Below are 115343 nucleotides of genomic sequence, written 5' to 3'. Positions count from 1 at the left end.
AGCGTTTCCGCGACTGCGCCCCGCCTGTCTCTTCCCCAATCGAGGGCGTGTTTCGAGCCAGCCTCGTGGGCTGCCTGCGCGATTCCGTCTAAAACTGCGTCATGCAGTTGGGTCTCTTGCGGCCCCAACCGCCAAGGGCTTTGTGCGGAAGCAACAGTGTAGCCCACTATTTCGCTCAATTCCGCAAACCGTGACCCGGATAACGGCCCCAGCGCTGGTCCCAAACCTTTGTCGTTCGTCTGGTGCCGGTTGAACGCAAGAGTGACGACACAGTCACGTTCGTCGTTGGGCGTCCAGCTCATTTGGCCATCGTAGTTCAGGGCCGTGTAGATTGGTATGCCCGCATCGGCTGCACGGAGGATCAGAGCATTGATCCAGCTTTCGGGCATAAGATCGAACAAGGCCGAAGCCGTGATCAGGCCGACGTCCCCGAGCGGCAGATTTTTTACGTCACCGAGATTGCCGACGACGCATTCGGCTTCGGGATGGCGGTCATTTGCAATACGCAACAGGGTCGCGTCGTTGTCGAAAAAGCGCCAACGCATCTTGGCGAACCCTGCTTGAACAAATGCCCGGGCAGTTGATCCGGTGCCACTGCCCAGATCCAGTACAACGGACCCATCCTGAACGCTGCCTGCGGCTCTAGCGAGCAGTTTTAGATCGCGGGCCCGGTGATCGGCTGGTTCCCGAAGATTCAGCCAATCCGGTTCAAAGCTGGTTTCAGATGTCTGCTTCATACCACCCACGCGCCACATGGCTTTCGTGCAGCTGCACCCGAATGCGTTTGACGCGGCCATTGTCGCCCAATCCGCTGGTTTTTGCGACCGTCTTGAGTTGATCCCAAATGTGACAGCAAAGAAACTCTGTCGTTGTGATCTTGCCCTTGAACGCTGGGACTTCGTCCAGATTGGCGTAGCGCAGCGGGGCAAGCGTGTTGGCCAGAGCCTCGGTGGCCAAGCCGATATCAACGACCAGACCGTTTTCATCCAGATCTTCGGTGTAAAACGCCGCATCCACCACGAAGGTCGCGCCGTGCATCCCTTGCGCGGGGCCAAAAACAGGAGAGGGTAGGGAATGTGCGATCATTACATGGTCGCGGACTTCAACAGCAAACATAGGCGGTCCAGTTCATTTCGTGGGTCCAGAGGGGAAAGGCGGCACAAATGACTCGGCCACCCGTTTGATGACATCGGCGAAATGCCGGGTTGTGTCGTGCCAGCTCGGCAACCCTGCCGACTGTTCCAGTGAAGCCTGCGCAGCTTTCACCAACTGATCCGGGTCTTCCAGCAGGGTGCGCAATTCGGCTGCAAAGGCGTCGGGTTGATCGGCGGGCACAAGACGCCCGGCATGGCCAACCGTTTCGGGGACCGCACCGACTGCGCAGGAAACAACCGGCAGACCGTGCAGCATCGCCTCGCTCAGGACCATGCCGTAGCCTTCGTATCGTGTGGCCAGAGCGAACATACTTGCGCGTCGGTATGCATCCTCGATGGCGGCACCATCGACCTCGCCCCTTAGTTGGATACGATTAGCTAACCCTGCATTCGAGATCAGTGATTGCAATTCTGCGGTATAGTTTGGGTCTTGCGGGCGGCCGATAATTTCCGCTTGCCAAGGCAGGTCGGCAATTTGCGCCAAAGCAGAGATCAGAACGTCGTGGCCCTTGCGCGATGACAATAATCCAACACTCAGGATCAGCGGTGGTGAAACAGGTGCTGAACCAGTCATGGGGCGCAGGAAGCCGGGGCTTGCCACAGTGATCCGATCAGGGGACACACCGAAATCGGCCCAAAGCGTCTCCCCGATATGGGTGCTGGTCACGATGACATGGGCGACATGTTCCAGCACTGCGGCCTCGTTGCGGATCAAATCCTGTGCGCGGGCGGGATCTGTTCCGGTTTCCAGCCCAAGCGGATGGTGGACAAGCGCGATCACAGGTGCGGCAATACTGGCGACACCTTCGGGTGGCATGGCGCCCAGAGCCAAACCGTCCACGATAACCGGGGTAGAGGCAGGAACGGCCCGCAGAGCATTCAGCGCAGTTTCCATGTCATGCGCAGGTGCATTCGGAAAACTGCCGGGCAGTTCCAGATGCGCGGTTGGGCAGCCGATTTGGTTCAACAAATCCAATACGGTCGCATCATAGATATAACCGCCGGTGCGCTGGTCTTTGTCTCCGGGTATCGCAAAAACGGCGCTCATGATGCGTTTTCCAAGGGATTTGTGTTCAACTCAGCTTCGGAGGGCATAAAAACAAAAGCAACCGCAGGAAGGGCGGCCAACAGCATCACAGCACCATAACAGATACCCATCGCGATCCCAGCTTCGGGCGATGCCCCCAGTATGGGAAAAAGCGCGGCGGCGGCGCCTTCTCTCCATCCCCAACCGGCGATCGACAACGGAACCAGCATGGCGCACAAGACCAAGGGCAGAACTGTCACGCTTGCCTCAATCGATAGTTCTGTTCCAGTAGCACGGGCGCATGCATAGAGGCCGAATATCAACAGAGCAGCGGCCGTCATGGCATGAGCCGAAATCTCTGGACGGACCATCAGCACAAGGCAGAACTTCGTAAAACGGGCTGTCTTTTGAGCCGACGCCAGCCAGATCAACACACCGAAAGTCAGGGCAATGCCAGCTCCCAGCATCCATCCTGTCCCGCTGGGCCATTCGATTCCACCCGGCCACAACAAACTAACGGACAGACCGGCAAAAAGGACCGCAAACAGAGCCACCTGGCCCATAAGCCGCTCGGCCACGACGGATTGCGCTGCGCGTTTCAGGTCGCCATACTGGCGTGTTCGGATTGCACGGCTGACATCGCCAACGACACCACCGGGTAACAGCGAATTGGCGAGAAGAGCTAGATAATATTCCTTTAGCGCTGCGCGGAAAGTCATCTTCAGCTCCAACGCCCGCGCGGTTAGCTGCCATCGCCGTGCCATTGATAGGGTGCTGCAATTCAAGGCAAGGATTGCTATCACAATCCAGAACGGCTGAGCTTCGCGCAGTCTTTCCCATACCTCTCCGGCCGCGCTCCACCACAACACGACGCCCAACAGCGCAAGTGATCCGAACAGGCGAAACAGGCGGCCACTCATCTCGGTTCCCCCGCTAATTGCCCCGAAGAAGTGAAGGCTAACAGGAAATCATCGCGAAACGTATCCATCCGACGCACGGGGCCATCCGCGGCGGGCGCTAGACCGTCAGCCCAGCCCCAGTGGTTAATCAAAGACAGAACATCTGTGGGGCCGATAACATGGATCGGGACATCGCGATTGTCACTGCCAGCCACAAAACCTGCGGCTTGATGATCTCCTGCGACAATAACCAGTGGTGCTTGCTTACCCAGTTTTGCCACATGCGAAAACACTGCTTGCAAACTGTAGTCGACCGCGCGGCGATAGGCGTCCCGCACGTCATCGTGATCCTTCCATAACTCCCGCGCGGGGGGGCCTTGCTCGGCCATCGGTGTGAAAACGGTTCCATCGCCCAGGTCCTGATCCCTGATCATCTGCGGGATCGGCGTCCATGGTGCGTGAGACGAGATCAGCGCAACTTGAATGAAATCAGGCCGTGGGTCGGGCGGTAGCAAATCCTGATAGGTCGCCAGAGTGAACTGATCAGGCATAGTCACCCAGCCAAAACGTTTTCCGCGATAAGGAATGTCCGCGGCTGCAAATATGTGATCCAACCCCATCACGGCGCTTTCGGGCCAGGCCAGCGTAATCGCAGGCATGATCGCCGCCGTGCGATAGCCAGCATCCCGCGCATAGTGGAACAACCACTTTCGATTGCTGACCAGCATTGCGTTGTAGCGTCCGTTATCCGACGTCCAAAGTCCGGTCGACAAGGCGCCATGTGCCAGCCAGCTTTCGCCACCTGCCGTGGGTGAGGTCAGCCAGCCGCTTTTGACGGACAATCCCGCTTGCGTAAGGGCCGTCTCGGCGCTTTGCAGCGTCGGCAGGTGGGTGTCGGAATACAGTGGATTATCAAAGCTCGCGCGGCCATAGCTTTCAATCCAGATCAGTAGAACATCGCGGCCCGAAAGCCTATCCAGCAAACCTTGCGCTTGGCGCATCGGATCTGCCCGCGCCTCGCGACGGAACACAGACAGATCGTCAACGGTTGCCTGCATCTCGGTCCCACGCTTGAACACCAGCCGGGATGTCCACGCCGTGCCCGGAGGGCTTTGATCAAAACGCCAGTATTTAAGGTGATGCCCGGCGTCCGCCACGGCCCAGGATCCTGTGATCATTATGCCAAGCACCGCAGCCGTCTTCGCCCAAACGGGGGGTGACAGAGCCCCCCAGGCTTTCAACCCAAATCGCAGCAATACGAAATAGATGGCCACCAGCGCGCCGCCTGTCACAGCCATCGCTATGGCCAAGGGCCTGCCAACACTGTCTTGCAACAAGCCAAAACCTGCCTCGATCAAAAATGTATCGACGATTGGATTGAAGGTGCGGTTATACGCGGTGAACGTGGCGTAGTCAGCGAGTTTCATCAGGCTGGCTGCGATCAAAAGGGCCGCCAGAATTGACGCCACCCCAGGAATCCTTCCGAATGCGATCATGAACAAAAGGATCACGGGTAATTCCAGCGGCCAGCGATTCACCGCAGACCAATTCATTGTGCCGGGATGGTTCGGCAGGACCAAAGCGCAAGAGACCAAAAGAGCGCCGAGGACAAGTGCGAAAGATAACCTCATGAGTTGCGGCTCAGCAGCCAACGGATATCCACGCCAAATGAGTAACTCAGCGCGATTGACGCACTGATGGAAATCGGCGCGATCAGAAAGTGAGGTGCCAACGGGCAAATGAGGATCAAAAGTGCCGCGATCTGTACTACGCAGATGGTTTTGCGACGAAAGGATGGCCTAAGCTCTCCTTGCAGTCGGGGTATTGCCCAACCAGCAACAACAAAGGCATAGCGAGCAAAACCAAGGATCAGAGCTTCGGCCTGTGTGGTTCCGGATAGCATCAGCCACAGCGCAAGCACTGCACCCAAGGCGGCATCGGTTTCCATGTCGAACCGCGCGCCAAAATCGGACTTCAGGCCAGAGCGACGGGCCAGCCAGCCGTCCAGGCCATCCATCGCAAATGCACTTGTTCCGATACAGAATATCACCCAGCCCGACACAGTGTCGGCGACAAAAAGCGTGCCGAAAAGGAAAGCCACAAGGGCCGCGCGCAGCAAGGTTACGGTATTGCAAAGGCCCAGCAACCTGTGAGGGTACGAAGTTGCCAACCCCAGCCCGGCAAGGGCCGAGGCCACGAAGAACGCAAGCAGAACCCAAAAAACGGTTGGCAGGGTTAACCATGCCAAGATTGTCAGCCCACACCCAATCAAACCTACCTGAAGCCAAAAGGAGGTCAGGGGCGACATCAGCCAGAGAGACTGGCGGTCGGTTGTCACGCGCTGTGACGCTTGGACTTTGGTTTGCGGTGTCATAATCTATTGTGATCTAGCGTAGATTTCCCTTTTGACTAATCTCTTAACAAATGCCGAGCGTCATTATTCAGGTGATCACGAAACCTTGACCGAAGCAATCAATGGTAAATGGTCTGACGCCATGCGCAGATTCGGCGTCGACATAGCCTGTGCATCAAAGACCGCGTCAGGCCGATCAGTCATAATTCGGTCCAGAGGCAACAAAGGGCGGCGTGACGGAAAGGTTGCCCGCGCGGGTCCTGCAAGCTTTTGCCCAACAAGACGTCTGTGAAACATCAAACCACCCCACGGCCGCCATTCGTTCAAGTCACCCAGAAGAATTGTCTGCATCTTAGGGCGGCGCCGCAAATATTGCCCGATGATACGCATTTGTATGACGCGCAAGGGTTGGAACAGCGATAAATGCGTAGAGAGAATTCGCATATCGACGCCGTCTCGCAGGGTCTCGACCACGACCGCGCCTCGGTGGCAATGCCCCGGAAGATCGACAACATCGCGGTGGGTTACCTCAAGAAGCGGATGAAGAAATAGAATGGTTCCCAGGAATCCGTCGCTTTGTGATCCCCATCGCATCGCATGCTGATCATGCTGGTAAACCAAGCCGGTGTCGCCCTGTATACGGCGCATGTCTAAAATTCGCGCATGTGGCCGGCACTCGCCATCGGCCTCCTGCAAGGCTAAAACGTCCAGCCGAAGAGGGGCCAGATCAGAAGCGATGGTTCGATGGATACGATCGGGATCAACCCGCTTGTCCGCTCCCTTGGCGCGGTGAATGTTCCAAGTGGCACAAGTTAGACGGGTTAAGCGCATTTAGTTTACTTTGTCGGTGCAGGGCGCGGGCTATATGGTTGTTTGACTACCTTTATCTAGTTCGACAATCGTCAAGGGACCAGCCATGCGCAATATTGCTTTAAGCTTTCTGATCGCAACCTCTCCAATCGCAGCGGCCGCCGAAATGGCGAGCTACGAACTGGACCCCGAACATACGACAGTGTTTTTTACCATAGAACACATTGGATATGCCGACACGCTGGGGATATTCGGCAATGTGCAGGGTATTTTCGACTATGACACCGAGACGCAGGAACTGGCGAATGTTCAAGTCGCGATCGACGCCAAAAGCGTCAACACCTTTAACAAGGCGCGTGACGGGCACGTTAAAAACAAGGATTTTCTGCATGTCTCGGAGTTCCCCGAAATCACCTTTGTCGCAGAGTCTGGTACAGCCGCCACGGACAATGCGGGCACAGTGACCGGAGACCTGACGATATTGGGCGTGACCCAGCCGGTGACACTGAACGTGAAGTTGAACAAGGCTGAACCCTACCCATTTGGGCACAAACGGTTTGTGCTTGGGCTTTCGATAGAAGCCTCCATCAAACGCAGCGACTATGGCATGACTTACGCGGTCGAGAATGGCCTTGTGGGTGACCTTGTGAACATAAAAATCGAAACCGAAGCTATGCGGATCGAATGACCCGTTTCGGCCTGCACCAAGCTTAAAAATGGTCTCATTTTTTTGTGCGCGTTTGTGAACGGTGCATCCATTGCGTGCGTAGTTCATGTGCCTAATGTCCTGATCACAGCAAGCATCGCCGTTTGTCTTGTTTCGGGCGGCTACCAGCCAGTGAAAGGACATTTGATGAAATCGTTGGTAAAAGCCGCACTAAGGGCCGCCATAGTTGGCACCTCGCTAGGGACCGTTGTGAATGCCGGAGATATCCAGGCTGGTAGTGAAACGGCCGCGCAATGCGCCGCCTGCCACGGTAGTGCTGGTATCAGTACGGCCGACAACTTCCCAAACCTTGCCGGTCAAAAAGAAGGCTACATCAAAAAGCAGTTGATGGCGTTCAAAACCGAAAGCCGCAAGGATGATTTGATGAACGCCATCGCAGCGAACCTGTCCGATGCAGAGATCGATAATCTGGCCGCTTATTTCGCCAGCCTGCCCGGGGGCGAAGCTGGGGCGGTTGCCAGCAATGAAACGGGTCTTGACGGATCGTTGATGGCGTTCCCGAAGGATCATGAAACCACGTTCACCCGTTATCACCGCAAAGACTATGACGACCGTAAACAGGTTCGGTTCTTCAGCGGTAACGATTTGGCGCTTGAAGGGGTCAAGACCGGTCTGCCGTTCAAACCTGGTTCGTATTTCCTGGTCGAGATTTACGACGCTAAAAAAGACGCTGATGGTAATCTGCTAAAGGACGCTGAGGGTAAATTGATTGCTGGCGAGCGTACGCTCTTTACGGCAATGGAAAAGCGCGACGGTTGGGGGGATGATGTCCCTGAAATCTATAAGAATGACGATTGGCGTTATTCGGTCTTTGAAGTCGACGGCTCGAACAAGGCTGGTGTGAACGAAGCTCCGTGCATGGCCTGCCACAAGCCGCTGACCGAGGATGACTACGCGTTTACCGTTGACTGGGTCGAAGACTTCCACGCGTCACAAACGGCTGGCTATTCGCACAAGATCGTCGAGTAAAAGGGCATTGGCCTCACTGTAGATTTCTGAAAACCCCGGTTGAATTGCCGGGGTTTTTTGCTTGTGCAAGGCGCCTAAGTCTATCCCTTGTTCTTGCGCATGCTCAAACCAATGCGTTTGCGCTTGGTGTCCACATCGACGACGGCCACTTTGACAATCTGGCCGGTTTTGACCACGTCATGGGGATTTTTGACAAACCTGTCGGCCAACTGGCTGACATGCACCAGCCCGTCCTGATGAACACCGATATCAACAAACGCGCCGAAGGCGGCGACGTTGGTCACGGTGCCTTCCAGAACCATTCCGGGCTTTAGATCGGAAATCTCCTCGACACCTTCGCGGAAAGTCGCTGTTACAAAACTTGGACGCGGGTCGCGCCCGGGTTTTTCAAGCTCGGCAAAGATGTCTTGGACAGTCGGAAGGCCAAATCTGGCATCGACGAATTGCTGCGGTTTCAGTCGTTTCAGGGCCTGTTCATCCCCCATGATCTGCCGAATGTCTCGCCCGCAGGCAGAAACGATGCGCCGGGCTACGTCGTAGGATTCGGGATGCACCGAGGATGCATCCAGGGGCTCTTTGCCGTCCCGGATGCGCAGAAACCCTGCGGATTGTTCATAGGCGCGTGGTCCCAACCGCGCGACGTCCAAAAGTTCGGACCGCGTGGCGAACGGGCCGTTGATGTCACGATGTGACACGATGGCTTCGGCAAGGCCAGGCCCCAGGCCCGAGACGTGTGAAAGGAGCGGAGCAGACGCGGTATTCAGGTCCACCCCGACGGCGTTCACGACATCTTCGACGGCGGATGCCAGCGACTGCGATAACCGGTGCTGATCCACATCGTGCTGATATTGGCCCACTCCGATTGATTTGGGTTCGATCTTGACCAGCTCGGCCAACGGATCTTGCAGGCGCCGTGCGATTGAAACAGCGCCGCGCAGTGACACATCCAGATCGGGAAACTCACGCGCCGCGAGTTCCGAGGCCGAGTATACCGAAGCGCCCGCCTCGGAAACCACCACCTTGGTGGGCGCTTTCACTGACTTGGGCAGCAGTTTCAACGTGTCGGCGACCATCTTCTCAGTTTCGCGGCTTGCTGTGCCGTTGCCGATCGCGATCAACTCGATCTGATGAGCTTCGATCATAGCCAGAATGCTTGTCTGCGTGGCCTTCAGTTCGTTTTTCGGTTGAAACGGATACAGCGTGGTTGTGGCGATGACTTTGCCGGTTGGGTCGACAACAGCCGCCTTCACACCAGTACGAATGCCGGGGTCCAATCCCAGCGTTGCCTTGGCACCTGCTGGTGCGGAAAACAGCAAATCCTTGAGGTTATTCGAGAACACCTGAATTGCGTCATCCTGCGCCCTGCTGCGCAGATCGGCCATCAATTCAACCATAAGGGACAGGGACAGTTTAACCCGCCACGTCCAACCCGCCACCTTGCGAAGCCACACGTCTCCGGGTGCATCGCTGCGCGTCTGCAAACACGCAGCAACGATGGCCTCGGCGCGCGCCACTCCTGTCTCGGGTTCAGGCGCGATATCAAGTGTAACAATACCATCCTTGGACGCGCGCAGCATCGCCAACGCGCGATGAGAGGGCGTATTCGCCCAAAGCTCGACATGCTCAAAATAGTCGCTGAACTTGGCACCCTCCGTTTGTTTGCCGTCGATGACTTTGGACGTCAGATACGCTTCGCGTTGCATGAAGCCGCGTAAATCGCCAAGCAAGCTCGCATCTTCGGTCAATCGCTCGGCGATGATGTCACGCGCGCCGTTCAGGGCATCTTTGGTGGTGGGCACGGCTTCGGTTACATAGCGCTCGGCCAGTGCCTCCGGATTGGCCGAGCGGTTTGTCAGGATCGCATCGGCCAGCGGCTCCAACCCGTTTTCGCGCGCGATCATGGCTTTGGTGCGGCGCTTGGGCTTGTAAGGCAGGTAGATGTCTTCCAGCTGCGCCTTTGTGTCCGCCCGAGTAATGGACTTGACAAGATCGTCGGTCAGTTTGCCCTGATCCTTAATCGAGCCCAGAATCGTTTCGCGCCGCGCTTCAAGTTCGCGCAGATAGGTCAGCCGGTCAGACAGCGTGCGCAGTTGAGTGTCGTCCAACCCACCCGTCGCTTCTTTGCGGTACCGCGCGACAAAGGGAACGGTGGCCCCTTCGTCCAGCAATTTCACCGCAGCACCGACCTGTTCGGGGCGGGCGCTGATCTCTGTGGCGATGGTGCGGGCGATGCGGTCCAAGGGGGCCTCCTGAGTATTATCCGGAGGACCTACTTAGCCAGCCATATGCCGAAGGGAAAGAGGCCTTACACCTGAGCGGCTAGCGCCTGCAAATCGTCGTGCAGCGTTTTAGCAATTTCGACGTAACCACGTTCAGTGTTGCGGGCCCTTGCGGCAAAGCGCCTTTGCGAGGGCAGGCGTGCGCCCTGACCGATGATATCGGCGAACAAACGCTCGGCGCGGGTATCATTTGCGGTCAAACGGCCACCGCTGAACTGGGCCGGATCAAAAGCAAGAATGATCTCGCCGTGATAGGGCGCGCCGCCCGCGCCTTCGGCGTATTCCATGCTTTCAAGGCTGGTCAAATCGTCGATCAGAGGGCCTGCCATCAGCTCGATCATGATCGACAGGGCCGAGCCCTTATAGCCGCCAAAGGTCAGCATTGCGCCCTCCATCGCCGCCTGTGGATCGGTCGTGGGTTGGCCGTCCTTGTCAATGGCCACACCCTCGGGCAGGGGCTTGCCCGCGCGTCGATAGAGTTCAATTTCACCGCGGGCGAAGGCACTGGTGGCAAAGTCGAATGTAAACGGGTCTTGCCCCTGACGCGGCCAACTGAAGGCCAGCGGATTGGTGCCGAGGCTACCGCGCGTGCCCCCCGCAGGGGCGACCCAGGAATGGCTGGGCACCATCGCCATCGCGGCCAGGCCAACCGCAGACAAGCGCTCGACCTCGGGCCAGAGCGCCGAGAAGTGAAAGCAGCGGTTGATCGCCATGGCGGCAATACCGTGGGTTCGCGTCTTCTCGATCAGTACCGGCAGCGCCTGTTCGAAGGCCAGCAAGGACATGCCGTCCTGCGCATCCACCCGAACGATGGCATTGTCAGAATGTTCCAACACCGGCGCGACACGCCCATCGATCTTGCCCGCTTTCATGGTGTCGTTGCACATGAACAGGCGGAACAACCCGTGAGACTGGCAATCGTCGATTTGACAGGTCGCAAGCATCCCTGCAATTGCGTTAGCGTGGTCCGTTCCAAAACCGGATTTTGTCAAGATGTTGAGGCTAAGAGCCTTAATCTCGTCCAGTTCCAGTTTGACCGTCTCGTTCATGCCCCGCCCCTGCGTTGTCATTTGGTTATGACAGGCATAGCGCGGCGGGGCAGGTGAGGGAAACGGTTTTGAGCCTTAGCTCTGCGCCTCGTCCTGCAAATAGGCAATCACGTTGGTGATGTCTTCCTCTTTCTTCAGGCCGGGGAACTGCATTTTGTTGCCGGGCAGGGCGCCTTTGGGGTCAGCCAAAAAGGCAGCCAGAGTTTCAGGGTTCCAGACCAGCCCTGAAGCTTTCAGAGCATCCGAGTATTTGAACCCTTCCGCTTGTGCTGCTTGTGCACCGACGATTCCGTACAATGACGGTCCAACGCCATTCTTGCCTTCTTTGATTTGATGGCAGGCTTTGCATTTGCTGTAGACTTTCTTACCGGCTTTAATGTCGCCTTCCACCGCAGCGACGGCGACCGGGGTTGCAGCGGCAGCGGGTGTTGCCTCGGCTTTGTTTTCATCCATGTTGAAGAACAAGCGCGCAGTGACCGGTACGGTGCGGGTGATGCCGGGCAGGCTGGCCAGTTCCATCAGCTTGTCGACACCTGCATTCACGCCTGCGTCTTCGGTGCTGATAAACACCATGTCATTGGTCGACACCATAACCGACGTCTCGGATACGCGGACAACGAACATTTCTGCGTCGAATTCCACATCTGTCCCTACCAGCGTAAGCACTGCTTCGACGTCAATTACCGCGGTTTCGCCTACTCCAAGCGCCTTGACCTCGGCCATGTCGAACTCGGCCTTCAGGGCGGCAGTGCCCGTTTTGCGGAAGACGTGCTCGATCATCCGCTCGTTACGGATGTCGATATTCGTTTCGACCGACGACAGATCGATTTCGATCTCGGCCTTGCCATCTGGGCCCACGTGACCAGATAGGTTGGTGAAGGAATTGACCTCGCCCACGGTATCTTTCTTGATGGTACCATACGCCAAATGAGAGTTTTCAGGCGACAGGGTCCAATGCTCGGCCAGTACTGGCGTTGCAACAATTGCCGACGCAATCGTGACTGCTTTCAACAGAAGTTTCATTTCTTTCCTCCACGGGTTATGTCAATTCTGACCAGGCGGGCCCGGCTCGTGAATGTCAAACACACACAGGTCACTATTTATTCAATGGTTGGTGCAATTAGTTCCGAACAAGCCGTACGCGGCGCGATACAGACGCATTCAAAACGCGTCTGGCGGTTTGGGCTGGCCTTGTCCGGCGCCTCCGACGTAGCCGACGATTTATTGCAATCCACTTGCCTTCGCGCGCTCGAGCGCCATCATCAAGTGACATCACATGACCGGTTGGACAGTTGGCTGATGACGATCTGCCGCTCGATCTGGCTGAATGAAGTCCGGGCGCGCTCGGTTCGGAAGGCGCAGGCGCTGTCGGTCACACCCGAAGCAGAATTAATTTCGCCTGAAGCTGACTCGGAAACGAATATTTTCGCAGCTGAGGTGTTTACTCAAGTGATGCACCTGCCTGAAGCGCAGCGGGAAACGGTCATGCTTGTGTTCGTTGAGGGCTATAGCTACCGCGAAGCGGCTGCGATGCTGGATGTGCCGATTGGAACCATTATGAGCCGGTTGTCTAACGCCCGGCAGAAACTTAAAACCGTGATGCAGCTAAGTGCTGCAGACGCCGTTCGACGGAGTGGCAAATGAAGTTTTCCGATGAAACGCTGATAGCGTATCTGGAAGGCACAGTGGATGACGACCAGGCAACCGCGATTGAACACGCGGTCGAGGACGACCCTGAGCTCGAGGCGCGCCTTATGGCGCTGGACCCGTTCGCACCTATGGTGCAGGCGGTATTTGAAAAGGTGCCCGCCGAGGCGCCGAAAGTTGAGCTGCCAGAACCGCAGCCGGTGGAATCTTCGCATTCTTCAGGCGGACCGTGGCGCCTGATGGCCGTTGCGGCTTCGGTGGCAGTTGTCGCTGTGTCAGCAACGTTCTGGACAACCCGGCCTGAACCTCTGGGTTGGGCGCAGCAGGCGGCGATCTATCAGTCGCTTTATGTACCAGACACGATTGCGTCGCTGGACAACTCGGAACAGGCGCTGAAAATGCAGTTCGCTTTGGCAGAGGCAGAGCTGGGACGGTCCTTGAACCGCGAAACGCTTGAAGCTTTGCCAGGAATGGAACTGAAACGCGCGCAGGTTTTGTCATTCAATGGCAAACCGCTGGTTCAGGTGGTATTTGCCGACGAACAAGGCCAACCATTCGCCTTTTGTATCATCCGACAAGGTGAGGGTGCCCCCAGTAAGGACGTCAATCTTGCCGAGCTTAGCGGTCTGGCAACGGCGACATGGTCCGAAGGTGGCTATGGTTATATGCTGATTGGCAGCAATCCGCAGACACCACTGGAAGGGCAGCTGGATATTCTGACCTCAAGTTTCGCCAGCTGATCAATCTGCTGCAGAAACGCCTTGTGAACTGGTGGAAATACCCGAAATATGCCGGGTATGACCACTAAACCTGTCAGGCCAGACCCGGAAGACGACGACTCGCTGGGGCCGCGCAGCATCTATGATGCTGATCCGCCAGAGGAAGACGATCTGTGGTTTCTGCCCGCCGACGCCGAGATTGACGAAGATTTTCTGCCACCGGGCCCGAAGGCCGATCGCAGAACACTGTTCGACTTCAGGGATTGGCGGGCCGCGCAGGCCGAACTCTCCTATGAACTGGCGGATCTTGCGGCAAGTTTCGGGGCTCTGGACGAGAGACTACGAGCGGGTCCAGAGGGATGGACGCATCGGTTGGCACTGATGGATGTTTCAGACCTAGGTTGGTGGACCGGTGACCGGATTGGCGTTGATCGTCTGGCGCTGTGGACAGGGTTGCGGATCGGATCGACCGGAGATGACGTTCAGGCGTTGTTTCGGGCAGGTTGGGCCGTCAGACGCCTGACAACCGGAGCTGGCCCGGCCGAGGGTGGCTGGACCACTGGATTGACCGCATTTCTTGATCGTATGGCGCTTGACATGGACGAGGTCCCCGAGGCGATTGCTGATTTGGCGGACGTGATGGACAGGGTTGCAAGCCTGCACCCGGTTACGCAAGCATCGATTGCATTCCACGCATGGCGCGCGCTGTCTCAGGGCATGGGACAAGACACAGAGGCTGCGGTCATTGCCGCCCGACACGCGGCAACGATGGGCCGGGGAGGCGCCCTTTTCATGCCGGTTGCACTGTCTGGACCGGGTGCTTTACGTGGGGTTGGAGAGGTCAACGATAAGCTAAGTGCATGGATCAAGGGGTTAGGTCAGGCCGTTTTGGCTGCATTGCTTCACTTGGACCGTGTCAGCGCGTGGGAACTCCGTGCTCGGGATCTGACGTCCGATCTGAGTGGGAAAACCCCGCCAATGCTGGTTGATGTGCTAGCCGCGTGGCCAATGGTTTCGGTTCCTTTGGCTGAAGAATTGACCAAGGCGTCACGAGCGACCGCGCAGCGTAACATTGACCTTTTCACGTCACGCGGTTTGATCCGCGAGGTGACAGGGCAGGGACGTTACCGTGTCTGGACCGCAGCACTGTAATCCATGATCCAGTTGCGAAAGTCTCGGGCGGGGGGTCGCAAAGCAGATTTGGACGGGTAAATCAGGTGATAGGCTTCTTGCCCCGCAACGTCGATGCCGGGCAGGCAGGGCACAAGGCCCGACAGGGCCATGACCCGGTCAGATGCAGGGGCACGCGCCAAGGCAATACCGCCTCGGTTGGCGGACAGCTCAGCTGCCATTATGGAATTGTCGGCAAAGAAAAACCGGGCCCGTCCAGCTGGAAGGCGCAGTGTTTCGAACAGATGAAGCCAGCTGGCGCGATGGGTTGATACTTCGATGAGGGTGAACTGAAACAGGTCCTCAGGGCTATGGATGCGATCCGCGATATCTGGCGGAGCGACGGGGTAAAGGCGTTCGCGCAACAATTCGTCGCCCTCAGTGCCGAAAAGTGTCGGGTTTCCGAAAACGATTTGAAGATCGGTAAATCGATTGGCAAAGTCTGCCGTCAGATTACCGGTCGACAAAGACAGGTTGATCCTGGGGTACAGGTCCTGAAACGTTGGCAACCCGCTGGCCAGAATACCATGCGCAAACAAAAGCACCGACTGAACGAACAAGCGTTGCCCGCGCGTTTCGCCAAAAAGACCCGTGGTCGACGTTTCCAGCATCAAAAGCGATTGCTGGACCGAAGGCAAATAGGCGCGACCTGCCTCGGTCAGTGTCACAGAGTGGGCATGGCGATGGAACAGGGGCGTTCCCAGTTGATTTTCCAGGGCTTTGACTTGCTGACTGACGGCGGCTGAAGACATGTTCAACTGCCCAGCCGCGCGCGCAAAGCTTTCGGTGCGGGCCGCAGCCTCGAAGACACGAAGCCAATTGAGGGATGGGATGCGGGACGACATGAATTCAGGCTAAGCTCAACTTATCCTCACGGGCAAGACACAACATTCTGCCTTACTTCGGATAACGTCTAAGCTTTGAAGACATGCCTGAGAAGGAGACACGCATGTCTGCATTGAATTCCACGCCGATTGGCAGTCTGACGCCTGAGCAGATAGAAAGCTATTGGGAGGACGGATATCTTTACCCGCTCACTACGTTTTCGGAACAGGAAACGTCCGAGATCAGGGCAGAGTTCGAACAGATCGAGAAAGACTGGCTTGGCGCAGATCTTCCGCTACCCCTGAATACCTATAAACGGGTCAACGCACATCTTGTTATGCCGCTGGCAGCGCGTGTTGCAACGGATCCTCGGGTGCTGGATATCGTTCAGGGTATTCTGGGGCCGGATATCATGGTTTGGTCGGCCGAGTTTTTTGTTAAGGAACCGCACACCCGCCAAACAGTCGGTATGCATCAGGATCTGACCTATTGGGGGATGGGCGAAACGCCGGATCAGGTGACCGCGTGGATCGCGCTGTCTCCTGCAACGTGTGACAGCGGATGTATGGATTTCGTAAGCGCCAGCCACAAGAACCCGATCCTTCCGCATAACGACACCTATTCGGATACGAATTTATTGTCGCGCGGGCAGGAGATCGCGGTAGAGGTCGCGGATGAGGATAAAACCCATATCGAGCTGGCACCGGGTCAGATGTCGCTGCACCACGGGTTGACCATCCACGGCTCCGGACCAAACCGCTCGGATGACCGGCGGATTGGTCTGGCCATCCGCTATCTGAACCCGAATGCAAAGCAATTGGTGGCCGAACGCGATTATGCCCTGTTGGCACGGGGCGAAGATACGCAAAGCAATTTCGTGCCGGTACCTGCGCCAGAAACGCTGTTTTCACCCGAGGCGTTGGCGCTTTACGAGCAGGTACGGCAAGATCAGAGCAAGGCCCTGGCCGAGGGAGCAGACAGTTCTGTGCCGCTGTACGCCAATTCTTAAAGCGGCGGTCAGCGGCCCACACCGATATAGGTTTCGAATCCCGATTTCCGGGCAGCCGATTTCGAATAGATGTTTCGTAGATCCACCATCCGGGGGGACTTCATTGAACGTGCCATGTCCGACAGGTTCAGGGCGCGGAACTCATTCCATTCGGTCAGCAATACGACCGCATCCGCATCGGTGGTTGCGGTATAAGGGTCGTCGCACCATTCCACGCCCGGCAACAAGGCTAATCCTTCGGCCCGACCCTGCGGATCCACAACCCGAACCGTTGCGCCTCCGCCGATCAGTGCGGGGACAATGGTCAACGACGGGGCATCACGCATATCATCTGTGTTGGGTTTGAACGTAACACCCAGAACCGCGATGGTCTTACCGTTGAAGCTGTCATCGCATACGTCGCGAATTTTCTCGATCATGCGGTGTTTGACGCCGTCATTCACGCGCATAACCGTTTCGGTGATCTGCATCGGATAAGCGTGTTCCTGACCAATCCTCGCCAAAGCAGCGGTATCTTTAGGAAAGCATGAGCCACCATAACCCGGACCAGCATGCAGGAACTTGTTGCCGATACGACCATCCAGACCAATGCCGCGCGCGACTTCTTTGACATCACCGCCCACACGTTCGCACAGGCCGGCGATTTCGTTGATGAAAGTAATCTTGGTCGCAAGAAACGCGTTTGCCGCGTATTTTATCATCTCGGCGCTTTCCAGATCCGTCGTCAGGATAGGGAAGTCTCGCAGATAAAGCGGCCGGTAAATCTCGGCCATAACTTCGGCGGCGCGGTCGCTTTCAACGCCAACGACAACGCGATCGGGGCGCATGAAATCGTCAATCGCCGCCCCTTCGCGCAGGAATTCAGGATTTGAAGCGACGTCAAAATCTGCATCCGCATTGGCCTCAAGAACAGCCTCGTGCACCTTTCTGTTGGTGCCGACGGGCACGGTCGATTTGGTGACGATCACGGTGTAGTCGGTGACCGACTGAGCAATCTCTTGCGCGGCGGCCATCACGTAGGTCAGATCAGCGTGCCCGTCGCCGCGCCGGGTTGGGGTTCCAACGGCAATGAAAACTGCGTCTGCACCGTCCACGGCAGCAGCCAGATCGGTCGTGAAACTCAACCGCCCTGCTGCTACATTCTTGGCCATCAGGACATCAAGTCCCGGTTCGTAGATGGGAACTTGGCCGGCTTGCAACATCTCGATTTTCTTTTCGGCTTTGTCGACGCAAATAACGTCATGGCCAAAATCCGAGAAGCAAACGCCCGACACAAGGCCAACATAACCTGTGCCGATCATCGCTATCCGCATTTTTCAATGTCCTTCAACAAAAGACTGTTTAACGCGCGCCAGCATTTCGCAAAGTTCAACGGGTTTCAATGCCGTTTCCTGCCGCCGGGTTGCATTCTGGGTGTTCTTGCTGTTTCTGAGAGTCCTACCAGCCAGATTGAGTTTTGTGGAACGAGACAATGACAAAAACTGCTTTAATAACCGGCATTACAGGGCAAGACGGATCGTATCTGGCCGAGTTTCTCTTGGAGAGAGGGTATGAAGTTCACGGAATCAAACGCCGCGCCTCGTCGTTTAATACGCAACGCATTGATCATATCTATCAGGATCCGCACGATCCGAACCCTCAACTCCACTTGCACTATGGTGATCTCAGCGACACGTCCAACCTGACTCGAATCATTCAGGAAGTTCAGCCGGATGAGGTCTATAACCTCGGCGCGCAATCCCATGTTGCCGTCAGCTTTGAATCGCCGGAATACACAGCGGATGTCGATGCGATTGGGACGCTGCGATTGCTGGAAGCGATACGGTTTTTAGGCCTGGAAAAGAAGACACGTTTCTATCAGGCGTCAACTTCCGAGTTGTATGGCTTGGTGCAGGAAATTCCTCAGAAAGAAACCACACCGTTCCATCCCCGGTCCCCATATGCCGTAGCCAAGCTTTATTCATACTGGATTACTGTGAATTACCGTGAGGCGTACGGGATGTATGCTTGCAACGGAATTCTGTTCAACCACGAAAGCCCGCGCCGGGGTGAAACCTTCGTGACCCGGAAAATAACACGGGGTCTTGCGAATATTGCGCAGGGGCTTGAGGAGTGCCTGTACATGGGCAACATCGACAGTCTGCGCGATTGGGGGCACGCGAAAGACTATGTGCGGATGCAATGGCTAATGCTGCAGCAGGATGCGCCAGAAGACTTCGTTATCGCGACAGGCGTACAGTACTCCGTTCGTCAGTTTATCGAGTGGTCCGCTGCGGAACTGGGTGTTACGCTGGAGTTCTCGGGTGAAGGCGTTCAGGAAGTTGCGACTGTCAAAGCGGTCAAGGGCGAAAATGCGCCCGCGCTTAAGCCCGGGGACGTCGTCATGCGTATCGATCCGCAATACTTCCGGCCCGCCGAGGTCGAGACCCTGTTGGGCGACCCTTCGAAGGCCAAAACCAAACTTGGATGGGTGCCGGAACTGACCGTTCAGGAAATGTGTTCTGAAATGGTAAGCGAAGACCTCAAGACCGCCAAACGTCATGCCTTGCTGAAAGAGCACGGCTTCGATTTGCCAGTAAGCCTGGAAAATGGCTGAGGTGGGCGCAATGCGGAAAATCTATGTTGCCGGTCATCGTGGTATGGTCGGTGCGGCCATACTACGGCAGTTGCAAGATCGTGGGGCGGCAGGTGAGGCACTGACCATTGTAACCCGCACTCATGCGGAACTGGATTTGACTGATCAGTCCGCAGTTCGGCACTTCATGGAGACCGAACGGCCCGATGTTGTCGTTTTGGCGGCAGCCAAGGTCGGAGGTATTCACGCGAACAATACATACCCGGCAGATTTCATTTACGAAAACCTGATGATCGAATGCAACGTTATCCATCAGGCGTTTTCAGTGGGAGTCCAGCGCCTGCTGCAACTTGGCAGCTCATGCATCTATCCCAAGGCTGTACCGCAACCGATGCGAGAAGATGCTCTGCTGACTGGAGTGCTTGAGCCGACAAATGAGCCGTACGCAGTTGCCAAGATTGCAGGTATCAAGCTGTGCGAAAGCTACAACCGGCAGCACGGCGTTGACTATCGCTCAGTTATGCCAACCAATCTGTACGGCCCAGGTGATAACTTTCACCCTGAAAACAGCCATGTTCTGCCGGCTTTGATCCGTCGTTTTCACGAAGCCAAGCGGGACGGTCTGGACGAGGTAGTCATCTGGGGAACCGGTAAGCCTCGCCGAGAGTTTCTGCACGTAGACGATATGGCCAAAGCGTCTCTGTTTGTGCTCGATCTGCCACGCGATGTTTATGAAGCCAACACAGAACCCATGCTGAGCCATATCAACGTCGGCTGTGGCGAGGATATCTCGATCGCGGAGCTTGCAACTCTGGTGGCCCGCACGGTGGGTTACACCGGGCGGATCACTCAGGATGTCAGCAAACCAGATGGCACAATGCGTAAGCTCATGGATGTGTCACGATTGGCGGATATGGGTTGGCGTGCGCGGATCACCTTGCAAGACGGCATCCACGAAACCTATGCGTGGTTTCTGGAACAGTCAGATGCTGAATTGCGGGCAAAGTAAAGCTCAGATCACAAAACCTCTGATCAGAACCAGCGTCCTGTGGCGGTTGCGGTCGGAGCGACAGGCGCAGGGTCAGAAACCGTTGATAGTACTTGGTAGGACACATTTGTGGCTGCCGGCGCATCAAACCCGACAAATCGCGAGACCGATCCACCGCTGCCGCTTAGGGCAGGTTTGGTCCCAGAGGCAAAGGCAATTGGAAAGGTCCAACTGTTTTGCCCGCTTGAAAAAATCGCGCCTTCGCCGATGGTGCAGCCTACTGCGCTCAGATTGACTGTACAGATTTGAGTGCCGTCTGCGAAACGAACAAATTCACCATTTGCGTTCGAGCCCCGCTCGATCACTGCGCCTGTCGGCGTGCCTGATGTTTGTGACACAGATCCCAGCACGTTGCCGGGGCTATAGCCAAAATCCGCCCGCATCAAACGACCCGCAGTTACGTCCGAAGCACTGCTTTGAATCGCTGCACCAGTTGCAATTGCAGTTGTCGGATCGAAAACAAGGGCATCTGTCCATGTGTTCCCATCTGCCGAAACCTTGATTGAAAAACCAGTTGAGCCTGCCAGTCCCATTTCGGCGTGACCGGTCCAGTTGGATTGAAACAAAAGCGAAGCGGTATCCCCCGCGCTTGCCTTGTTGATCTTTAACTGGTGGCTATTGCCCTCATGGCTTAGCAATGTGGCAGAAGAACGAACCGAGAGGCGGTTTGTTGCGTCCCAGGTCGTTGCGACGCCTATCCCGTCCAGATTCTGCGTTGCCCCTGCCGGCACAACCCAATTCGAGCCTGTCCAGACTTTCACACGCCCGGCGCTGATGTCCCACGCTCTCCAGCCAATATCTGGCGCTACAAAGTGCCACGCATTATCCAACCATGCCGCAAGCATGTTTTCCTGACCTGACCATTCACCAATCGGAGCTTCACCTACGGCATGAACTTCACCCTGCGCTGGGGACACTGGTGGGTTTGATGCACCGGTTGCCACGACGCTTAATTGAACAATCATATCCAATTGCCGTATGGCTTCGTTATGAGTGACGTGCTTTTGTGCTTGCGAGGGTTGAATGAATGGTAAATCCAAGCGGGGTGAAACTTGTGGCATTGGGGCGTGTCCTCCTGAAGATGCTGGTCCGACAATTGCTTTGCGCGCCAAACTGCCATCAAATGGATGAATTCACGCTAAGCGGGCAGAACGCTTCCGAAAGGAAGTGGTAAGTTTTCTGTCAGGTTGCCCGAAAAAGAAAAGGCACCCAAAACCGGGGGCCTTTGTACTGAGATAATGGGGCGGAAATTATTGGGCTGCTTGGTCAGTCGCCATCGTATCGTGCAGATATTCCCGCAGGTCGTCGCGCAGATCGGGTCGGGCCAATGCAAAAGCCACGGTTGCTTGTAGAAATCCAGCCTTCGAGCCGCAGTCGAAACGTTGTCCTTCGAACTTGTGCCCAAATACCGGCACACCATTCCCGATATCCTCGGCAATCGCGTCCGTCAGCTGAATCTCACCACCGCTGCCTTTTTTCTTCTGGTTCAGATTATACAAAACCGATGGGCCCAGAATGTAGCGACCGATCACTGCGAGGTTTGAAGGCGCCTCATCCGGTTTAGGCTTTTCCACCATGCCACGAGCCCGGACAACTTGTCCGATATTCTCACCTACGTCCAAAACACCATAGGAGCTGGTTTTTTCTTGGGGAACCTCCATCGCAGCCACCATGTTTCCGCCGGTTTCCTCATAGGCTTCGACCATTTGCTGCAAGCATGGTTTGTCCGCGGCGATGACGTCATCAGGCAACATGACGGCAAAGGGCTCATCCCCGATCAATCGGCGAGCACACCACACAGCATGGCCTAGCCCCAAGGCTTTGTGCTGCCTGATATACGCGATTGCGCCACTTTCCATGTTGGTTTCATCCAGCACTTCAAGCAGCTCGTCTTTGCCCTTGGCCTTGAGTTCTTGCTCCAGAATATGGTTGTGATCAAAATAGTCCTCAAGCGCGGATTTGCCGCGCGATGTGACAAAGATGAATTCCTTGATGCCAGCCGCACGCGCTTCGTCAATTGCGTATTGGACCAGCGGACGATCGACCAGAGTCATAATCTCTTTGGGGACGGATTTCGTCGCAGGCAGAAAGCGGGTACCCAGTCCCGCAACCGGGAAAATCGCTTTGGTAACCTTGCGTACCATTGTACCTCTCAGTTTTTAAAATTTGCACCGAAGTCCAGAGGCTTCGGAACGTTGTCTTAGGCCGTGAACCCGGAATGTTCAATGACCTCGCGGAGACCGCTAGGGAAACAGGAGAAATCGTGCCATCCCAATACAGGGAAGTCAAAACGATCCATTGTCACATGCGAATGAAACCTTACCTTTCGTGCTATATTAGGAAACTAATTTATATTTTGGAGTGAGATAGTTTCCAAAAAAGCGCCTAATCGATGGAAAAACAGGCAGGTTGGTTAATACCTCAAAGCCAGAATCTGGCTTTGAGGTTTGTACTATGCATTGGCCACAATGCTTTCTAGTGGATCATGTTCCGCAACGAAGTGATCGGGCTTAATTTCGTTAAGTTGCGGGACATAGTCCTCTTGGCCAGCGAACAGGCGACTGGGGAGAAACCGCAGGGCAGCCTTCGGATCCATCGGCGAGGGAAGCTCACCGGGGATTTTCAGCCTTTGGCGGCTCCGTTCCACATCTGGGTCAGGGATCGGAACAGCCGATATCAGAGACTTGGTATAGGGATGGATCGGATCAGAGCAGATCACCTCGCCATCCCCCAGCTCCACGATCCGACCCAGGTACAACACCATGATCCGGTTCGACACGGCTCGTACCACCGACAGATCGTGGCTGATGAAGATCATCGAAAGGCCGAACTCCTGCTGCAACTCGCGCAGCAATTCAACGATCTGCGCCTGAATGGACACGTCCAAGGCCGAGACCGCCTCGTCGCAGATGATCAGCTTGGGTTTGTTGATCATCGCGCGCGCGATGCCGACCCGTTGGTTCTGACCGCCTGACAACTCGTGCGGATAACGGTTGATCATGTTGGCGTTTAAGCCCACACGCTCCATCATTTCGCTGACCATCTGCTTGCGCTCGCGGTCCGTCAGATCAGGGCGGTAGGTCTTGAGCGGCTCGGCGATCGAAGCCGAGATTGTCATGCGCGGATCGAGGCTGGCCAATGGGTCTTGAAAGACGATCTGCAAGTCCTTGCGGTACTTGTTCAGCTCGGCGCGTTTGAGACCCACAATAGGATGGCCCAACCAGCTGACATTTCCGCCACTGGGTTCTATCAGTTGCAACACGGCGCGCGCCAGCGTGGACTTGCCGCAGCCGGATTCGCCCACAACGCCCAGAGTTTCACCCTTGCGGATGTCAAAGCTTACGCCATCGACGGCTTTGAGTGGCACTTTGCGCCCGAACAGCCCGCCTTTGACGTTGATCGGGAAATGCACCTTGACGTCATCGACCTTGAGCAGCGGTTCTTCGACCTTCTCCAACGCCTTGGGCGCATCGCCCGCATCAATGCGTGGCATCGCCTCGAGAAGGGTGCGGGTATAGTCGTGCTGCGGGTTGCGGAAAATTTCGCGGGTGTCTCCGGCCTCAACAAATTCGCCCATGCGCATGACTTGAATGCGGTCGCACATTCGAGCGACTACGCCCATATCATGGGTGATCAGGGCAATCGCGGTGCCTTCGTCCTTTTGCAGGCGCACCATCAGGTCAAGAATGTCGGCCTGAACGGTCACATCCAGCGCCGTGGTCGGCTCATCCGCGATCAGCAGTTTGGGGTTGCACAGCATCGACATGGCGATCATCACGCGCTGACGCATCCCGCCCGACAGCTCGTGCGGGTATTGATACAGCCGCCGCGCGGCTTCGGGGATGCGGACGCGGTTCAGCCAGTCCAGACAGCGAGCCCGCGCTTTGGAACCCTGCAGCCCCTCATGCACCTGAAGAACCTCGCGCATTTGCTGGCCGATGCGCAGATGCGGGGTTAGCGCGGTCAATGGGTCCTGAAAGATCATACCCACGTCCGAGCCACGGATCTTGTTCAGGCGGTTGATCGGCAGGTTCAGGATTTCGGTGCCGTTCAGAGTGGCCGACCCCAGCGCCCGTCCCGCGGGCGGCAGCAAGCCCATCGCGGCCATGAAGGTCTGGCTTTTGCCCGACCCGCTTTCGCCCACGATGCCAAGGCATTCGCCAGGGTTGATGTCGAAACTGATGCCTTTGACGGCCTCGACCACGCCATCGGGGGTGTCGAACTGGACCTTCAGGTCTTTTACGGAAAACAGGCTCATATCAGCGATCCTTCGGGTCCAGAGCGTCACGCAGACCATCCCCGATGAAGAACATCGTGATGATGATGGCGACGTAGAAAGTCAGCGGGAACATCAATTGCCACAGGGTGCCATACCCCATGGTTCCGGCCCCTTCCGCGATCAGACGACCCAGCGAGGTGTAAGGTTCTGAAATCCCCAGCCCAAGGAACGAGATAAAGCTCTCGGTCAGGATCATTTCAGGCACCAGAAGCGAGGCATAGACGATCACCACGCCCAGCAAGTTGGGCAGGATATGGCGGTACATGATCGTGAATTCGCTGACGCCTGCGGCGCGGGCGGCCTCGATAAACTCACGGTTTTTCAGGGTCAGGGTTTGACCCCGTACGATCCGCGCCATGGTCAGCCAGCCGACCGCGCCAAGTGCGATGAACAGCATGAAGAAGGATCGACCTGCCACGACTAGCAGCAGAATAATCACCAGAGTTGCCGGGATCGCCAGCAAGATGTCGACAAAGCGCATCATGACGCTGTCGGTCCGGCCACCGATATAGCCTGCGGCGATACCATAGCAGGTGCCCACGATTAGCGCCGTGGCCGCCCCGATCAGACCGACTAACAGCGATGTGGTGGTGGCCTGTATGACGCGGCTGTACAGATCGCGCCCTAGATCATCGACGCCAAAAAAATGCCCCGTCTCAACCGAGGGCATCCCCATGCCACGAACGTCACCCATGACGTTCCAGTCGATCTCTTCATTGTTCCAGACCGCGAAATAGGGACCGATGATGGTGAACAGAACGATCAGCGCTAGAATGACTAGGCTGGCCATCGCAGCCTTATTGCGCACAAAACGCATCCGCGCGTCCTGCCACAGTGAACGCCCCTGAATGACCGTGTAATCGGTGATATCTTCGGCCAGGTGGGCGGCTTTTTGAGATTTTCCAAGCATGGTTCGCCCCTTAGTACCGGATTTTCGGATCGAACCAGGCATAGGCCAGGTCGGTCAAAAGGTTCACGACGACGGTCAGCGCGCCATAGAGGATCGTGACCCCCAAAAGTACCGCGTAGTCGCGTGAAAGGGCCGAGCCGACATAGGCTTGCCCCAGACCTCCGGTCGAGAAATAGATGTCCACGAAGACCGAACCGGTCAGAACATAGACGAAGACCGGGCCCAAATAGGAGACGACGGGCAAGAGCGTCGGTTTCAACGCATGGCGCCAGATCACGGTTCTGGTCGGCAGGCCCTTGGCCCGCGCGGTGCGGATGAAGTTCGAGTTCAGAACCTCAAGCATCGACGAGCGCGTGATCCGCGCGATCGAGCCGACATATGAGGTCGCGAGGGCGATGACGGGCATGATCAGGTATGGCCATTGCCCCCCATTCCAGCCACCGCCCGGCAACCAGCCCAACCACAGGGTAAAGGTCAGGATCAGGATCGGGCCCATGATGAAGTTCGGCAGCGCCTGAGCTGCAATGCCCAGACCGACAGCGAAATAGTCGATCCAGCTATTGTGCTTGATGGCTGCCGCAATCCCCAGGCCTACGCCAATCGTGGTAGCAAACAGGAACGACAGCGATCCATAAGTCAGCGAGATCGGGAAACCTTGGGCGATGATGTCGTTTACATCGCGGTCCTTGAACTTGAAGGATGGTCCGAAATCGAAATGCACCACGATGTTATAAAGATAGTCCCAGAGCTGTTTCCACAGCGGCTGGTCCAGCCCATAGCGTGCCTCGATATTGGCCAGAACCGCAGGCGGCAGAGGCCGTTCCGAGGTGAAAGGCCCACCGGGCGCGAAGTGCATCAAAAAGAAACAAGCGACGATCAACAACAAGATCGTCGGAACGGCGACCAACAGCCGCCGGATGATATAGGCAAGCATTTCATGCCCCCAATTATTGGCTGTGCCCCAAAAGCGGTTCTTGGGGCACAGCGGGATCTAAAGGTGATTACTCGGCTGTTTTGTAGAGGTTTTTGGAGTACCAGTTCTGCTCTACGTTATTGACCGGCCAGTTCCCCACATCGCTGTCCATCATGTAGACGCCAGCATAGTGATAGATCGGGATGACGGGGGTCTCTTGCGCGATGATACGCTCGACCTCGGTATAAAGCGGCGCGGCATCGTCCGCGGTTTTGGCAGAGGCCAGCAGTTCATCAACTTTGGCGTTGTTATACTTGCCGTCGTTATAGCCCGAATCCGACTGCAACAGGTCCAGGAAGGTCGAGGCTTCGTTGTAGTCGCCACACCATGCGCCACGGGCCAGATCGAAGTTCTGGTTACCGCGCTCTTCCAGGAACACTTTCCATTCCATGTTGGCCAGCTCGGCGTTCACGCCCAGTTTCTGTTTCCACATCTGGCTCAGCGCCACGGCAACTTTCTTGTGGGCCTCTGACGTGTTGTAGACCATCTCGAAGCTCAGCGGATTGTCTGCGCCATAACCGGCCTCGGCCAGTAGTTCCTTGGCCAGTTCGTCCCGTTCGGCTTGCGACATCGACGCCATTTCGACGTCCGGAACGGTGAAGCCTGCGGTTGCTTCGGGCGCGAAAGTATATGCCTGCGGCTGACCGCCTGCCATGATGTTCTCGGTGATGATCTTACGATCTACGGCAAGCGACAGGGCCTGACGGACATTCGGGTCTTTGAACGCTTCCGGACCACCTTCGGATAGGTTGAACGTGTAGTAATAGTTGCACAGACGCGGGAAGCTGATCGCCTCTTCCGGGTGCTCTTTTTGCAGGCGCGGGAACTGGCCTGCGGGAACTTCCGTGCGGTCCAGTTCACCGGCCAGATAGCGGGTCAGGGCCACGTTTTCATCGTTGATGACCAAGGCCACTACCTTTTCGATGATCGTGTTGTCATTGTCCCAGTACATCTCGTTACGCTCGCGAACCGAGCGTTCCTGCGGCAGATGCTCGGTAAGAACATAAGCACCGTTCGACACGATGTTGCCGGGCTTGGTCCAGGCGTCGCCGAACTCCTCAATCACTTTCTGCGGGGCAGGGAAGGTGGTCGCATGCGTGGTCATCTGCGGGAAATAGGACAGCGGTGCGCTCAGCTTTACTTCCAGCGTGTGGTCATCGATGGCCTTGACGGCCAGATCGTCAACCGGCTTTTCGCCTGCGATAATTTCAGACGCGTTTTCGATCGACATCAGCTCCATGTACCACGCATAGGGCGAGGATAGAGCGGGATCGACGGCGCGTTTCCAGGCAAAAACGAAATCGCCTGCTGTAACCGGATCGCCGTTGGACCACTTAGCGTTGTCTCGCAGGGTGAAGGTGTAGACATCTTTGGCGTCATTCGTGGTAAAGCCCGTTGCTACACCTGGAACCAGATTTCCGTCTTCGTCCTGGTTCATCAGACCTTCGAACAGATCGCGGACGATCTCGGCGCCCGAAACATCCTCAACTACCTGCGGATCAACCGAGCTGTGCTCGTCCAGAATGCGATAGGTGAACGTCTGGTCATCGGCCAGCGCTTCGCCCGTGGTCGGGTGGGTCCCGGCGGCAAAAGCCGCGCCGGTGATCATGGTCGAAGTCAACAGACCTGCTAGTGAAGTTCGAATATATTTGTTCATGTTTGTATTCTCCCGTTTTTGGGGGCGACACACGCATAGCCCGTCAGAGCGGTCACTGACCTCTCTGATTGTCCGGCTTGGATCGAGCTCGGGACGGGTTCACAGTTTGCTTTGTCAGATCGCAATGAACACCGCGTCGCAGTCTTTCGGTTGCAGTCGGAAACGTGGTTGCGAAAGTCGCCCTTCACTGGGGCTGACGTTGGCATTATTTCAAAAAAGGTTAAAGCCTTTGCCTGCAAATTGGGCAATCTAACGTCAATTGTGAATGAAAACGGGTCCTATCCGGCAATAAAATAATTTAGCGCGGGCGCTTCTTGACACTTTTGTGAAGCTGCTTGGAAACAGGTTGACGCTTTACGCTTGGTAATGGCTCAAGCATAGCCTGTGAAAACAGCGAATCGCTATTTGGCCAGAGTCGCTTTCATTGAAGCCGCGGGGAAACAGGTCGGGATACGGCCAGTTTGTTCCTGCCACCTACCGATAGAACGGCGCGTCTTGAATCCAGGTAAACCATCCGCTCCGCCCACGTCGTGCCCTTGAGCTTCTAATGCTTTCTGCATTGCTACAATGTCTGATCGGTAAAGCGGGTCTATCGCACCCCAACGTCCCTTGAAGTCGCCGATTTGGTACTGGATGCGATCGCTTACGTGGCCGACAAACAGTGCATACAGATCGCTGTTGTTGTATCGCTTCAGCACATAGAAATTTGGTGTAACCAGAAATGCTGGTCCGTTTCGACCAGCAGGCATCATCAGATATCCTTCTTCGGGCAGTTCATGCTGTGGGAATGGTTTCCCCGACACTCTCTGAATGCCCAGTTTAGCCCAATCACGAATAAGTTTACCCTGATCAGGCCCCTCGTTTGCGCAGGACACAGATAGGGGAACCGTGACTTCAAATCCCCAATCGCGGCCCGGCACCCAGCCATGCCGCGCAAGATAGTACCCAATTGACGACAAAGTATCGTCAACCGAGGTCCAGATGTCTGCGCGTCCGTCTCCGTTTCCGTCAACCGCATGTTCAAGATAATTCGAGGGCATGAACTGGGGTTGCCCAAGAGCTCCGGCCCAACTGCTTTTCATCCTACCAGGTGGGGCGTGGCCCGCCTCGGCAATCTCGAGCGCTGCGATCAGTTCTTTGGTGAACAGTTCCGCCCGCATGCTCATAAACGCTTTGGTAGCCAGAACCTGTATGGCGTCATGCCGGATGGGCACTTGACCGTATCCGCTTTCTCGTCCCCAAATAGCCAACAATATGCGGGCAGGGACACCGGTTTCAGTTTCAACTCGGGCAAGCACCGCGCCATGGCGGCGGGCCATCTTACGCCCAACCGAGGTTGCACCTTGCACTGAGCCAGGGTTGAAATAGCGGGCAGGCGCACCGAATTCGGCCTGTTTCTGTTGTGTCGGCTGCACCTTGTGTGTTCCGGGTGGAACCAGGTCGGGAAGATCCCAGTTGAGCATCACACCGTCAAATGCTTGCTGAAAAGTGTGTTTTGAAACGCCCTTGGCTTTTGCGTTCGGCCATATGATTTCACCAATCCACGCCTGAAATTGGTGTTCGATAGCAGCGCGGTCCTGAGCCCGCGCAACAGTCGTGCAAAGTAGAAGAGCAAGAAAACAAAAAATCCAACGCATTTCCGAATTGTCTCAACCTAGGTGTTCCGCAAGTCAATAGTGTCGTTTGTATAAGGCTGGGGTTGATCGCAAAGGAATACGAACAATTTGGGGTTTTGGAAAACTCTTGAGAAATCGCCCGACTCTGTTGATAGTTCAGCCACACCATATGCCGTGGGAGGGCGAACAGGCGTGGCCCATTTCAGAGTGTCATCCGCTGTGTTGCCAATCGCCGCATTGGTTCTGACCGCGGGGTTGTTTGCACATGTGGCCCATGCTGCCGACAGTTTTCTGGAGCCGCAAGGCCCCATCGCAGCCGTTCAGAAAACACATCTGGTGCGAGCAACGCTGTTGATCCTGATTGCTGTTGTGCCGGTTTTATGCCTCGTACCTTTGATCGCAATCAGGTATCGCAGGCGCAAACAAAGTCAGTCAGCTTATGCCCCGAACTGGGACTTTTCGGCGCGTCTGGAATTCTTGATGTGGGGCGTTCCGGTCGTGATCGTCGCGGTCTTGTCTTTCTATCTGTGGAAGGCAACTCACCGGTTGGATCCTTATGCAAACTCATTTGGTGAAGCGCCTGCCATCAATGTGCAGGTCGTAGGCTTAGATTGGAAATGGTTGTTTATCTATCCTGACCACGGCATCGCCACTGTAGGAGAGTTTGGGATACCTGTAGGGCAACAAGTCGCGATAACGTTGACGACTGACACCGTTATGCAGTCTTTCATGATCCCTGCGTTAGCCGGCCAGATTTACGCGATGCCGGGAATGACCACTCAACTACATCTCGTCGCCAACACGCCAAAGACCATGCAGGGTGAAAACACGCAGTATAATGGCAGGGGCTTTACCAAGCAAAAATTCCTGACACAGGCCATGCAGTTGCAAGATTTCGATGCGTGGGTAAACAGCGTGCGAGCCAACGGCATTCCGCTAACAACCGACACCTATAAAACACTGGCAATGCGCAGCGACAGGGACGAAGTTCAGGCTGCGTTGGGCACCGCGACGATGCCTCTGAACGCCTTGTATTTCACACTGGATGACGGCGACTTGTTTCATTCTATCCTGCACCGTTACCACAGCGGTCAACCTTTGTCGGCAGCGCAACAGCCCGGGACCATTTCATATGGTCAGGAGGGCGGACAATGACGACTGAGTACAGCGAAATACTCGGCCGCCTGAGTTGGGAATCTTTTCCGATTGCGGGGCTGATCCAGTCTCCGAACGCCAATGAGATTGTCGCCAACGCCGCCGCCGCGATTGTGATAGTCGGAGCAATAGCCGTTATCGGCTTACTGACTTGGTTTCGTCTTTGGGGTCCACTGTGGCGCGATTGGTTGACCAGCGCGGATCACAAGAAAATCGGCATCATGTATATAGTCTTTGCCATCGTCATGTTGGCTCGGGGCGTTCTCGAAGGTGTTGTGATGCGCGCTCAGCAGGCCGCAGGCCCAGGTGAAGGTTTTCTGGAAGCTGAACATTTTGCTGAACTGTTCAGTACCCATGGCACGATAATGATTTTCTTTGTCGCGGTTCCTTTCGTGTTCGGCATTGCGAATTTTTTGGTTCCTCTGATGATCGGTGCACGAGATGTCGCCTTTCCGGTCATGAACCAGATCAGCCTTGGTCTTACGGTCTCCGCAGGCATGATGCTGATGGTGTCATTGGTGGTCGGAGAGTTCTCGACCGGTGGCTGGACGGCCTATCCACCCTATACTGGTGCAGCCTTTAACCCCGGCGTAGGACCGGACTACTGGATCTGGGCCATTGTTGTGTCGGGTATCGGGACAACTCTGACAGGCATAAACTTCGCGGTAACGATCTATAAATTGCGCGCGCCCGGTATGACCTTCATGCGTCTGCCGATGTATTGTTGGACGATCATCTGCAGTTCGATCCTGATCGTTTTCGCAATGCCGCCGCTTGGCGTGGCGGCTCTGATGTTGGCGGCGGATAGATATCTGGACTTCCATTTTTTCACCAACGACCTTGGTGGGAACATGATGAGCTACGCCAATCTGTTCTGGCTGTTCGGCCACCCCGAGGTCTATCTGCTGGTCCTTCCCGCGTATGGGATTTATTCCGAGATTTTCGCAACCTTTTCGGCGAAACGACTGTACGGCTACAACTCGCTTGTCATCGCCACGATGTCGATCGCGGTTATGTCGTTCACGGTTTGGCTGCACCATTTTTTCACGATGGGTCAAAGCGCGCTGATAAATGCGGTGTTTGGGATTGCTACGATGCTGATCGCTATTCCGACCGGAGTGAAGGTATATGACTGGATGGCCACACTGTTTCGGGGCCGAATCCGTTTCTCGGTCCCGATGCTGTATGGCCTCGCATTCCTTATGCTGTTTGTGATTGGCGGCCTCAGTGGCGTTCTTCTGGCTAATCCAACGTTGGATTATCAGGTTCACAACACGCTGTTTCTTGTGGCGCATTTCCACAACGTGTTGTTGCCCGGGGTGTTGTTTGGGTTGCTGGCCGGATATAACTACTGGTTCCCCAAGGCCTTTGGGTTTCGTTTGAACGAAGCTTGGGGGCGACTGACGGTTGTTCTGTGGACAGTTGGTTTCATGTTGACCTTTTTGCCGTTGTATTTCGTCGGTCTGATGGGGATGCCCAGACGGTCTTTCAGTTGGGAGGACCCCAGCTTCCACCCCTATATGATCGTTGCGGCGCTTGGATCACTGGTGATCCTGTCAGCATTGCTGGCGGTCGTTGCGCAGTTATGGATCAGTATCAGAGACCGCGAGAAAACACGCGTGCCGGTTGGCGACCCATGGGATGCCCGCACACTGGAATGGTCGACGCCGGCGCCGCCGCCGCCTTACAACTTCGCTATCATCCCCAACGTGACCGAGCGGGATGATTTTGCTGCGGCCAAGGAACGAAATGAAGCTTACCCGCAGCCTGAGGCTTACGAGGATATTTTGCTGCCGCGCAATACCGCGATCGGTTTCGTTTTGTGTGTTTTCAGTGGTGTTTGGATGTTCGCGCTTGTCTGGTGGATCTGGTGGTTGGCCGCGTTGATGAGCGTCCTTATAGTCGTGGCGTTCATCGCCTGGACGTTCCAAACGGACACCGAAGTGGTCATACCGGCCACCGAGGTGCGCAAACAGCATGAAGCATGGCTTGAGATCGTGCGCAATTCGGACCCTGTCAATCGCGACCATGAATGCGCACCTGAAAACCGTGGTCTCGCGCGACCAGATATGGAGGCCACAACATGAAGCGCGCTCCAACCCACAGTTACCCCGGATTGAATCTGGGCCGCAGGCATCCCGAAGCGGACAAGGCCAGTGAAGTCGTCACATTCGGTTTTTGGGTCTTTCTAATGAGCGACCTTGTCTATTTTGGTCTGATGTTCGCCATCTACATCACCATGATAGATGCGCAGGCCGGTGGACCCGGTCCGCATGAGCTGTTCAACCTTAAGAGCATTTTTGCCCAAACGCTCATCTTGCTTACGAGCAGCTTGACTGTGGGGCTGGCGATGTTGGCTCTGAAGTACAACCTGCCACGCTCACGCATTGTGATGTGGTTTGGCGTGACGCTGGTTCTGGGGCTGAGTTTTCTGGTTCTTGAAATGAGTGATTTTATGGCGATGGCTGAAAAGGGAGGCATTCCCCAACGCAGCGGGTTTCTGTCCGCTTTCTATGGCCTCGTTCCACTGCACGGCCTGCACGTTGCTGCCGGTTGCATCTGGTTGATCGTGCTGGGCATCCAGCTTCGCGTTTTCGGTCTGACAGACCTGCTTATGTCGCGGGTCGTGCGGTTGGCCTTGTTTTGGCATTTCCTTGACCTGATCTGGATCGGGATCATCACGATCGTTTATTTCGGAGGGCTCGCCTATGGATAAGCGCAGCGAAATGCACCGTCGGGAACGCCGTCGTTATCTTATAGGATATGGCGGCTCACTGCTGCTGACCATTTCTGTCTTCTTGGCAGCGTTTGTCTTCGGTATTGCGACCAAGGGCGTTTATTTGACGATTGGTTTGCTGGGGCTTGCGCAATTGGTTTTACAGCTGGTCTACTTCCTTCATATTGATCGCAGGCGCAGTAGCCGTGAAGATTTGGATCTTGTTTTGTTTTCAACGTTGGTTTTGCTGATCATCATAGTCGGTACAATCTGGATCATGGGAAATTTGGCGGTGCGCATGCACACGTTTCCAATGTAGTGACCAAGTTAGAAACGCGAACTCTTCGGTATTCAAAGCCTCGCCAATAAAAGACCAAATCCAAGCGCTATCCAGCACAAGGCAAGGCTGAGGCATATGTTGCCCGCAGCCAAGGCAAATGTGTTCCTGCGCCGCAACTCCAGCGATTGATAAGCAAAGCTTGAAAAGGTCGTGAAGCCACCGCAGAACCCGAAAACAAGGTGTTTCTGTTCCTCGCTTATCTCAGTCACCCCGCCGAGGTACCCGCTCCAGAGGCCCAGAATGAAGCTTCCAGCAACATTTACGATCAACGTCGCAAAAGGCAGATCGTGATTGATTTTCAAAGCCACCCAATGGCGCAGGACCGCACCTAGACCCCCGCCTAAACCAAACATTATATGCTGGTAAAATTCGCTCAACACCCGGACCTCGTGTTGAAAACACGGCGACCTATTGCTTCGCCCGCGAGGGCGGCAATTAGGCCACATGCGATCTCAAGTACGGCAGCCATTATGGCGTACCAGGGGTTTATAGCGGCCAACATGTCTAAGTCTGCAACAAAAGAGGAAAAGGTAGATAGCCCGCCGCAAAACCCGACAGCGCCAAGGTGCAGGACATGGGCATGTACGCGGTGTCTTATGGAATATAGCCAGCCCAAGACAAAACAGGCGGCAATATTAATCCCGAAGGTTGTTGTTAGGATCCGAATGCCGGGGATCTCTATAGAAAAAGCCTCTCGAAACAATGACCCTGCTGCGCCACCCACGAAAACAGCCAAAAACATCCACGCTGTGTCTGAAACCTTCGGGTGGGTAGATTTTTGGGCCAATGGTTTCGTCCGTTTCAAGCATGCGAGTTGGATACCGTGTGACTAAAGTAGGATCAACTATGAGCCGACCTGAAGCCCTGCCCTCAAAATCACCGCCATCTACATGCACTGATACAAATGCTTGCAATCAAACGCCAAATGCCCCCACGATTTGATCGACCCGCCATCTGATTTGGAGAGCTAGGATGATCGTCCGCAGACTATTTTATTTTCTCAGTTATGTGTGTCTGCCGCTGACGGTTGTTTGGGGACTCTTTTGGCCTCCTGCGCATTGGTTGTTGATATTCTTGTTGCCATATTCAGTGATCGGGCTTTATGACGTTCTGACCACCAAGCACAATGTGCTCGACAACTATCCGGTTCTGGGTCACTTCCGATATATGTTGGAGTTCGTCAGCCCCGAGATACGTCAGTATTTCGTTGAGACCAACGAAAGTGGCCGACCTTTTAATCGTATCATCCGTGGGTTGGTCTATGCGCGCGCCAAGGGGCAGGTGGATACGCAGGCGTTTGGTACGCAATACGATATCCTGACCGTTGGGTATCACCGCGCCAACCACTCGCTCGCGCCCAAACATGTGGATGAAAGCGAAAAGCGTGTCTTGCTGGGTGGCCCCCAGTGCAGCCAGCCCTACAACGCCTCGCGATTGAATGTATCTGCCATGAGTTTTGGTGCCTTGAGCGCAAACGCGATCAGAGCTTTGAATGGTGGCGCTAAAGATGGTGGATTCGCCCATAATACTGGTGAAGGCGGATTGTCTCCGCACCATTTGGCCGAGGGCGGAGACATCATATGGCAGATTGGAACCGGTTACTTTGGGTGTCGGACGGCCGATGGCGGTTTCGACAAGGACAAATTTGCCGAAAAAGCCGGTACAGAAGTTGTCAAGGCGATTGAAATCAAGCTGTCGCAAGGGGCTAAGCCATCTCATGGCGGTGTGCTGCCTGCCGCGAAAGTTGACGAAGAAATCGCTCAAATCCGGGGTGTGCCGGTGCATCAGGACGTTATTTCTCCGCCGGTGCACTCTGCGTTTGAGGGGCCAACGGGGCTGATGCAATTCGTGCAGCATCTGCGCGAAATATCAGGTGGTAAGCCGGTCGGGTTTAAACTGTGTATTGGACGCCCGTCTGAGTTCATGGCGATTTGCAAAGCGATGCTTGCAACAGGGATTGTGCCGGACTTCATTACCATTGACGGTGCCGAAGGTGGCACCGGCGCGGCCCCGGTCGAATTTACCAATCGACTGGGGATGCCTCTGAACGAGGCTCTGATCTTCGTCAACAACTGCCTGTGCGGCGTAGGGTTGCGGGATCAGATCAGGATCATTTGCTCGGGCAAAGTGGCGACGGGATATGACATGATCGAGAAATTCGCGTTGGGTGCCGATATGTGCAACTCGGCCCGGGCGATGATGTTCGCGATAGGTTGTATTCAGGCCTTGCACTGCAACACAAACAGATGCCCGTCCGGCGTGGCGACCCAAGACCCGATCAGGGGGAGAGCGGTGAACGTACCGCAAAAACGCAAGCGTGTTCAGCGCTACCATGATGCGACTGTGGAAAGCTTTGTAGAAATTCTGGGGGCTATGGGCAAAGAAACCGCCGCCGAGTTGCACCCATCAGATATCCGGCGCCGTACCGCAGATGAGCGTGAGAATTCCTATGCTGATCAATACACGCTGGTGGCTTCCGGTGCCTTCCTTTCAGGTTCCATTCCGGATGAGTATGCGGCTGATTGGGAACAAGCCACATCCGAACATTTCTGATTTTTTTACGAATGCCGCCAAGGATTGACCTTTCAGATGCGTCTTACTCATCGTGATGCGCATGGAAACGTCGGATGAAGACTTGGCTCAAGCCGCGATTGAAGGGGACGCTGAGGCGTTTGCTGCCCTTCTGGAGCGTCACTACGATCGAATTTTCCGTCTGGCCTATCGATTGACCGGCCGCGAGGAACAGGCCGAGGATATTTCTCAGGATATCTGTGCCGGTTTGCCGTCCAAGATTGCCGGGTTTCAAGCGCGGTCGAAATTTACCACTTGGTTGTATCGCGTTGTGGTGAACGCCGTCGAGGACACACGCCGCAGGCAGGCGACGCGCAGCAGAGCCGCGCTTGGGTGGGGCGACGTTGAGCAGATGCGCCGCGCCGAAGCAGCCGAGGTAGCGGAAGCCGTCGAGTGGCTGCAAACAGCGATGCGGTTGTTGCCGCTCGACTTGCAGGAGACGCTGGCCCTGACCCTTGAAGATGAGATGACGCATGCGCAGGCGGGTGAAGTATTGGGAGTGTCCGAAGGTACCGTGTCATGGCGTCTTGCTGAAATTCGAAAGCGTCTGCGTGCAATGCGACAAGAGGAGTTGGCGCAATGACCGATGATCTTGAGCAGTTGAAGAAAGTAATGGACGTCTCGACCCCCGGTCCAAACGCATCCCGTCGAGCCGCCAATATGAAACTGGCGCAAAAAAACTTTGCGGCGCTCCAAGGATCGTCCGCCCTGGACCGTCCCAATGTCAGGCGAGGCCTATTGGCCCGCGTGACAAAAGGAGCGAAATCCATGTTGAATGCCCTCTCACACCGTGGTCTGCTGACGGCCACGACAGCCGTTGCAGCCGTTGCTCTGGTTGTGATCCTGCCGCAGACTCGTGACTATGTGCCGAAGCCGACGTCTTGGAAACAAGTCCAATCCGATGTCCCACAAAATGTGGTGGCAGAGGCTGAAGACGCTCTCGGTAACAGTGAGCCAGGGTTTGAAGCCCCAGTGTTGGCCGAATTCGCCGCCCCATTGTCCGAGCCGAGAAACCAGCGGGCTACAGGCCAGAAATCCGTCGTAGACGGTAATGCCCTGACTGCGGATGAGGGCGGCAGCACGCCACCTGAGCTGTCGCGCCTGCATGGCTTGTCCCTCGAAAGGGATACTGAGGCATTTGCCACTGCCGAAACAAACCCGCTGAAAATTACAGCAGACGATCCCGTGTCCACATTTTCGATCGACGTCGATACGGCCTCATATTCAATCGTTCGGTCGTCGTTGCTGAATGGCAAATTGCCCCCGCGTGATGCGGTGCGTATCGAGGAAATGATAAACTACTTCCCCTACGCCTATCCTCTGCCCGACGGTCAAGCGCCTTTCCGACCTTCGATCACTGTAAGCCCAACCCCTTGGAACGATGGGACTCAGCTTGTCCATGTCGCAATTCAAGGTACGACGCCGGTTGTCGAGGAACGCCCGCCGCTTAACCTTGTCTTTCTGATCGATACGTCGGGTTCGATGCAGGACGCCAATAAACTGCCGCTGCTCAAGAAGTCCTTCCGCTTAATGCTGGCTGAGTTGCGGCCCGAGGATCAGGTGTCCATCGTCACCTATGCAGGCAGCGCTGGACAAGTTTTGGAGCCGACATTTGCCTCTGATCAAGGTAAGATCCTAGCTGCCCTTCAGCGCCTTGAAGCCGGTGGTTCGACGGCAGGGCAGGCCGGCTTACAGCAAGCATATGAAGTGGCGGAAACTATGTCTGCTGAAGGTGAGGTTACCCGAGTCCTTTTGGCGACAGATGGTGACTTCAATCTTGGGATGGCTGATCCCGAAGCGCTGCGGGACTTTATTGCTCGCAAGCGAGACAGCGGAACATATCTCAGCGTTCTGGGGTTTGGGCGTGGCAATCTTGACGATGAGGTCATGCAGACGCTGGCTCAGAATGGGAACGGTCAGGCCTCTTACATCGACACCTTGAGCGAGGCGCGTAAAATTCTGGTCGACCAACTGACAGGTGCATTGTTCCCGATCGCAAATGACGTGAAGATTCAGGTAGAGTTCAATCCCGCTCAGATCGCCGAATACCGCCTGATCGGTTATGAAACCCGAAGCCTCCGACGCGAGGACTTTGCAAACGACAAGGTCGATGCCGGAGATATTGGGGCAGGGCATTCGGTCACGGCGATATACGAAGTGACACCGGTGGGGTCTGAAGCCATTAGGAACCAACCTCTTCGCTATGCCGACAGCGTGGTGTCCGACGTGTCTGAAGAGATTGGCTACTTGAAGCTACGCTTCAAAGCACCGGGCTCAGAAGAAAGCCAATTGATCCAGGAACCGATTTTCTCCGGGCAGGGCGACGTGACCGAAGATATTGGTTTCTCATATGCCATTGCAGGGTTCGGCCAGTTGCTACGCCGAGGTGAATATCTAAATGGCTGGTCTTATGATGAAGCCATCGCATTGGCCAGCACATCCCGTGGCGATGATACGTTTGGGTATCGATCAGAAGCTGTGACGCTGATGCGCCTCGCGCAATCGCTTGAACGTTAGTCACAACGGGTGCCGTCCTACGCGGCACCCAATAACCTCTATCAGAAAGACCTAGGGTTGTTGCTGGCGTGGGTGTGTATTCTCCGAATACTCCATTCGACAGCGTCGCGCATGGTCTTGCCCAATGCGACGTCAAAGGCATTGACCAGATCGGGTGTCTGGTCGCTTTCTGAAATGACATATTCTTGAAACGAGTCCGACGCGATGATCTTGTCCTCGAACTCATCGATGATTTTGATATTCATTCTGACTTCGACCCGTACAATTGATGAGCCGTCGGGCTGTTCTACGACGATTCCCTGAAATTCGCGTAGGTCTGGGACTATGACATAGTCCGCACGCAAACCCACAATGGACCGTCCGACTGCAGCGACTTTTCCGCTGTTTTCATAGCTTTCGACCAGCAGGGATTGAACAATCAAAGGTGCCCGGTCCACCCAACGCGCCCGCGGTAGGTATTGCACCTGAAGCGGTGTAGGTTGCACCGCGATCTGATCCGTATTGACCGCCGCGGTTGCGGTCGGTTCTTCCACTACAATCTGTCGTTGGATTCGTGGCAAGGACGTTGAAAATGTGCTTTTGGGCGTGAGCAAGTAGAGATCGTTCGGTTTAGACGCCTGCGTAAGCGTTCCCAGCCCTGTACAGCCCGCGATGGCCGCAACCGCCAGTAAAGCAAGGAATATCCTGATCATTGGCGAAACTCCGATGCTTGGGTTCCCAGCAAAAAGCGTGCAGGATCGCGTTCGACCTTGTCGACCAACCGATCGAGGCTAACGACAAGCCGTTGGGATTCTTCGATAAAGCGAGTGAATTGGGGCAAGCCAACTCGCATGAAATCAGAAAGTTGACGGCGGTTCTCCTGAACGATGCCGTCAATCGTGCCTAGCAATTCAGAAGCGGACTTTGAAGCACTGAGAACATCAGCTGATATTTCGTCCAGCCGGTCGGTTACCCGTGTGACCGTGTTCGCCACCTGATTGGCTGCGTTACGAATGTCTGCAACCACCTCTCCCACGTCTTCGTTAATCACTCGGTTCGCCGAGTCAAAGGCACGCTCGGCCGAGGTGAGGGTTCCCTTGGCCGCTTCCATCGCACCTGTGATCGTACCAAGGGTTTTGTTTGCATTCAGGAAAGTCTCGGAAACGGTTGCCAGCGCGACGCTGCCTTCATCCGACAGGCCCGACAAGTTCTCAGCCAAAGACGAGGCTTGCTCAATGAATGGTTTGAGATCCTGTTGGATGACCTGATCCGCTGTTTCAAAAGTAACCTTTGCACTGTCCAAGGCAGCAGCGGCGGATTCGGACGCTGTTTTAACGCTTTTTAAAGTGTCCGTACCAGTTTCCAGCGTTGTTTCCGCCGTGTCGGCCAGATTATCAAGCCGTTTTGAGAAAGCAGAAATCTCACGCGCTGCTCCACCCAGATCAGACGACAGGCCTTCAAAGTCTGACAGTGTCTTATCTAGGCGACCAGTGGCCGAGGCGACGTTTTCCAGAATATCCGAAACTGCCTGCCGGTTCTTGTCGTCGACGACCTCATTGATGTCTTCTAGCAACGTTATTGCTTTTTCCATCAGCAGCGGAGCGCCTTCGAATAAGGATTGTATCGCGCTGCGTTTACTTTTAATGAGGCTATCTTGCGGTAGACGCTCGGCTGTGGGCGAACCACCGGTCAGCTCGACATAGCTGACACCTGTTACACCAAGCGATTGTAACTGAGCGATTGTCTCTGTCGTAACCGGGATTTCAGCGTCAACTTCCAGACGAACGCGTACTTTTGAAGGGTCATTTTCATCGAGATTCAGAGAAATCACCTGACCTACCGGCAGGCCATTGTAGCTGACTCCACCAGCAGCGGATAGGCCCGAGACATTTTCGAACAACACATCATAGTAAGCGTATTGCCGCGAGATTTCGAATTTGGCGAGCCACAGAAAGAACCCGAAAGCACCAAGTATGCCCGCAAGGGTGAAGGCGCCGATCAAGATATAATTCGCTCGGGTTTCCATGGCTCTACCTGCTTTGCCCTTTCTCTTGCGCTGCGCGCGCCCGAGGGCCGGTGAAATATTCTTGCACCCAAGGATGATCGACTTTGGTCATTTCTTCAATCGGTCCTTCAACCAAAACGCGTTTTTCCGCGAGAACGGCAATACGGTCACAAATGGCATACAGGCTGTCCAGATCGTGCGTGACCATGAATACAGTTAATCCCAGCGCATTTTGCAGTTCTCCGATCAGATCGTCATAAGCGGCGGCTCCGATCGGGTCCAACCCGGCCGTGGGCTCATCCAAGAAAACGATTTCGGGATCCATTGCCAACGCACGGGCCAGCGCAGCCCGCTTGCGCATCCCGCCTGAAAGTTCCGAAGGAAATTTGCCGCAACTGAGCTGCGGCAAACCGACTAGGCTGATTTTCAAACTGCCAAGTGCGCACATTAGGCTTTCACTCATACCAGTATGTTCGCGCAGAGGAGCGATGACATTCTGCAAAACGGTTAGTGACGAAAACAGCGCCCCATCCTGGAATGCAACACCCCAACGCTGTTCAATCCTTCGACGCTCCTGTTCGGGACCGTTCAACACGTCGACGCCCAGAACTTCGATACTGCCAGCTGTAGGTTTGTTCAGCCCGACAATTGTCCTTAGCAGAACGGACTTACCAGTACCTGACCCGCCGACGATGCCCAGTACCTCACCGCGCCAGACGTCCAGATCAAGGTGCTGGTGAACCACCTGCGGCCCAAACTGGTTGGTCAGGTTACGTACCCGAATGACGGCCTCGCGCTGGGTGTCGGCCTGGGTTGTTTTCTGCGGCACGGTTCCGTCCATGTCAGACTCCCATAACCGAGAAGAAGATCGAGAACAAAGCGTCCAGTGCAATAACCATAAAAATGGATTGAACCACAGACGAGGTTGTCCTCTGCCCGACGCTTTGAGCAGACCCCTTGACCTGCAACGCTTGCCAACAGGCGATAACACCGATGACCAGTGCAAAGAACGGCGCTTTGATCATGCCGATCGCAAATTGCCAGATGCCTGTGTTTTCCTTCAACCGCGTCGCGAACATTCCGGGGCTGACGTCGAGGTCGATCCAGCTCATAAGTCCACCGCCGATCAGGGCGGAGATATCGGAAATGAAGCCAAGGATCGGCAACATAATCAGCAAGGCGACCACCCGCGGGATGACCAGAACCTCAATCGGGTCCAGGCCCAAGGTGCGCATGGCATCAATCTCTTCCTGTACTTTCATCGAGCCTATGGACGCCGTGAAAGCCGAACCGGACCTACCTGCCACAATAATAGCCGTCAAAAGGATGCCCAATTCCCGCAATACCGAGATCGAGATCAGTTCTACTACGAAAATCTCGGCGCCGAACTGTTTCAACTGGGTTGCACCTTGGAATGCCAAAACGACGCCAATCAGAAAACCCATCAAGGCAACGATCGGAATGGCTTTGAAACCGACCTCTTCCATCTGCGAGACCAGAGCCGCCCGCCGTAGCCTGCGTGGGTTCAGAAGGGTCCGACCTAGTCGGTGCAGCGTCAGGCCAAGAAAGTCCAGCATCGACAGGGTGTCTTTCCACCCGCCTGCCGTCCGTTTGCCGACGCTTTCCACCCAGTCTCCAAAGCTGCGATGGTGAATTTCAGTTACTGGGTCATCGGGGATGCTTTTGGACACCGTCGCAATCAGGTCGGAATAGGCAGGTGACGCACCATGAAGATCAATCTCACCCCCTGCTTTTTGTACCCGGCGCGTCAGATCGGCGACCAGCCATGCGCCGCTTGTATCCATTGCTTGAACGTCTGACAGGTCCACAACGACCTTGTTCCCCGTAGGCGTGAAGGATGCGAATGCGGCTTCTATACTGCTTAGGGTTTGGGTTAGAAGTTCACCTGACACTAGAATGCTGATGCCTTCAGCATCATGGTTCAAATTTACGGTTGGTCGGGTCATGAGCGTATGTGATTTAAAACACGCGTGCGCTGCAACGTATTTTTCGAAAGATTCGGGTTATTCTCTCCTCTCAATAGCGCATGTGTGACAGTTTCAGACGCAGGATTGATCGATCAAGCCGACAAACACGTTTCAAGTCTGATCTTAACTAAGGCCAAGTGTGACGAATCTGTTGCTGCTTGGGTAGAACCCGGACAATGTCCGCATCAAAAGCCAAGCTAGCAGGATCAGAGGAATTGGGATGCAACGCGCCGGGAATGTCCTTTTTATCATTATTGACCAGCTTAGGGCCGATTGTCTGAACGGCGCACTGGCGGGACATGTCGACCTGCCCAACATGCGCGCCTTCATGCAAGAGGCGGTGACGTTTGACAGGCATTTTTCAGTGACCAACCCTTGTGGCCCGTCGCGCGCCTCTATCCTGACCGGGCAATACGCGATGAACCATCGGTCCGTGCGAAACGGGACACCTTTGCGCCACGACACCCCGACCATAGCAAGTGAAATGCGAAAGGCTGGCTATTCGCCTTTGTTGTTTGGCTATACCGACACGACGGCCGACCCTAGGATACACGACCCAAACGACCCTGTTCTTCGGTCTTATGAACGACCCATGGCCGGGTTCGAGGAAGTGGTCGAGATGCGACTAGAAGAGTCTTATCCATGGCGGTCGTACTTGATGAAACAAGGCTATTCCTTTGACAGCTATTGGGATGTCCATTCACCGGTCTCTGAATCCGGTGGTCCGGCCAAACTGAATGATCCAGCGTTGTACGCGGCCAAAGACAGTGACACCGCGTTTTTGACGGATGTATTCCTTAATAGTATGGCGCCGCTTGTTGGGCAGAATTGGTTTGCGCATCTCACCTATATCCGCCCGCATCCACCCCTTGTGGCACCTGCCCCCTACAACAACATGTATGACCCGACGTCGCTCCCTCTGCCTGCCGGGCTTGGGGGCGCGAACAGCGAGGCCGAAGTTCATCCGTTCTTTGCACCTACTATGCAAAAACAGACTGCTGCTGATTTCGTCCTGGGTTTTAAGAACGTTGATCCGACGCCTGAGAACATCCAAATTCTGCGATCTGTTTATCTGGGGTTGGCGACGGAAGTTGACCACCATATCGGACGGGTCGTCCAGTTCCTGAAGGACAGTGGCCAGTATGACGACACTTTGATCATTATCACTGCCGACCACGGAGAGATGCTTGGAGATCGAAACAGCTGGGGTAAAATGACCGTCTATGATGCGGCCTATCACACGCCCCTTTTGATCCGGTTGCCTGGCAATCGAGACCAAGCGGGTTCCGTCATTTCTGCTCCGACCGAATCCATCGATGTTACTCCGACCATTCTCGACTGGATTGGGCAATCCATTCCAAATTCGATGGATGGACGGTCTCTGCTGCCTTTGCTGCATGGGAACCTGCCCGAGGACTGGCGCAGCTATTCCTTTAGTGAGCTGGACTTTTCCGAACCTTTGAACCCCACGATCTGGCAGGAACAGCTTGGGACTGGTCCCAGCGATTCATCCCTTGGAATATTGAGGGATGACCGCTTTACTCTGGTCGAGTTCGCTGCGGACCTGCCTCCCATGCTTTTTGACCACACGGGCCGTGGAGAGTTTGAAAACGTGGCGCCCAACCCCGACTACGCACCCGAACTGGCCCGGCTTACGCGCCGAATGTTGCGGCACCGAATGCGCAATATGGACCACACGTTGTCATTATGTGCGATTACATCCGACGGCCCAAAGTCTCGCTCTAGGCATTGATCGAATTCTGCGTGGCCTTGGGCGCTAACGCCTCTACACCTGCGAGATTTCCGATGTTACGGATATAACTCGGGGAGGGTGAAATTGGACATCACCGAAGAACAGATCAAAGCGATGACGTCGGCCGGGTTGAATCTGATTGGTCAGGCGTTGTCGATCTATGACAGTCAGCTGCGACTGGTTGTAAGCAATCGACCGTTTCAGGTGATGTTTGACCTGCCCGATGACCTCGTCAAACCCGGTGCGCTGTTTCGGGATACCATCCACTATCTGGCGACACATGGTGAGTATGGCGATGATGCGGATGCTGACCAGATCGTCGAACGCCGAATCCGACAGGCTTTGACTTTTGAACCCCACTACCTTGAACGCGTTCGAGCCAACGGTCAGGTTATCTCGGTCGAGGGCGCGCCATTGCCGAAGGGGGGGTGGGTTGCAGTTTATACAGATATCACAAACACCAAACAGGCTGAGGCCCTGCTGCGCGCCCGTTCGGTAGAACTGTCCGGGCAACTTTTGGACAGGGCCGAGGAACTGTCGGCAGCGAATCGAAAGCTCGCTTCTACAAATTCGGCATTGGAAGAAGCCAAGCGGCAGTTGACCGAAACCGAAGCCCGCACGCGCATGACGACTGAAATGATGCCTGCTCATATAGCGCATTTGGATATTGAAGGAAGATATGACTATTCCAATCGACGTCTGAATTCAGTGATGCCAGGCCGTCCGTCCGATATAATCGGGATGCATATTTCTGAGGCATTGGGTGCTGCGGCCTATGACAAAGTCGAGCCGCACCTTCAGAAAGCGTATGACGGGGAAACATCCGTTTTCGAGTTCACTGAAAACCAGGGTTCGCGACGTATTCGTGTTTCTTTCACGCCAGACAAAGAAGGCGGGGTTTATGTCATGTCAGTCGATATCACCGAAGAAACACAAGCCCGGGTCGCCTTGCAGCAAACGCGCCGTCGGGCCATGGCGGCCCAGATGACCAGCGGCCTTGCCCATGATTTCTCGAACCTCTTGACGATCATTCTTGGAATGCAATCCCGACTGCAAAAGATGGACTTGCCGGAATATGCCCGTGAGTTGGTCACCGCCACGCAACAGACCGCCCGCCGCGGTGGCCAATTGCTGAACAGAATAGCGGATATGACGGGCAATCGTACTCCTCAACCCAAGGCAACCGATATGCGTGGGTTACTTGAAGACCTGCGCATTCTGGCCTCGCCGTCGTTGCCGCGCGGTGTTGGGCTATCGGTGGTCAATACACTGCCAGACGTCGCCTTGATGCTGGATTCAGGCATGGTGCAGGATGCCCTGCTGAACCTTGTGTTAAATGCGCGCGATGCCTGTGGTGAAACAGGTCAGATTACCATCAGCGCTCATAAGGTGGGTAGCATCTGGGCGGAAATCGCGGTTTCCGATACTGGCCCCGGCTTTTCGCCTGAAGCATTGGACAAAGCACTCAACCCGTTTTTTACCACCAAGGGGAATAAGGGGTCTGGGCTGGGTTTGCCAATGGTTTATGACACGGTCAAACTGGCTGGCGGCGATTTGGATCTGCGCAACACACCGTCTGGCGCCTCTGTGGTGCTGCGTTTGCCGTACAGACCGGCTCCGCCCGTGCAAGAGGGGCTTGTTCTGTTGGTCGAAGACAGCGACGCGCTCAGAAGCCAATTCCGCGACATGCTGGTCGAACTGGGATTTTCCGTGATCGAGGCAACTTCGAAATCCGAGGCTTTGGCTTTGGTTCAAAATTTACAGGACATAGTCTTGGTGCTGTCGGATATCCGCCTGGAGGGAGAGGAGACCGGGTTGAATCTTTTGGACGACATAAACGCATCGGTGCCCTGCATTCTAATGACTTCGCTGCCTTATTCCGATCCATTGCACAAACAAGCGCTTGTCCGAGCACCAGTTTTACGCAAGCCATTCACCCGCGCTCAACTTTGCGCCCTGATCAGAACCGAGGCCGCCTGATGACCCAACCACTGGTCACGATCGTTGATGACGAACCTGAAATTCGACGGATATTGACCGATGCTTTGGAGGAGGCAGGCTTCCGGACCCAGAGCTTCTCTCGTGCGCGCGAGTTTGAAGCCTCGTTGAAACGTGTTACTCCAGACGTGTGCCTAGTGGATCTTTCATTGCCTGACACAGATGGTCTGGCGCTGGTGCATCGATTGGCGCTAGAGCAAGGCGCAGCGGTCATAATCATCTCGGGCCGAGCGCAGGTACAGGACCGGGTTACCGGTTTGGAATTGGGTGCTGATGATTATATCACCAAGCCCTTTGATCCTGCCGAAGTTGTCGCGCGTATACGGGCCCGGTTGCGGGCGCCGCGGGTGCGACCAACTCATTCTGATGTGGCACATTTTAACGGTTGGACTGCCTATTTCGATCGCTACATTCTGGATGATGGCGCAGGGACCGAGACCCCATTCAGCCACGCCGAAGGGGAAGTTTTGCGGCTGTTTCTGGAAAGCCCAAAAAGGTTGATCAGTCGCGCACATATGCAAGAGACTTTGGGCGGTGCCGCAGGGGATAGTTTTGATCGGGCGATGGATGTCAGAATATCCCGACTGCGTACCAAATTGGGTGAAGACCCCAAAAACCCCAGATTAATCAAAACGATTTATGGTGCAGGCTACATTTTTCTGGGAGATGTCGTTTGGCAATAAGCGAGCGGCATTATGAGTTTTTCAGTCCATGGCCGCCAAGTGATTTCAGGTTATTTGTTCGGTTGGCCCGCCTTAAGAACCTCTTTCTATTCCCGCAGAGCTTGCTCCTTGACTTTGACGACGGGTCTTATCAGGTATTCCATCACAGTTTTTCGTCCCGCTAGAATATCGACTTCAGCGATCATGCCGGGAATGATCTCAACTGCCACTCCGTTGGCATCCAGAAAAGACTGTTGGGTTTGAATCTCAACGACAAAAACTTCTTCGTCATTTCGCTCTGATCGCGTTATGGTGTTTGCACCGATCCGGACTATTTCCCCATTCAGCGCACCGTATCGAGCGAAATCGTAAGCGGTGATTTTGACCTTCACCGGCTGTCCGGCGTGCAAAAACGCGATATCATCTGGACGCACGTAGGCTTCGACAAGCAAATTGTCCCCGAGTGGCACTAACTCGATCAATTCCTCTCCGCTGCGGGCCAACCCACCAATCGTGGTTCTGTGAATCCGGTTGACCACGCCTCGAACCGGAGATCTAACTTGCGCGCGACTTGCGCGATCCTGCAAAGCCGGCAAAACGGGTTTTAGCGCTGCCAATTCCGCCGTTGTAACAGCAAGGTCAGTCAAGGCTGCAGTGTGAAACCGGCTGCGCGTCGCACGAATTCGGTCGTCAATCTCTGCGAGGCCAGTCTGCAGTCTGTTGGTCACAGCTTGCGCACGTGTTCTGCGCCCATGCCACTCGGCTTCATTACGGCGCAGAGTCAACAGCGTCGTGGCGGGTTCCATCCGTTTTTCTACAAGCGGCGTCATGATGGCGCGCTCTTCAGCTAGGATCTTAAGAGTTTCGTCGGCTGTTATCTTGTCTACCAGCCCTTCTTCATACTCCCTTTGTTTCTGCTCCCGTTGACGCTCGAGGATCGCGATTTCAGCGATGAGCTCTGACTGACGACCTTGGTACAAAGCAGTTTCCGATCGAACCACGTCCGGCGCCCCTTCCATCAGTTCCTTGGAAAAAAAGAGCTCACGGTCTTCAATTTCGGCCATCAGCCGTTCCGCCCGCGCCATTAATCCGAAAGCGCGCTGTTGTTCCTGGCTGAATTGACTATCGATTTGCGTCGTGTCGAACTCCATCAGCAACGCGCCTTTTTCCACGAATTGACCTTCGTTCACGTGCAGATGCTGCAGCACACCAGTTTCTGTTGCTTCGATCAGCTGGACGTCCGCCAATGGAACCACCCTGCCGTCTACACGTGTTACGTCGTCCAGTTCCGTAAGATAGGCCCACAAACCCGCGCTGATAAGACACGCCAATATGACCAATAACAGGATCGAGCCCTTAAGAGGTGACCGTCCGCGCATTTCCCGTGCCAATGACGCAAAATCATGATGCTGCGACATTCAGATGCCTCCGCTGAGCAGGGGTGTGGTTAGTTAGGATACTCTTGGGACCATCGGCGCTGACCTGTCCATTTTCGATAACAATGACACGGTCCACTAATGACAGCAGGCTGGTTCTATGGGTAACGATGACCATCGTAGTGTCTGTCGTCGCTTTTTTGAGGCGGTCTATTACTTTCGCTTCAGTTTTGACGTCCATCGCACTGGTCGGCTCATCCAACAACAATATTGGAGGTCGAGTTACTAGAGCCCTGGCTAGGGCAATGGACTGCCGCTGCCCACCTGATAGACCCTCGCCACGTTCTGACAGCATTACGTCATACCCCCCGGATCGGTCGGCGATAAAATCTTCTACACCTGCAGTTTTACCGGCCTCGATAATGTCCCGGTCGCGAGGCCTGGTGCTGCCACTTGCAATATTGTCCCGTATCGACCCTGAGAAGAGCCAGATATCCTGTAGAACAGTCCCGATGTTTCGACGCAGATCCCCGGGGTCCAACTGGCGAATGTCCACTCCGTCAAGCATCACAGACCCGGACTGGGGTTGGTACAGCCCAAGCAACAGCCGTGTGACTGTGCTTTTCCCCGAGCCGATCGGGCCGAGAATTGCGACTTTTTCTCCGGGTTTGATATCAAAGGAAAGGCCAGACAAAGTAGCATCCGCCTGCTCTGGATAAGTGAACTCTACGTTTCTGAATGTTATTTGGCCTTGGCATTCAGGTCGACGTATCCACTTTTGACCTTGAGGTCTTTCATTCGTGGCGTTCATCAGTGCGTTAAGGTTCTTAAAGGCACTTCGGGCCTGATTGATCCGTGTAAGTGTCTGGGCCAGTTGACCAAGCGGCGCCAATGCCCGTCCTGTCAACATAACCGAAGCTATAAGCGCACCCATACTTCCCTGACCATCGGCAATTAGAAAAACTCCGTAGAACACGATCAACACTTGGGCCGCCTGTTGCGTGAAACCCGTCAAATTTAGTGCAAATTGCGTAACTGCACGACTTCTCACGCCGTGGGAAGACTGCCGTTCCAATGCATCTTCCCAACGGGCACGCATTTGTTGTGCCGCCGCCGTTGTTTTGATTGTTTCCAAACCTGACACAGTTTCGACCAGTACGGATTGCTTGGATTGCCCGTCTGAAAAACTCTGCTCGGCCAGCCGTGACAGAATTGGTTGAGCAATCAGACCCGTCATCAGAACAACCGGCACTGCCAAAGCGGGCACAAGTGCTAAAGGGCCCCCGACCAAGTAAATTACAAATATGAACAAGCCAATGAACGGCAAATCCACTAAGGCGACGAGGGTTGCCGAAGTAAAGAACTCTCGCAGAGTTTCGAATTCCCTAACTGTGCTCGCCATAGCGCCGGTTGAACCGGTACGAGAAGTCATGCGCAAATCAACCAATTGATTGAAAATCCGACGCCCGATGATCAAGTCGGCTTTCTGCCCAGCCTGATCAATGAACCCTGCCCGCAACAACTTGAGGGCGAAGTCGAACAGCAAAGCCAACCCAACGCCTATTGTCAGGGCAATTAGTGACTCCTTGGCTTCGTTAGGTAGAACACGGTCATAGACGACCATGATGAAAACAGAGGTGGACAAACCTAGCAGGTTGGCAATCGAGGCCGCCAGGACAACCTGAAAATAGGACCAACGGTTTGCTGCCATCGCGGACCAGAACCAATGGCCCGCAGTAGGGTACCCGCTGTTTTTTGTATATTCGGATTGAGACCGGCGAAATACGATCGCATAACCGGTATAAACATCTTGGAGATTGTTTTCGAAGACTTCACCAATCTCATCACCCAGACTTGGATCATAAATTAAGACCCTGCCACTGGTCGAGCGCCCATGAAAAACCACGACGCGATCGTCTTTTAAAAATAACAGGGCAGGAGCCAACGTATTGTCGAAACTCGAGAGCGTCCAAGCGCCATAACCAGCTTGGAGTCCAGCATTTTGCGCAACTTGAATCGCGTGGGGAATGGTTAAGTTCCCCGATACCCCGGACCTTGCAGCCTGCAAACTGGCTACTGAAATCGATCTTTCCAAAGATGAAGCCACGTGAATCAAACACGTTTCCAGATCAGGTGAATCTGTCCTTTTGGTTAGGGAACGCAGGTCGATCATTGATTTGCTCCATGTTCAAATGTCTGGATTCCCAACAGATCAAGGATGTCCCCTGTCAAACTGAGCACCGCATAGTTTGTCAGAAAGAAACTCTGTTCGGCGAGGATTAGCCGTTCCTGCGCGTTGACAAAGTCGCGTTGTGCGTCGAGGATTTCGATCAGGCTGCGCCGTCCTATGGTGAACCGAGCGCGAGCAGCTTTAACGCTGTCAGCATTAACGGTGGCTGCAATCCGAGCTGCCTGTAGTCTTTCCGCTCCCGCCATTTGGTCAGAGCGCACGAATTCTAACTCACGGCGAAGTTGACGAACCAGATCTTCTCTTGCAAATTCTGCCTCTTTGACCTGAGCTTCTGCTGAGGCAATCGCCGCTTTTCGTTGGCCTGTGCTGTCAAGTTCGTAGTTGAACGATAGATCAACGCCGAAATTCGCATCATTGTCGTCATCGCGATCAGTGAAGGCCGCAATTTCTATGTCGGGTTGACGTCTTGCAATCGCCGCTGACTGTTGCGATTTAGCCGCCAGCAAAGAAGCATCAGCGCGGCGAACCTGAGGGCTTTCGGCAATGATCTGTGCATCTGTTCTTGGCACTCTTGGAGCTTCTATCGCTGGTGATAAGGTGCCAGGTTCGTGGCCAAACACTTCATGAAACTGAGCTTCAGCACGATCTGTGCGGGCTCTGGCATCTGCGAACCGTGTCCGCGCGTCTGCCATGCGGGACTGCGCAGTCAATACGTCGGCATTTGAACCGGCGCCCTGTTCAAAACGCTCTGTAATTTGGCGCGTTATTTCCTCATGGACGCCCACGTTTTCAAGGGAAATTCTTTGAATCTCTCTTTGATTAGTAACTGAGACATATGCCTCAATTGCGGTTAGGGCGATGGCAGCGGCAGTTTGCAGTTGATCGCCGCGACTTTCAAGAACTCGGGCTTTCGCGGCAGTCAATTCTTCGGACGCAGCGCCGCCGTCATATACTAGTTGCGATATCCGAACGAAGGGCGTCACACCTGCAATATCGCTGTCCACGCGTTCGGATCTGGCGTTAATCCCCATTGAAACGCGTGGCAGAAATGCGCCCCGGGCGGAATCGCGATCTGCAATTGCAAGGTCATATCTGCTTGCGCTACGTGCGTTGGAGGGACTATTTTGAACGGCCGAACGTACGAGTTGACCGAACTCACTTTTTGCCAATTCAGGTGAAGGCGCGGTTGCGCCAACGCCGACCGATCCGCGCTCAAAAGACTTTTCAACAAACGCCAGGTCAGGTGCGGAAGCGCATCCTGATAAGCAACAAAGAACAAAGAGCAGTTTTGTGATGGGGGTGAATCTGAGATTTGACATTACAGTTCACATTTCACCGGTTTCTATCATTTCATCCGACTGGGCGCACGCTAATGCTTGAATGAAATCAGAGACTTCTGAATTTTCTGTGAATGGTTTTGCGAAGCGATCATAAGTCAATTTTTCTTGAGCGCGCGAAATCCAGGTGCAGTGAGCCATAGAAACCTTATGTGCATGGATCAAAAGCAGAGCACCGCTTTCGTATAAAAACGCTAAGGTCTCTGTTGGCATTTCTCGTACTTTTGGAAGCGATGCACCAAAGCAACCCTTAGGTAGTGAAACGTTTTCGAAAGTTTCTATGGGCTTAAGAAAACCGAGATCAGAGATCATCTGGCATAGCTTGCGTGTTTTGTTGGTCTCGATCGCGCAGGCTTTTAGAAAGACTAGAACGCGGCGTAATTCTTGCGACAGTTCACCGTTGTCATCGAAAAAAGGTTCCCCGTCGGATTTTTGTCCAATCAACTCGGAACGCTCGTTGACCATTAGTCTGTAGTCTTCGGTTTTCGGGTCTGTTACTTCCACCTCAAAAGGGGGGCAGCGCAATGCAGCTGGCACATAGCTTGCAAGCCAGCGACCATCCGGCGCAATAAAAGGTGAAGTCTGTGTTTCGCTCATTGAAAGCAGAGCCACCGGCATGATGTGTTGACCAATTTGTCTGAAAACAATTGGATATGCTGACGCTGCCTGAAAAATTTCCTGAAGAACAATAGGGCAGTGCCTAAGGTTTTCTGCGAAGTGGTAGCTCTCGAACCGAGACCAACCTTTGTCTTTGTGGCGACAGTAGGTCACTGGTGCCAAGTTAGTTTTTGACATGTGCGGACTTCCGTTCTGGAGTCGCTGCCAGCAATAATTGCCGGCAGCGTGGCAGGAACTTAAACCGACGCGCCGGTTGGGTCGGTATGTAGGGTGTTGTCCGCGCTCAGTCCGCTTAGATCATTCAATCCCGTGAACTGAGCGACAGTATCGACCGTTGCCGATCCCGGAGCCGAATAATCAACCTTGACCAGTACGCTGTCCGTGCCGTCGGTGGCGAGTACGAAGATCTCGTCCCCATTCTGTACGCCAGTCAGGCTTTCAACTGCCGTTTCGATGGTGCCAGATGTCAGATCTGACAATACAGTCGTGAAGCCCACAACGCCGGTATTCGCGCCTAAAGCGTCTCCTGCGCCGAGGGTCTCAACTCCGGTTCCATTGCCGCGCAAGGAACTTACGCTGAGACCGCTGAACATCAATGCGTCGGTGACGTCGGCAACGGGACCCAAAGTGAAACCTGTAATCGTGTCCACCCCGTTTTCCGCTGGGTCGGCTTCAAACACTACAAGGTCTCGTCCCGTACTGGTCAAGTCGATCGTATCGTTGCCTCCCTGACCACGCAAAACGTTGTCGACATCGGTTGCCGTGAGGGTTTCGTCACCGTCCGTGCCTAAGTGATAAACTGTTGGACCACCGTCAGGTGTTGTCACGGACAACACTACAGGCTGGCTGGCGTCTTGTACCGTCATGGTGAAAGTTACTAGAGGTTGGGAAAGATCCGTGAACACAGTGGCTGCTCCACCGAAACTTACCGCCGATGCTCCAACCGGATTGGTGAGAAACAGGTCAAAAGCTCCGTTTTCAACATCCGATCCGGAATCGAACGTTACGACCGATGGGTCAAATCCGAGTTCTGCAGTGATTGCCAAGCCACTCGATATATCTCGGCCCGGGTCTGCGTAAATCTCGAAAGTCAGAGTTGAGCCGTTGCTGTCTGTTTGGACAATCGCATACGCTCCAGGTTCGTGAGCATTGTTCTGGTCCGAAACCGGGAGAGGATCAGAACCTCCGCTTACCGTTGCCGAAGCCTGAAAGTTCAAATTGTCCCCTGCATCAATGCCGGTGAAAGCTGTCGCGCTGACCGGCAAAGACCAACTGCCATCGGCGGCCACAGTCGCAGACCCGACCGGAGACCCATTCAGCGTAATGTTAACACTTTGTCCTGAACTCAAACCAACTGATGTTCCGGAAACTGTAGCGCCCGAGCTCTGGGCGTTGCCGAGATCAACCGCACCATTTGGTCCCGTCTGGTTTATAGTCAAAATCGGGCGCAAATCAGTTGTAAGGTTTGTCGTAGCTGGCGTCGCCGAGTTGCCTGCCGTGTCGCTGACCGTCGCTGACAGGGTGAATCCGGTACTGTCCGACAAGGATGAAAGGTCGAGTGTTGGGATTGTCGCGGACCAAGTCCCTCCGGTGACAACAGCTGTGTAAGTTTGATTGTTCAATGTGACTGATACAATCTGTCCGTCTTCTGCACTGGTCGACCCCGACACCACAAGATCGCTGCCTACTTCATTGATATCCAGGATTGGCCCAATTGGCAGCGCATCCAACGTGATGGAAGGTGCGCTAAAATCGGTTTGCAAAGTCCCGGTGTTGCTGGAAACATTTCCGGCTGCGTCCGCAATCGTAGATGTGACATTGTACGTGACCCCATCTTGCAATGTACCCAACGCCGTTGAAGAGGCAGTATAGCTCCATGTGCCACCTGAGACCGTTGTCGTCCCGGAAACATCCACGGTTCCGTCTGGGCGAACGATTTTAACAGTGACAACCGTGCCGTCTGCAGCATCCGATGTCCCAGAAACTGTCATGTCGGTGGCTTGCTCAGATACGTTTAGGACAGCGCCATCGGATAGTCCGGTGATATTGACCGTCGGAGCCGTAAAATCCGTGTTAAAACTGTTGCTGGCCTCGGATGCAGGATTGCCCGCTGCATCCGAAACATTGGCAGTGACAGAAATTGTAGCGCCATCAGTCAACGCCGACAGATGTGCCGCAGGGATGGTGGCGTTCCAGGTGCCACCGGATACGGTTCCAATGTATGTCTGCCCATTGATTTCAACAGTGACAACTTGGCCGTCTTCCGCTGTCGACGATCCAGTAACCGTCAAATCAGTTCCCCGCTCGGATGCGTTTAAAACGGTTCCGCTAGAAAAGCTGTCGATGCTCAGGGTCGGGGGGGTCACGTCTTTGTCTAAAGTCGCGCTGGCCTGAGGGGCATTAAGACCATCTGTGTCCATCACGTCTGCCGTAATCGTGAATGAGCCACCGTCGCTGAGGGCGACCAGATCAGCTGTCGGGATGGTTACACTCCAGCTGCCACTCGTGATATTGCCGGTATATGTCTGCCCGTTCACTGTTACTGTAACCTGCTGTCCATCCTGTACATTTCCGCTTGTTCCACTGATGGTCAGATCTGCCCCAACTTCAGCGGCATTGATGACACTTCCAACGGGCGGTGGTGAGATAGCGATAGTGGGGCCAGTAAGGTCCACGGGTACAGAACTGAAGGCCGGAGGTGAAACGTTACCGGCGGCATCAGAGGCAACCGCGTTTACAGATACCGACGTTCCCGTCGTTAATCCCGAAAGATCGGCGACCGGAACCGAAACGCTCCAGCTGCCGCTCGAGGCCGTTGTCGAGTATGTTTGATCGTTGAAGTTTACCGTAATTGCTTCCCCGTCGGCGGCGGTGGTCGTGCCGGTCAGTGACAAGTCGCTGCCTACATCAATAAGGTCAATCGACCCACCTGCAACCTGATCTAAAGTGACAGCCGGTGCGGTGAAATCGCTTTCGATGCTGGTTGTAGCCTGAACGGCCGGGTTTCCGGCCTCGTCCTGGACGTCCGCGGTAACAGTAATGGTGGAACTATCGGACAATGCAGTCAGATCCGAGCTGGGAACCGTGACGGCCCACTGTCCTCCTGAGATTGATCCGGTATAGGTTTGACCTCCGACGGTAACCGTAATTGTTTGTCCATCTTCCGCGTCTGTCGTGCCAGAGACTATCAGGTCAGTTGCCTGTTCGGCTGCGTTCATCACATTCCCAGCTGAGAGTCCTGAAATTGCCACGTTTGGTGGCAATGTATCGATGTCAAAAGTGACCGTCTCGGTCGAGATTTCGTTCCCATCAACGTCGAGGCTGCGGACGACAACATTTGTCACGCCTTGAGGTAGGTTGGCTGCCTGTGCAGGCGACAAAGACAGGCTCCAGGTTCCATCACTGTTCAAGGTGGCCGGCGCGACAAAACTTCCAATAGCAACTTGGACTGACTCGGCGCCTTCAGCCGCGTTTATGTTCAATGCGGCACTGCTCAATGCAGTGGATTGTACACCAGAAAGGTTCAGGTGAGGGTAGGTCGGAGCTGGGGGAGGAGCAGAGTCGCCACCGCCTCCTCCTCCTGCGCCGGCTGCTGCGGCCCCTGCCAGCCCAAGCCCGCCAAGTGCGGCTCCTACGCCGCTGATGCCACCGGCACTAGCCGCGCCGCCGGCTTCGGCCGCTAGGCTGAATTGTGCAATTTCGGCCACCGCATCCTCGGCTATCATAATGGCGCCGCTTTCAAGAATTTGAACTTTTTCAGCGGCAACGACTATCGTTTGACCATTGGCCAATTTCAGAAGAACATCTCCGTCTTTTAACAACTTGACCGATCGAACACCTGGAATGGTTTCCGCGAATTGGAAGGCGTAGAGTTCATCGACGGTGGCCTGAGCAAGTGCGGGCAATGCCAACAGAGTCGAACCAAGACCACCGGCAAGCCCTGTTCCGGCCCAACGGCGCATCTTTCCGTCAATCCACTTTTGTAGTTTGGATTTGTCAGCTGCGTCCGCCTGCAATTCGTGCGTACGGGTTCTGGATTCAGGTTCTTTGGTCATCTTACCCTCATATGTGGTGTCCGCGTCCGCCCGATGGGGCAAGTTGCTGTTCATCTGTCTTTCCCATCTGTGACTCATGCGGTCGGACCTGAAAAATTTGTGTTAATCTGAAACTGAACTCCTCGTTTTCACCACATTCGCGCTTTTGTTTCGGACTGGGCATCAGGTCATCCTATTCACGAAGCCAGGTGTGGCGTGGGGTGATGGTTATGATGCTTCAGTTCGAAGGAGTGGTTGCAACGGGAAGTGCAGCGCTCGATTCAGGTATCGGCGATACGGCTTTAAAAACGTTTAACGGAGATACGTATCTGTACAGCGTGACGGGCCCAGGCGGCGGCGTGGTTGTTTGGAAACTGATCGACGGTGCGATCCCGCAAGTGCAAGACACCGAGTATTTTGCGGGTTCGATCTCGTTTCAGGTTGGACGTATTGGAACACCCGTTTCCTTTGCTGACGGGGACCAACTGGTGTTGGATGTGCGCTCGGCCAGCGGTTTGGTTGGGTATGAACTGAATCCAGACGGCACAATCGGGGCGCTACAAGAAACAGGAACACTTGTGGGAGGCGGGGATGTCTCTGCCGTGGTCCAGCTGTTTGGTGGAATTTTGGCTGTAGCTCATGAATCCGCCGGGGAGATTGCAACTTATAACCTTAACGGCGATGGGACTGTGCGTCTTGCGGGGTCAAGCACGGGCCAAGCTGATTCGATGCAAGTGATACAGATTGCGTCCAGTTCGATTCTGGTGACAAGCGATGCCACCTCCGGGACAGTCGGAACCTTCAGTATCAATCACGGAACAGGCGCAATCAGTGAAGTGGATAATACTGACACGCTTAGCACCTTGGGAATTGCGACACCGACCGCAGTGGAAGTCGTTCAGGCTTATGGTCAGTCCTGGGTTGTGGTTGCCGGTGCCCAGAGCAACTCGTTGAGTGTCATGATGCTCGGCAGTGACGGCAGTTTGACCCCCACAGATCATGTGCTGGATTCTTTGCACACGCGGTTTGGCAATGTTCAGGATCTCGAGGTTGTCGAGGTGAACGGTCATGTTTTCGTTGTCGCCGGCGGAGGGGATGACGGGATTACACTGTTCACCATGACGCCCGACGGGCAACTGGTTCACCAAGACAGTTTCGAAGATACGCTTCAAAGCGGTCTGCAAAACGTAGAAGCCTTCAGCGTTGCACATGTGGGTGATGAGTTGCAGATACTTGTAGCCTCGCAGCAGGATGCGGGACTGACACAGCTGTCCGTCGATGTGTCCAATTTGGGCGTCGTACGTGACGGGTTCGGTACTGTGAACGGAACAAGTCAGAACGACATCCTCAGCGGCAGCATTCTGGAAACAACTTTGAACGGTGGAGCAGGGGACGATATCCTGATTGCGGGCACCGGAGCGACAACAATGACGGGCGGGGCTGGTGCGGACATTTTCGTTGCCCAATACGGAAGTGACCCCATCACGATCACCGATTTTCAGGTCGGAGTCGATCGGTTGGACGTGTTTGATTACCCTCTACTCAGAACGCCCGAACAATTGACCTTTACGTCCACGGCAACAGGTGCGGTAATCGAGTACCTGAATGAAACGATCGAGGTAAATTCGAACACGGGTAGCCCGTTGTCGCTTGTACAGGTGTTCGGGGCGGGACTTAGAGGGCCGGACCACATTCCCGTCGATTTTGGCGACTTCGGTGGGCTTGATCCCGGCAGCTCGGACGGCATTCAGGGCGACATTACGATTGATTCCACATCTACAAATGCGGGGTTAAGCGACGCTGAGATCCGCTTTTCGATAGATGGAGGCGGGACCGTGAGCGTGCGGGCTGACGACGATGGGGTGTTCGACTTGGGCCTGCCATCAGGAACCTTTACGGGTGAGTTGGATATCGTGAAAGGGTATTCAACGGCGTCAGGAGACATTACAGCCCTTGATGCTCTTCAGGTTCTTCGTATTGCGGTTGGGCTTGACCCAACATGGGGGCCGGCTACCGCGGAAAATCTGATTGCGGCAGATATCAACAGGGACGGTGCAGTGAACGCGTTGGATGCGCTTGCGGTCTTGCAAGTGGCAGTTGGGCAATCTTCTTCACACCAGGCGGAATGGGTTTTTATAGACGCCGATGCCGACCTTTCAGGTGTCACCAGAACCAATGTCAGTTACGACACGGGAACAGATATCGTTGTGGTCGACAATGTCCTGGCTGCTGAAATGACTTCAATTCTGCTAGGTAACCTCGAGTCAGTTTGAGCCTGTTCCCAGGTCATTCTCGGAATGCTCGATTGAAATAGTCTGATAGCGGTTTGACGAGGAAGGAAAGGGGCGTTCTTTCGTCCGTCTTGATCATAGTCTCAACAGGCATACCCGGTAGCAGTTCCTGGCCATTCAGACGTTCGACCTGGCCGTCATCGGGTGTTACTTCAGCGCGGTAAAAGGTTTGACCTGTTGCCTCGTCAGTGAAGGTGTCTGCCGACACATTGATCACCTTGCCCGCAATTTCCGGCGTTTCACGTTGGTTAAAGGCTGTGAAGCGCAGCAGAACGGGTTGCCCGACATGCAGCTGATCCACATGGATTGCATCCACTCTTGCTGCAACCAGTAACGGTGTGTCTTGTGGCACAATATACATCATAGGCTCACCTGCCTGGATCACCGATTGCAATGCAAATACCTCGCTCCCATAAACGGTGCCGGTGACCGGAGACCGAATATCCAGGCGCGACAAGCGAACGGTCAACGACAATCTCCTTTCCGCAAGTTCTGCGATCTGGGCCTGAATGTCCCTCAGGGTTGCGATGGCTTCCTCTCGCCGTGTCGCGGTCAACTCGACGATTTCGATTTCCGTCGAAGCGATCTGCCCCCGAAGTCGCGCGATGGATGCCTCAAGACGTCCGATTTCCCCGGTCAGGCTAGCCTGTTCACGCTGCAGGGCTAGAACGCGGCTTGCAGGGGTCAAACCACGTTTAAACAGGCTTTGCTGGTCTTCCAGTTCTTCGTTAATCAGCTCCATCTGACGGCGCAGGGAAGCCAGTTGAGAATCGTTGCCTTTGATCTCACTTTCAATCTGAACAAGCTGGTTGCGCAATTGTCCGGTCTGTTGAGTCAACGTTTCTAGGCGCGCTTCGAACAGACGCTGTTGTCCGTAGACAAGGTCATCGGCCAAACCTTCTTGCATTTGAAGCTCTTGCAACTGCGCCGCAAGGTTGTCGATAGAAACACCGTCGCGTTCGGCTTCCAAACGGGCTCTGCGCGCCAGAAGCTCGAACAGCTGCGCTTCGACAATGGTTTTTTCAGAGGTGAGGAAAGTATCATCAAGCCGCACCAGCAAGTCGCCGCTATCCACCGCATCTCCGTCGCGGGCAAAAAGCTCTCCGACGACGCCGCCGTCAGGATGTTCAACGACCTGACGATTGCTTTCTACTTCGATGGTACCCTGAGACACGATGGCACCGGCAAGCCGTGTACGAACCGACCATATACCCAACCCTCCAACTAGGATCGCCAAGGCAACAAACCCGACGATAGCAGGGAAAGTTATGCGCCAGACAGGCCGTATATTATTTGCGTCCTGGTCCGGCATCAGTCGTTCGCCTTTTCTCGGGTTACCTTGACAGTCGTTTTGCTAAGGTCGCGTTTGATCACGTTGGCATTTTGTACCATAGCTCCTAAAACCTCGTCCCGATTTCCGGACTTCACGACCTGCCCTTTTTCAATAACGACCAGGTCGTCGCATTCTGAAATTGCCTGCGGGCGGTGGGTCATTATGATGGCGGATTTTCCTTCGGACTTGAGACCGCGAATTGCCGCGTTCAGTGCCTCGGTTCCATCGGCATCCAAGGCCGAGTTCGGCTCATCCAATATAAGCAGAACCGGATTTCCATAGAGCGCGCGTGCTAGAGCTATACGCTGCTTCTGGCCGCCTGATAGCTGGCTGTCATTGCCATCAAGAAACGTGTCATAGCCTTTGGGCAACGTTAAAATCAGATCATGAGCATTTGCCTTTTTGGCGGCGTCTACCACGGCCTGAGCATCCGGGTTCTCGGACATGCGCGCGATGTTTTCCGAGACGGTTCCGTTGAACAGCGTCACATCCTGCGGCAGGTATCCAATGTGCTGTCCCAACTCGCCGGAATCGTATTGATCCAAGGTTGCCCCGCCCAAGCGGACTTCGCCATTTACGGGACGCCAAAGGCCCAAAAGCGCCTTTGCCAGTGTTGACTTTCCTGACCCGCTTTTTCCGATCACGCCGAGCGCTTTTCCCGGCTCCAAAGACAAGGAGACATTGCGCAATGTCGGACTTTCCGCGCCAGGCGGAATGAGCGTGACCGTCTTGGCCGTTAAATTGGCCTCGGGTGTGGGCAGTTTTGTGCGCAGAGCGTCGGGCGGTGTAGATTGCAGGAACTCATTCAATGAGACCCATGCAGTTCTGGCGCGCTGAACCATCGACCACTGTCCTATAGCCTGTTCAACCGGGGCCAAAGCTCGGCCCAGTAGGATCGACGCGGCGATCATAGCACCTGGCGTCACTTCGTTGCGCAACACCAGCAACGCGCCAAGGGCCAACATGGCAGATTGTAAAAACAGACGGAGGGACTTTGTCAGAGATGAAAAGCTGCCCGTCCAATCACTGGCGGAAATCGTTTGCTGCAATGCGTCCGTCCGCTGTCGTTGCCAGCGGTTGGTGATGTCTGTTTGCATACCCTGAGCGCGCACAATCTCAGCGGCTTGGCGGGCATGTTCCGAAAATGAGTTGGCCTTGGCCGAAGCAGATTGTGCGGCGGCGATTTTGCGATGCGTCAGTTGTTGGTTCATCAGAGCGATGACGACCAAAACCGCACCTCCTGCGATGGCCAACCATCCTAGCAGCGGATGAAAAAGGAAAATGGCCGCCAGAAAAACGGGTGTCCACGGGATATCCATCACAGCAAGCAATACCGGCGATGAGCATAGGTTTTGAATGGATTCCAGATCCCGCAGGGCCGTTGCCGGAGCTGCACGGATTTGTGGATGCAGAGATCTGCGCATAGTCGCGTCAAACACCCGTTCATCCAACTGGGATTGGAACCGTGCACCAAACCGCGCAACAATCCGACCGCGGGCATAGTCTAACATGGCCATCAGGGCATATAGCAGAGCGACCAACAAAAAAAGCGCTGCCAGGGTTTCTACCGCGCGTGAACCAAGCACCCGGTCGTAGACCTGCAACATAAAAAGAGGGCCGGTGAGCATCAAAAGGTTGACAAACACACTGAACAGGAAAGCAAGCGCCAAAAATTTTGCACCCTGATTGCGCGCGGCTCTTAGCTCCTCGCGAGGGGCAGGTGGTGGTACTAAGTCATTTTTCACGAACGGAACCCTGGGTCCTGAGAGCTTTGACACATCTTAGACTGATGGTCAGAAAGAGAAAATGCCAGTCTAGGCTGAAGCCAGAAAACAGCGTGGTGTTCGCAACAAATGAGCCAGCCGAAATGGTTTGGAAGCAGCCAGCGTCACTTGGCTTCTAATGCTGTTTTAAAGAAGGATTGGACAAGTCGAGAGTCTCCGCGCTCTTTCAAATGTGCCAGATAATAGCGGGTCTCAACCTTTACATCTCTAAGCGGAATTGCGCGCAGATTGGGGTGAGAAACGAATTCGAAATCGGCGACGAAGCCGATTCCGATACCCTGTTCTACAGCTTTCCAAATAGCTTCCCTGCTCCCCAACTCCAGAATTGGATCTAGAACGACTCCTCGTTTTTCCGTTTCGGTTTCGATGGCCAGCCGCGTGGTGGAACCGACCTCGCGTCGGACTACTCGTTGTCGGTGAAGGTCGGCAATTGAGATACTTTCCTTATGGTAAAAAGGGTGGTCGGAATTTACGAACGCCACTACCTGGTGTGTGCTATAGAGCTGAGTTGTCACTCGGGGGTCAGATTGAACTTCGGCCAGGATGGCGACATCAGCGTCGTAGGACAGAATCCGATCAAAACACCTTTGCGAATTGCCAAACCAAACCTCAATGTCGATCGCCGGGTATTTGGATTTGAAGGCAACGATCATATCCGTTGCATGAAAAGGACCGACCGCGGCAATGCTGAGGCGACCGGCGTGAAATCCCCGAAACGACTCTAGCAGCGTTTCGGCGTCAATCTCGGCCTGGTTCAATCGCGATGTAATGGCTAACAATTCTTCGCCTGCGTTGGTCAGATGTACTTCACGCCCAACGCGGTTGAAAAGTTGAATATTATAGCGGCTTTCGAGGTCTTTTACCTGTGTCGAGAGCGTAGGTTGCGTGATGTTGAGCTCCCTCGCGGCAGCCGAGAACCCTCGGAATGTCGCAACCGCATGGAAAGATCTGAGCTCGGATTTAAGCATTGAGAAAACCTGAATTTACATCCGCATTTATTAGAAAAGTATATATATCGAGCTCGGGTTATTTGAAAGAAAAGACCAAATCCCGAGTTGCGATGGTTGCAAAGATTTCATTCAGCTAGCTACCATTGCTCAGAGTATTTACATCCTTTGACAGGTTTTTAGGGCTCCGGAATGAGCGGAATCGATTATATCTATAGCTATGATGGCCGCTCGTCCTTGGCGAGTTCCGGACAAGCCAAGTTTCTGCGATTGGTTTCGGACAAAGGCCAACCAGAAAGCGCGCAAACTTATCTGAATGCGAAAGCCATTCAGCCGGACCTAACCGCAAAAGCTCTGCGCGCGATATCTGAAATTGTTGGTTCACGATTCTATGTTCCGCCGGCCATGCTGGCGCGAATCCTGCGTGAAGCTGACCCGGTTGCGACCGTCGGGCGAGAATGTGTCCGGTTTGAAGGGTTTTCCGCCTGTTGCAGTGTGTATGCGCGACTGGACCTCGAGCAGGAGTCGCTTGAGGTGGAAAAGCGGAGAACTGGCACGACGAATGTGGATTTTGGGCCTGAATTGCGTGCTCTGTTGGCGCAGGTGAAACCGAGCAGCGAACTAACAATCGGAATCGGTTCATCCTTTGTAGATATTGCGCATGAAAAAGGCTGCGTGACAGAACGCAAAGTTCCGCTGCCGTTGCGCTGGCTGAAAGGGTTCGCCGAAGTACAAGGGCATCTTGTAGGTATGGAGAAGGTTTTTTCCCTTCCGTCCGTGCCGGCACAAAGGTTTTTGCGTACGTTGCCGCGTTCAAAAGCCGATCATTTGCTCTGGGTTTCTGCCGCGGGAAACCGTGTGCGAACGATGACGCGTAAAAGCGCTGATAGTGTACCTTTGCGTGGGGCGCATCGTTTACGTGTTTTGGAGACTCTGGCGAGTAAAGCGCGATATTTGAATGTTTATGGAAACCCGTCACTTGGAAGCTCTGCCTGGGAGTTGGATTTCGGCTCTCAGAGATTCACGTTGGTATTGAACGCAGAGCCTTGGCGCGGCTTTTCAGGGGATGGACGGTTGCTGTCTGATTTGGTTCATCCGAACAGCTGCGTTCCGATCATTCGCGCCCATTTGAATTGGCAAGATAGTCTCGACCTAGCGTTTATGGGGCATGAACGTGGCGTATCAGGCGCAGACATTCGTCAGGCGATCTCACATCTGGCGGCAATTGGCCAAGTTGGTTTTGACCTTTCTCGTAACGCCTGGTTCCACCGGCAGCTCCCGTTTGGTCTGGAGCGTCTGCGGGCGCTCAACCCTCGTCTCAAGTCCGCGCGGGCGCTTTTTGACAGCAAGGCTGTGACGTTGTCGCAAACTGGCGCCGACGTAGTCAGTGAAAATGTCACTCACCGCGTGCGTCTCTCTCAAGACGGATACAGTTGTACTTGTCCGTGGTACGCCAAACATCAGACGACGCGGGGGCCCTGCAAGCATGTTCTTGCAGTAGAGATGGAGTTGGAGCGTTTGCATTGAACGAAACGGATTTCATCCGGTTGGTCACGAAAAAGTCGGCCAAGCGTGTGCTGAAGGCACTGGCCGATCTTTCCGAAGAAGACCGCCGTAAACTTGCTCCAACTGCGCTGAAAGTTCAAAAGCGTCAGCAGAAAGCAGCCTGGGACGTTCGGTTTAACGGTCTCAAACCTCCAGTTGATCTCGCCAAGGATTTGGAGGCTTTAGGCGTGGCTGTCTTGGCAACGGCGCGCCCGTCCGAATACAGCTGCGGCGATTGGTGCATTCTGCCAAGTTCGATCCCGCTGGAGGAGGTTTTTGCCGTACTGAACCCAAGCTGGATGAACGCGTGGGCCGAAGCTGCGGTCGAAGATAACCCTCGATTGATCACCACAATCCACGCCCTTGTTAACAAGGGGCTTTGCACCATCCCCAAAACTGATGCTTACATACTTGGATATTATGCTGGACAGGCCGGCATACCGGAATTGGCCCGCACACAATTTCTTGCCGAGGATGTCTGGCGGTTTTTTGAGGTCGAAGGCGGCGGCGACCTCAGCCTAGCCGCATGCGATAAGTACTGTGGGCGAAATGTTTCATGGGCCAACTTACTGATTGGACTCAGCCGGGACGGGACTTTAGACAGGCAAAGGCTTCTGGATGCGTCCTTGGATGCGTTAGAGCGGGACTTTGGCCAGTTCAGGGCTGGGTGGTATTCCCGGTTCCACGTCGCTATGAATCCCACGGAAGATGAGATTGCACACCGGGCAAACCGTTACCTCGACTTGCTGAGCAGCCCTGTGCCACCCACTGTTGCATTCGCCCTGAAGTTTTTGAAACGGATGGACACAAATGGGGGGGTGGACCCGGCTTTACTTGTGACTTCTATCGAACCGGCGCTTCAAAGTCGGCAAAAATCATCGGCAAAACTGGCGATAAAGCTATTGAAAAGCAGTGCCAAACGGCATCCCCAAAGCATGCGTGATGTGGCCAAAGTCGCCGTTTCGGCCCTGATATCTGAGGCCGGAGAGGTTCAGGCGCTGGCGCTTGATTTGGTCGAAGAACTGGACCAGGTGAAAGATGCTGAAATACAGGCTCGGATGCGGGATTACCTGGAGCTGGCAGCCCCTACTGTTCAAACTCGACTTGCCGCTCATCTGCAAGACGCTCCTGTCCAAACCAATGAAACCCTTTACCCAACTCCAGTGCTCGAAGACGTCGTTCCAGTTGCTTCGGCGGAAGAAGCTGTTGAAACGTTTTTGGCGCTGCTTGAACACTGCGATGATGCAGTACTGACCGAGCGTGCTCTGGATGGCATGGCACGGTATGGAGCGTCAGCAGAGCCCTTGCTGAATCCGTTGGCCAAGCGGGCAAACCAGTTGAGGGCGCGGGGGATTGATGCCGGGCTTGAAAGCAGAAGCCATCTGCAGATTCCTATTGCAGCTACCGCGCTCGCGTGGGCGCGCGATAGCGATTTTGTGGCGGAAATAGAACCCTCCCTGCAGCCCCGATACTCGGGTCATATTCCTTTGGGAACCGATCCAGACAGCTTTGTTGGTATGTTCTCTGCGCGTTCTGCTGAACTGCTGGCATTTGTGCAGGCCGGTCTATCGGTACCCATGTTGTCTGCTCCGACCGACAATCGTGGATACCTGGCTCCGCAACAGCTGATCCAGCGTATGAATGAGTACCGGCAGAAGAAGTTGGTTCCGGGGCAGGCGGATTTTAAGTTGGCGCTAATGCGACTCGCGCCAGAGGATCGCGAAGCGGCCCTTTTGGATTTCACGCCCGAAACCGAGGAAGAAAGAGCCCTGGCCTACGCAATGGGCGCAGATCACATTCCCGAGAAAGATCCGCAATTATGGGCGCTTGCCTGGGCTTCACGGCTGCCATGCAGACCTGATCCCGCAGTGCAGAAGTTAGTCGGACACTCCATTCCCGGAGCGGGTGTACCAGCAATTTATACGTTCCACGCCGAAATTCGTCGGATCGACGAATATTTCTGGCCTATGCCGCGGGTGGACATTTCGCCTGAGATACCCAAGCATTTACCCCGAGAATTGGGTTTTGCTGTGCCGGCAAAGCTTGCGCACACATATCTTGGTGATCCAGGTGTCAGTTGGTTCACTCACCCAAGCCCGTGGGTCGGTCTACTGAGGCCCTCGCAATCAGAACTGTTTTTTCTGTCTGGTATCTTCGAGTTGGAACTCGACCAGAAGTTAACCAACCATTTCTGTCTGATGTTTTTGGACCCTTTCTTCAGACCGGGACTAAACACCGGTCCGATGTCTCACGCAATGTTGGCTTGGTATTTGGCTAGCGCTGATGAAGGGATCGGAACAAGCTCGGTTGATGCGTTTGCGACGATCATCGCGCAGAGGACGTTCAGTCCGACCGAATTCGGTGCCGCCGCCCGTCAGCTTGTCTTTTTCGCAGCGTTGCCGCTGCGGCGATGGACCAAGCGTTTGGCCGAGGTGGCAGTTGTTTCCGCTCAGCACGGCAAGGCGGTCAGACGCGCCTTGTCCTGGATGTTGGTGGACCTGCCCGACGATGTGCCACGAGATTTAGGTGGGCTGCTTGAGTTGCTGCACGAGTTGTGTACCGCGAGCGGCACGGGTCTTGAGAACACAGAAGCCGTCGTCGCCCTCAACAACATCAAGGTTGCGGGCAAAACAGGTAAGTTCGCCAAAATGCTGGTGGGTTTCAAAGGCCCTATAGACTAGGGTCTGGCTCCGGCCGAATTGACAAAGATCGAGTAGACGGACGTCGATGCGGTGATGAACAGAACATTTCCCCGCGCTCCACCAAAAGTCAGGTTGGCAACGGTTTCGGGCACTCTGATTTTTCCTAGCAGATCACCGTCAGGAGAAAATACATGAACCCCGTCCGCTGCCGAGCACCAGATATTGTCGTGTCGATCTACACGCAGCCCATCAGGAAGGCCGTTGTCAATCTCACAAAACTCAGCGCCGTTCGCAAGATTACCATCTTCACCCACATCAAAAACGCGAAAAACAGACGGTACAGATGGATCGTGGCTGCTGCCGGACTCCGCGATGAAAAGACGGGTTTCATCCTTTGAAAATGCCAGCCCGTTTGGTTGGACAAAGCTTTTCGTGACCGCAGTGATTTCAAACGAATTGGGATCGACACGATACACGAAACTGCCGTCCTGTTCGGGCTCGGCTTTGTACCCTTCCAAGTCTGACAGTATGCCATAGGTTGGATCCGAGAACCAAATGGAACCATCCTGTCGCACGACCACGTCGTTGGGAGAGTTCAGGCGTTTCCCCGCGTGGCGATCCGCAATCACAGACCTGCTGCCGTCGTGCTCGGTCCTGATCACCGATCTGGTTCCGTGATGGCAGGTTACCAGACGACCCATCGGATCGCGGGTGTTGCCGTTGGCATAGTCCGAATGCTGCCGGTAAACACTTACCCCTCCGTCGGGTGTCCACTGACATATCCGCGCGTTCGGAATGTCTGAAAACAGCAGCAGATTATGAGCAGGAAACCAAACAGGACCTTCAGTCCATATATGTCCCGCAGATATTCGGGAAAGCCCTACATTAGTGTGGATCAGATCGCGAAATTCCGGGCGTATAATTTCATATGTCTGCGAAAGGGTCATACATCGTATCCTTTGCGACTGGCCAATGCGACGACCCCGACGATAACGACACCGGTCAGGATCAACCGAATTCCGGCCCCTAGCCCGTACGAGTTCAGCATTGAGACGATCAAAAACATAAAGAGAGCGGCACCCCAGATACCGGGCACATTTGAATTGCCGCCACCGATGGATGATCCTCCGATCACGACCACGGCAATCGACATCAACATGTATTCGGTTCCCATGTTCAGGTTGGCCCCGCCCGAGAAGCTGGCGAGTAAAAACCCCGCAAGTGCAGCGCAGACGGCCGAGTTCACGTAGACGCCAAAACGTACCGCGTTGACGGGCACTCCGCTGAGACGGGCGGCGCGCAGGTTTTGACCGATTGCGGAAATCCAGCGGCCGGCAATTGCGCGCTCTAACACGACCCATGCGAGGATGGCCAACAGGATGCCGACTACGGCGATGTTCGGAATACCAAGTGCGCCACCGGTTGCGAATTCTGCCAACGGTTCGGGCGGTTTGATCCGCAGGCCCCGGTTCGACCAGATCGCAAGCGACTGGTACAGGAACGAGGCTGAAAGCGTGGCGATAATGGGCGGGATACGCAGCAACAGTATCAGGCCAAAGTTAATGACCCCGCAGCCGATACCAACCCCGATTGCGACCAGCAGCCCGGGCAAGATCATCGCGGTTTCACTGTCCATGAATTTCAAGGCAAGCGTGGCTGCCAAGGTCATCGAAGCTGGAATGGACAGGTCCACGTTGCCGGGCCCCAAAGTGATAACCAACATCTGACCAATGCCTACAATGGCCGAAAAAGACGCAAAGGTCAGGGCGGCGTAAAACAACGATCCGGCCCCGGATCCGGCGATCAGACTGGTGGCGCCGAAGGTAATGGCAGCCGCAAGAAATGCCCAAATCCAGGGTTTGCTCAGTAACGCGCGGACAGGAGTTGCAGCGGTCATCGGTTCTGATGCGTTGTTGGTCATGCAACGGCCCCTTTGCGGATGAAGACAAGCCGAACGGCAAGAACAAGGATCAGGATTGCGCCCTGCGCGCCAATCTGCCAGTCCGGTGACAGGCGCAGAAACGACAGGAAACTGGCGGCCAGCGTTAAAGTCAAAGCACCAATCACGGCCCCGAAAGGAGAAATGCGACCGCCGACGAATTCTCCGCCGCCGAGAATCACGCCAGCTATCGACAACAGCGTATAACGCAGCGCGATATTGGCATCCGCGGCGGTTGTCAGCCCGACCAGAGACATCCCTGCAAGTACGCCAAACAGCCCCGCCAGCCCGTAGGCCGAGGCTCGCAACCGCACCAACGACCATCCTGCACGTTCCATTGCACGGTCATTTCCGCCGACACCCTGTAGGATCACTCCGACCCAAGATCGCTTGATCAAGAAGTGCACGGCCAATGCAATGAACAGTGGTGCAACAACGGCGATCGGAACCAGCGGAGTCTTCAGGCTCATTAGTGTTTTTAGCCATTCCGGCGACGCTCCACCGGGGGATGGCAGGATCAAGACCGCTAGGCCTCCCCAGACAAAGGACATGCCCAACGTAACAACGATGGCGGGCAAACCGCGCAATTGGATCAGTGCACCCAGCAGCGCGTAAGCCAAGATGGCTGCGGCCAGGATCATGTAGCCTATGACAGGGGTGTCATGGACAAATGTCGCTGTAACGCAGGCGCAAAAACTAACAAACGTCCCGATGGACAAGTCGATGTCATTGACCATGATGATCATCATCTGGGCGATGGTGGCCAAAGCCACTGGTATGGCAAGATTGAACAGCAGGTTCAGACCAAAATAGCTCATCGCGCGGGGCTGCAGATAGAACACGGCCCCCAACAATACGACAAGCGACAAAACCGGCAGGGCCAGGCGTAGACGATCGCCGCTCATTGCACTGCCTCCTGCATTTCGAATGAGGCATGCAGGATGTTTTCTTCGCTGATCTCATCACCGACCAGTTCTGCAGCGATTTTGCCAGCGCGAAACACAAAGACCCGGTCACATTCCAGGATTTCGTCGGTCTCGGTTGAGTACCAAAGAAAACTGCGGCCTTTGGCGGCTTCGTTCTGAATCATTTGATAGACTTCTTTTTTCGTTCCGATATCCACGCCGCGCATCGGATCGTCCATCACGACCAAAGGGGCCGAGGATGCAAGCGCACGGGCAAACAGGACCTTTTGCTGATTGCCGCCGGACAGAGATAATATCGGGTTCAGCAGGTTGTCTGTGCGAATTCCGATACGGTCTTTCCATTTCTGAACCAGCCCCGACTCGGCCGGTCGGTCTACCATCCAGCGCTTGCTGAACTCTGGCAAGGTCGTCAAAGATAGGTTCCGCAAAATGGACCATAGGGGCATCACACCGTCTCGGGCGCGATCACCGGCCACGAAAACAACCTCGGGGCGCTTGCCTGATTTCCAGACGGAGGAATGGTCAAAGAAGATCTGAGCCAGCGCTTCGGCCTGCCCATGCCCGGCCAGACCGGCCAAACCCACAATCTCGCCCCGGCGCGCGTTCAGCCCTATAGCAGAGCTGACAAGGACCGGTCCCAGCTCCCGTTCGGATCGCGGGCTGCCCTGCGCGTCGTCATCTGGTGCGACATGCCCCATTGCGTCAACGATGGATTGACGGGTAAACGCCTGTGCCGGCTTGTCATCCACGATCTGACCGTCTTTCATGATCACGATGCGGGTTGAGACGTCGAAAATTTCGCCCATCATGTGCGAAATGAACAGAACCGCTCCGCCCTCGGAACAGTAACGCTTGATATGGTCCAGCAACTGCTGAGCGATTGCCGCATCCAGCGACGAGGTTGGTTCGTCCAGAATAACCAGACTGGGCTCGCTGTCGCGGTCGGCGAAAGCGATGGCGATTTCGACCATTTGGCGTTCGGCAATACTAAGATCGCCAACTGTGGCGCGAGGGCGAATGCCATGGCCGGGAAAGACAAGGTCCAGCGCGTCCGACATTTTCTGCGACGCGATTTTGCGCCAGCCTTTGCGCGGCATATTGCGATACGGGATCCGCAGGTTTTCCAGAACCGTCAGATTTGGACAAAGCGAGAGTTCCTGAAACACGCTACGCACTCCGGACGCTTGCGCGTTTTCACTGTTTTTATGGGCGGGGTCCGAGACCCGATACCGAACCGCACCTTTTGTTGGGGTTAACCGCCCGTTGATCACATTAGCCAGCGTTGATTTCCCGGCGCCATTGTGGCCAACAAGACCAACACATTCCCCGGCCTTGATCTCGATCGACGCGGCCCGAAGCGCCTGAACTGGCCCAAATGACATATGGGCCGCGTCCAGCGCGACAACCGGCGCATCAGGTGCGCCGGATATCGTTTGCATGTCTTTCATCGATTTACTTGGACGAAGCGATCACGGCCTTGGCATCTTCCAAGGAGTATTCGACATTCGCAACCGAACCCTTCGGCGTGGTTTTCAACGCGTCTGCGAGTTCGTCCCGTGAAATAGCCAGGAAGGGAACGGTAAGGTCCTTGGGCACCTCATTTCCGTCCAGAACCTGCTGCGCCACCCAGAAAGCCAGGGTGCTGACACCGGGTGCAATCGACAGCGAAGTCGTTTCATAACCGTTTGCGGCTTTTTCATCTGACCACCACTGCAGCTCATCCTGCCGGTTACCCATGACGATGGTTGGCATTGCCCGGTCGGTGGCTCCGATGGCTTGTGCAGCTCCATAGCCGTCACCGCCTTGGGTCACGACACCGACAATCTCGGGCAGGCTGGGCAAAATACCCGCAACGGCTTTCTGAGCCACATCTTGAGCCCAATCGCCATGGACCGAACCCACGATTTCAAAGTTGGAGTTCTTCACTTCGTCATGGATGCCGGCGCTGATTTCATCGTCCACGAAAACGCCTGCCAAGCCCCTGATTTCAAGCAGGTTACCGCCTTCGGGATAGCGTTCAGCCAAGTATTTGACCTGTTCGCGACCCATTTGTTGGAAATCGACGGCGATGCGCCATGCGCAGGGTTCCTGTACGATACCGTCAAAGGATACAACGGTAATTCCGGCGTCACAGGCAGCTTTGACGGCGCCGTTGATCGCTGTGGGCGAGGCCGCGTTGATCATGATCGCATCATACCCCTGCAGGATCATGTTTTGAATTTGCGCAGCCTGCTCGGTGGCCTGGTTTTCGGACGTCGTAAAGGCATCAGCGGAAGCAACTTTACCGTCTGCAACCGCGGCCTCTCCGACTTTTTGCCAGCTTTCCAGCATCGCTTGGCGCCATGAATTACCGGCATAGTTGTTGGACAAGGCGATGCGCTTGTCCGATGTGTCCGCCACGACGTTAGTGGCTGCGAATACCGTGATCCCGGCGGCTGCGCCGAGCATAATGGCCTTGAGTGTCATTCTTTCCTCCCTCGGCGGCCGATCCGCCGCACAAATACCGCGCCCGCTCCTCCGGGACGATGTCGAAAAGATTCCCCGGCAGGTCCGAAAGGTTAAGAGTAGGATGCGCGCAAAGCTTGCGGGTTCCCGCAAAACTGTTGCGGTAATCCGCATGACAGGATCGGGGCAGACTTCTATACTCTGGTGTGCTGGCCAATTTACCGAAAGTGCGTCGATGGCTGATCTTGCCTACTACCTTAGAATTTCCAACCACCTGGCGGGAAACCTGGACATCAAATCCGCGCTGCGCTCGGTCAAGTCCGAGATTGACCGCATTCTGCAGGTCGATCATTTGGATGTTTGTCTCATCGACGACAAAGGATACCGGAACACAAGCTACGAAGTAGGTCTTCGCACGAGTTGGAGCCGTACGCGGGCTCCTGTAGAGGTATCTCCGGTACGCGATATATTGCGCGGCGAATGTGACAGTCTACTCACTGGAAATGCCTTAGAGGACCCGCGATACGTCTTCGAAGGCGCAGATTGCGGACCCATCATCAGGCATGAAATGCGCAGCCGTGTGAATGTTGCGATGAAGGTGCTTGGCCGTACGATCGGGGCACTGAACTGTTCTTCCCGAAAGCCGGATTTCTACGATGAACAGGCCTTGGAACAAGTCCGCAATATCGCAGATATCCTTGCCCCATATTTCTATGCCTTGCGTGCAAATGAACAAACGCGGCGCGAAGCGATCATGCGTGCGGAACTACAAGCCCGTGAGGAAGGGTTGCGTCTAGGTGCACTTAGCCTGACAGACGCGTTGGAACTGGAGCGCCAACGGATCGGCATGGACTTGCATGATCAGACTTTGGCCGACATGACCCGTATCAGTCGTGAGTTGGAGCGCTGTAAGACAGTTAAAGACATCGAAGCGCTACGCGGCAATTTGCAGATCTGCATCCAGGGTCTGCGAGAAATAATCGACACGTCTATTCCATCGTTGTTGGAACTGTTTGGCTTTCAACACGCTGTCCGGACTCATTTAGAGCGCGCGGTAGGCGCCGATCAGGACATCGAGATCGACGTGCGTGATTTTTCTGATGGTCTTATAGATGACCTGCCACAAACCAAGCGGATCGCTTTGTTTCGGATTGCACAAGAAGCCATCAACAATGCTGTACGTCATGCGGATGCTTCTTCGATCTTGGTCGAGATCGAATGTCGCGAAGGGCTTCACTTGCGGATCAGGGACAATGGCGCAAGCGCCTCCGCACTCGAGACAAAAAAGGCGTCTGGAGGTCTGACCCATATGCGCACACGCGCCAGATTGATCGCCGTGCAGTTTGACATACGGTGTTCTGAAGGCACTGAAATCAGCGTTTGTCTTCCGGTGTCCGAATGCCCCAACAGAAAGGTGAGTGCATGAGAGTTCTGTTGGTCGAAGACGACGCGATGCATGCCAATTACTTGAAGGAATTGGTTCAAGAAGCTTTGCCCGAGGCGTCAGAGGTGAGTCTGGCGACAAATGGCCGGGACGGAGAAATTCAGGCCCGTCAGGACGCCGTTGAAGCTATTGTCATGGACCTGCGCATGAAAGAGCGCAATGGTATCGAGGCCGCGCGCACCATTTGGTCAGAACGACCTGACACGCGTATTCTATTCTGGTCGAACTATTCGGATGAGGCTTACCTGCGTGGCATTGCCCGGATTGTGCCGAAAGAGGCGGCTTATGGTTATGTCCTAAAGACGGCCAGCCCATCCCGGATGCATCTGGCTCTGCGCGCGGTGTTGCTTGAAGCCCAGATCATGGTGGATCGCGAGATCCATCAGATTCAAAGGGATCAGAGCCGGTCCGGTGAAGCCCTGACCGAGGTTGAACTAGCCATTCTGACCGATCTTGCGCTTGGCTTGCCGGATAAGGCGATTGCTGCCCGTCGTAAACTGGCGCTGCGGACGATACAAAACCGACTGCTTTCGATATACGAAAAACTGGATGTGAACGATTTGCTGATTGATACCGGCGATGTCGCGATCAACAAACGTGTACGCGCCGTATCAAAAGCAATGACGTCTCAGATTCTGAACAACGAAGCCATCGTAGCAGCAGAGAAAGACCTCAGCACCTGGTTGGCCCGATCGTCTTTTCACGTATAGCGCCACGCGTCAGGCGGGCAGAATATTGTGGTTAAGCCGGAACAGATTTTCCGGATCATACTGCGCCTTGACTTTGGCCAGCCTCATCCCGTTTTCACCGTAGGCACCGGCCATGTGATCGGCCTCATCTTCGGGCATGAAATTGACATAGGCGCTGCCGGTGGCATGGGGCGTCATACGATCATAGAGCGCGCGTGCCCATGCAATGCATTCGTCGTCTTTTTGCGGGTCCTCCCACCGGGTATGGACGTTCATGATGAAATGCGCGGACCGTTCCGGATATGCGGTGGCGTCGGAAGACACGCGGGCCATGGCACCGCCCACATGCGCAATAAACACCTCGCATGCCGGGTCGGGCAAGTTGGAGATACCATTCAGCAACCCCGTTATCGCATCTGATGACAACGTGCTGAAATCGTGACTTTTCCAGTAGTTCCGTGCACCCGGTGTCAAAAGCGGGTCAAACGCCGCCTGCCAGTCCACAAAGGCGTGGGGCGAAATGACATCCACAATCGGAGAGCCCAACCCGCGTAGTTCCTTCATGGCGTCCTCGCCATCTCCCATGGGGCCGGCATAGCAGGCGGCAAAGATCAGAACTTCCCGCCCGTGCCATTCTTCGGGCAGGAAGGGCAAAGGGGGCGCTTTGCGCATCACGCTCCAGACTGTCAATTCATCGGGTGCAGAATCCGCTATTTGCACATACTCGGCCAACAAGCCTGGCGCGGCTTCGATGGGGTGAACAATCAGTCCGGATAGGACCTGAGGACCGAGAGGATGCAGTTGGAATTCAAACGAGGTGACGACGCCGAAATTCCCCCCGCCACCACGGATTGCCCAAAATAGATCGGGGTGGCTGGACGGTGATGCAGTGACGATCATACCTTCCGCTGTGACCACCTCGGCTGAAAGAAGGTTGTCGATAGTCATGCCAAACTTGCGTGTGGTCCAGCCGAAACCTCCACCCAGGGTCAATCCGGCTGTACCGGTTGTTGAGTTGATCCCGAGCGGAACGGCCAAGCCGTGGGCCTGCGTCTCGCGGTCAACGTCGCCCAGCAAGGCGCCAGGTGCGACTCGAGCGGTTCTGGCCATCGGGTCTACGTGGACCGATCGCATCTGGGACAAGTCCAGCATAACCGCATCGTCAGCAACAGCGTGACCGGCGATCTGATGTCCGCCCGATCGAACTGACATGACCAGACCAGCGTCCCTTACAAAATTCACTGCCTTTTGTACGTCGCTTGCACCCAAAGCCTGAATGACGAATCCAGGATGGCGATCCACGATACTGTTCCAGGTTGTGCGTGCTGCGTCGTATTCCGCAGTACCTTCGCAATACACGCCACCGCGTAAAGCCGCACTAAGATCATCCAGTGAAGACTGGTCAACTTGGGCCGAAGTCCCATGCAGAGTTTTTACGTCGAACATAATCGATGCCTTCCTTAATAATGGAAGGTCTCTTGCCACTTGCCTCTGATAGAAATTGGAGTTTCAATTATTGCGTCTTACGCGAAAACTCCCGGATCTATCCGATCTACCGGAGTTATAACATCTGCCGGAATATTCAGGCGCGCGGCTGCTTTTCTCAGACTTTCCTCGTCAGGCGCTTCGTAAAGACAATAGGTTTTGCGTTTATCGGCACTAAGGAACGAGAAGATCCATTCGACCCCCTCCTCATCGTTGATTTCCTTGATGTGCGCTTTGCCGTCGTCCGTGATATTCAGCTGTTCGGCGAAATGGCGTTCTATAATATATCTTGGCATATGCACCCCCAGGGCATGCGGTTATGAACTAAGTGACCGTTCCTTCAAGCTTAGACATAAGGGAAATCATACCCAAATTCTGTGCGATTGCCAACGCTTCGGCCTCTAGGTGAAACGCATGTTCGAGGTTCTGCTTATGCCCGAATTTTCGCAAAGCAGACGCGTATGAAGCCTTGCTGTGCGCGATCCAAGGTGGGCTGGCCATATTTGTGTCGATCTCGATTGCTTTGGTCAGCATATGTTCCGCGATGTCGCGATCGCCCAGCAAGGTTGCCAGATTGCCTAGCCGGCGTGCGGCCGCCCCGGTGCAAACGGTGGTGGCACCAGCAGTGATCGTCAGGTCCTCGTAGGGCAAAAGCAGGTCAAATAGCGTTTGCGCATGGTCTTGCCTGCCAACCGCGACACAAATATCCGCAAGATATGACAGCGTAGTTGAATACATGGCATCTGCCGGTAGGTCGAACCGGTTTGCCGCCAATTCGTTGAGAATCCGTTCGGCCGGGTCGGAATAGCCCAACTCGGCGGCGATAAGACCAAAGCCAGGTTTCCAAGTGATGTCGTCGGGGTCTTCCTCCATCAGTTTCTTGATCACCGGAGCGACCTCGTGAAGCCGGTTCTGTTCGCGTCGGATCGTGAACATCTGCACACCGAAAACACCTTCGATGTGTTTACCGTGGGTTTTTCGGCCGATCTTTACAGCCTCAGTCGCGAATGCTTCGGCTTGTTGCCAAGCGCCTTCCATGATGGCAACCATCGCGCGCGCGTGGATTTGAACCCAGTAAAGCTGCAGGTGATTGTCCTTTTGCGAGACCTCTGTCAGCAGCTTGAGCGAGCGGTCAAGCATAACCCTGTCAGCCATCTCGGCCCCAACAAACAGGCTGAGGGTCCGGTCGCGCCCTTGGTCAATCGTGCCCAGTTTTTCGGCGACGTCGTGCATGGCTTGCAGGTTTTGCCGCCAATTTCGCGCCTCTTCATCCTGCCGAGCCACAAACGGGGCACCAAAACGCATCATCATGACTGAGAACTGCGATTTGTAGTCACCGAGATTTGCCGCCAGTTTCATGGCGCGGTGGCCGTACTCCGCCCCTTCACTAAACTGACCGATAAACATATAGGCCCGAGCGAGTTGGCTCATCAACTGGCACTGGCGTCTTTCGTCGTCTTCGGGCAGACCATTCAGTGCCTCAAGACACAATGAGATCGCCTCATTGTGACGTTGGCTGGACATCATGCACGAATCCGCGAAGTGCTGCGCGATGTCTGCGGACAGTTCGGCATGTCCCAGTGTTCGGGCCGCGTCGGAGGCTTGTTTGAGCTTGGCAATCCCTTGAGGCAGATCCCCAAGGCTGTCGTAGCTGCGCCCAACCAGAACCATCGCCGTGATTGTTTCGGCGCTGTTTTGCGTTCCAAGGTTCTCTGCAGCATGAAGTGCCTCGGTTGCGTTGGCCATTGCTTCTTGACTGGCAGACCGGGCAAGGGCCATTTCTGTTGCCAATTTCCATTGCGTGAACGCAACCGGCCAGTCTTCCGCTTCGGTCAAATGCCTTGCGACCAATTCAGGTCGGCGCGCAATCTCGGCTGATCGCAGACGTGTAAGGGCCTTGGCTACGTTTGCGTGTTGGGCTCTTCGGGTCGCAGACAGCATGGATTGGTATGCGGTATCGCGGATCAGGGCATGCCGGAAAACAAATTGGCTGCCGCTGTGTCCGCTTTCGAACACCAGTCCCGTTTCCACCAGTTCTGCCAGCCCCGACTGCAGGTCCGGTCTTTCCAGATCAATTGCCTCCGCCAGAAGGTCCAGCGCAAACTCGCGACCGATGACCGCGCCTGTCAACGCCATTTGCTTTGCCTCTGGCGACACGGCGTCGAGCCTGGCCATCAATGCGCCCTTCAACGAAGACGGAACGGCCAGATTTTCCTCTCCGGCTTCCATATATGCGCTGGTAAGTTCTTCGACGAATAGAGGCACGCCGTCGGTTTTTTCCATGATCAGGCGAACCAGAGACGCGTCTGGTGACTGGCCCGATATGTTTTGGATCAGGTTTTCAACCTGTTCAAAGTTGAAACGACGCAGGTGCAAGGTCTGGACGTGCGCATCACCGGCGTCGCGCTGTAGTTCCCAGCCAGGGCGGTGCGTGATCAGGATCATCAGCGGCAAATCTGCGCAGATCGCCCGGAACCGATCAAGCAAGGCGTTCGTCGACGGGTCGATCCAATGCGCATCCTCGACGCACAGAACGACCGGTTTAACCTGCGATCGCGCCTGCACCGTTTTTATCAACGTTTGCACGGTTATGTCGCGCTGTTCCTGCGGAGACAGGTCCAGAATATCCCGAGCCAATGCGCTTGCGGGGGCGACCAAGGCTGCAAAAACGGGAAGAACCTGATCCAAGTCGATGCCTTGCCGCGCTTCGAGCATGGCCCGGACGTGGCGCAACACCTGGTCATCGTCGAAGCCTGGCTCCACTCCTGCATCCTGCGATATTCGCTCGGTTACAGGATGGAACGGACTACTGGTTAGATATGGCGAGCAATTCAGTCTGATGATATCAGCCTGACCTGCATTCGTAACGTCGTTCAGAAATTCTTCTGTCAGGCGTGATTTACCTATGCCCGCTTCTCCGGTCAGCAGAATGACTTCACCCTGTCCTGCACGGGCGCGAAGCCAGGTTTGTTGCAGGATACCCTTTTCCGAACTACGCCCAACAAGCTGGTTTGATCCGTCATCACGATGCGCTGCTTTAAACCGGCTTTCAGCCTGCCTTTCACTAACCACCTGCAAGAGCTCTCGGGGGTCTTCAAATCCCTTAAGGTCGACGCGCCCAAGCGACGAGAATTCGAAAATACGATGCAGCATCGCTTGTGAATCCTCTTGGGTCAGAACAACCGTGTTCGGCGGGGCTTTTTCCTGCAACCGAGCAGCAAGGTTGAGGATTGGACCCGTCATCGCGCCTTCTTCATGTGTGTTTTCGCCGATTGTATCGCCAACGACTACATCGCCACTTGCGATTCCTATGCGTGCGGCCAGCGGTTGACCGGAAGGTGTCCGGAGCTTTTGAACCCGGGAGATAGCCTCTAAACCGGCCTTAACCGCGCGCAAGGCGTGGTCTTCGAATGCACGCGGCCAACCAAAAAAGACCAGCAATCCATCGCCAAGATACTTGGCGACGAAACCACCATAGCGTGATACCGCACCTGCAACTGCGTCCTGATAGGTTTGTAACAGCAGGCGCATGTCTTCGGGGTCTAATTGGTTCGTCAGTTCTGTCGAGCCGACAAGATCAGCGAAGAACACCGTCAGATGCCGGCGTTCGGCCTCATCGTTTTTGACCGCTTGATCCGGAAGCAAAGAAGTAGCCGAAGAATCGGCATGGTGTTGTTGATCGAATTCCTGAATGGCAGCCAGCAGGATTTTCCTGTGGCCCAATGACACCCCTATTTCCTTGAGGTCGTCATTCGTAAGCAGAGGCAGCGCACGCGCGTCGACGTCGTTTTGCCGAAACGCATCGGTGTACTGACCCATCCCAAGTTCTTGCAGCCATGTTCCGACTTCAAAACCCATTGCAGGATCATGCGGCGGAAACGGTTTTGGATCAAGTTGAGCGTTCAGGCGCGCAACGGGAAGCGCATAGGCGACGCGGTGGTTCGCGGCGCCGATACCGTATGGTTAGACAGTCGCACCTTTGATGCGAATCGCCGATCCAAGTGCTCCGGCACAGAAGCCGACGACGACTGCGATAACCAATTCGATGGTCTGGATATTGGCAAAGGACCAGTGTGCGAAGATAAGCGTTTCAAGCACACCGACGACACCGCCCATAACCGCGCCTAGCATCAGGTTGCGGGTCATCATACCCAGCGCAAGGCCTAAGATGCCCGGCAGGCTGATAATGTTGGCGCCGATTGTTCCCAGAAGTTCAAGCATATCGTGCCCTTTCTCAGTCGGCCTGCTTGGTCAGGAATGACCGGATTTCTGCGCTGCCATCAGCAACCTGATCTTGCAGCGTTCCAGACGCTTTGCTCGCCAGAGTTTCCGTCACCTCTTGGTATTGTTCCAGATATCCGGGTGGCAGGCTGTGTGCGATGCCCTGATGGCAGTCGATGCATGTCATGTTGTTGTCGATCGCCCTTTGGTGTTCGGACGCGGCGCGGGTTTCCTGAATAGTGAAGTCCATGTAGTCGAAGTTATGGCAGTTGCGGCATTCGCGACTGTCCGATGCCTTCATCTTTTTCCACACGGCCGAGGCCATACTCAGACGATGGTCTTCGTATTTTTCAGGCGTACTGATTGTGCCAGCCAACTCGTGATAAACGTCTTTGACAGCCATGATCTTGGCCTTGATTTTGTGGTTCCATTCATGGGGAACGTGACAATCCGAACAAATCGCCCGGACGCCCGAGTGGTTGTTGTAGTGAACCGTTTCGCGGTATTCGCCCAGATTGGTCTCCATCGTGTGACACGAGGTGCAGAATTCCTCGGTGTTGGTCAGTTCCAGGGTCCAGTGGAACCCGCCCCAGAACAGGATGCCAGCCAGAAAACCTGCCAGCACCAGAAAACCCGAGCTGAACATGACGGCCGGTGTCCAGATCGCGTTCCAGATGCGGCCAATCCAGCCGCGTTTTTCGGGGGAGTCTGCCATGTCGGTGCTCCTTTCAATCAAGCGTTGGATCAGTTTCCGGAAGAAGGTTCAAAAACATTGTCGACGAGCGCGGGCGTGTCTGCCTGCGGAACATGACACTGATTGCAGAAGTACCGAGTACCGGCGATTTGATCCAGTTCACGTCCTTCGCGATCCAGGTAGTGCGTCATCGATAAAGTGGGTGCGTTGCGCTCACCGGCCTTTGTCCAGTCGTGGCAGGACAGGCATTGGTTGGTCCGCAGATCAATCTGGTACTGGTCGATTGAATGCGGGATCAGCGGAGGTTGCTGTCGGTAATTCCTCTGCATACGCCCTTCGATAGTGCGGTGGACCTGATCGAGTGGAACGGGTTCATCAACCTCGGCACCGCGCAGGGCTTCGACTTGCGCGGATTGGGCAAGGGCGAACCCACTCAGAAGTAAAACGGGGATCAGGGCGGTGACGCCGGTCAGGATTGGCTTGTTCATCTTGGCACTCCCTTAGGTAGGTCTGGCTGCGCGCCTCTCGGGCGCGGGAACGGGATCGAAAGGCGCGGCGACCTGGTCGTCGAACCGGTGAGTAAACTTGAAGACATCGACCGCGCAGACATCGATACAGCGGCCGCAATTCGTGCAGTCGGGCGACAGGATCAGCGGTGTGGTGCCGGTTTTGCCGCGTAACGCGGGTGAGATGACGTGGTTTTCCGGGCAAACGGCAAAGCAATCCATGCAGTCGTCACAGACTGCGCGATTGGGCGCGTTGACACGCAACATCGCTTTGCTGCCGATCAGGCCATAGAATGCTCCGACCGGGCACAGGTGCCCGCACCATCCGTGGCGTGACACGAACAGGTCGAAGAAGAAGATTGCAACGATCATCGCCCAGACAAAGCCCGCGCCGAAAATCAGCCCGCGATGCAGCATGGTGATCGGGTTGATCAGCTCCCATGCGATGACGCCGGTCAGACCCGAGACGATCAGCACCGTAGCTAGGATCCACAGCCGGGTACCGCGTTTGGGTTGCCAGCCTTTGGGCAGATCCAGCTTGCGGTGCAGCCAATGGGCGGCATCGGTTACGGGGTTGATCGGGCAGACCCAGGAACAATAGACGCGCCCGCCGATCAGCGCGTAGACGACCAGAACTATCAGGCCTCCGATCAGGGCGGTAAGCTCGGGCCAGTGCCCGGCAACCACGCTTTGCAGTAGCACAAGAGGGTCGGTCAGCGGCAGCACGCCAAGGGTCAGCGACCCGGCCAGCGTTCCCTGAACGATCCAGATGCCAAACCACGGGCCCAGCAGAAACAGAACCAGAAAGAACAGTTGAGAGGCACGGCGCAGCAGCAGGTATTTGTGCGCGCCGATCCAGCCTTTGACTTCGATGGCTTCCTGTCCGACAGGCATATGGGTGCGGGTGCTCATTGTCCGGCCCCCGGCAAATTGTACTCCGGCGCAAAGCCGCCCGGCGTGACCAGATTATCGGTACCCGGTCCGGGCAGGCGGTCGGGCAGGTCGATGATACCTTCGACCACAGGCGCGCCTTTGGCGGCTTTTTCTTCCCAGCCTTTGCGATAGTGGTCGGCACTGCTACCGCGTGCCAGCCGGGTAGGCAGAACCTTGATCGCGGCTTCCGGTAGAACGCAGCTTTTCTCGCACATTCCACAACCGGTGCAGCGGTCGCCGTGTACGGTAGGGAGGAACAGCGCGTGGTGACCCGAACGGGTGTTGTGCGCGGTCTCAAGCGTGATTGCCTCGTCAATCACGGGGCAGACGCGGTAGCAGACGTCGCACCTCAGCCCCAGGAAGTTCAAGCAGTTTTCCTGATCGACCAGAACGGCCACCCCCATGTCGGCGTCGTCGATGTTGTCCAGCGAGGGGTCCAGCGCCCCAGTGGGGCAGGCGGCGACACAGGGAATGTCGTCACACATCTCGCAGGGCACGTCACGAGCGGTGAAATAGGGTGTGCCGGTGGCGACGGCATCGACGCCAAGCTCGGCAAGTTTCAGCGTGTCATAGGGGCAATCCCGCACGCACAGGCCACAACGGATACAGGCGGACAGGAAGTTTTGTTCCGGCAAGGCTCCGGGGGGACGCAATGCCTCGGCTGGTAACGCCCGCGCGTCGCGTGCCAGCCAGGCCAACATGGACCCGGCCGCCACGCAGCCGCCTGCGGCGCGCGCCGAGTCCTGAAGGAACCGGCGCCGCTGCGGCGAGAGGGGAGAGCCAACACCAGACATGAGACTTACCTTTGCCTTGCCAGTCTCTTACGCGCGCTCGACTTTACAGGCGCATTTCTTGTAGTCGGTTTCCTTCGACAGCGGGCAGGTTGCATCCAGCGTCAGCTTGTTGGTCAACTGGTGCTCGTCAAACCAAGGCATGAAGACCAGCCCACGTGGCACCTTGTTGCGCCCGCGGGTTTCGACCCGGCTGGTCACCTCGCCCCTGCGAGTGGACAAAACAATTTCCTGACCGCGCCGCAGACCGCGATCCCGGGCGTCGTCTGGGTGCATGAAAACAACGGCTGACGGGAAGGCGCGGTGCAATTCCGGAACCCGACGGGTCATCGAACCCGAATGCCAGTGTTCCAGGACCCGGCCGGTGCAAAGCCACAAATCGTATTCATTGTCCGGCTCTTCAGCAGCAGGTTCGTAAGGCGCGAAGATAATTTTGGCCTTGCCGTCCTTGTGACCATAGAATTTCACGTCGGCCCCTTCGGGTACATAGGGGTCATAGCCTTCGCGGAAACGATAAAGCGTTTCTTTGCCGTCCACGACCGGCCAACGCATACCGCGTGCCTGATGGTACATTTCGAACGGTGCCAGATCGTGCCCATGACCGCGCCCGAATTCGGCGTATTCTTCGAACAATCCTTTCTGCACGTAGAACCCAAAATGCTCTGCTTCGTCATTGTCGAAACCTTCGGCGGTTTCAGAAATCGGGTATTTGTCAACATTCCCGTTCTGGAACAGAACCTCGAACATCGTCTTGCCGCGATGCTCTGGCATCTTGGCCAGCAGCTCTTCGCCCCAAACTTCTTCTACGGTGAAGCGTTTCGAGAATTCCATCAGCTGCCAAAGGTCGGACTTAGCCTCGCCCGGCGCTTTAACCTGTTGATGCCAGAACTGAGTGCGGCGTTCGGCGTTGCCATATGCGCCTTCTTTCTCGACCCACATAGCCGTTGGCAGGATCAGGTCAGCTGAAACTGCGGTGACGGTTGGATAAGGGTCTGAAACTGTGATGAAGTTTTCAGGATTGCGATAACCGGGGTACCCTTCCTCATTGATATTCGGGGCGGCTTGCATGTTGTTGTTGCATTGAACCCAATACGCGTTCAGCACCCCGTCTTTCAGCATTCGGTGTTGCAAAACAGCGTGGAAGCCCGGTTTTGGCGGGATTGTACCTTCGGGAATTTTCCATGCGGTTTCACAAATCTCGCGGTGCTCGTCATTCGCGACAACCATGTCCGCGGGCAGGCGGTGGGCAAATGTGCCAACCTCTCGGGCGGTGCCGCAGGCAGATGGTTGGCCGGTGAGCGAGAAGGGCGAGTTGCCGGGTTCCGAAATCTTGCCAACTAAAAGGTGGACGTTGTACATCAGCGAGTTCACCCACGAACCGCGCGTATGCTGGTTGAAACCCATGGTCCAAAGGCTCATGACTTTTCGGTTTGGATCTGCATATTGCTTCGCAAGTTTCTCAAGCTTGTCAGCGGGAACACCCGAGAGTTCAGATACATATTCCAAAGTGTATGGCTCAACAGCTTTGGCATATTCTTCGAAGCTGATGGGTTCCATTTTGCCCGAGTTCGGGTTTTCCGCGTCTTGCTGAAGTTGGTTTTCGTCGCGCAGGCCGTAACCGATATCGGTTGCCGTCTTGGTGATGTTTACGTGCTTTTTGACGAAGTCTTCGTTCACCGCACCATTCTGAATGATGTAGTTGGCGATGTAGTTCAGGATCGCCAGATCGGTCTGTGGGTTGAACACGATGCCATTGTCCGCCAATTCGAAAGAACGATGTTCAAATGTTGACAGGACATGAACTTCGCAGCCCGGTTTGGTCAGACGCGTGTCTGTCAGGCGCGACCACAGGATGGGGTGCATTTCGGCCATATTGGAACCCCACAGAACGAATGTGTCTGCGTGCTCGAAATCGTCATAGCAGCCCATCGGCTCATCTATGCCAAAGGTCCGCATGAACCCAACAACAGCCGAAGCCATACAATGGCGCGCGTTGGGGTCTATGTTGTTGGAGCGGAAGCCCGCTTTCATCAGCTTGGCGGCGGCATAGCCTTCCCAGACCGTCCACTGACCCGAGCCGAACATGCCCACGCTGGTCGGGCCTTTCTTGGCCAGCGCCTCTTTCCATTTGGCGGCCATGACATCAAAGGCTTCGTCCCAGCTGACCGGTTCGAACTCGCCATTCTTGTCGTATTCGCCATTGGTCTTACGCAGCAACGGAGTGGTCAGGCGGTCTTTGCCATACATGATCTTGGACAGGAAATAGCCCTTGATACAGTTCAGGCCGCGGTTCACCGGCGCGTCCGGGTCGCCTTGCGTGGCCACAACGCGGCCTTCCTTGGTGCCAACCAAAACGGAGCAGCCCGTTCCGCAGAACCGGCACGCGGCCTTGTCCCAGCGGATATCCGGCGTTGCCGCCTGAGCGTCGGCTGCGCCTGTGGCCAGCGGAATACCGGCGGCCGAGGCTGTGGCTGTGGCCGCAGTGGCCTTGAGGAATGTCCGGCGTGATTCAGAATGTGTCATAGCGTGAGCCTCCGGCTGGTGGTTTGGCTTGGGGCATCGGGACGCGGGCGGGTCTCTGCGAGGTCCTCGAAATGGTGATAGGTCAACGTCAGAGACACGACCCCCGGGATCTGGTGCAGATCCATGATGGTCTCGGACGCAAGGCGTTCAGGGGTATCTTCGACAACGACGACGAAACGGCCGTCTTCGGTCTGAGCGTGGAGTTCGACGCCCGGAGTTGCGGCCATGGATTGCGCCGCATTGGCGGCATAGTCCGGCGCGACATGGGCAAGGCAACCGCAGATGTTCATTGTATCGCTTCCATTTGAGGTTGAGGGTTATGCTTCAGTATAAGTGCGTCAGCAGGACAAAGCGCCTCGCACAATCCGCATCCATTGCACGCTTCAACATTCAATGCGGGTTCCGCGCGCCCTTGGGTTTGGAGCGAAAATCGGATTGCGTTCTGCTCGCAATTGTCCTGACAGATGCGACAGCTGACGCCGTTCATGGATAGGCATGCTTGCTTTTCAAGCGACGCGCGCCATGGCCACAGGGCCAATCGGCTGATATCAAGCGCCGGTGTTGGGCAGGCTTCGGCGCACGCGCCGCAAAACGTGCAGGGATTGTCGGTTGGAGTGAACGCGGGAAATCCATCTGCCGCGATTGAAAGAACGCCTTCGGGGCAAGCCACGACGCAGTCTCGGCATTTTGTGCACTGATCATAAAAGACCTGGCCGACCGATCCCGGAGGCCGGGCTATTTTGCCGTCCTCTTCTTGAAATCGGGCGCGCAGGAAAGCGCGACGGGTCGTCACTTGGTCCATTTTAGACCTGGCTCTCGTCGTTTCTTTTGTTTGCTAATTTCCGCTTAGCGTTTTTGAACCGAGCCGGTTTTGATTTAGATCATTTTTTGGGCACTCTTAAGGTTGATCTAGGATATATTTTAAATGAATGTCGGAATTTGACAGGTGACCACAGTTTGCAGCCCAAGAATGAGTGAACAGGCTCCGTGTGATCTACCGTTTCGCGTTTGCAGTTCTCAGCAACAAAATGAACACGAAAACGGACCCTAACGAGGTGGTCACTATGCCGACCGGCAGTTCTTGCGGGGCCAGCAGCAGCCTGCTGAGGATATCGGACCCGGTCAGCAGAACAGCGCCGACCACCGCGGCCGCAGGGATTAAGTGGGTGTGCAGTGGTCCGGCAATTCCGCGCGCGATATGCGGAACCATCAGCCCGACGAACCCGATCACCCCGGCAACTGAGACAAATACAGCCGTAGCCAAAGCGGCAACAAAGAACATCTTGAACCGCAGTGACTGGACCGGGACACCCAGTGTCGACGCCGTCATGTCACCGGTCAACAAGGCGTCCAGCCAACGGCTGCGATATAGTGAGTAGGCCAGAATCAGGACCAAACCCGCGCAGACGAGCGGAAAGGTTTCCCAACGCGCCAGACCCAATCCGCCCAGCATCCAGAAGATGACAGAATGCGCAGCACGGTTGTCACCTGCGAAAATCAGGTAATTAGTCAACGCCGAGAACAGAAACGACACGGCAAGCCCAGCCAGGATGAGCTTTTCCGGTGCACTGGTTCGCAGCCCGTGGACAAGAGCCAGCACAATGCCCGAGGCCACGAGACCCCCACAAAATGCTGCTATCGGCAAAGTCCAGAACCCCAGTATGTCACCAGTCACCGTAATGACGAACACCGCCCCCGCCGCCGCACCAGAGGAAAGACCGAACAGGAACGGGTCGGCCAGATCGTTTCGGGTAGTCGTTTGCAGCACAACTCCAACAACTCCGAGGCCAGCGCCGATCACGGCGGCAAAAAGCGCGCGGGGCAGGCGCAGGTCGAAGACGATACGGTGAAGGGGTGACATGTCTCCCTCGACCAAACCAGCGCCGAGCATAATAGCTGAGACCGTATCGGACAGAGGAATGGATGTGGTTCCGTATATTGTCGAAACCAGAAGAAGGGCGGCCAGAATGACCACCCCGATCAAAAGTGTCAGCCCCAGACGGCCCAAATCAGTTCAGGCCCGTGCGCATGGCTGCTGCCAATTTTGCGATGGCCTGAATGTTTGCCGGCCCAGGGGTCAATTCTTCGTACCGCAAACCGATCCAGCGCTCGTTTTTGACCGCGTCGGTTTGTGACATAACAGGGTGTTCTTGCAGAAACCTGAACGTATCCGCCGCTCCGTTTCCGGTTTGATAATCCAACAGCACTAAAAATTCAGGGTTCGCGGCTGCCACGGTTTCCCATGACGTGCGACCCCAGCTTGTGTCCATATCACGGGTAACATTGAGACCACCCGCCGCTGCTATCATTGCGTTGGGGATTGCGTATTTCCCAGCAGTGAACGGAGCGTCCGCCGGGCCATCCAACAGAAACACTCGAGGTTTCGGTAAGTCTGCGGTTTTTGCCTCGATTGCGGTCAGTTCATCCTTCCAACCAGATACAAGTGCTTCGGCCTTGTCTTCGACATGCATGACTTTGCCCAGCCGCAGAATGTCGTCAAACAAAAGGTCCATGCTGGCCTCGGGGCGGTCTTTATGCAGATGAACGCAGCTTTCAGTCAGGATCATGGTTTTGATCCCGAACGGGGCAAGTGTTTCTGGCGTTACATCACCACCGGGACGCATTCCATAGTACCAGCCGGCGAAGAACAGATCGGGTTCTACCGCGACAATATTTTCCACCGAGGGATATTTCGGTGCCAGTTCGGGGATATCTCCACGTAGCGTGTCGAATTCAGGACTGGTTTTGTACCAGCCGGTGATGCCCGTGAGGCCGACGATTTTGTCTTGCAGACCCAGCGCAAAGGCCATGTCGGTCATGTTCATGTCATGTACGACCAACCGTTCGGGTTGGGTTTCAAACACCAACGGTTCACCACAATTGTCTACGGTCACTTCATGCGCAGCAACACCGCCCGCCATGGCCATAACCAGAGCCACGGACAAGATATGTTTCATTTTGGAAATCTCCTGGAGGGTTGGGAAACAGTGGTTTTTCGTATGTCCAGCGCGGGGATCATCCGACCGTCGTGCTGAAAGAACAAGTAGTCGACGCCGAACGTGTCGCGCACATGTTGAGTCGTCAGGACCTCGGAAACAGGGCCAAACCCGGTCAGCCGGGTAGATTTCATCAACGCAACATGGGTGGCGAATTCGGGGATCATGACAATGTCATGGACAATCATTATGACGGTTATCCCCAGTCCAGCGACCAGCGACAACATCCGCCCTTTGGCGTCGGGATCCAAATGGTTCGTCGGCTCGTCCAAAAACAGAAGAGTAGGGTTCTGTGCCAGCGCACGCGCGATATGGGCGCGCTGACGTTCGCCACCCGACAACACTGCCATGCGCTTGTCGGCAAGCTCCAAAAGGCCGGTCAGGTCCAGAATTCGCGTCAAGTCGTTTGCGTGATCTTCAGAGGAGCGGTCCGAGCGAATTGGAATTTGCCCAAGTGCCACATAGTCACGCAGATGCAAGCGCCCATCGGGATATTCCTGCTGACTGACGACGGCAATTTTTCGGGCGCGCTCCGTCGCTGACAGTGTCTTCAAGCTCTGCTCTTGCACCAGAACGTCGCCTTCGGACAGAGCTTCAGCGCCACAAAGTAAGTTCAGCAGAGTGGTTTTGCCAGCGCCATTCGGACCGGCAATGGCCAGAACCGACCCCTCTTCAAGGTCGAACGAGATGTCTTGCAACAGAACGTCACCGTGAAAAGAATAGTAGGCTACACCACGCGCCTGCAGGAAGGGTCTGGTCATCATCGAGCTCCTCGAACAGCCAACGCCGGCATGCGCGCCAATGTCTTGGTTATCAGAGGCGCCGGCCTGTCTGTGGCCTTTGTCCAACCAGTTGCGCTGCCCAGGTATTGCGCGGCGAATTGGGCAAGAGCATTCAGCTCTTGCTCGGTGCCGATATCACCAAACAGGTATTGGGCTTTTCCTAGGGCCTGAAATCCGACAGTGACCGGGTGATCGCATCCAGCCATACAGTCTACTGTGCGCACTGCGAAACCCGCAGGCAATTCAGGGCACAAGGCATCCGCAATGTGCTGCGCTGCCTCCAAACCCTGACAGGTCGCGCAGATCAGAACAAAATGATCAGTGGGCTCGGCCATCAAGCGTCTGTTCCACGGCCGCTGGGGCCGTACTGAAACGCGGTCGCGCATAAAGGCGTACGAGGTACCATCAAGCCTCCTTCCAGGACGCCCCGCCCCGGGTTGGTTTCGGTTGCGATGGCAGGTCTCCTGACTTGCGGGTCGAGGCTTGGCCACCCTTCCCGACATTATTCATGTCAGTGGGATATTGGCTTCGCTCACCGCCTACAGTTGCGGGGGCAGTTACGGACTTGGCACTTAAACCTCACCGTATTCCCTTTTCACCGCTGGAGCATGCCCCAGGGAACCATCAAATGCGTCACTGCCCGAGATCAGATCGCCGGTCAACACAAATCACCGGAGGTTGCGCAGGAATGTAGTTTTGAAAATATGTTTCCCTTCAAGAAAATTGCAGGCGATAACGACGAAGCGAAAGGCGTTAAGGATAGGTTGGTGAAAGCATCAAACGATAGGTCCAAACCTCAGTTTTCTCAGGATCCCCACAAGGTCAGGGACCCCGGTGAAAAGAACCTCGAAACGGCGATCGGTCGTGAAATCCGCGCGTTGAGGTTGCAGCAGGGCGTGACAATTGCGGAATTGTCGGGGCTGACCGGGTTATCCATCAGTATGCTGTCAAAAATCGAAAACGGCTACACATCGCCTTCATTGACGACGCTACAATCGCTGGCCAATGCTCTGAGCACACCGATCACTGCATTTTTCCGCAGATATGAAGAAACCCGAAACGCAACCCACACCAAAGCGGGAAAGGGCGTTGAAACAGAGAGAGCCGGGACACGCGCAGGCCATCAATACAGCCTTTTGGGTCATATGGGGTCTAATGCCAGTGGTGTTGTGGTCGAACCCTATCTGATCACGCTGACGGAAGAGTCCGACACTTTCCCGACGTTCCAGCATGACGGGATTGAAATGCTCTACATGCTTGAAGGCGAAGTCGATTACAGACACGGCGATCAAATTTACCTGCTGGAGCCGGGTGATACGTTGTTCTTTGATGCGGACGCACCGCATGGACCCGAGGTGCTGCGCAAACTGCCAGCCCGCTACCTGTCGATCATCTCATATCCGCAGACGCGTTAGTCACGATTCGGCGATTGATAAACCGCTGCTGAGGTTTTGCGGGGTTGCTCTCCGTGATTTTTGAATGCGGGGGAAATAGATAGCCGAAAATATTCCCCTTATGAATATTAATTTCCCTTTGTTGATAACCTGAAGTTCAGGTGTTAGCGTCTGCCCAACTCAACACAGGAGAAGCTGACACATGTGTGGAATTGTCGGCCTTTTTTTGAAGGACAAAACGCTCGAGCCTCAATTGGGCGCGATGCTGACAGATATGCTGATCACAATGACAGATCGCGGCCCGGACAGCGCCGGGATCGCGATTTATGGACCTGTCGGAGATCAGGCGAAGCTCACCGTGCAATCCGACAATCCGGACGCGGATTTTCAGACTTTGGCCGAAGATTTGGCCGACGTCTTGACCAGCCCCGTCAGCTTGGGCCGCAATGACACTCATGCGGTTCTGAGCGTGGCCAACGACAAAGTCAGCGCTGCGCGGCAGGCCCTGAGGGAATTGCGCCCTGGCCTGCGGATCATGTCCGACGGCGATGCGATCGAGATCTATAAAGAGGTTGGATTGCCTCGGGAGGTGGCGGAGCGGTTCCAATTGACCTTGATGTCCGGCAGCCACGGGATCGGCCATACACGCATGGCCACTGAATCCGCCGTTACCACGGAAGGGGCGCATCCGTTCAACACCGGCGCAGATCAATGTCTGGTGCATAACGGGTCGCTGTCCAACCACAACGCCCTGCGCCGCAAACTGATGCGCGAGGGCGTGCGGATCGAATCCATGAACGATACCGAGGTCGGCGCGGCCTATCTGACATGGAAAATGCAAAACGGGGCCACTCTGGGTGAGGCGCTGGAAAGCAGCCTTGAGGATCTCGACGGGTTCTTTACCTTTGTGGTCGGCACCAAGGATGGGTTCGGCGTGGTTCGCGACCCCATCGCCTGCAAACCGGCGGTAATGGCCGAGACCGATCAATATGTGGCCTTTGGCAGCGAGTATCGCGCCTTGGTCAACCTGCCGGGAATCGAGGATGCCCGCGTCTGGGAACCCGAACCCGCAACCGTCTATTTCTGGAGCCACTAAAATGCAGAGCTATGATGTTGCCGAACAGGGCCTGCGCGGGCTGAACGCCGCCCTTCAGGCCCAAAGCACCGAGACAAACCAGACCCAGTGGCAGGTTCAGAACCCCAAGGGCAGCCATGCCATCGCTGTCGGTCTGGATGCCCCGATTGAGGTCACGGTCAAGGGTTCGACCGGCTATTACTGCGCGGGGATGAACCAGCAGGCGACCGTTCGGGTCGAAGGCTCTGTTGGGCCGGGCGTGGCCGAGAACATGATGTCGGGCACTGTGATCGTTGAAGGCGATGCCAGTCAATATGCCGGGGCCACGGGCCATGGCGGGTTGTTGGTGATCAAGGGCAATGCCAGCTCGCGCTGCGGGATTTCCATGAAGGGGATCGACATCGTGGTGCATGGCAATATCGGCCATATGTCCGCCTTCATGGCGCAGGCGGGTACGCTGGTGGTTTGCGGGGATGCGGGCGATGCGTTGGGGGACTCCTTGTACGAGGCGCGGCTGTTCGTGCGCGGCTCGGTCAAAAGTCTGGGTGCTGATTGCGTCGAGAAAGAGATGCGTCCCGAACATCTGACCCTGTTGCAAGACCTGCTGGAGCGCGCGGGCGCGGATGCCAAGCCGGAAGAGTTCAAACGCTATGGCTCGGCTCGGCAGCTTTACAATTTCGATGTCGACAACGCGGCAGAATACTGAGGAAGACGGTTATGGACGATCACACACCACGCACGATGCCGATACAGTCTGAAACGTTTTCAAACCCGGTCAACGCGGAAATCCGGCGGGCGGCGGCAACGGGCATCTATGACATTCGCGGCGGCGGCGCGAAACGCAAAGTACCGCATTTCGACGACCTGTTGTTTCTGGGGGCCTCGGTCAGCCGCTATCCTCTGGAGGGCTATCGCGAACGCTGTGACACCTCAGTCACGCTGGGCACGCGCTTTGCCAAGAACCCGATACAGCTGGATATTCCGATCACCATCGCAGGCATGAGTTTCGGCGCGTTGTCCGGCCCCGCGAAAGAGGCGCTGGGTCGCGGAGCGTCAGCTGCGGGTACGTCGACCACCACCGGTGACGGCGGTATGACACCCGAGGAACGCGGTCATTCCTCGAAACTGGTCTATCAGTATCTGCCTTCGCGCTATGGCATGAACCCTGACGACCTGCGCAAGGCCGACGCGATCGAGATCGTGGTGGGGCAGGGCGCCAAACCCGGCGGCGGCGGGATGCTGCTAGGCCAAAAGATCAGCGACCGCGTGGCCGAGATGCGCACGCTACCCAAAGGGATCGACCAGCGCTCGGCCTGTCGGCACCCGGATTGGACGGGCCCGGATGACCTTGAGATCAAAATCCTCGAACTGCGCGAAATCACCGGCTGGCAGGTGCCGATCTACGTGAAGGTCGGCGCGACGCGGCCCTATTACGACACGGCGCTGGCGGTGAAAGCCGGGGCTGATGTGGTGGTGATGGACGGGATGCAGGGCGGCACCGCGGCCACGCAGGATGTCTTCATCGAACATGTGGGTATCCCGACGCTGGCCTGTATCCGCCCCGCCGTGCAGGCATTGCAAGATCTGGGTGTGCATCGCGAGGTGCAACTGGTGATCTCGGGCGGTATTCGCAATGGCGCGGATGTGGCCAAGGCGATGGCTTTGGGCGCGGATGCGGTGGCCATCGGCACGGCGGCTTTGATCGCGCTGGGGGACAATGACCCGAAATGGGAGGCCGAGTATCAGAAGCTGGGCACCACCACCGGGGCCTATGACGATTGGCACGAAGGCCGCGATCCGGCGGGTATCACCACGCAAGACCCGGAACTGGCGGCGCGCCTTGACCCGGTCGAGGCCGGGCGGCGTCTGCGCAACTACCTCAAGGTCATGACGCTTGAGGCGCAGACCATCGCGCGCGCCTGCGGCCACAACGACCTGCACAATCTGGAGCCCGAAGACCTGTGTGCTCTGACGATGGAGGCCGCCGCCATGGCGCGCGTGCCTCTGGCGGGGACAGACTGGTATCCGGGCAAGCCGGGGTTCTGAGACAAGCGGGCGCGACCCTGACCGGGGCCGCGCCTTTTCTTTTGGGTTCAACAGGGAAAGGAAAGCCGACCATGACGACAGATCTGGCTGCTTTCGCCAAGGAAAAAGGCGTCAAATACTTCATGATCTCGTTCACCGATCTGTTCGGTGGACAACGGGCCAAACTGGTCCCTGCACAAGCCATCGCCGAGATGCAGATCGAAGGCGCAGGCTTTGCCGGGTTCGCCACTTATCTGGACATGACCCCGGCGCACCCTGACATGTTGGCGGTGCCCGATCCGTCCTCGGTCATTCAGCTGCCTTGGAAGCCCGAAGTTGCGTGGGTTGCAGCAGACTGTGTGATGGAGGGTGAAGACGTGGCCCAAGCCCCGCGCAACGTTCTGCGTCGTCTGATCGACGAGGCCGCCGCCGAAGGGCTGCATGTCAAAACCGGGGTCGAGGCCGAGTTCTTTCTGCTGACCCCCGATGGAGAACAGATCAGCGATCCGTTCGATACCGCCGCCAAGCCCTGCTATGACCAGCAGGCGGTGATGCGCCGTTATGACGTGGTGCGCGAGATTTGCGACTATATGCTGGATCTGGGCTGGGGCCCGTATCAAAACGACCACGAGGACGCCAATGGCCAGTTCGAGATGAACTGGGAATTCGACGATGTTCTGCGCACCGCAGACAAGCATTCGTTCTTCAAGTTCATGACCAAATCCGTGGCCGAAAAACATGGGTTTCGCGCCACCTTCATGCCCAAACCGGTCGAAGGGCTGACAGGTAATGGTTGTCACGCCCATATCTCGGTCTGGGATGCACCGGGGGCTGATGCCAAGACCAACGTATTCGCGGGTGAAGGTGACGGCCCGACCGGAGAAGTGGGCCTGAGCGAGAAGGGCAAACATTTCCTCGGCGGGATCATGAAACATGCCAGCGCGTTGGCTGCGATCACCAACCCCACGGTGAACAGCTACAAACGCATCAATGCCCCGCGCACCATGTCGGGCGCGACCTGGGCACCCAATACCGTCACGTGGACGGGCAACAACCGCACCCATATGGTGCGCGTGCCCGGTCCGGGCCGGTTCGAGCTGCGTTTGGCGGACGGTGCAGCAAACCCGTACTTGTTGCAGGCGGTGATCATCGCGGCGGGGCTGTCCGGGTTGCGCTCCAAAGCCGATCCCGGCCAGCGTCATGATATCGACATGTATGCTGAGGGTCACACCGTAACCGACGCACCGAAACTGCCGCTGAACATGCTGGACGCGCTGCGCGCCTATGACAGTGACGCGGGGCTGAAGGCGGCGATGGGGCACGAATTCTCCAGCGCCTACCTGAAGATGAAGCATCAGGAATGGAATTCCTTCGTCAGCCATTTCTCACGCTGGGAGAAAGAGCACACTTTAGACATCTGATTGGCAACCCGCCGATATTCAGCACACCTCTTGTGCGGTTGTTACATTCTCTTGTTATGCGGCGCTGCGGCATGGGCGGTTTTGGACGCTATGCCGTAGCGTAAACTTTGTGGTTTTGGGTGGAATCGCCTATGCTGCAGCGCAGAAAAAACGAGAGGATCGGCACCATGTTCCGCCTGGATGGAACGAAAGCGCTGATTATTGGCGTGGCCAATGATCAGTCGATTGCCTGGGGTTGTGCCCGCGCCCTACATGCGCAGGGGGCCGAGGTCGCATTGACCTATCTCAATGACAAGGCCGAACCGCATGTGCGAGGCCTCGCGGATCAGGTCGCGGCAAAAATCGTTATGCCGCTGGATGTCCGAAAACCAGACCAGACGCAGGCGCTGTTTGATGAGATTGGCGCGCGGTGGGGTCGGCTGGATACACTGGTGCATTCGATCGCGTTTGCTCCGCGTGATGATTTGCATGGTCGCGTTGTGGATAGCTCGGCCGAGGGGTTTGCATTGGCCATGGATATCTCGGTCCATTCTTTTTTGCGTATGATCCGTCTGTCAGAACCATTGATGGATCATGGCGGTACCTGCATGACGGTCTCGTTTTTGGGTGCCAGCCGGGTCGTCGAGAATTACAATATCATGGGCCCGGTCAAAGCGGCGCTTGAAGCTGCTGTTCGATATGCTGCTGCAGAGCTGGGGCCAAAGGGTATCTCGGTTCACGCATTGTCGCCTGGCCCGTTACAAACACGGGCTGCCTCTGGGCTGGCTGAATTCGATGCCTTGCTGTCAGATGCCGCCGCCCGAGCACCCACGCACCATTTGGCGACGATCGAGGATGTTGGTGCCTATGCCGCTTTTCTTGCCAGTCGCGAAGCATTCAACGTCACCGGTGGGGTCCATCCCATCGACGGCGGATACAGTATCGTCGGTTAAAGGATGTCCTCATGATACCGAATACACATTCCAAGTCTCTGCAGTTCGGGTCCGATATGGCCCGCGATGCAGCCGTCGCAAATGACAGAACCTATAGTGCCGTTGAAAATGCGCTGGAACAATCGCAGGTCAAATGGAACTTGCTGTCAAAGTCAGCTGCGTTGCAATCCATTAAAATCGCGACGGATCACTCCGAGCGCACGCGAAACCTGCTTCAAGGCATTGCAGACGCGTCTGCCCGAATTGCTGGCTCATCGTTCATTGCGAAGGATTGGGCGGACTACCTGAAGGACGCAAGCCAGCGGGTCGCTTTGACAATGGATGTGCTGCGTGAGCGCGGCGATATTTTCCTTGAACACGAGGCTGCTGGGTGCCCACCCGTATTGGTTTACGATTACGAAGTTGTGGTGGATGGCGCGCAGCTCAAGCGGCCTTGCAACTATCAGCTGTTGCAGATCGTGCCGCCTGAAGGTGTCAAAATCGACAACACCAAACGCCCGTATGTGATCATTGATCCAAGGGCGGGCCACGGTGGAGGAATAGGCGGATTTAAAACCGACAGTCAGGTCGGGGTAGCGCTATCCAAGGGGCACCCGGTTTATTTTGTCAGCTTTGGTCGTGACCCGGTGCCGGGCCAGACCCTCGCCGATGTCATGCATGCCGAGGCCGGATTTGTCAGAACGGTAACCGCCCGCCATCCCAACAGTCCTCAACCTGTTGTCACGGGTAATTGTCAGGGCGGTTGGGCCACGTTGATCATGGCGGCCTGCAACCCCGATTTGACGGGCCCGCTTGTGCTGAACGGAGCGCCGATTGCCCCTTGGTCAGGCGAAGTCGGGGAAAACCCGATGCGGTACAATGCCGGAGTTCTGGGCGGCACATGGCAGCCGATGTTTTGGTCCGATCTGGGTGCTGGCAAGTTTGACGGTGCCAATCTGGTGATGAATTTCGAACAGCTGAACCCCAGCCGGAATTACTTTGGAAAGTACTTTGATCTCTATCGTGATCCCGAAGGCGGCCGCCAGCGGTTTCTGGACTTTGAACGCTGGTGGGGTGGTTACTTCATTTTGAACGAAGCCGAAATCCACTGGATCGTCGAGCAGCTGTTTGTGGGCAATCGTTTGGTCAAGAACACGGCGCAGCTGGAACCCGGTGTGCCAATCGACATCAAGGCAGTGAAGGGCCCGATTTTTGTTTTCGCCAGCCAGGGTGACAATATCACACCGCCTCAACAGGCGCTGAACTGGATTGCCGCAACCTATTCCGACGAAGAAGAAATCCGCCTGCGCGGTCAGCGGATCGTTTACATGTTGCACGACGAAGTCGGGCATCTGGGTATTTTCGTATCGTCCAAAGTCGCACGGAAAGAGCATACCGAGCTTGCCTCGACCCTTGAAACGGTCGAAGCCATGGCGCCGGGGCTTTATGAGATGAAGATCGAAAACGTCGAGGGCGAGGGGCTCGACAAGAAATTCGAAGTCCGCTTTTTGGAGCGGACACTGAAAGATGTGGCAGCGCTGGATGACGGGCAGCAGGACGAGACCTGTTTTGCTGCTGTAGCGCATATGTCGGAAACTCAGGCAAATATCTACGAAACCTTTGGCCGCCCTTTCGTGCAATCTGCGGTTACGCCGACCACGGGTCAGGCTTTGCAAGATCTTCATCCTTTGCGGCAGCAACGTGCGTTGGCGTCTTCCGCTCAGCCTGCGATGTTGCCCGTGAAAATGACCGCTGACTTGGCCAAGGAAAACCGCTTGGTTGCTGCGCAGGACAATCCCTTTTTGCAATTGGAGAAACTTACAGGGGACTGGATCGAGCAGATGATGGACTTGGGCCGGGACCTGCGCGATGCCTGGTACGAAGCCGCGTTCTTTTCAATGTGGGGCGGCCCGGTGGCGACGTGGTTTGGGCGAAAAAATGCGGCCCATCGAACCTTGCCAGACCCTGAAGGACTGAAGGCCCTTCCCGAAGTGCAGGCCGCTTTGGCCCATATGAAACAAGGGGGCGTCGCCGAAGCTGTTGTCCGCATGTTGATCCTGCTGGCCTACAGCAATCAAAGTTTTCGCTCGGAAATATTGGATCGTTGGGCTCATGTGTTTAAACATGAGGATCCGTTCAAAGACCTGACAGTTGAACAGCGTCGCCGCCTTTTGCACGAACAGACGATCATAACGACGTTTGACGAACAAGGCGCCCTGGACAGTTTGTCTGATCTATTACCCGCCGAGGAAGAGCGCAGCAAAGCTGTTGATCTGATCGAGAGGATTGTTGGAGATATTCCGCAACCTACAACCGAGCTGATAGCTATGGTTCGAGACTTGCGACAAGTGCTTGACCTGACTGCGCCAGAGCCTAAGACAGCGGCACTTCGGACATCAAAGACTCGCAGACCAGCAAAACGGCCTGCTGAAATCAAGCAGAGTTGATACAGAATGAAAATCCTCGAAAATCGAACGTTTTCGCAACTGGAAGTTGGCGATGAGGCGCAATTGACCCGACTGTGTACAGTCGACGACCTGTACGCGTTTGCCTCGGCATCAGGTGATCATAATCCGTTGCATCTGGCGGCTTATGATGGTGATGGCGACGGTCGGCCCGAAGCGGTAGCACCCGCGTTGTGGCCTGCGGGCCTGGTGGCGGCGGTGTTGGGAAATATTCTGCCGGGCGCAGGGACGCAGACCCGACGTGCAGATCTGAGCTTTCATGTTCCGGTCTTGGCAGGGGATGAGCTGACGGCCTTTGTTACTGTCGCGGAAAAGCTGGAAGACGGCGATCTGATCTGCACAACCGAAGTGCACCGCGTTGGGGACAATATTCTGGTCCTCAGCGGAAGTGTTCAGGTAACGCCACCCGCCCAACACATGGAGTTCGACTCGGTCGAAGTTCCGGGTCTTGTTGTTCAGCGCCATCGCCATTTCGGCGCGCTATTGGAAAAGGCGCGCCCGCTTGATCCGATGCCAACAGCGGTTGTCGCCCCCGAGGATGCCAATTCGCTTGGCGGTGCCTTGCTGGGCCATGCCAACAACATCATCACGCCCATACTTGTGGGGAACCGAGGCAAGATCGAAGCCGCTGCAGCCGAACTGGGTGCCGATTTGACAGGTATCGAGATCGTCGAAGCCGCCAGCCATGGGGTAGCTGCGCATAAGGCAGTAGACCTGGTGGTCGAAGGAAAGGCGGAAACCTTGATGAAGGGGTATCTGCATACTGATGAGCTGTTGCACGCGGTTCTGCGTCGGGAAAAGGGGCTGCGGACCGGGCGGCGACTGTCGCATGTATTCGTGATGGACGTACCGGGCATGTCGCGGCCGATCATGGTAACGGATGCCGCAGTCAATATCGCGCCTGACCTCGAGACCAAGGCAGATATCGTCCAGAACGCAATTCATCTGGCGCACTCGATAGGGATCGGAACCCCGAAAGTTGGGGTGCTGTCGGCGGTTGAAACGATAAACCCTCATATGCCCTCATCAGTAGATGCAGCGCTGCTGTCCAAGATGGCCGAACGGGGTCAGATCACAGGTGGTCTGGTCGACGGCCCTCTGGCGATGGACAACGCGGTTGACCTGAACGCGGCACGGACCAAAGGTATTACGTCCGAGGTCGGCGGCGCTGCGGATATTCTGGTCGCTCCGAATATCGAGGCCGGAAATATGGTGGCGAAACAGCTTACTTTCATCTCTCATGCCGAGGCCGCTGGCATCGTTCTGGGGGCAGCAGCGCCCATTATCCTGACGTCCCGGTCAGACGACGACGCGTCGCGCCTGGTATCTTGTGCGGTGGCAGCGCTGCACGCCAATGCAACCAAAGGCAAAATCCATGGCTAACCATGTTCTGGCGTTGAACGCCGGCTCTTCTTCGCTCAAGTTTGCGCTGTATGAACTGGTGGATGACAATCGCCCCAGTATGCGGTGGCGTGGACAGATTGAACGCTTGGGCGACGCGCCGCGTCTGCTGGCGCAATCCGCTGGCGGGCGGTCGATAGACCGGCCTTTGAGCAATACCAAAAGCCATGACGAAGCAATCCATGCGTTTCTGGAACTGGCGCAGGAATATCTGCCTGACATTCATGTCCGTGCGATCGGGCATCGCGTGGTGCATGGGGGCACCGTATATTCCGAGCCTGTTCGCATCGACGACGCTGTTATTGATACTCTCAGCAGCTTTATCCCCTTTGCGCCGCTGCACCAACCATACAGCCTTGCGGGCATTCGTGCCGCCAGCGCGGCTTTCCCCAACACGACGCAGGTCGCTTGTTTCGATACCGCCTTCCATCGTACGCACCCGTGGGTCAATGACACCTTCGCGCTGCCGCAAAGCTATTACGACAAAGGTGTGCGTCGGTACGGCTTTCACGGACTTAGCTATGACTACATTTCACAAAAGCTGAAAGAGATCGCACCGGGTCTTTACGATGGCCGGGTGGTTATCGCGCATTTAGGCAACGGTGCTTCAATGTGCGCGGTGTCCGGAGGGCGTGCCATTGCATCGACTATGGGGTTCTCGGCGTTGGATGGTTTGCCTATGGGGACGCGCAGCGGGCAACTGGACCCCGGTGTTGTGCTTTACATGATGCAGCAAGACGGCATGTCTGCCGATGAAATCGCCGAAGTCCTGTATCGCAAGTCAGGACTGTTGGGTCTTTCAGGTATTTCTTCAGACATGCGGACTCTGCTGGCCGCCGATACGCCCGATGCGCGCAAAGCCATCGACTATTACGTGTTCCGCATCCGTCGGGAGTTGGGCGCGTTGTCGGCCGCGCTGGAGGGAATTGATGCACTGGTCTTTACCGGTGGTGTTGGCGAAAACTCAGCCCCAATTCGGCAAATGGTATGTGATGGGATGCGGTGGATCGGAATTGATATGGATCACGCACGCAATGCAGATGGCGGTACAGTACTGTCGACCGATTTCAGCCGAGTCCGAATTCTGTCGATCCCAACGAATGAAGAGATGGTGATCGCGCGGGCCGCTGCAGCGATGATGTAATCAATCTGCTTTCGTCTTTCGGTTCCGCGCGTACTTGAGCGCGGAACCCAACAGCGCACTGACGATTTCTGGCGTCAGCGCGCCTATTGGATCGCGCCGGACGCCCGAGACAACATTTCGCGCTTCGGTTAGGTTTTCTTTTATTTCAACCTCGATGTCTTGCAGGGCCATATCGCGCAGCTCGACGGCTGCGGTTGTATCCGTCGACGCAGTCATCGAGTTCGCGATTAATGCCAGCAAGACGGCAAGTACCAGATTGAGCCCGGCCAGAATAAGAGCAGCCACAGGTTTGGTCAGCGTCGCCGAAAGCCAGAAGAAGCCGGCTATGTTCAGCATCACTACCGCCAGACCGATGGCAAATCCTGCCGCGGCGTAGATGCCGGTTCGTTTCGCTGCGACAGCAACCTGCCGTTGCGCAATCAGGCGTTCGGCGCGCAGGATGATCGAAATATTTCGGGAAATGCGGCTCATGCGTGGTCTCCTACCGGGAACGGCCCATCAGGTAGCCAACCGCGAAGATTCCGATGGCAAACATAATCGATTTCTTATGAGGGATATCCTCAAATTCCGTCAGCACCTCGTCAATCTGCGAGGTCCATTGATCCAGTGTGTCCGAAATCTGTTCGGTTACGCTTTCGCTTTTGGCAGGGTTTTCAGTCTGGGACCTATCGTCCAGTTGTCGACGGAGCTCCGCAACTTCTGCTTCCAACTCGGCTTTTGTTACCATCCTCGGGCCCTTTCACCGCTGACATACTATCACAGCTTTGCAGTGCGCCTGAGAATGATACCGAGTTTTTCCGTTTAGTAAAACGGACTTATGTGGCTAGTAGTCCGATACCAGCAAGAAGTCAGGCGCAACATCCTCTTCGATCGTTGCAAAACGCGGGATAGGGTCTTCGAATACATTGTCCGTGCGGTCGTCGTTAACTGTGGAGACCTCGCCGATCAGGCAGTCGCCCTTTTCCGCCCAGAAGGCGTGCCATATCCCTGGCATTAGCGTAACGCTTTCTCCCGGTTGCAGGCGTAGTAGCTCTCCGGGTTTGATGGTGACAGGACAACTGTCGCTGGGGACGACGACAGGATTGTCACGGTCAATGCCGCCATCCGGATCCGACGCATAAATCTCCATCACAAGATCGCCGCCGCCGCGGTTGATAATGTCTTCGGCCTTGATGATGTGGCGATGCATCGGCGAAAGCTGTTTGTCGCGGGACACCAACAGCTTTTCGGCATAGAGCATTCCCCGGCCTTTATTCAGATCGGTCACGTCGCCGTTGCGCAAGGTGAAAAGGAATAATCCAAGCTCATCAAACCGGCCTTGCCCGTAATCGGTGATATCCCAGCCTAGACCACGGTCTCGAATCCCTTGCGCATCATCGCTGCGCATACGGTCAGGCGCCCACCTGGCGAACGGAGGCAATACAGCGCCGAAAGAGTGAATGAATGCCTCTGCTTCGGATTTGATGGAATTAATTTCAGATCGTTTCATCTGTGCCTCTTCAGCTCAAAGCTCATGCGCCCAGGGTGGGTTTGCACCTGCGCGGGATACAGTGATCGCAGCAACCTGTGCCCCTTTGATGAGGGCCGCGCCTAGCGCATCAGTTGTAAGATGGCGTACGGCTGACTTGGTCAAGTGACCGGATTTCTGCAACTCTGCAAGAACGCCTGCATTGAACGTGTCGCCAGCGCCGACCGTATCGACAACTTCGACCGGGTTGGAGGGTGTCGATATTTCTGTTCCGTCTGCCAAATAGCCCGTAGCCCCATCGCTGCCTTTTGTTACAATCACGGCGGTAGGTCCGTCTTGTAGCAATCGCCGGGCTTTGTCAGCGGTACCTTTTTGTCCGGGAAGAATCCAATCAAGATCCTCGTCCGATACTTTTACAATATCCGACTGCGAGATCATCCGGTTCAACCGCGTTCGATACCGTGACTCATCCTTGATGAATCCCGGCCTGATGTTTGGGTCCAGCATAACGGCGCGGTCAGAACAATGCTGCTCCAGAACCGAAGCGTAGGCATCAGCGCAGGGTTCGCAAGCAAGACTTATCCCGCCAAAATAAAGGGCCGTAACACCGGCCAACTGCGGCGGCATGTCTTTGGGCATCAGCGTTCTGCCCGCCGAGTTTTCGTCGTTAAACGAGTAGGTCGCGTGGCCGTTTTTCAACTGTACGAATGCCAAAGTCGTGGGACGATCCGAGCGAATGACATGCGTCTGATCTACTTGGCTGTTGGTTAAGGCGTCGACAAGCTGATCGCCGAACATATCGCGGGACAAACCAGTGAGCATTCCAACTGATGCGCCCAAACGACCCAACGCGATGGCGGTATTGAAAATCGCCCCGCCGGAATGGGGAACAAAACCCTGCCCACCGTCGGTGGTAGGGGCGGGGATCATGTCGATCAGCGCTTCACCGCAGCACAAGATCATTCGGGGACCTTTCCGGTTTGGCCGCGTCAGGCCATCCGACGCGCGAGCGCACTTTTGCAGAAATTGTTAGCGCCAACAATGCCAAATTCATCCTGTTCGGAGACATAAAGGTTCATCGACCGGCGCAACTCACTAAACCGCCCCCCTGCGTTGAAGGCGTCTCGGAAGGCGTCCTTGAACAGCCAACGGTTCTTTTCAGCCACGCCGCCTACCAGAAAAACACCGCCCGCAGGCATCATGGTCACAGCCATATCGCCCATGACGGCCCCCAAGTGTGTGGTAAACATATGAGCCGCGCGTACCGCATGAGGGTCTGTTTGAGCCAGCGCGTCTTGCAGGATATCCTTTGCAGGACGGGTTTCTGCGTTGGTTTGACCGGCCGCGAGTTGGATGGCTTGGTAGAGGATGGGCAGGCCGGTGCCGCTCAGGAACATCTCGGCTTCAAGGGTCAGCGAGTCGTCAAAGAAACACTCGGGCGCGACCTGGCGGGCGGCGAGAAATACTTCAACCTCGTCTGCGTGGCGCGGGGACAGGCCCACATGGCCGCCTTCGCCGGATGCCGTATGATAGTGCCCCTCGGAATAGAGCAACGACCCAACCCCGAGGCCGGTGCCCGGCCCAACGACCAAGCGGGTGCCGACCGGTGGGGTTTCCGCACCCTGCAACACTTCGACGTCACCGGCACCGATTTCGGCCACAGACCACGCCGCTGCGGTGAAGTCATTGATCACGAAGGTATGCTGCGCGCCGGTCGCACGACCGATGTCGTCCTCGGACAAATCAAGCTGCGCGTTGGTCAGTCGGATCGTACCATCTCGCACCGGGCCGGCCCCGGCGGCGACAACAGCGCGTGGATCGGTGCCAATCTCGTCGCGCAGACTATGAAACGCCTCGAGCAGTTGCGGCAGCTGACCCGTTGGGTATTTGCGCAGATCGGTGAGTTTCCCGTTTGAGATAACTCCCAACCGGGTGTTGGTCCCGCCGATATCGGCAACCAGATTCCAGTGTTCATGCATGGCTCCGGCGGGTTGTGCCAGGGGGACAGAAACTTGTGCACCGGCGAGGGCAGTTTTCACCGCCTCAAAGGACGTTTTGGGTGTCCGCTCCATCGTATCGAAATCCACATCAACCAGACCAAAGCGTTTTTCGTAGCCTAGGGCCCATTCGTAATTGTCCAGCAGGGACCAGATGAAATAGCCCTTGACCGGCGCGCCCTGATCCAACGCGTCTTTCACAGCGGCCCAATGCTGGTTGAGGTAGTCGATCCGGTCCTCATCCTGCTGGCGCTCAGAGCTGGCCATGCCATTTTCGGTCACATAGATCGGCAGATCGCCGGTATATTCTCGAGCGGCCCGGGTAAGGAAACGTGTCAGGGCGGAAGGCTCAATCTCCCACCCCATTTGCGTTTTGGGCAGGGGGCCAGGGACCTCTTGCAGGCCGGGCCAGGCAGTGTCGGCGGGCGCGATCAGTTTGCGGGTGTAGTAGTTCAGCCCGCACCAGTCCACGGGCGCGCCGATCGTGTCGAAATCATCCTGCCAGCCAGCGGGCAGAAAAGGTTCCAACCCGTCCAGAACATTTTGCGGATAGGCTTTGTTGAACACACCGCCCAGAAAGAACCGGTTGTAGATACCGTCATAGAGGTCAGCGGCCTTGCGCGCCTCGGCGCTGTCATCGGCGGGTTCGGCCCATTCCAGATTGAACACCGCGCCCAGATTGGACATGCCCAGACCGCGCATCGCCTCGATCGCTCGGCCATGCGCCAGCAGAACATGATGCATCGCGCGAGCCGTCGCACGGATATCGCGCAGGCCAGGAGCGTGGTGGCCGTCGAAATGGCTCAGCCAGCTGACGCACCAGGGCTCATTGATGGGGGCAACACTGAACATCCTGTCGCCGATGCGGCCCATTATGACCTCGGTGAAATCGGCGAACCATCCGGCAATATCCCGGTTGCGCCACCCGCCCAAATCCGCCAGCGGCGAGGGCAGTTCCCAATGGTAGAGTGTCGCACAGGGGCGAATGCCGCGTTCCAGTACCGCATCGGCCAGCCGGTCGTAATAGTCCAACCCGGCTTCGTTCACGACCCCGCGTCCTTCAGGCAAAACCCGCGCCCAGCTGGTTGAAAAGCGATAGCAATCAAACCCGGCTTCGCGCACCAGATCAAAGTCCTGATCGAAACGGTTGAGGTGATCGCAAGCGAGATCTCCGTTTTCGCCCCGCACCACGTTGCCGGGCGTGCGGGCAAAGGTGTCCCAATGGGTCTGACCTGCGCCACCCTGCGCGTGGCCTTCGATCTGATAGGCAGAGGTTGCGACACCAAAGAGGAAATCTTTGGGGAAATCAGCGCGGGTATATTTCATGTTCAGAACCTGTCAGGAGCGGGGCCGGTCGAGCCGCCAACTACCAGTTCGGCCTCCAGCAATCTAGTTTTAACCGGGTCGTCCGGTGTTTTGATCCGGTCAATCAGCATTTCGGCGGCGATCTCCCCAGCCTGCCTGACCGAGGATCGCGTTGCAGTAAAGATCGGTACGTCCTGTCCATTCTTGAGATAGGAAAGGTCGTCATCATGCGCGATGACCGATACATCGCGACCCATTTTCAGCCCAGCCTCATTCAAGGCGCGCCGCACCCCGATGGCAGAAATCATTGACGAGACCAATATGGCCGTCGGGGGGGTGTCCAGTTGCAGCATGTCGCAGGCTTCGTGATGGCCGTAAACCTCGGTCATCTCGGCGCTGCGCATCAGGGCGGGTTCGGGCGTCAGATCAGCTTCTTGCAGAGCCTGCAGATATCCTTCGCGGCGACGTTGGGCGAAATCCATATCCTCTAACCCATTGATCAGCGCGATACGTTTGTGCCCCAGATCAATCAGAAACCGGGTCGCCCTCAGGAATGAGCTCTTGTTGTTCACATCGACCCAGTCATAGGGCACCTCGATTCCGGTCGAGCGGCCATGGACGATGAACGGAACCGCCATCCGAGTCAGAACCTCGATCCGGTGTTCGTTGACCTTGGGGCCTTGCAGAACGACCCCGTCGACAGCGCCGCGTTGGAACAAGTCCCGATAGGTGCGTTCGATCGAGGTATCGTCGGCATTGGTGAACATCATGTCATAGCCATGCGCGCCATAGGTCCGGGCGGCCCCCGCAACAAAATCCCCGAAGATCGGGTTCACCATTTCATGTTGCGATGAGCTGGGAATCACATGCCCGATCACCATTGAACGGCCCGTGGCCAGCCCTTTGGCGCGGCTGTTCGGGCGATAGCCGTGTTTGGTCGCTGCAGCCTGAACCCGCTCTCGCGTGGCCTCGTTCACCTCGGGGTATCCGTTCAGCGCGCGACTGACCGTTGTCTGCGAAAGACCAAGGATTTCTGAGAGCTGCTTTAGGTTCATTTCGCTTCAAAGCGCCTTCAAATTGGTGGCAAAACTGTTGTGAGTGGGTTTTCCTATTGGGTCAACTTGTTTCTACACGCCGTGTGTTTTATTAATTTTTTGACGAATTTCAAACCCAATATTGACAGAACTTGAATGTTAGCGGATAAAACCCGTCATTCAAAGCGCTTTGAAAACTGAGTCTCACGGGCGCAACAGAGTTGGGAGGAGAATTCATGAAACACTCGCTTTACGCAGGCGCGGCAACGTTCGCCCTGATGGCGGGCGCGGCGCATGCCGACAAGGTCACGGTGTTTGGCCCCTGGTTGGGGCCGGATCAGGAAAATGTCGAAAAGGTGCTGGACGGCTTTGCTGCTGCGACCGGGCATGAGTACGCCTATGTCGGCTCGGATAGTTTCGAACAGCAGATCCGCATCGACGCGGAGGCGGGATCTGCCCCCAACGTTGCGGTGTTCCCGCAGCCCGGTCTGGCAGCGGATATGGCCAAATCCGGATTCTTGACGCCTTTAGCAGATGGCACATCCGATTGGATTCGCGACAATTACGCTGCAGGCCAATCCTGGGTCGATCTGGGGACTTACGCAGGCCCGGACGGTGCAGACAGTCTTTACGGATTTTTCTACAAGGTCGATGTGAAATCGCTGGTCTGGTATGTTCCCGAGAACTTCGAGGACGCCGGGTACGAAGTGCCGACCACGATGGAGGAACTCAAAGCTCTGACGGACCAGATTGTGGCAGATGGCGAGACGCCTTGGTGTATCGGTCTGGGGTCTGGCGGGGCGACCGGCTGGCCCGCGACCGACTGGGTCGAGGACATGATGCTGCGTACACAATCGCCCGCGGACTATGACGCCTGGGTCGCAAATGAGATGAAATTCAATGACCCAAAGGTTATCGCGGCGATCGAAGAATTCGGAGCCTTCGCCCGCAACGACGACTATGTCGCTGGTGGGGCAGGGGCCGTGGCCACGACCGATTTCCGCGACAGTCCCAAAGGCATGTTCAGCTCTCCGCCGCAATGCTATCTGCACCGTCAGGCCTCGTTCATTCCGGCTTTCTTCCCCGAAGGCACGGTCGTGGGTGAGGATGCGGATTTCTTCTACTTCCCGGCCTATGAAAGCAAGGACTTGGGCAGCCCGGTTCTGGGTGCGGGCACGCTTTGGGCAATCACCAATGACAGCCCCGGCGCTCATGCTTTGATCGAGTATCTGCAGACCCCCGAAGCGCACGAGACCTGGATGCAGCTAACCGGGTTCCTGACACCGCATAAGGGTGTTGATACCTCGCTGTTCTCGGACCCGACGTTGAAGAAGATGAACGACATCCTTCTGGGTGCGACCACCTTCCGGTTTGACGGGTCTGACCTAATGCCCGGCGGTGTTGGCGCAGGGACGTTCTGGACCGGCATGGTCGACTATGCTGGCGGGACCTCGGCGGAAGAGGTTGCCAACGAAATCCAATCCTCCTGGGACGCGCTGGACTAAGCGTTCCTGATCGGGCAACCCGCTGGTTCGGGTTGCCTGCCACCGTCGCAAGGGAGACGCGGCATGCATCCGGCATTACAGGGCCTGCTGACCATCGCCATCGGCGTGTCAGGGTGTGTGGGCTATTTCTACCTCTCCAACCAATTTCTGGACAAAGTGCTGTTCCCGGCGCGCGGCCCGAATGCAGGGCGCAATATCAACCGCGCCAACATGATCCGGCCGTGGTTGTTTCTGTTCCCGGCGTTGGCGGCGTTGGGCCTGTATCTGGCCTATCCGGTGGTCGAAACGCTGCGCTTGTCCCTTACGGATCGGGTACCCGGTGGGGGCTATGAATGGGTGGGCCTGGAAAACTACATCCAGATGGCGAATGAGCCCAAGTTCTGGGAAGCCATGCGCAATAACATGTTCTGGTTGATCATCGTGCCGGCGCTGTCGACCGCTTTGGGCCTTTTGGTGGCGCAACTGACCGACCGCATCCGTTGGGGCAATATCGCCAAGTCGCTGATCTTCATGCCGATGGCGATCTCGTTCGTCGGGGCCTCGGTGATCTGGAAGCTGGTCTATGACACTCGCCCGGCCGAACAGGATCAGATCGGGATGCTGAACGCCCTTTATATCTTCTTTGGCGGGACCGAGCCGCAAACTTGGCTGACCATCCCGTTCTGGAACAGTTTCTTCCTGATGGTCGTGCTGATTTGGATTCAGACCGGCTTTGCCATGGTGATCCTGTCCGCGGCCTTGCGTGGCATCCCCGAGGAAACCGTCGAGGCCGCCATTCTGGACGGCGCCAACCCGTTCCAGATTTTCTTCCGTATCAAGGTGCCGCAGATCAAGACCACAATTCTGGTCGTATGGACCACGATCACGATCACCGTGCTCAAGGTCTTTGACATCGTCTTTGCCATGACCAACGGCCAGTGGGAGACACAGGTTCTCGCCAACTACATGTATGACAAGCTGTTCCGCGCCAATGACTGGGGTGTGGGGTCGGCCTCGGCCATGGTGATCATGCTGCTGGTCACTCCGATCCTGATCTGGAACGTGCGCAACGCGCGCAAAGAGATGGAGTGAGGCCATGAGCGATATTGCAGGAACCAAACCGGCGCTGCGCTGGGTCGTCCATGCCTCGGTCATATTTCTGGTCGTGCTTTGGGTTGTGCCAACACTTGGGCTGTTGATCTCGTCTTTTCGCACGGCCGATCAAATTGCCACAAGCGGCTGGTGGAAATCGCTTTTCCCGTCCGAACAGAACCTGACTTTGCGGTCCACCGCGCCGGACACACAGGTTCTGGAAAACGGGGTTTTCGTGATCGAAGGCAACCTGTTTGACGCGGGCACAACGGCTACGATCTCTCAATGGGGTGTCAGCTCTCGGGCCGTGGATGCGTTTGTTCCGGGTGACACTGCTGAGCTGCGTCGGGGTGGCACGATCACCGTGGACGCGCAAGGCAACTACCGGATGGAGAATTCGGAAGAATTTAACGGCAGCCGGGGCGCCCGTGTGTTCGTGACCGCAGAATTGCCGCCCGAGTTCACGTTGGCCAATTACCACACGGTTTTGTTGGCCGAAGATTCCTCTGACAGCATGGGGCGGGCGTTCTTCAATACTTTGACTGTGACCATCCCTGCGACAATCATTCCGATCTTGGTGGCCGCCTTTGCGGCCTATGCGTTGGCGTGGATGGATTTCCCCGGCCGCGCCCTGCTGATTGCTGCCGTAGTTGGATTGTTGGTGGTGCCGTTGCAACTGGCGCTGATCCCACTTTTGAAATTCCACCTCAATATCGGGATCGGGAAAGGCTATCTTGGGGTTTGGATGGCCCATACCGGGTTCGGGATGCCGCTGGCAATCTACCTGCTGCGCAACTACATGGCTGGCCTTCCCCGAGACCTGATCGAAAACGCGCGGGTCGACGGAGCGACCGAGTTTCAGATCTTCACCAAACTGATCCTTCCGCTGAGTTTCCCGGCGCTGGCCTCTTTCGCGATCTTCCAGTTCCTGTGGACTTGGAATGATCTGCTGGTCGCCAAGGTCTTTTTGATCGACGCGTCGGGTCAGACCACCGTCATGACCAACCAGATTGTCGAGTTGCTGGGCACGCGGGGCGGCAACTGGGAAATTCTGGCCACGGCGGCCTTTGTCTCGATCGCCGTGCCGCTGATCGTTTTCTTCGCAATGCAAAAATATCTGGTCCGGGGCCTGCTGGCCGGATCCGTCAAATAGAGGCTTCTGATGAACGTGCAGAACACTGTGGACACAACGAAGGCAACCCAAGCAGCGTCCGATTGGTGGCGTGGCGGTGTGATCTATCAGATCTATCCCCGCAGCTTTCAGGACAGCAACGGCGACGGAATTGGCGACCTGAGGGGGATAACTCAGCGTCTGGGCTATATCGCCTCGCTTGGGGTCGATGCGATCTGGATATCGCCGTTCTTCAAATCTCCGATGAAAGACTTCGGATATGATGTCAGCGATTACCGCGATGTCGATCCGATGTTCGGAACGATGGCGGATTTCAAAGAGCTTCTGGATCAGGCGCATGGGCTTGGGCTGAAAGTGATGATCGATCTTGTGTTGTCGCATACCTCGGATCAGCACCCGTGGTTTAGCGAGAGCAGGTCCAACCGCGAAAACGAAAAGTCCGATTGGTATGTCTGGGCGGACCCGAAACCGGACGGAACGCCGCCAAACAACTGGTTGTCGATCTTCGGAGGCTCGGCCTGGCAGTGGGACTCGCGGCGATTGCAGTATTATTTGCACAACTTCCTGACTTCGCAGCCCGACTTGAATTTCCATTGCCCGGCGGTTCAGGACGCCTTGCTGGATGTGGCCCGGTTCTGGCTGGATTTGGGCGTCGATGGGTTCCGGCTGGATACGATCAACTTCTACTTCCACGACAAGCAGCTGCGCGACAACCCCGGCCTGCCGATGGATCAGCGCAACGCCTCGATTGCGCCGATGGTGAACCCCTATAACCATCAAGATCACCTTTTCTCCAAAAGCCAGCCTGAGAATATCGCCTTCCTCGAACGGTTGCGTGCGCTGACAGACGAATATGAAGGCCGCGCTTGTCTGGGTGAGGTCGGCGACGCGCAGCGCGGGCTTGAGATCATGGGCGAATACACCACCGGCGATAAACGGATGCACATGTGCTACGCCTTCGAGTTTCTGGAAAAACGCGCATTGACTGCGTCTTACGCCAAACAGGTTTTCGATCAGTTAGAGGACAAGGCCGGTGATGCGTGGCCTTGCTGGGCCTTCTCGAACCACGACGTTCAGCGACACGCGACACGTTGGGGATTAAGCGACGAGGCCGTTCGACAGCACGCGGTTCTGATGATGTGCTTGCGGGGCTCTGCCTGCCTGTATCAGGGTGAGGAACTGGGCCTGCCCGAGGCGAATTTGGCATTTGAAGACCTGCAAGATCCCTATGGCATCGAATTCTGGCCCGAATTCAAAGGCCGCGACGGATGCCGCACGCCGATGGTCTGGGCCGCGCAGGACGAGCAATCGGGATTTAGTGCCGGTCGTCCTTGGCTGCCCGTCAGTCCGCTGCAAGCCGAGCGCGCGGTAGACAGGTTGGAGCAGGACCCGAACTCGATGCTGCATCACTATCGTCGCGCGATTGCGCTGCGACATGCGCATCCGGCACTGATGTCCGGGGAACAGATGGAGATGGCCCAAACTGGCCCTGTTCTGACTTTTCTGCGCGACGCCCCGACCGAGCAGGTTTTCTGCGCCTTCAACCTGGGTTCGGACCCGGCTGAGGTCACTCTGCCGGACGGAAAATGGCACATAATCGGGGAGGAGTTGGGCAGCGTCGAAGGGGAAGGGGCATTGTCCCTCGACGCTGCGCAATTCTGTCTGCTGGCGCGGGATAAGGGATAGGTTATGTCGGAACTCAAACTCACGGACGTGGCCAAGACATATGGTCATGTGGATGTTCTGAAGAACATCAATCTGGACATTGACCGGGGCGAGCTGATCGTGTTCGTCGGCCCTTCGGGCTGCGGTAAGTCCACGTTGCTGCGCATGATTGCAGGGCTGGAGAAGATCTCGGGCGGAACGCTTGAGATCGAAGGGCAGGTTATGAACGATGTGCCCCCGGCGCAGCGCGGCATTGCGATGGTTTTCCAAAGCTATGCGCTTTATCCCCACATGACCGTGCGTGAGAACATGGCCTTTGCCCTCAAGATCGCGAAGATGCCCGCGGCGGATGTGGATGCCGCGGTCGAACGGGCCGCGCGTATACTTCAGCTTGAACCGTTTCTGGACCGTTTGCCCAAGGCTCTGTCCGGGGGGCAGCGTCAGCGGGTTGCCATTGGGCGGGCCATTGTGCGCGATCCCAAGGTCTATCTGTTCGACGAACCGCTTTCGAACCTCGACGCGGCCCTGCGTGTTGCGACGCGCATTGAAATTGCGCGCCTGAAAGAGGCGATGCCCGACAGCACAATGATCTACGTGACCCACGATCAAGTTGAGGCCATGACACTGGCCACTCGGATTGTTGTTCTGGCCAACAAGGGTATCGCACAGGTTGGTACTCCGTTGGAGTTGTATGAAACACCCGACAATGAGTTTGTCGCGCAGTTCATAGGCTCTCCGGCGATGAACCTGTTGCCAGGTGTCATCGTGCAAACTGGTTCCGAGACGGTGGTTGATCTGGACTCAGGCGGAACGGTTATGAGCAGTATCGCGACCCAAGAGCAAGACATGGGTAAGCAGGTCAATGTCGGCATCCGGCCCGAAGACTTTGTACCCACCGATGAAAGCCCTGCATTCGAAGGCGTTGTCGATTTCACAGAAGCATTGGGCGAGGTGACTTTGTTGTATTTCGAGAGCCGTAAAGGTGCCGAAGCCGTCATTGCCAAATTGCAAGGGATTCAACGCGGCAAAAGAGGGCAAACAGTCGGAGTCACGGCTAGCCCTGAGAAAGTTCACTTGTTCCATGATGGCAAAAGCATGCGCGCAACATCCTGATTCTTCTGGAAATCACTAAAGCACTCTCATATCTGGTTTTGCCTGCTTCACTCGACTGGTAAACGGGTCTGCTCCGTTTTGCCTCATTTATCGGCATGTGGATCAAGCGGCATATTTTTAACGTTTCTGCAATTTTGATGTTTTCGGGCCAGAGCCGTGCATTTGCTGAATTGTGCACAGGATCGTGCAAGAGAGCAGCGCAAACTGGACCTATGAAAACTGATAACTGTCACTTTTGGACTGACAGAGGTCTCGCAAAGGTCTAGCGTGTAAACACAAAAACAAAAAACTAATGAAAACGGGAGATACAACTATGACTGAATTCAAGACCCTGTCCCGGCGGACAGTCCTGAAAGGCGCTGGTGCGGCGGCGCTGGCTGCCCCGCTTTATAGCAAAAGCGCGCTGGCCTCGTCGGGTGAAATCAACATCCTGATGTGGTCGGACTACCTGCCGCCGTCCTTCCTGCAGGAGTTTGAAACTCTGACCGGAATCAAGGTCAACTATACTGGTATTGGTTCGAACGAAGAGATCATCAACAAGATGAAGGCCACCAAAGGCCAGGGCTTTGACATCGTCTCGCCCACCAACAACCGGTCCTTGCAGTGGGAACCGCTGGAGCTGTTGCAGCCCTTCGACATGAACAAGGTGCCGATTGATCTGGTGAACCCGGCGATGGCCGCAATTGGCACGGATGCGTGGAACTTTGGCGATGCGGGCGTGCATTGGCTGCCGCATATCTGGGGTACCGAGGGCATTGCCTATCGCACCGATCTATGGCTGCCCGAAGGCGATGCGCCGTCTTATGGCGATGTATGGTCCGAGGAGAACGCGGGCAAAACCATGGGTCGCGCGCATTCGATGATGCTGGGTGCAGGTCTTTACATGGAACGTTCCGGTGAGATGGAACCGGGTTCGGTCTGGGCCGCTTATGGTGACGAAGACACCATGCGCAAGGTTTGGGGCCAGATCGCCGACTGGTGCATCGAGCGCAAGAACCGGATCAAGCTGATCTGGAATGACGCGGATACTCAGAAAAACGGTCTGCTGAACGAAGGTGTTGTGGTTGGTCAGACTTGGGACGGCCCACCGCTGGCGCTGAAATCGGCAGGCGAGCCTGTACACTACCAAGCCCCTGTCGAAGGTGCGATGGCCTGGGTTGACGGTATGTCGATTCCGACCGGTGCGACAAATATCGATCAGATCTACGCCTTCATCGACTTTGCCTATCAGGCGAAGCCGGCTGGTGTGGCGATCGACAGCCACGGCTATAACTCGCCCGTTCTGGGTGCCGATCAATATTCGGGCGACACCTACAAGAAGAACTTTGCCGAGGCTTATCCGGGCGACTCGCTGGCCAACCTCAAC

At 55.8% G+C, this 115343-nt stretch carries 97 protein-coding genes, 1 pseudogene and 1 riboswitch (2 of these 99 running past the window's edge); of the genes and pseudogenes, 38 read left to right on the top strand and 60 right to left on the bottom strand.

Going from position 1 to position 115343, the window contains the following annotated elements:
• The 7 genes from AC2FNR_RS03485 to AC2FNR_RS03455 form a co-directional block, all read right to left on the bottom strand.
• Positions 1–737: the 5' portion of a class I SAM-dependent methyltransferase gene (locus tag AC2FNR_RS03485; protein WP_496848012.1), read on the bottom strand. The gene continues 43 nt to the left of window position 1, outside the view; 737 of the gene's 780 nt are visible here — the first part of the coding sequence; it begins with the start codon at positions 735–737; its stop codon lies off the left edge, out of view.
• The gene (locus tag AC2FNR_RS03480; RefSeq protein WP_496848011.1) at positions 721–1116 is read right to left on the bottom strand and encodes a 6-pyruvoyl trahydropterin synthase family protein; all 396 of its coding nucleotides are present in this window, start codon (positions 1114–1116) and stop codon (positions 721–723) included. Before AC2FNR_RS03480 ends, AC2FNR_RS03485 begins: the two co-directional genes overlap by 17 nt.
• A gap of 12 nt (positions 1117–1128) precedes the next feature.
• A complete protein-coding gene (locus tag AC2FNR_RS03475; RefSeq protein ID WP_496848010.1) occupies positions 1129–2202 on the bottom strand; it encodes a glycosyltransferase family 4 protein in 1074 nt (357 codons plus the stop codon).
• Positions 2199–3101, bottom strand: coding sequence for a lysylphosphatidylglycerol synthase transmembrane domain-containing protein (locus tag AC2FNR_RS03470; RefSeq protein ID WP_496848009.1), 903 nt, complete (start codon positions 3099–3101; stop codon positions 2199–2201). Before AC2FNR_RS03470 ends, AC2FNR_RS03475 begins: the two co-directional genes overlap by 4 nt.
• Complete coding sequence (locus AC2FNR_RS03465) at positions 3098–4711, bottom strand: sulfatase-like hydrolase/transferase (protein WP_496848008.1); 1614 nt, start codon at positions 4709–4711, stop codon at positions 3098–3100. Before AC2FNR_RS03465 ends, AC2FNR_RS03470 begins: the two co-directional genes overlap by 4 nt.
• Positions 4708–5328, bottom strand: a complete 621-nt coding sequence (locus AC2FNR_RS03460; RefSeq protein WP_496848007.1) for a CDP-alcohol phosphatidyltransferase family protein — start codon at positions 5326–5328, stop codon at positions 4708–4710. The genes AC2FNR_RS03465 and AC2FNR_RS03460 overlap by 4 nt, the downstream gene beginning before the upstream one ends.
• 201 nt (positions 5329–5529) lie before the next feature.
• A complete protein-coding gene (locus tag AC2FNR_RS03455; protein WP_496848005.1) occupies positions 5530–6264 on the bottom strand; it encodes an endonuclease/exonuclease/phosphatase family protein in 735 nt (244 codons plus the stop codon).
• Positions 6265–6349: 85 nt separating this feature from the next.
• On the opposite strand from AC2FNR_RS03455, the gene AC2FNR_RS03450 reads away from it, so the two are divergent.
• The gene (locus AC2FNR_RS03450) at positions 6350–6931 is read left to right on the top strand and encodes a YceI family protein (protein ID WP_480868440.1); all 582 of its coding nucleotides are present in this window, start codon (positions 6350–6352) and stop codon (positions 6929–6931) included.
• Positions 6932–7096: 165 nt separating this feature from the next.
• Complete coding sequence (locus tag AC2FNR_RS03445) at positions 7097–7939, top strand: cytochrome P460 family protein (protein WP_496848003.1); 843 nt, start codon at positions 7097–7099, stop codon at positions 7937–7939.
• Positions 7940–8019: 80 nt separating this feature from the next.
• On the opposite strand, the gene AC2FNR_RS03440 is transcribed toward AC2FNR_RS03445, so the two are convergent.
• The 3 genes from AC2FNR_RS03440 to AC2FNR_RS03430 all read right to left on the bottom strand — a co-directional run bounded on the left by AC2FNR_RS03440 (position 8020) and on the right by AC2FNR_RS03430 (position 12290).
• Entirely contained in the window at positions 8020–10179 is a 2160-nt protein-coding gene (locus AC2FNR_RS03440) for a Tex family protein (RefSeq protein ID WP_496848002.1), read from the bottom strand.
• A 65-nt stretch (positions 10180–10244) separates the two neighbouring features.
• Entirely contained in the window at positions 10245–11267 is a 1023-nt protein-coding gene (locus AC2FNR_RS03435; RefSeq protein ID WP_496848000.1) for an Ldh family oxidoreductase, read from the bottom strand.
• A gap of 75 nt (positions 11268–11342) precedes the next feature.
• Positions 11343–12290, bottom strand: a complete 948-nt coding sequence (locus AC2FNR_RS03430; protein WP_496847999.1) for a c-type cytochrome — start codon at positions 12288–12290, stop codon at positions 11343–11345.
• Positions 12291–12338: 48 nt separating this feature from the next.
• Here AC2FNR_RS03430 and AC2FNR_RS03425 point away from each other — a divergent pair, with 48 nt between their 5' ends.
• The 3 genes from AC2FNR_RS03425 to AC2FNR_RS03415 are packed head-to-tail and all read left to right on the top strand — an operon-like array spanning position 12339 to position 14785.
• A complete protein-coding gene (locus AC2FNR_RS03425) occupies positions 12339–12911 on the top strand; it encodes an RNA polymerase sigma factor (RefSeq protein ID WP_331251810.1) in 573 nt (190 codons plus the stop codon).
• A complete protein-coding gene (locus tag AC2FNR_RS03420; protein WP_496847998.1) occupies positions 12908–13654 on the top strand; it encodes an anti-sigma factor in 747 nt (248 codons plus the stop codon). Before AC2FNR_RS03425 ends, AC2FNR_RS03420 begins: the two co-directional genes overlap by 4 nt.
• A 57-nt stretch (positions 13655–13711) precedes the next feature.
• Positions 13712–14785 carry a helix-turn-helix domain-containing protein gene (locus AC2FNR_RS03415; protein ID WP_496847996.1) on the top strand — a complete coding sequence of 358 codons (1074 nt, stop codon included), beginning with the start codon at positions 13712–13714 and terminating at the stop codon, positions 14783–14785.
• Here the strand turns inward: AC2FNR_RS03415 and AC2FNR_RS03410 are convergent.
• Complete coding sequence (locus AC2FNR_RS03410; RefSeq protein ID WP_496847995.1) at positions 14758–15648, bottom strand: LysR family transcriptional regulator; 891 nt, start codon at positions 15646–15648, stop codon at positions 14758–14760. The two genes, AC2FNR_RS03415 and AC2FNR_RS03410, sit on opposite strands and share 28 nt — an antisense overlap.
• A 104-nt stretch (positions 15649–15752) precedes the next feature.
• Between AC2FNR_RS03410 and AC2FNR_RS03405 the strand changes: the two genes are divergently transcribed.
• Entirely contained in the window at positions 15753–16637 is an 885-nt protein-coding gene (locus tag AC2FNR_RS03405) for a phytanoyl-CoA dioxygenase family protein (protein WP_496847993.1), read from the top strand.
• An 8-nt stretch (positions 16638–16645) separates the two neighbouring features.
• Here the strand turns inward: AC2FNR_RS03405 and AC2FNR_RS03400 are convergent, their stop codons facing one another.
• Positions 16646–17950 carry a UDP-glucose dehydrogenase family protein gene (locus AC2FNR_RS03400; protein WP_170355198.1) on the bottom strand — a complete coding sequence of 435 codons (1305 nt, stop codon included), beginning with the start codon at positions 17948–17950 and terminating at the stop codon, positions 16646–16648.
• A 158-nt stretch (positions 17951–18108) separates the two neighbouring features.
• Here AC2FNR_RS03400 and gmd point away from each other — a divergent pair, with 158 nt between their 5' ends.
• Both gmd and fcl read left to right on the top strand, forming a co-directional pair.
• Positions 18109–19233: a GDP-mannose 4,6-dehydratase gene (gene gmd, locus AC2FNR_RS03395; RefSeq protein WP_496847990.1), complete on the top strand. Its 1125-nt coding sequence runs from the start codon at positions 18109–18111 to the stop codon at positions 19231–19233.
• 10 nt (positions 19234–19243) lie between these two features.
• Positions 19244–20221, top strand: coding sequence for a GDP-L-fucose synthase (fcl, locus tag AC2FNR_RS03390; protein WP_480868429.1), 978 nt, complete (start codon positions 19244–19246; stop codon positions 20219–20221).
• Between the two features lie 23 nt (positions 20222–20244).
• Here the strand turns inward: fcl and AC2FNR_RS03385 are convergent, their stop codons facing one another.
• The 7 genes from AC2FNR_RS03385 to AC2FNR_RS03355 form a co-directional block, all read right to left on the bottom strand.
• Positions 20245–21321: a DUF2793 domain-containing protein gene (locus AC2FNR_RS03385; protein WP_496847989.1), complete on the bottom strand. Its 1077-nt coding sequence runs from the start codon at positions 21319–21321 to the stop codon at positions 20245–20247.
• 189 nt (positions 21322–21510) lie between these two features.
• On the bottom strand, positions 21511–22404 hold the full coding sequence (gene galU, locus AC2FNR_RS03380) for a UTP--glucose-1-phosphate uridylyltransferase GalU (protein WP_170355194.1): 894 nt from the start codon (positions 22402–22404) through the stop codon (positions 21511–21513).
• Positions 22405–22712: 308 nt separating this feature from the next.
• Positions 22713–24518 carry an ABC transporter ATP-binding protein gene (locus tag AC2FNR_RS03375; RefSeq protein ID WP_496847988.1) on the bottom strand — a complete coding sequence of 602 codons (1806 nt, stop codon included), beginning with the start codon at positions 24516–24518 and terminating at the stop codon, positions 22713–22715.
• 1 nt (position 24519) lies between these two features.
• Positions 24520–25449 (bottom strand): ABC transporter permease subunit, encoded by a 930-nt coding sequence (locus tag AC2FNR_RS03370; RefSeq protein ID WP_170355192.1) that lies wholly within the window; start codon positions 25447–25449, stop codon positions 24520–24522.
• Positions 25450–25459: 10 nt separating this feature from the next.
• Entirely contained in the window at positions 25460–26383 is a 924-nt protein-coding gene (oppB, locus tag AC2FNR_RS03365) for an oligopeptide ABC transporter permease OppB (RefSeq protein WP_209196323.1), read from the bottom strand.
• Positions 26384–26450: 67 nt separating this feature from the next.
• Positions 26451–28079 carry a peptide ABC transporter substrate-binding protein gene (locus AC2FNR_RS03360; protein ID WP_170754247.1) on the bottom strand — a complete coding sequence of 543 codons (1629 nt, stop codon included), beginning with the start codon at positions 28077–28079 and terminating at the stop codon, positions 26451–26453.
• A gap of 401 nt (positions 28080–28480) precedes the next feature.
• The gene (locus tag AC2FNR_RS03355) at positions 28481–29716 is read right to left on the bottom strand and encodes a lytic murein transglycosylase (protein ID WP_496847987.1); all 1236 of its coding nucleotides are present in this window, start codon (positions 29714–29716) and stop codon (positions 28481–28483) included.
• A gap of 171 nt (positions 29717–29887) precedes the next feature.
• Between AC2FNR_RS03355 and AC2FNR_RS03350 the strand changes: the two genes are divergently transcribed.
• Genes AC2FNR_RS03350 through AC2FNR_RS03335 form a run of 4 tightly spaced genes read left to right on the top strand, consistent with a single transcriptional unit; the run spans position 29888 to position 33885 of the window.
• Complete coding sequence (locus AC2FNR_RS03350; protein WP_496847986.1) at positions 29888–30850, top strand: ubiquinol oxidase subunit II; 963 nt, start codon at positions 29888–29890, stop codon at positions 30848–30850.
• Positions 30847–32937 carry a cbb3-type cytochrome c oxidase subunit I gene (locus AC2FNR_RS03345; protein WP_496847985.1) on the top strand — a complete coding sequence of 697 codons (2091 nt, stop codon included), beginning with the start codon at positions 30847–30849 and terminating at the stop codon, positions 32935–32937. Before AC2FNR_RS03350 ends, AC2FNR_RS03345 begins: the two co-directional genes overlap by 4 nt.
• Positions 32934–33566, top strand: a complete 633-nt coding sequence (locus AC2FNR_RS03340; RefSeq protein ID WP_170754238.1) for a cytochrome c oxidase subunit 3 — start codon at positions 32934–32936, stop codon at positions 33564–33566. Before AC2FNR_RS03345 ends, AC2FNR_RS03340 begins: the two co-directional genes overlap by 4 nt.
• Positions 33559–33885, top strand: coding sequence for a cytochrome o ubiquinol oxidase subunit IV (locus tag AC2FNR_RS03335; protein WP_496847984.1), 327 nt, complete (start codon positions 33559–33561; stop codon positions 33883–33885). The genes AC2FNR_RS03340 and AC2FNR_RS03335 overlap by 8 nt, the downstream gene beginning before the upstream one ends.
• Before the next feature lie 32 nt (positions 33886–33917).
• Here AC2FNR_RS03335 and AC2FNR_RS03330 read toward each other — a convergent pair whose 3' ends face one another.
• A complete protein-coding gene (locus AC2FNR_RS03330; protein WP_496847983.1) occupies positions 33918–34283 on the bottom strand; it encodes a fluoride efflux transporter FluC in 366 nt (121 codons plus the stop codon).
• Positions 34280–34648, bottom strand: a complete 369-nt coding sequence (locus AC2FNR_RS03325; protein WP_496848166.1) for a fluoride efflux transporter FluC — start codon at positions 34646–34648, stop codon at positions 34280–34282. The genes AC2FNR_RS03330 and AC2FNR_RS03325 overlap by 4 nt, the downstream gene beginning before the upstream one ends.
• A gap of 335 nt (positions 34649–34983) precedes the next feature.
• Here AC2FNR_RS03325 and AC2FNR_RS03320 point away from each other — a divergent pair, with 335 nt between their 5' ends.
• The 3 genes from AC2FNR_RS03320 (at position 34984) to AC2FNR_RS03310 (ending at position 38994) form a co-directional block, all read left to right on the top strand.
• Positions 34984–36459 (top strand): FMN-binding glutamate synthase family protein, encoded by a 1476-nt coding sequence (locus AC2FNR_RS03320; protein ID WP_496847982.1) that lies wholly within the window; start codon positions 34984–34986, stop codon positions 36457–36459.
• A 61-nt stretch (positions 36460–36520) separates the two neighbouring features.
• Positions 36521–37060 carry an RNA polymerase sigma factor gene (locus tag AC2FNR_RS03315; protein ID WP_496847981.1) on the top strand — a complete coding sequence of 180 codons (540 nt, stop codon included), beginning with the start codon at positions 36521–36523 and terminating at the stop codon, positions 37058–37060.
• Positions 37057–38994, top strand: coding sequence for a vWA domain-containing protein (locus tag AC2FNR_RS03310; protein ID WP_496847980.1), 1938 nt, complete (start codon positions 37057–37059; stop codon positions 38992–38994). Before AC2FNR_RS03315 ends, AC2FNR_RS03310 begins: the two co-directional genes overlap by 4 nt.
• 41 nt (positions 38995–39035) lie before the next feature.
• Here AC2FNR_RS03310 and AC2FNR_RS03305 read toward each other — a convergent pair whose 3' ends face one another.
• The 4 genes from AC2FNR_RS03305 to AC2FNR_RS03290 are packed head-to-tail and all read right to left on the bottom strand — an operon-like array spanning position 39036 to position 42945.
• Entirely contained in the window at positions 39036–39686 is a 651-nt protein-coding gene (locus tag AC2FNR_RS03305) for an ABC-type transport auxiliary lipoprotein family protein (protein WP_170754228.1), read from the bottom strand.
• A complete protein-coding gene (locus AC2FNR_RS03300) occupies positions 39683–40999 on the bottom strand; it encodes an MlaD family protein (protein ID WP_496847979.1) in 1317 nt (438 codons plus the stop codon). Before AC2FNR_RS03300 ends, AC2FNR_RS03305 begins: the two co-directional genes overlap by 4 nt.
• Before the next feature lie 4 nt (positions 41000–41003).
• Positions 41004–41819, bottom strand: a complete 816-nt coding sequence (locus AC2FNR_RS03295; RefSeq protein ID WP_496847978.1) for an ABC transporter ATP-binding protein — start codon at positions 41817–41819, stop codon at positions 41004–41006.
• A gap of 1 nt (position 41820) precedes the next feature.
• Positions 41821–42945, bottom strand: a complete 1125-nt coding sequence (locus AC2FNR_RS03290; protein ID WP_496847977.1) for an ABC transporter permease — start codon at positions 42943–42945, stop codon at positions 41821–41823.
• A gap of 241 nt (positions 42946–43186) precedes the next feature.
• On the opposite strand from AC2FNR_RS03290, the gene AC2FNR_RS03285 reads away from it, so the two are divergent.
• The 3 genes from AC2FNR_RS03285 to AC2FNR_RS03275 all read left to right on the top strand — a co-directional run bounded on the left by AC2FNR_RS03285 (position 43187) and on the right by AC2FNR_RS03275 (position 47400).
• On the top strand, positions 43187–44719 hold the full coding sequence (locus AC2FNR_RS03285; RefSeq protein ID WP_496847976.1) for an alkaline phosphatase family protein: 1533 nt from the start codon (positions 43187–43189) through the stop codon (positions 44717–44719).
• A gap of 114 nt (positions 44720–44833) precedes the next feature.
• The gene (locus tag AC2FNR_RS03280; RefSeq protein ID WP_496848164.1) at positions 44834–46699 is read left to right on the top strand and encodes a PAS-domain containing protein; all 1866 of its coding nucleotides are present in this window, start codon (positions 44834–44836) and stop codon (positions 46697–46699) included.
• Positions 46699–47400, top strand: a complete 702-nt coding sequence (locus AC2FNR_RS03275) for a response regulator transcription factor (protein ID WP_209196309.1) — start codon at positions 46699–46701, stop codon at positions 47398–47400. Before AC2FNR_RS03280 ends, AC2FNR_RS03275 begins: the two co-directional genes overlap by 1 nt.
• 86 nt (positions 47401–47486) lie before the next feature.
• Here AC2FNR_RS03275 and AC2FNR_RS03270 read toward each other — a convergent pair whose 3' ends face one another.
• From AC2FNR_RS03270 to AC2FNR_RS03250, 5 genes are read right to left on the bottom strand one after another with little or no spacing between them, the layout of a single operon-like run.
• Positions 47487–48797: an HlyD family type I secretion periplasmic adaptor subunit gene (locus AC2FNR_RS03270; protein ID WP_496847975.1), complete on the bottom strand. Its 1311-nt coding sequence runs from the start codon at positions 48795–48797 to the stop codon at positions 47487–47489.
• Positions 48781–50928, bottom strand: coding sequence for a type I secretion system permease/ATPase (locus AC2FNR_RS03265; RefSeq protein ID WP_496847974.1), 2148 nt, complete (start codon positions 50926–50928; stop codon positions 48781–48783). Before AC2FNR_RS03265 ends, AC2FNR_RS03270 begins: the two co-directional genes overlap by 17 nt.
• Positions 50925–52265 (bottom strand): TolC family protein, encoded by a 1341-nt coding sequence (locus tag AC2FNR_RS03260; RefSeq protein WP_496847973.1) that lies wholly within the window; start codon positions 52263–52265, stop codon positions 50925–50927. Before AC2FNR_RS03260 ends, AC2FNR_RS03265 begins: the two co-directional genes overlap by 4 nt.
• 6 nt (positions 52266–52271) lie before the next feature.
• Positions 52272–53078, bottom strand: coding sequence for a SapC family protein (locus AC2FNR_RS03255; protein ID WP_496847972.1), 807 nt, complete (start codon positions 53076–53078; stop codon positions 52272–52274).
• Between the two features lie 59 nt (positions 53079–53137).
• A complete protein-coding gene (locus AC2FNR_RS03250; RefSeq protein WP_496847971.1) occupies positions 53138–57010 on the bottom strand; it encodes a beta strand repeat-containing protein in 3873 nt (1290 codons plus the stop codon).
• A gap of 155 nt (positions 57011–57165) precedes the next feature.
• On the opposite strand from AC2FNR_RS03250, the gene AC2FNR_RS03245 reads away from it, so the two are divergent.
• Positions 57166–59208: a dockerin type I domain-containing protein gene (locus tag AC2FNR_RS03245; RefSeq protein WP_496847970.1), complete on the top strand. Its 2043-nt coding sequence runs from the start codon at positions 57166–57168 to the stop codon at positions 59206–59208.
• A 13-nt stretch (positions 59209–59221) separates the two neighbouring features.
• On the opposite strand, the gene AC2FNR_RS03240 is transcribed toward AC2FNR_RS03245, so the two are convergent.
• From AC2FNR_RS03240 to AC2FNR_RS03230, 3 genes are all read right to left on the bottom strand, one after another.
• Entirely contained in the window at positions 59222–60538 is a 1317-nt protein-coding gene (locus AC2FNR_RS03240) for an HlyD family type I secretion periplasmic adaptor subunit (RefSeq protein WP_480868393.1), read from the bottom strand.
• Positions 60538–62304 (bottom strand): type I secretion system permease/ATPase, encoded by a 1767-nt coding sequence (locus AC2FNR_RS03235; RefSeq protein WP_496847969.1) that lies wholly within the window; start codon positions 62302–62304, stop codon positions 60538–60540. The genes AC2FNR_RS03240 and AC2FNR_RS03235 overlap by 1 nt, the downstream gene beginning before the upstream one ends.
• Before the next feature lie 143 nt (positions 62305–62447).
• Complete coding sequence (locus AC2FNR_RS03230) at positions 62448–63311, bottom strand: LysR substrate-binding domain-containing protein (protein WP_496847968.1); 864 nt, start codon at positions 63309–63311, stop codon at positions 62448–62450.
• Between the two features lie 171 nt (positions 63312–63482).
• Here AC2FNR_RS03230 and AC2FNR_RS03225 point away from each other — a divergent pair, with 171 nt between their 5' ends.
• On the top strand, positions 63483–64817 hold the full coding sequence (locus AC2FNR_RS03225; RefSeq protein ID WP_496847967.1) for an SWIM zinc finger family protein: 1335 nt from the start codon (positions 63483–63485) through the stop codon (positions 64815–64817).
• Complete coding sequence (locus AC2FNR_RS03220) at positions 64814–67516, top strand: DUF6493 family protein (protein ID WP_496847966.1); 2703 nt, start codon at positions 64814–64816, stop codon at positions 67514–67516. Before AC2FNR_RS03225 ends, AC2FNR_RS03220 begins: the two co-directional genes overlap by 4 nt.
• Here the strand turns inward: AC2FNR_RS03220 and AC2FNR_RS03215 are convergent.
• From AC2FNR_RS03215 to AC2FNR_RS03195, 5 genes are read right to left on the bottom strand one after another with little or no spacing between them, the layout of a single operon-like run.
• Positions 67513–68424, bottom strand: coding sequence for an SMP-30/gluconolactonase/LRE family protein (locus AC2FNR_RS03215; RefSeq protein ID WP_496847965.1), 912 nt, complete (start codon positions 68422–68424; stop codon positions 67513–67515). The genes AC2FNR_RS03220 and AC2FNR_RS03215 overlap by 4 nt on opposite strands.
• Positions 68421–69398: an ABC transporter permease gene (locus tag AC2FNR_RS03210; protein WP_234899476.1), complete on the bottom strand. Its 978-nt coding sequence runs from the start codon at positions 69396–69398 to the stop codon at positions 68421–68423. The genes AC2FNR_RS03215 and AC2FNR_RS03210 overlap by 4 nt, the downstream gene beginning before the upstream one ends.
• Positions 69395–70321, bottom strand: coding sequence for an ABC transporter permease (locus tag AC2FNR_RS03205; protein WP_496847964.1), 927 nt, complete (start codon positions 70319–70321; stop codon positions 69395–69397). Before AC2FNR_RS03205 ends, AC2FNR_RS03210 begins: the two co-directional genes overlap by 4 nt.
• Positions 70318–71781, bottom strand: a complete 1464-nt coding sequence (locus AC2FNR_RS03200; RefSeq protein WP_496847963.1) for a sugar ABC transporter ATP-binding protein — start codon at positions 71779–71781, stop codon at positions 70318–70320. Before AC2FNR_RS03200 ends, AC2FNR_RS03205 begins: the two co-directional genes overlap by 4 nt.
• Positions 71782–71794: 13 nt before the next feature.
• Positions 71795–72808 carry an ABC transporter substrate-binding protein gene (locus AC2FNR_RS03195; RefSeq protein WP_496847962.1) on the bottom strand — a complete coding sequence of 338 codons (1014 nt, stop codon included), beginning with the start codon at positions 72806–72808 and terminating at the stop codon, positions 71795–71797.
• A gap of 214 nt (positions 72809–73022) precedes the next feature.
• On the opposite strand from AC2FNR_RS03195, the gene AC2FNR_RS03190 reads away from it, so the two are divergent.
• Positions 73023–74213, top strand: a complete 1191-nt coding sequence (locus AC2FNR_RS03190) for a GAF domain-containing sensor histidine kinase (RefSeq protein ID WP_496847961.1) — start codon at positions 73023–73025, stop codon at positions 74211–74213.
• Positions 74210–74941: a response regulator transcription factor gene (locus AC2FNR_RS03185; RefSeq protein WP_496847960.1), complete on the top strand. Its 732-nt coding sequence runs from the start codon at positions 74210–74212 to the stop codon at positions 74939–74941. The genes AC2FNR_RS03190 and AC2FNR_RS03185 overlap by 4 nt, the downstream gene beginning before the upstream one ends.
• Before the next feature lie 9 nt (positions 74942–74950).
• On the opposite strand, the gene AC2FNR_RS03180 is transcribed toward AC2FNR_RS03185, so the two are convergent.
• From AC2FNR_RS03180 to AC2FNR_RS03110, 15 genes are all read right to left on the bottom strand, one after another.
• Positions 74951–76366 (bottom strand): FAD-binding oxidoreductase, encoded by a 1416-nt coding sequence (locus tag AC2FNR_RS03180; protein ID WP_496847959.1) that lies wholly within the window; start codon positions 76364–76366, stop codon positions 74951–74953.
• A 77-nt stretch (positions 76367–76443) separates the two neighbouring features.
• The gene (locus tag AC2FNR_RS03175; RefSeq protein WP_170355157.1) at positions 76444–76701 is read right to left on the bottom strand and encodes a DUF4242 domain-containing protein; all 258 of its coding nucleotides are present in this window, start codon (positions 76699–76701) and stop codon (positions 76444–76446) included.
• 28 nt (positions 76702–76729) lie between these two features.
• Positions 76730–80263 carry an AAA family ATPase gene (locus tag AC2FNR_RS03170; protein WP_496847958.1) on the bottom strand — a complete coding sequence of 1178 codons (3534 nt, stop codon included), beginning with the start codon at positions 80261–80263 and terminating at the stop codon, positions 76730–76732.
• Between the two features lie 105 nt (positions 80264–80368).
• Positions 80369–80626: a hypothetical protein gene (locus AC2FNR_RS03165; RefSeq protein ID WP_170355155.1), complete on the bottom strand. Its 258-nt coding sequence runs from the start codon at positions 80624–80626 to the stop codon at positions 80369–80371.
• Positions 80627–80639: 13 nt separating this feature from the next.
• The gene (locus AC2FNR_RS03160; RefSeq protein ID WP_209196289.1) at positions 80640–81341 is read right to left on the bottom strand and encodes a NapC/NirT family cytochrome c; all 702 of its coding nucleotides are present in this window, start codon (positions 81339–81341) and stop codon (positions 80640–80642) included.
• A 29-nt stretch (positions 81342–81370) separates the two neighbouring features.
• Positions 81371–81808: a nitrate reductase cytochrome c-type subunit gene (locus AC2FNR_RS03155; protein WP_496847957.1), complete on the bottom strand. Its 438-nt coding sequence runs from the start codon at positions 81806–81808 to the stop codon at positions 81371–81373.
• Positions 81809–81820: 12 nt separating this feature from the next.
• Positions 81821–82738 carry a quinol dehydrogenase ferredoxin subunit NapH gene (gene napH, locus AC2FNR_RS03150; protein ID WP_496847956.1) on the bottom strand — a complete coding sequence of 306 codons (918 nt, stop codon included), beginning with the start codon at positions 82736–82738 and terminating at the stop codon, positions 81821–81823.
• Positions 82735–83553 (bottom strand): ferredoxin-type protein NapG, encoded by an 819-nt coding sequence (napG, locus tag AC2FNR_RS03145; protein ID WP_170754176.1) that lies wholly within the window; start codon positions 83551–83553, stop codon positions 82735–82737. Before napG ends, napH begins: the two co-directional genes overlap by 4 nt.
• Positions 83554–83580: 27 nt before the next feature.
• Positions 83581–86073: a nitrate reductase catalytic subunit NapA gene (gene napA / locus AC2FNR_RS03140; protein ID WP_496847955.1), complete on the bottom strand. Its 2493-nt coding sequence runs from the start codon at positions 86071–86073 to the stop codon at positions 83581–83583.
• Positions 86070–86363 carry a chaperone NapD gene (locus AC2FNR_RS03135; protein ID WP_170355149.1) on the bottom strand — a complete coding sequence of 98 codons (294 nt, stop codon included), beginning with the start codon at positions 86361–86363 and terminating at the stop codon, positions 86070–86072. The genes napA and AC2FNR_RS03135 overlap by 4 nt, the downstream gene beginning before the upstream one ends.
• The gene (napF, locus tag AC2FNR_RS03130; RefSeq protein ID WP_496847954.1) at positions 86360–86875 is read right to left on the bottom strand and encodes a ferredoxin-type protein NapF; all 516 of its coding nucleotides are present in this window, start codon (positions 86873–86875) and stop codon (positions 86360–86362) included. The genes AC2FNR_RS03135 and napF overlap by 4 nt, the downstream gene beginning before the upstream one ends.
• A 192-nt stretch (positions 86876–87067) precedes the next feature.
• Positions 87068–88081 (bottom strand): FecCD family ABC transporter permease, encoded by a 1014-nt coding sequence (locus AC2FNR_RS03125; protein WP_170754172.1) that lies wholly within the window; start codon positions 88079–88081, stop codon positions 87068–87070.
• A 1-nt stretch (position 88082) separates the two neighbouring features.
• Complete coding sequence (locus AC2FNR_RS03120) at positions 88083–89030, bottom strand: ABC transporter substrate-binding protein (RefSeq protein WP_170754170.1); 948 nt, start codon at positions 89028–89030, stop codon at positions 88083–88085.
• Positions 89027–89830 carry an ABC transporter ATP-binding protein gene (locus AC2FNR_RS03115; RefSeq protein ID WP_234899475.1) on the bottom strand — a complete coding sequence of 268 codons (804 nt, stop codon included), beginning with the start codon at positions 89828–89830 and terminating at the stop codon, positions 89027–89029. Before AC2FNR_RS03115 ends, AC2FNR_RS03120 begins: the two co-directional genes overlap by 4 nt.
• Complete coding sequence (locus AC2FNR_RS03110; protein ID WP_170754165.1) at positions 89830–90186, bottom strand: DUF1636 family protein; 357 nt, start codon at positions 90184–90186, stop codon at positions 89830–89832. The genes AC2FNR_RS03115 and AC2FNR_RS03110 overlap by 1 nt, the downstream gene beginning before the upstream one ends.
• A 102-nt stretch (positions 90187–90288) precedes the next feature.
• Positions 90289–90492: riboswitch (cobalamin riboswitch) on the bottom strand.
• A gap of 126 nt (positions 90493–90618) precedes the next feature.
• On the opposite strand from AC2FNR_RS03110, the gene AC2FNR_RS03105 reads away from it, so the two are divergent.
• The 9 genes from AC2FNR_RS03105 (at position 90619) to AC2FNR_RS03065 (ending at position 101687) form a co-directional block, all read left to right on the top strand.
• The gene (locus tag AC2FNR_RS03105; RefSeq protein ID WP_331251812.1) at positions 90619–91266 is read left to right on the top strand and encodes a helix-turn-helix domain-containing protein; all 648 of its coding nucleotides are present in this window, start codon (positions 90619–90621) and stop codon (positions 91264–91266) included.
• A 181-nt stretch (positions 91267–91447) separates the two neighbouring features.
• Entirely contained in the window at positions 91448–92341 is an 894-nt protein-coding gene (locus tag AC2FNR_RS03100) for a class II glutamine amidotransferase (RefSeq protein ID WP_496847953.1), read from the top strand.
• A gap of 1 nt (position 92342) precedes the next feature.
• On the top strand, positions 92343–93026 hold the full coding sequence (locus AC2FNR_RS03095) for a protein GlxC (protein WP_480482581.1): 684 nt from the start codon (positions 92343–92345) through the stop codon (positions 93024–93026).
• An 11-nt stretch (positions 93027–93037) separates the two neighbouring features.
• Positions 93038–94366 carry an FMN-binding glutamate synthase family protein gene (locus AC2FNR_RS03090; RefSeq protein WP_170754157.1) on the top strand — a complete coding sequence of 443 codons (1329 nt, stop codon included), beginning with the start codon at positions 93038–93040 and terminating at the stop codon, positions 94364–94366.
• 71 nt (positions 94367–94437) lie between these two features.
• Positions 94438–95766, top strand: a complete 1329-nt coding sequence (gene glnT, locus AC2FNR_RS03085; protein ID WP_496847952.1) for a type III glutamate--ammonia ligase — start codon at positions 94438–94440, stop codon at positions 95764–95766.
• Between the two features lie 131 nt (positions 95767–95897).
• Positions 95898–96698 carry an enoyl-ACP reductase FabI gene (fabI, locus tag AC2FNR_RS03080; RefSeq protein ID WP_496847951.1) on the top strand — a complete coding sequence of 267 codons (801 nt, stop codon included), beginning with the start codon at positions 95898–95900 and terminating at the stop codon, positions 96696–96698.
• Between the two features lie 11 nt (positions 96699–96709).
• On the top strand, positions 96710–99124 hold the full coding sequence (locus AC2FNR_RS03075) for a DUF3141 domain-containing protein (protein WP_496847950.1): 2415 nt from the start codon (positions 96710–96712) through the stop codon (positions 99122–99124).
• A 6-nt stretch (positions 99125–99130) separates the two neighbouring features.
• The gene (locus tag AC2FNR_RS03070; RefSeq protein WP_496847949.1) at positions 99131–100525 is read left to right on the top strand and encodes a bifunctional enoyl-CoA hydratase/phosphate acetyltransferase; all 1395 of its coding nucleotides are present in this window, start codon (positions 99131–99133) and stop codon (positions 100523–100525) included.
• The gene (locus AC2FNR_RS03065; RefSeq protein WP_170754147.1) at positions 100518–101687 is read left to right on the top strand and encodes an acetate/propionate family kinase; all 1170 of its coding nucleotides are present in this window, start codon (positions 100518–100520) and stop codon (positions 101685–101687) included. Before AC2FNR_RS03070 ends, AC2FNR_RS03065 begins: the two co-directional genes overlap by 8 nt.
• Here the strand turns inward: AC2FNR_RS03065 and AC2FNR_RS03060 are convergent, their stop codons facing one another.
• The 7 genes and pseudogenes from AC2FNR_RS03060 to AC2FNR_RS03030 form a co-directional block, all read right to left on the bottom strand.
• Positions 101688–102158, bottom strand: coding sequence for a phage holin family protein (locus tag AC2FNR_RS03060; RefSeq protein ID WP_170355135.1), 471 nt, complete (start codon positions 102156–102158; stop codon positions 101688–101690).
• A 10-nt stretch (positions 102159–102168) separates the two neighbouring features.
• Positions 102169–102414 carry a hypothetical protein gene (locus AC2FNR_RS03055; protein WP_480868344.1) on the bottom strand — a complete coding sequence of 82 codons (246 nt, stop codon included), beginning with the start codon at positions 102412–102414 and terminating at the stop codon, positions 102169–102171.
• Between the two features lie 96 nt (positions 102415–102510).
• Positions 102511–103176: a D-lyxose/D-mannose family sugar isomerase gene (locus tag AC2FNR_RS03050; protein WP_496847948.1), complete on the bottom strand. Its 666-nt coding sequence runs from the start codon at positions 103174–103176 to the stop codon at positions 102511–102513.
• 15 nt (positions 103177–103191) lie between these two features.
• Positions 103192–104118, bottom strand: coding sequence for a carbohydrate kinase family protein (locus AC2FNR_RS03045; RefSeq protein WP_496847947.1), 927 nt, complete (start codon positions 104116–104118; stop codon positions 103192–103194).
• 26 nt (positions 104119–104144) lie between these two features.
• On the bottom strand, positions 104145–105134 hold the full coding sequence (locus AC2FNR_RS03040; protein ID WP_234899487.1) for a glucokinase: 990 nt from the start codon (positions 105132–105134) through the stop codon (positions 104145–104147).
• 42 nt (positions 105135–105176) lie between these two features.
• Positions 105177–106478: pseudogene (locus tag AC2FNR_RS03035) on the bottom strand (GH1 family beta-glucosidase); the annotation flags it as partial.
• 2 nt (positions 106479–106480) lie between these two features.
• Positions 106481–107512: a LacI family DNA-binding transcriptional regulator gene (locus AC2FNR_RS03030; RefSeq protein ID WP_496847946.1), complete on the bottom strand. Its 1032-nt coding sequence runs from the start codon at positions 107510–107512 to the stop codon at positions 106481–106483.
• 215 nt (positions 107513–107727) lie between these two features.
• Here AC2FNR_RS03030 and AC2FNR_RS03025 point away from each other — a divergent pair, with 215 nt between their 5' ends.
• The 6 genes from AC2FNR_RS03025 to AC2FNR_RS03000 all read left to right on the top strand — a co-directional run.
• On the top strand, positions 107728–108996 hold the full coding sequence (locus AC2FNR_RS03025) for an ABC transporter substrate-binding protein (protein WP_480868337.1): 1269 nt from the start codon (positions 107728–107730) through the stop codon (positions 108994–108996).
• 63 nt (positions 108997–109059) lie between these two features.
• The gene (locus AC2FNR_RS03020; RefSeq protein ID WP_170355128.1) at positions 109060–110067 is read left to right on the top strand and encodes a carbohydrate ABC transporter permease; all 1008 of its coding nucleotides are present in this window, start codon (positions 109060–109062) and stop codon (positions 110065–110067) included.
• A 4-nt stretch (positions 110068–110071) separates the two neighbouring features.
• Positions 110072–111220, top strand: coding sequence for a carbohydrate ABC transporter permease (locus AC2FNR_RS03015; protein WP_496847945.1), 1149 nt, complete (start codon positions 110072–110074; stop codon positions 111218–111220).
• 9 nt (positions 111221–111229) lie between these two features.
• Positions 111230–112885 carry an alpha-glucosidase gene (locus tag AC2FNR_RS03010; RefSeq protein ID WP_496847944.1) on the top strand — a complete coding sequence of 552 codons (1656 nt, stop codon included), beginning with the start codon at positions 111230–111232 and terminating at the stop codon, positions 112883–112885.
• A 3-nt stretch (positions 112886–112888) separates the two neighbouring features.
• A complete protein-coding gene (locus AC2FNR_RS03005) occupies positions 112889–113977 on the top strand; it encodes an ABC transporter ATP-binding protein (protein WP_496847943.1) in 1089 nt (362 codons plus the stop codon).
• A 313-nt stretch (positions 113978–114290) separates the two neighbouring features.
• On the top strand, positions 114291–115343 hold the 5' portion of the coding sequence (locus AC2FNR_RS03000) for an extracellular solute-binding protein (protein WP_170355124.1). Its footprint extends 72 nt past the window's final position; 1053 of the gene's 1125 nt are visible here — the first part of the coding sequence; its start codon is at positions 114291–114293; the stop codon falls past the right edge of the window.

The organism is Ruegeria sp. SATB045, from assembly GCF_059613525.1.
This window is presented reverse-complemented; position numbering and strand designations above follow the sequence as displayed.

Bases quoted from the DNA above. Each gene is read 5' to 3' on its own strand.
- AC2FNR_RS03475 (WP_496848010.1), bottom strand. From the start codon at position 2,202: ATGAGCGCCGTTTTTGCGATACCCGGAGACAAAGACCAGCGCACCGGC.
- AC2FNR_RS03225 (WP_496847967.1), top strand. From the start codon at position 63,483: ATGAGCGGAATCGATTATATCTATAGCTATGATGGCCGCTCGTCCTTG.
- AC2FNR_RS03400 (WP_170355198.1), bottom strand. From the start codon at position 17,950: ATGCGGATAGCGATGATCGGCACAGGTTATGTTGGCCTTGTGTCGGGC.
- AC2FNR_RS03115 (WP_234899475.1), bottom strand. From the start codon at position 89,830: ATGACCAGACCCTTCCTGCAGGCGCGTGGTGTAGCCTACTATTCTTTT.
- AC2FNR_RS03345 (WP_496847985.1), top strand. From the start codon at position 30,847: ATGACGACTGAGTACAGCGAAATACTCGGCCGCCTGAGTTGGGAATCT.
- AC2FNR_RS03190 (WP_496847961.1), top strand. From the start codon at position 73,023: ATGGCTGATCTTGCCTACTACCTTAGAATTTCCAACCACCTGGCGGGA.
- AC2FNR_RS03260 (WP_496847973.1), bottom strand. From the start codon at position 52,265: ATGTCAAATCTCAGATTCACCCCCATCACAAAACTGCTCTTTGTTCTT.
- AC2FNR_RS03015 (WP_496847945.1), top strand. From the start codon at position 110,072: ATGAGCGATATTGCAGGAACCAAACCGGCGCTGCGCTGGGTCGTCCAT.
- AC2FNR_RS03040 (WP_234899487.1), bottom strand. From the start codon at position 105,134: ATGCATGAACACTGGAATCTGGTTGCCGATATCGGCGGGACCAACACC.
- AC2FNR_RS03435 (WP_496848000.1), bottom strand. From the start codon at position 11,267: ATGAACGAGACGGTCAAACTGGAACTGGACGAGATTAAGGCTCTTAGC.
- glnT (WP_496847952.1), top strand. From the start codon at position 94,438: ATGACGACAGATCTGGCTGCTTTCGCCAAGGAAAAAGGCGTCAAATAC.
- AC2FNR_RS03175 (WP_170355157.1), bottom strand. From the start codon at position 76,701: ATGCCAAGATATATTATAGAACGCCATTTCGCCGAACAGCTGAATATC.
- AC2FNR_RS03315 (WP_496847981.1), top strand. From the start codon at position 36,521: ATGGAAACGTCGGATGAAGACTTGGCTCAAGCCGCGATTGAAGGGGAC.
- AC2FNR_RS03300 (WP_496847979.1), bottom strand. From the start codon at position 40,999: ATGGAAACCCGAGCGAATTATATCTTGATCGGCGCCTTCACCCTTGCG.
- AC2FNR_RS03095 (WP_480482581.1), top strand. From the start codon at position 92,343: ATGCAGAGCTATGATGTTGCCGAACAGGGCCTGCGCGGGCTGAACGCC.
- AC2FNR_RS03075 (WP_496847950.1), top strand. From the start codon at position 96,710: ATGATACCGAATACACATTCCAAGTCTCTGCAGTTCGGGTCCGATATG.
- fcl (WP_480868429.1), top strand. From the start codon at position 19,244: ATGCGGAAAATCTATGTTGCCGGTCATCGTGGTATGGTCGGTGCGGCC.
- AC2FNR_RS03170 (WP_496847958.1), bottom strand. From the start codon at position 80,263: ATGGGTTTTGAAGTCGGAACATGGCTGCAAGAACTTGGGATGGGTCAG.
- AC2FNR_RS03370 (WP_170355192.1), bottom strand. From the start codon at position 25,449: ATGCTTGGAAAATCTCAAAAAGCCGCCCACCTGGCCGAAGATATCACC.
- AC2FNR_RS03310 (WP_496847980.1), top strand. From the start codon at position 37,057: ATGACCGATGATCTTGAGCAGTTGAAGAAAGTAATGGACGTCTCGACC.
- AC2FNR_RS03360 (WP_170754247.1), bottom strand. From the start codon at position 28,079: ATGAACAAATATATTCGAACTTCACTAGCAGGTCTGTTGACTTCGACC.
- AC2FNR_RS03285 (WP_496847976.1), top strand. From the start codon at position 43,187: ATGCAACGCGCCGGGAATGTCCTTTTTATCATTATTGACCAGCTTAGG.
- fabI (WP_496847951.1), top strand. From the start codon at position 95,898: ATGCTGCAGCGCAGAAAAAACGAGAGGATCGGCACCATGTTCCGCCTG.
- napF (WP_496847954.1), bottom strand. From the start codon at position 86,875: ATGGACCAAGTGACGACCCGTCGCGCTTTCCTGCGCGCCCGATTTCAA.
- AC2FNR_RS03480 (WP_496848011.1), bottom strand. From the start codon at position 1,116: ATGTTTGCTGTTGAAGTCCGCGACCATGTAATGATCGCACATTCCCTA.
- AC2FNR_RS03375 (WP_496847988.1), bottom strand. From the start codon at position 24,518: ATGAGCCTGTTTTCCGTAAAAGACCTGAAGGTCCAGTTCGACACCCCC.
- AC2FNR_RS03255 (WP_496847972.1), bottom strand. From the start codon at position 53,078: ATGTCAAAAACTAACTTGGCACCAGTGACCTACTGTCGCCACAAAGAC.
- AC2FNR_RS03325 (WP_496848166.1), bottom strand. From the start codon at position 34,648: ATGTTTTTGGCTGTTTTCGTGGGTGGCGCAGCAGGGTCATTGTTTCGA.
- napH (WP_496847956.1), bottom strand. From the start codon at position 82,738: ATGAGCACCCGCACCCATATGCCTGTCGGACAGGAAGCCATCGAAGTC.
- AC2FNR_RS03180 (WP_496847959.1), bottom strand. From the start codon at position 76,366: ATGTTCGACGTAAAAACTCTGCATGGGACTTCGGCCCAAGTTGACCAG.
- AC2FNR_RS03240 (WP_480868393.1), bottom strand. From the start codon at position 60,538: ATGCCGGACCAGGACGCAAATAATATACGGCCTGTCTGGCGCATAACT.
- AC2FNR_RS03415 (WP_496847996.1), top strand. From the start codon at position 13,712: ATGACCACTAAACCTGTCAGGCCAGACCCGGAAGACGACGACTCGCTG.
- AC2FNR_RS03120 (WP_170754170.1), bottom strand. From the start codon at position 89,030: ATGAAACATATCTTGTCCGTGGCTCTGGTTATGGCCATGGCGGGCGGT.
- AC2FNR_RS03050 (WP_496847948.1), bottom strand. From the start codon at position 103,176: ATGAAACGATCTGAAATTAATTCCATCAAATCCGAAGCAGAGGCATTC.
- AC2FNR_RS03450 (WP_480868440.1), top strand. From the start codon at position 6,350: ATGCGCAATATTGCTTTAAGCTTTCTGATCGCAACCTCTCCAATCGCA.
- AC2FNR_RS03025 (WP_480868337.1), top strand. From the start codon at position 107,728: ATGAAACACTCGCTTTACGCAGGCGCGGCAACGTTCGCCCTGATGGCG.
- AC2FNR_RS03110 (WP_170754165.1), bottom strand. From the start codon at position 90,186: ATGGCCGAGCCCACTGATCATTTTGTTCTGATCTGCGCGACCTGTCAG.
- AC2FNR_RS03215 (WP_496847965.1), bottom strand. From the start codon at position 68,424: ATGACCCTTTCGCAGACATATGAAATTATACGCCCGGAATTTCGCGAT.
- AC2FNR_RS03455 (WP_496848005.1), bottom strand. From the start codon at position 6,264: ATGCGCTTAACCCGTCTAACTTGTGCCACTTGGAACATTCACCGCGCC.
- AC2FNR_RS03020 (WP_170355128.1), top strand. From the start codon at position 109,060: ATGCATCCGGCATTACAGGGCCTGCTGACCATCGCCATCGGCGTGTCA.
- AC2FNR_RS03065 (WP_170754147.1), top strand. From the start codon at position 100,518: ATGGCTAACCATGTTCTGGCGTTGAACGCCGGCTCTTCTTCGCTCAAG.
- AC2FNR_RS03385 (WP_496847989.1), bottom strand. From the start codon at position 21,321: ATGCCACAAGTTTCACCCCGCTTGGATTTACCATTCATTCAACCCTCG.
- napG (WP_170754176.1), bottom strand. From the start codon at position 83,553: ATGTCTGGTGTTGGCTCTCCCCTCTCGCCGCAGCGGCGCCGGTTCCTT.
- AC2FNR_RS03200 (WP_496847963.1), bottom strand. From the start codon at position 71,781: ATGCAAACGATATCCGGCGCACCTGATGCGCCGGTTGTCGCGCTGGAC.
- AC2FNR_RS03070 (WP_496847949.1), top strand. From the start codon at position 99,131: ATGAAAATCCTCGAAAATCGAACGTTTTCGCAACTGGAAGTTGGCGAT.
- AC2FNR_RS03155 (WP_496847957.1), bottom strand. From the start codon at position 81,808: ATGAACAAGCCAATCCTGACCGGCGTCACCGCCCTGATCCCCGTTTTA.
- AC2FNR_RS03280 (WP_496848164.1), top strand. From the start codon at position 44,834: ATGACGTCGGCCGGGTTGAATCTGATTGGTCAGGCGTTGTCGATCTAT.
- AC2FNR_RS03165 (WP_170355155.1), bottom strand. From the start codon at position 80,626: ATGCTTGAACTTCTGGGAACAATCGGCGCCAACATTATCAGCCTGCCG.
- AC2FNR_RS03340 (WP_170754238.1), top strand. From the start codon at position 32,934: ATGAAGCGCGCTCCAACCCACAGTTACCCCGGATTGAATCTGGGCCGC.
- galU (WP_170355194.1), bottom strand. From the start codon at position 22,404: ATGGTACGCAAGGTTACCAAAGCGATTTTCCCGGTTGCGGGACTGGGT.
- AC2FNR_RS03135 (WP_170355149.1), bottom strand. From the start codon at position 86,363: ATGAACATCTGCGGTTGCCTTGCCCATGTCGCGCCGGACTATGCCGCC.
- AC2FNR_RS03010 (WP_496847944.1), top strand. From the start codon at position 111,230: ATGAACGTGCAGAACACTGTGGACACAACGAAGGCAACCCAAGCAGCG.
- AC2FNR_RS03100 (WP_496847953.1), top strand. From the start codon at position 91,448: ATGTGTGGAATTGTCGGCCTTTTTTTGAAGGACAAAACGCTCGAGCCT.
- AC2FNR_RS03005 (WP_496847943.1), top strand. From the start codon at position 112,889: ATGTCGGAACTCAAACTCACGGACGTGGCCAAGACATATGGTCATGTG.
- napA (WP_496847955.1), bottom strand. From the start codon at position 86,073: ATGACACATTCTGAATCACGCCGGACATTCCTCAAGGCCACTGCGGCC.
- AC2FNR_RS03160 (WP_209196289.1), bottom strand. From the start codon at position 81,341: ATGGCAGACTCCCCCGAAAAACGCGGCTGGATTGGCCGCATCTGGAAC.
- AC2FNR_RS03250 (WP_496847971.1), bottom strand. From the start codon at position 57,010: ATGAACAGCAACTTGCCCCATCGGGCGGACGCGGACACCACATATGAG.
- AC2FNR_RS03470 (WP_496848009.1), bottom strand. From the start codon at position 3,101: ATGAGTGGCCGCCTGTTTCGCCTGTTCGGATCACTTGCGCTGTTGGGC.
- AC2FNR_RS03060 (WP_170355135.1), bottom strand. From the start codon at position 102,158: ATGAGCCGCATTTCCCGAAATATTTCGATCATCCTGCGCGCCGAACGC.
- AC2FNR_RS03295 (WP_496847978.1), bottom strand. From the start codon at position 41,819: ATGGACGGAACCGTGCCGCAGAAAACAACCCAGGCCGACACCCAGCGC.
- AC2FNR_RS03185 (WP_496847960.1), top strand. From the start codon at position 74,210: ATGAGAGTTCTGTTGGTCGAAGACGACGCGATGCATGCCAATTACTTG.
- AC2FNR_RS03205 (WP_496847964.1), bottom strand. From the start codon at position 70,321: ATGAGCGGCGATCGTCTACGCCTGGCCCTGCCGGTTTTGTCGCTTGTC.
- AC2FNR_RS03275 (WP_209196309.1), top strand. From the start codon at position 46,699: ATGACCCAACCACTGGTCACGATCGTTGATGACGAACCTGAAATTCGA.
- AC2FNR_RS03290 (WP_496847977.1), bottom strand. From the start codon at position 42,945: ATGACCCGACCAACCGTAAATTTGAACCATGATGCTGAAGGCATCAGC.
- AC2FNR_RS03230 (WP_496847968.1), bottom strand. From the start codon at position 63,311: ATGCTTAAATCCGAGCTCAGATCTTTCCATGCGGTTGCGACATTCCGA.
- gmd (WP_496847990.1), top strand. From the start codon at position 18,109: ATGACAAAAACTGCTTTAATAACCGGCATTACAGGGCAAGACGGATCG.
- AC2FNR_RS03210 (WP_234899476.1), bottom strand. From the start codon at position 69,398: ATGACCAACAACGCATCAGAACCGATGACCGCTGCAACTCCTGTCCGC.
- AC2FNR_RS03465 (WP_496848008.1), bottom strand. From the start codon at position 4,711: ATGAGGTTATCTTTCGCACTTGTCCTCGGCGCTCTTTTGGTCTCTTGC.
- AC2FNR_RS03270 (WP_496847975.1), bottom strand. From the start codon at position 48,797: ATGTCGCAGCATCATGATTTTGCGTCATTGGCACGGGAAATGCGCGGA.
- AC2FNR_RS03245 (WP_496847970.1), top strand. From the start codon at position 57,166: ATGATGCTTCAGTTCGAAGGAGTGGTTGCAACGGGAAGTGCAGCGCTC.
- AC2FNR_RS03030 (WP_496847946.1), bottom strand. From the start codon at position 107,512: ATGAACCTAAAGCAGCTCTCAGAAATCCTTGGTCTTTCGCAGACAACG.
- AC2FNR_RS03405 (WP_496847993.1), top strand. From the start codon at position 15,753: ATGTCTGCATTGAATTCCACGCCGATTGGCAGTCTGACGCCTGAGCAG.
- AC2FNR_RS03410 (WP_496847995.1), bottom strand. From the start codon at position 15,648: ATGTCGTCCCGCATCCCATCCCTCAATTGGCTTCGTGTCTTCGAGGCT.
- AC2FNR_RS03195 (WP_496847962.1), bottom strand. From the start codon at position 72,808: ATGACACTCAAGGCCATTATGCTCGGCGCAGCCGCCGGGATCACGGTA.
- AC2FNR_RS03265 (WP_496847974.1), bottom strand. From the start codon at position 50,928: ATGATCGACCTGCGTTCCCTAACCAAAAGGACAGATTCACCTGATCTG.
- AC2FNR_RS03430 (WP_496847999.1), bottom strand. From the start codon at position 12,290: ATGAAACTTCTGTTGAAAGCAGTCACGATTGCGTCGGCAATTGTTGCA.
- oppB (WP_209196323.1), bottom strand. From the start codon at position 26,383: ATGCTTGCCTATATCATCCGGCGGCTGTTGGTCGCCGTTCCGACGATC.
- AC2FNR_RS03305 (WP_170754228.1), bottom strand. From the start codon at position 39,686: ATGATCAGGATATTCCTTGCTTTACTGGCGGTTGCGGCCATCGCGGGC.
- AC2FNR_RS03045 (WP_496847947.1), bottom strand. From the start codon at position 104,118: ATGATCTTGTGCTGCGGTGAAGCGCTGATCGACATGATCCCCGCCCCT.
- AC2FNR_RS03445 (WP_496848003.1), top strand. From the start codon at position 7,097: ATGAAATCGTTGGTAAAAGCCGCACTAAGGGCCGCCATAGTTGGCACC.
- AC2FNR_RS03055 (WP_480868344.1), bottom strand. From the start codon at position 102,414: ATGGTAACAAAAGCCGAGTTGGAAGCAGAAGTTGCGGAGCTCCGTCGA.
- AC2FNR_RS03090 (WP_170754157.1), top strand. From the start codon at position 93,038: ATGGACGATCACACACCACGCACGATGCCGATACAGTCTGAAACGTTT.
- AC2FNR_RS03355 (WP_496847987.1), bottom strand. From the start codon at position 29,716: ATGCGTTGGATTTTTTGTTTTCTTGCTCTTCTACTTTGCACGACTGTT.
- AC2FNR_RS03335 (WP_496847984.1), top strand. From the start codon at position 33,559: ATGGATAAGCGCAGCGAAATGCACCGTCGGGAACGCCGTCGTTATCTT.
- AC2FNR_RS03420 (WP_496847998.1), top strand. From the start codon at position 12,908: ATGAAGTTTTCCGATGAAACGCTGATAGCGTATCTGGAAGGCACAGTG.